The sequence below is a fragment of the Halopseudomonas xiamenensis genome (assembly GCF_014219065.1).
GTDB lineage: Bacteria > Pseudomonadota > Gammaproteobacteria > Pseudomonadales > Pseudomonadaceae > Halopseudomonas > Halopseudomonas xiamenensis.
In genome coordinates this window covers 54,941-170,283 of sequence record NZ_JACLGO010000003.1, presented here as the reverse complement: position 1 = coordinate 170,283, position 115,343 = coordinate 54,941, and the positions used below count along the sequence as shown (strand labels likewise).

General features: G+C 62.0%; 94 protein-coding genes and 4 tRNA genes (2 of these 98 running past the window's edge). 69 read left to right on the top strand and 29 right to left on the bottom strand.

The window, feature by feature from the left end:
* The 4 genes from H6X51_RS03305 to H6X51_RS03290 form a co-directional block, all read left to right on the top strand.
* Window positions 1-797, top strand: partial view of an acetaldehyde dehydrogenase (acetylating) gene (locus tag H6X51_RS03305; RefSeq protein WP_185266081.1) — the 3' portion only. Its footprint begins 154 nt before the window's first position; the window shows 797 of its 951 coding nt (coding positions 155-951); the start codon falls outside the window, past its left edge; the stop codon is at window positions 795-797.
* Entirely contained in the window at window positions 794-1,825 is a 1,032-nt protein-coding gene (gene dmpG / locus H6X51_RS03300) for a 4-hydroxy-2-oxovalerate aldolase (RefSeq protein ID WP_185266080.1), read from the top strand. Before H6X51_RS03305 ends, dmpG begins: the two co-directional genes overlap by 4 nt.
* Before the next feature lie 66 nt (window positions 1,826-1,891).
* A complete protein-coding gene (locus H6X51_RS03295) occupies window positions 1,892-2,737 on the top strand; it encodes an alpha/beta fold hydrolase (RefSeq protein ID WP_185266079.1) in 846 nt (281 codons plus the stop codon).
* Window positions 2,738-2,924: 187 nt separating this feature from the next.
* Window positions 2,925-4,130: a multidrug effflux MFS transporter gene (locus H6X51_RS03290; RefSeq protein WP_185266078.1), complete on the top strand. Its 1,206-nt coding sequence runs from the start codon at window positions 2,925-2,927 to the stop codon at window positions 4,128-4,130.
* 180 nt (window positions 4,131-4,310) lie between these two features.
* Here the strand turns inward: H6X51_RS03290 and H6X51_RS03285 are convergent, their stop codons facing one another.
* A complete protein-coding gene (locus H6X51_RS03285; RefSeq protein WP_185266077.1) occupies window positions 4,311-5,255 on the bottom strand; it encodes a p-hydroxyphenylacetate 3-hydroxylase reductase component in 945 nt (314 codons plus the stop codon).
* A gap of 185 nt (window positions 5,256-5,440) precedes the next feature.
* Here H6X51_RS03285 and H6X51_RS03280 point away from each other — a divergent pair, with 185 nt between their 5' ends.
* Window positions 5,441-6,541, top strand: coding sequence for an SMP-30/gluconolactonase/LRE family protein (locus H6X51_RS03280; RefSeq protein ID WP_185266076.1), 1,101 nt, complete (start codon window positions 5,441-5,443; stop codon window positions 6,539-6,541).
* Window positions 6,525-8,180, top strand: a complete 1,656-nt coding sequence (locus tag H6X51_RS03275) for an arylsulfatase (RefSeq protein ID WP_235991221.1) — start codon at window positions 6,525-6,527, stop codon at window positions 8,178-8,180. The genes H6X51_RS03280 and H6X51_RS03275 overlap by 17 nt, the downstream gene beginning before the upstream one ends.
* A 125-nt stretch (window positions 8,181-8,305) precedes the next feature.
* On the opposite strand, the gene pabB is transcribed toward H6X51_RS03275, so the two are convergent.
* The 3 genes from pabB to rloB are packed head-to-tail and all read right to left on the bottom strand — an operon-like array spanning window position 8,306 to window position 12,190.
* A complete protein-coding gene (gene pabB, locus H6X51_RS03270; RefSeq protein WP_185266075.1) occupies window positions 8,306-9,640 on the bottom strand; it encodes an aminodeoxychorismate synthase component I in 1,335 nt (444 codons plus the stop codon).
* Complete coding sequence (locus tag H6X51_RS03265; protein WP_185266074.1) at window positions 9,637-10,650, bottom strand: alpha-L-glutamate ligase-like protein; 1,014 nt, start codon at window positions 10,648-10,650, stop codon at window positions 9,637-9,639. Before H6X51_RS03265 ends, pabB begins: the two co-directional genes overlap by 4 nt.
* A 10-nt stretch (window positions 10,651-10,660) precedes the next feature.
* Entirely contained in the window at window positions 10,661-12,190 is a 1,530-nt protein-coding gene (rloB, locus tag H6X51_RS03260) for an osmotic stress tolerance membrane protein RloB (protein ID WP_185266073.1), read from the bottom strand.
* A 241-nt stretch (window positions 12,191-12,431) separates the two neighbouring features.
* Here rloB and H6X51_RS03255 point away from each other — a divergent pair, with 241 nt between their 5' ends.
* The 7 genes from H6X51_RS03255 (at window position 12,432) to H6X51_RS03225 (ending at window position 20,920) form a co-directional block, all read left to right on the top strand.
* Complete coding sequence (locus H6X51_RS03255; protein WP_185266072.1) at window positions 12,432-13,142, top strand: GntR family transcriptional regulator; 711 nt, start codon at window positions 12,432-12,434, stop codon at window positions 13,140-13,142.
* On the top strand, window positions 13,139-14,023 hold the full coding sequence (gene prpB / locus H6X51_RS03250) for a methylisocitrate lyase (RefSeq protein WP_185266071.1): 885 nt from the start codon (window positions 13,139-13,141) through the stop codon (window positions 14,021-14,023). Before H6X51_RS03255 ends, prpB begins: the two co-directional genes overlap by 4 nt.
* 52 nt (window positions 14,024-14,075) lie before the next feature.
* On the top strand, window positions 14,076-15,236 hold the full coding sequence (gene prpC, locus H6X51_RS03245) for a bifunctional 2-methylcitrate synthase/citrate synthase (RefSeq protein WP_185266070.1): 1,161 nt from the start codon (window positions 14,076-14,078) through the stop codon (window positions 15,234-15,236).
* A gap of 166 nt (window positions 15,237-15,402) precedes the next feature.
* Window positions 15,403-18,012, top strand: coding sequence for a Fe/S-dependent 2-methylisocitrate dehydratase AcnD (gene acnD / locus H6X51_RS03240; RefSeq protein ID WP_185266069.1), 2,610 nt, complete (start codon window positions 15,403-15,405; stop codon window positions 18,010-18,012).
* Window positions 18,013-18,256: 244 nt separating this feature from the next.
* Entirely contained in the window at window positions 18,257-18,631 is a 375-nt protein-coding gene (locus H6X51_RS03235; RefSeq protein WP_185266068.1) for an endonuclease domain-containing protein, read from the top strand.
* 138 nt (window positions 18,632-18,769) lie between these two features.
* Window positions 18,770-19,957 carry a 2-methylaconitate cis-trans isomerase PrpF gene (gene prpF, locus H6X51_RS03230; protein ID WP_185266067.1) on the top strand — a complete coding sequence of 396 codons (1,188 nt, stop codon included), beginning with the start codon at window positions 18,770-18,772 and terminating at the stop codon, window positions 19,955-19,957.
* 174 nt (window positions 19,958-20,131) lie between these two features.
* Window positions 20,132-20,920: an SDR family oxidoreductase gene (locus H6X51_RS03225; RefSeq protein WP_185266066.1), complete on the top strand. Its 789-nt coding sequence runs from the start codon at window positions 20,132-20,134 to the stop codon at window positions 20,918-20,920.
* Window positions 20,921-20,967: 47 nt separating this feature from the next.
* On the opposite strand, the gene folD is transcribed toward H6X51_RS03225, so the two are convergent.
* On the bottom strand, window positions 20,968-21,822 hold the full coding sequence (folD, locus tag H6X51_RS03220) for a bifunctional methylenetetrahydrofolate dehydrogenase/methenyltetrahydrofolate cyclohydrolase FolD (protein ID WP_185266065.1): 855 nt from the start codon (window positions 21,820-21,822) through the stop codon (window positions 20,968-20,970).
* A 237-nt stretch (window positions 21,823-22,059) separates the two neighbouring features.
* On the opposite strand from folD, the gene H6X51_RS03215 reads away from it, so the two are divergent.
* The 4 genes from H6X51_RS03215 to H6X51_RS03200 all read left to right on the top strand — a co-directional run bounded on the left by H6X51_RS03215 (window position 22,060) and on the right by H6X51_RS03200 (window position 22,913).
* Window positions 22,060-22,136, top strand: a tRNA-Arg gene (locus H6X51_RS03215).
* A gap of 52 nt (window positions 22,137-22,188) precedes the next feature.
* A tRNA-His gene (locus H6X51_RS03210) sits at window positions 22,189-22,264 on the top strand.
* Window positions 22,265-22,317: 53 nt separating this feature from the next.
* Window positions 22,318-22,402, top strand: a tRNA-Leu gene (locus H6X51_RS03205).
* A gap of 73 nt (window positions 22,403-22,475) precedes the next feature.
* Entirely contained in the window at window positions 22,476-22,913 is a 438-nt protein-coding gene (locus H6X51_RS03200) for a YqaA family protein (RefSeq protein WP_185266064.1), read from the top strand.
* 18 nt (window positions 22,914-22,931) lie between these two features.
* Here H6X51_RS03200 and H6X51_RS03195 read toward each other — a convergent pair whose 3' ends face one another.
* Entirely contained in the window at window positions 22,932-24,305 is a 1,374-nt protein-coding gene (locus H6X51_RS03195; RefSeq protein WP_235991220.1) for an iron-containing redox enzyme family protein, read from the bottom strand.
* A gap of 260 nt (window positions 24,306-24,565) precedes the next feature.
* Here H6X51_RS03195 and tig point away from each other — a divergent pair, with 260 nt between their 5' ends.
* The 10 genes from tig to H6X51_RS03145 all read left to right on the top strand — a co-directional run bounded on the left by tig (window position 24,566) and on the right by H6X51_RS03145 (window position 42,332).
* A complete protein-coding gene (gene tig / locus H6X51_RS03190) occupies window positions 24,566-25,906 on the top strand; it encodes a trigger factor (RefSeq protein WP_185266063.1) in 1,341 nt (446 codons plus the stop codon).
* Between the two features lie 92 nt (window positions 25,907-25,998).
* A complete protein-coding gene (gene clpP, locus H6X51_RS03185) occupies window positions 25,999-26,640 on the top strand; it encodes an ATP-dependent Clp endopeptidase proteolytic subunit ClpP (RefSeq protein WP_185266062.1) in 642 nt (213 codons plus the stop codon).
* A 163-nt stretch (window positions 26,641-26,803) separates the two neighbouring features.
* The gene (gene clpX / locus H6X51_RS03180) at window positions 26,804-28,087 is read left to right on the top strand and encodes an ATP-dependent Clp protease ATP-binding subunit ClpX (protein WP_185266061.1); all 1,284 of its coding nucleotides are present in this window, start codon (window positions 26,804-26,806) and stop codon (window positions 28,085-28,087) included.
* Window positions 28,088-28,275: 188 nt separating this feature from the next.
* Window positions 28,276-30,675, top strand: a complete 2,400-nt coding sequence (gene lon, locus H6X51_RS03175) for an endopeptidase La (protein ID WP_185266060.1) — start codon at window positions 28,276-28,278, stop codon at window positions 30,673-30,675.
* Window positions 30,676-30,886: 211 nt separating this feature from the next.
* The gene (hupB, locus tag H6X51_RS03170) at window positions 30,887-31,159 is read left to right on the top strand and encodes a nucleoid-associated protein HU-beta (RefSeq protein WP_105645642.1); all 273 of its coding nucleotides are present in this window, start codon (window positions 30,887-30,889) and stop codon (window positions 31,157-31,159) included.
* 221 nt (window positions 31,160-31,380) lie between these two features.
* Complete coding sequence (locus H6X51_RS20225) at window positions 31,381-33,267, top strand: SurA N-terminal domain-containing protein (RefSeq protein ID WP_268898587.1); 1,887 nt, start codon at window positions 31,381-31,383, stop codon at window positions 33,265-33,267.
* 234 nt (window positions 33,268-33,501) lie between these two features.
* Window positions 33,502-34,668: an efflux RND transporter periplasmic adaptor subunit gene (locus H6X51_RS03160; RefSeq protein WP_185266059.1), complete on the top strand. Its 1,167-nt coding sequence runs from the start codon at window positions 33,502-33,504 to the stop codon at window positions 34,666-34,668.
* A 55-nt stretch (window positions 34,669-34,723) separates the two neighbouring features.
* The gene (locus H6X51_RS03155) at window positions 34,724-37,816 is read left to right on the top strand and encodes a multidrug efflux RND transporter permease subunit (RefSeq protein WP_185266058.1); all 3,093 of its coding nucleotides are present in this window, start codon (window positions 34,724-34,726) and stop codon (window positions 37,814-37,816) included.
* Window positions 37,816-40,914, top strand: a complete 3,099-nt coding sequence (locus H6X51_RS03150; protein ID WP_185266057.1) for an efflux RND transporter permease subunit — start codon at window positions 37,816-37,818, stop codon at window positions 40,912-40,914. The genes H6X51_RS03155 and H6X51_RS03150 overlap by 1 nt, the downstream gene beginning before the upstream one ends.
* The gene (locus tag H6X51_RS03145; protein WP_185266056.1) at window positions 40,911-42,332 is read left to right on the top strand and encodes an efflux transporter outer membrane subunit; all 1,422 of its coding nucleotides are present in this window, start codon (window positions 40,911-40,913) and stop codon (window positions 42,330-42,332) included. Before H6X51_RS03150 ends, H6X51_RS03145 begins: the two co-directional genes overlap by 4 nt.
* Window positions 42,333-42,492: 160 nt before the next feature.
* Here the strand turns inward: H6X51_RS03145 and fabI are convergent, their stop codons facing one another.
* From fabI to gloB, 8 genes are all read right to left on the bottom strand, one after another.
* Window positions 42,493-43,293, bottom strand: coding sequence for an enoyl-ACP reductase FabI (gene fabI, locus H6X51_RS03140; protein WP_185266055.1), 801 nt, complete (start codon window positions 43,291-43,293; stop codon window positions 42,493-42,495).
* Window positions 43,294-43,318: 25 nt separating this feature from the next.
* The gene (locus H6X51_RS03135; protein ID WP_185266054.1) at window positions 43,319-44,944 is read right to left on the bottom strand and encodes an ABC transporter ATP-binding protein; all 1,626 of its coding nucleotides are present in this window, start codon (window positions 44,942-44,944) and stop codon (window positions 43,319-43,321) included.
* A gap of 1 nt (window position 44,945) precedes the next feature.
* Entirely contained in the window at window positions 44,946-45,974 is a 1,029-nt protein-coding gene (locus H6X51_RS03130; protein WP_185266053.1) for an ABC transporter permease, read from the bottom strand.
* Window positions 45,975-45,977: 3 nt separating this feature from the next.
* Window positions 45,978-47,051, bottom strand: a complete 1,074-nt coding sequence (locus H6X51_RS03125) for a microcin C ABC transporter permease YejB (RefSeq protein ID WP_185266052.1) — start codon at window positions 47,049-47,051, stop codon at window positions 45,978-45,980.
* 3 nt (window positions 47,052-47,054) lie between these two features.
* The gene (locus H6X51_RS03120) at window positions 47,055-48,890 is read right to left on the bottom strand and encodes an extracellular solute-binding protein (RefSeq protein ID WP_185266051.1); all 1,836 of its coding nucleotides are present in this window, start codon (window positions 48,888-48,890) and stop codon (window positions 47,055-47,057) included.
* A 19-nt stretch (window positions 48,891-48,909) separates the two neighbouring features.
* Entirely contained in the window at window positions 48,910-50,757 is a 1,848-nt protein-coding gene (locus H6X51_RS03115) for an extracellular solute-binding protein (protein WP_407925937.1), read from the bottom strand.
* A gap of 74 nt (window positions 50,758-50,831) precedes the next feature.
* Window positions 50,832-52,187: a LysM peptidoglycan-binding domain-containing protein gene (locus H6X51_RS03110; protein WP_185266049.1), complete on the bottom strand. Its 1,356-nt coding sequence runs from the start codon at window positions 52,185-52,187 to the stop codon at window positions 50,832-50,834.
* 143 nt (window positions 52,188-52,330) lie between these two features.
* Window positions 52,331-53,110 (bottom strand): hydroxyacylglutathione hydrolase, encoded by a 780-nt coding sequence (gene gloB / locus H6X51_RS03105; protein ID WP_185266048.1) that lies wholly within the window; start codon window positions 53,108-53,110, stop codon window positions 52,331-52,333.
* A 76-nt stretch (window positions 53,111-53,186) separates the two neighbouring features.
* On the opposite strand from gloB, the gene H6X51_RS03100 reads away from it, so the two are divergent.
* The 7 genes from H6X51_RS03100 (at window position 53,187) to H6X51_RS03070 (ending at window position 59,321) form a co-directional block, all read left to right on the top strand.
* A complete protein-coding gene (locus tag H6X51_RS03100; RefSeq protein ID WP_185266047.1) occupies window positions 53,187-53,960 on the top strand; it encodes a class I SAM-dependent methyltransferase in 774 nt (257 codons plus the stop codon).
* Entirely contained in the window at window positions 53,957-54,418 is a 462-nt protein-coding gene (gene rnhA, locus H6X51_RS03095; RefSeq protein WP_185266046.1) for a ribonuclease HI, read from the top strand. The genes H6X51_RS03100 and rnhA overlap by 4 nt, the downstream gene beginning before the upstream one ends.
* Window positions 54,411-55,136 (top strand): DNA polymerase III subunit epsilon, encoded by a 726-nt coding sequence (gene dnaQ / locus H6X51_RS03090; RefSeq protein WP_185266045.1) that lies wholly within the window; start codon window positions 54,411-54,413, stop codon window positions 55,134-55,136. Before rnhA ends, dnaQ begins: the two co-directional genes overlap by 8 nt.
* Window positions 55,137-55,316: 180 nt before the next feature.
* Window positions 55,317-56,129, top strand: coding sequence for a crotonase/enoyl-CoA hydratase family protein (locus H6X51_RS03085; RefSeq protein ID WP_185266044.1), 813 nt, complete (start codon window positions 55,317-55,319; stop codon window positions 56,127-56,129).
* A gap of 40 nt (window positions 56,130-56,169) precedes the next feature.
* Entirely contained in the window at window positions 56,170-57,819 is a 1,650-nt protein-coding gene (locus tag H6X51_RS03080) for a ferrous iron transporter B (protein ID WP_185266043.1), read from the top strand.
* Between the two features lies 1 nt (window position 57,820).
* Window positions 57,821-58,654, top strand: coding sequence for an NAD(+) diphosphatase (gene nudC, locus H6X51_RS03075; protein WP_185266042.1), 834 nt, complete (start codon window positions 57,821-57,823; stop codon window positions 58,652-58,654).
* A 19-nt stretch (window positions 58,655-58,673) separates the two neighbouring features.
* The gene (locus H6X51_RS03070) at window positions 58,674-59,321 is read left to right on the top strand and encodes a hypothetical protein (RefSeq protein WP_185266041.1); all 648 of its coding nucleotides are present in this window, start codon (window positions 58,674-58,676) and stop codon (window positions 59,319-59,321) included.
* A gap of 35 nt (window positions 59,322-59,356) precedes the next feature.
* Here the strand turns inward: H6X51_RS03070 and H6X51_RS03065 are convergent, their stop codons facing one another.
* Entirely contained in the window at window positions 59,357-60,124 is a 768-nt protein-coding gene (locus H6X51_RS03065) for an SDR family oxidoreductase (RefSeq protein WP_185266040.1), read from the bottom strand.
* Window positions 60,125-60,397: 273 nt separating this feature from the next.
* Between H6X51_RS03065 and H6X51_RS03060 the strand changes: the two genes are divergently transcribed.
* A complete protein-coding gene (locus H6X51_RS03060; protein WP_185266039.1) occupies window positions 60,398-60,697 on the top strand; it encodes a PAAR domain-containing protein in 300 nt (99 codons plus the stop codon).
* 78 nt (window positions 60,698-60,775) lie between these two features.
* On the opposite strand, the gene H6X51_RS03055 is transcribed toward H6X51_RS03060, so the two are convergent.
* A complete protein-coding gene (locus tag H6X51_RS03055) occupies window positions 60,776-61,090 on the bottom strand; it encodes an SCP2 sterol-binding domain-containing protein (protein WP_185266136.1) in 315 nt (104 codons plus the stop codon).
* A gap of 206 nt (window positions 61,091-61,296) precedes the next feature.
* Here H6X51_RS03055 and sohB point away from each other — a divergent pair, with 206 nt between their 5' ends.
* Genes sohB through alkB form a run of 3 tightly spaced genes read left to right on the top strand, consistent with a single transcriptional unit; the run spans window position 61,297 to window position 63,968 of the window.
* On the top strand, window positions 61,297-62,316 hold the full coding sequence (sohB, locus tag H6X51_RS03050) for a protease SohB (RefSeq protein WP_185266038.1): 1,020 nt from the start codon (window positions 61,297-61,299) through the stop codon (window positions 62,314-62,316).
* Window positions 62,317-62,325: 9 nt separating this feature from the next.
* On the top strand, window positions 62,326-63,312 hold the full coding sequence (locus H6X51_RS03045; protein ID WP_185266037.1) for a YhdH/YhfP family quinone oxidoreductase: 987 nt from the start codon (window positions 62,326-62,328) through the stop codon (window positions 63,310-63,312).
* An 8-nt stretch (window positions 63,313-63,320) separates the two neighbouring features.
* Window positions 63,321-63,968: a DNA oxidative demethylase AlkB gene (gene alkB / locus H6X51_RS03040; protein WP_328795612.1), complete on the top strand. Its 648-nt coding sequence runs from the start codon at window positions 63,321-63,323 to the stop codon at window positions 63,966-63,968.
* A 63-nt stretch (window positions 63,969-64,031) separates the two neighbouring features.
* Here alkB and H6X51_RS03035 read toward each other — a convergent pair whose 3' ends face one another.
* The 5 genes from H6X51_RS03035 to metH all read right to left on the bottom strand — a co-directional run bounded on the left by H6X51_RS03035 (window position 64,032) and on the right by metH (window position 71,866).
* The gene (locus H6X51_RS03035; RefSeq protein WP_185266036.1) at window positions 64,032-64,526 is read right to left on the bottom strand and encodes a DUF934 domain-containing protein; all 495 of its coding nucleotides are present in this window, start codon (window positions 64,524-64,526) and stop codon (window positions 64,032-64,034) included.
* A complete protein-coding gene (locus H6X51_RS03030; RefSeq protein ID WP_185266035.1) occupies window positions 64,510-66,168 on the bottom strand; it encodes a nitrite/sulfite reductase in 1,659 nt (552 codons plus the stop codon). The genes H6X51_RS03035 and H6X51_RS03030 overlap by 17 nt, the downstream gene beginning before the upstream one ends.
* Before the next feature lie 377 nt (window positions 66,169-66,545).
* The gene (locus H6X51_RS03025) at window positions 66,546-66,788 is read right to left on the bottom strand and encodes a DUF2970 domain-containing protein (RefSeq protein ID WP_185266034.1); all 243 of its coding nucleotides are present in this window, start codon (window positions 66,786-66,788) and stop codon (window positions 66,546-66,548) included.
* 41 nt (window positions 66,789-66,829) lie between these two features.
* Entirely contained in the window at window positions 66,830-68,164 is a 1,335-nt protein-coding gene (locus H6X51_RS03020) for an MATE family efflux transporter (protein ID WP_328795611.1), read from the bottom strand.
* A 9-nt stretch (window positions 68,165-68,173) separates the two neighbouring features.
* Entirely contained in the window at window positions 68,174-71,866 is a 3,693-nt protein-coding gene (metH, locus tag H6X51_RS03015; RefSeq protein ID WP_185266033.1) for a methionine synthase, read from the bottom strand.
* Between the two features lie 168 nt (window positions 71,867-72,034).
* On the opposite strand from metH, the gene nfuA reads away from it, so the two are divergent.
* Window positions 72,035-72,619: a Fe-S biogenesis protein NfuA gene (gene nfuA / locus H6X51_RS03010; protein ID WP_185266032.1), complete on the top strand. Its 585-nt coding sequence runs from the start codon at window positions 72,035-72,037 to the stop codon at window positions 72,617-72,619.
* A 61-nt stretch (window positions 72,620-72,680) separates the two neighbouring features.
* Here the strand turns inward: nfuA and H6X51_RS03005 are convergent, their stop codons facing one another.
* Window positions 72,681-74,627: a transglycosylase SLT domain-containing protein gene (locus tag H6X51_RS03005; RefSeq protein ID WP_185266031.1), complete on the bottom strand. Its 1,947-nt coding sequence runs from the start codon at window positions 74,625-74,627 to the stop codon at window positions 72,681-72,683.
* 226 nt (window positions 74,628-74,853) lie between these two features.
* On the opposite strand from H6X51_RS03005, the gene H6X51_RS03000 reads away from it, so the two are divergent.
* Complete coding sequence (locus tag H6X51_RS03000) at window positions 74,854-76,770, top strand: ATP-binding cassette domain-containing protein (protein ID WP_185266030.1); 1,917 nt, start codon at window positions 74,854-74,856, stop codon at window positions 76,768-76,770.
* A 238-nt stretch (window positions 76,771-77,008) separates the two neighbouring features.
* Here H6X51_RS03000 and H6X51_RS02995 read toward each other — a convergent pair whose 3' ends face one another.
* Complete coding sequence (locus H6X51_RS02995) at window positions 77,009-77,449, bottom strand: universal stress protein (protein ID WP_185266029.1); 441 nt, start codon at window positions 77,447-77,449, stop codon at window positions 77,009-77,011.
* Between the two features lie 378 nt (window positions 77,450-77,827).
* Between H6X51_RS02995 and H6X51_RS02990 the strand changes: the two genes are divergently transcribed.
* The 3 genes from H6X51_RS02990 (at window position 77,828) to fadA (ending at window position 81,864) form a co-directional block, all read left to right on the top strand.
* The gene (locus tag H6X51_RS02990; protein ID WP_185266028.1) at window positions 77,828-78,271 is read left to right on the top strand and encodes a hypothetical protein; all 444 of its coding nucleotides are present in this window, start codon (window positions 77,828-77,830) and stop codon (window positions 78,269-78,271) included.
* Window positions 78,272-78,510: 239 nt separating this feature from the next.
* The gene (gene fadB, locus H6X51_RS02985; RefSeq protein WP_185266027.1) at window positions 78,511-80,658 is read left to right on the top strand and encodes a fatty acid oxidation complex subunit alpha FadB; all 2,148 of its coding nucleotides are present in this window, start codon (window positions 78,511-78,513) and stop codon (window positions 80,656-80,658) included.
* A gap of 30 nt (window positions 80,659-80,688) precedes the next feature.
* On the top strand, window positions 80,689-81,864 hold the full coding sequence (fadA, locus tag H6X51_RS02980) for an acetyl-CoA C-acyltransferase FadA (protein WP_185266026.1): 1,176 nt from the start codon (window positions 80,689-80,691) through the stop codon (window positions 81,862-81,864).
* Window positions 81,865-82,082: 218 nt separating this feature from the next.
* Here the strand turns inward: fadA and H6X51_RS02975 are convergent, their stop codons facing one another.
* On the bottom strand, window positions 82,083-83,237 hold the full coding sequence (locus H6X51_RS02975; RefSeq protein ID WP_185266025.1) for an acyl-CoA dehydrogenase family protein: 1,155 nt from the start codon (window positions 83,235-83,237) through the stop codon (window positions 82,083-82,085).
* 240 nt (window positions 83,238-83,477) lie between these two features.
* Between H6X51_RS02975 and H6X51_RS02970 the strand changes: the two genes are divergently transcribed.
* Window positions 83,478-84,716 carry a CaiB/BaiF CoA transferase family protein gene (locus H6X51_RS02970; RefSeq protein ID WP_185266024.1) on the top strand — a complete coding sequence of 413 codons (1,239 nt, stop codon included), beginning with the start codon at window positions 83,478-83,480 and terminating at the stop codon, window positions 84,714-84,716.
* A gap of 54 nt (window positions 84,717-84,770) precedes the next feature.
* On the opposite strand, the gene H6X51_RS02965 is transcribed toward H6X51_RS02970, so the two are convergent.
* Window positions 84,771-85,262: an Lrp/AsnC ligand binding domain-containing protein gene (locus H6X51_RS02965; RefSeq protein ID WP_105645686.1), complete on the bottom strand. Its 492-nt coding sequence runs from the start codon at window positions 85,260-85,262 to the stop codon at window positions 84,771-84,773.
* A gap of 139 nt (window positions 85,263-85,401) precedes the next feature.
* Between H6X51_RS02965 and H6X51_RS02960 the strand changes: the two genes are divergently transcribed.
* Genes H6X51_RS02960 through H6X51_RS02950 form a run of 3 tightly spaced genes read left to right on the top strand, consistent with a single transcriptional unit; the run spans window position 85,402 to window position 88,185 of the window.
* Complete coding sequence (locus H6X51_RS02960; protein WP_185266023.1) at window positions 85,402-86,700, top strand: D-amino acid dehydrogenase; 1,299 nt, start codon at window positions 85,402-85,404, stop codon at window positions 86,698-86,700.
* Entirely contained in the window at window positions 86,675-87,031 is a 357-nt protein-coding gene (locus H6X51_RS02955; protein ID WP_185266022.1) for a RidA family protein, read from the top strand. The genes H6X51_RS02960 and H6X51_RS02955 overlap by 26 nt, the downstream gene beginning before the upstream one ends.
* 44 nt (window positions 87,032-87,075) lie before the next feature.
* Entirely contained in the window at window positions 87,076-88,185 is a 1,110-nt protein-coding gene (locus H6X51_RS02950) for a YkvI family membrane protein (protein WP_185266021.1), read from the top strand.
* 71 nt (window positions 88,186-88,256) lie between these two features.
* On the opposite strand, the gene H6X51_RS02945 is transcribed toward H6X51_RS02950, so the two are convergent.
* Complete coding sequence (locus H6X51_RS02945; protein ID WP_185266020.1) at window positions 88,257-88,724, bottom strand: MaoC/PaaZ C-terminal domain-containing protein; 468 nt, start codon at window positions 88,722-88,724, stop codon at window positions 88,257-88,259.
* 184 nt (window positions 88,725-88,908) lie between these two features.
* On the opposite strand from H6X51_RS02945, the gene H6X51_RS02940 reads away from it, so the two are divergent.
* From H6X51_RS02940 to H6X51_RS02905, 8 genes are all read left to right on the top strand, one after another.
* Window positions 88,909-90,591 (top strand): long-chain-fatty-acid--CoA ligase, encoded by a 1,683-nt coding sequence (locus H6X51_RS02940; protein WP_185266019.1) that lies wholly within the window; start codon window positions 88,909-88,911, stop codon window positions 90,589-90,591.
* Between the two features lie 234 nt (window positions 90,592-90,825).
* The gene (fadD1, locus tag H6X51_RS02935; RefSeq protein WP_185266018.1) at window positions 90,826-92,514 is read left to right on the top strand and encodes a long-chain-fatty-acid--CoA ligase FadD1; all 1,689 of its coding nucleotides are present in this window, start codon (window positions 90,826-90,828) and stop codon (window positions 92,512-92,514) included.
* A 106-nt stretch (window positions 92,515-92,620) separates the two neighbouring features.
* Window positions 92,621-96,520 carry an ATP-dependent RNA helicase HrpA gene (hrpA, locus tag H6X51_RS02930; protein ID WP_185266017.1) on the top strand — a complete coding sequence of 1,300 codons (3,900 nt, stop codon included), beginning with the start codon at window positions 92,621-92,623 and terminating at the stop codon, window positions 96,518-96,520.
* A 63-nt stretch (window positions 96,521-96,583) separates the two neighbouring features.
* Window positions 96,584-97,462: an alpha/beta fold hydrolase gene (locus H6X51_RS02925; protein ID WP_185266016.1), complete on the top strand. Its 879-nt coding sequence runs from the start codon at window positions 96,584-96,586 to the stop codon at window positions 97,460-97,462.
* A 67-nt stretch (window positions 97,463-97,529) separates the two neighbouring features.
* Window positions 97,530-98,654 (top strand): beta-ketoacyl-ACP synthase III, encoded by a 1,125-nt coding sequence (locus tag H6X51_RS02920; protein WP_185266015.1) that lies wholly within the window; start codon window positions 97,530-97,532, stop codon window positions 98,652-98,654.
* 201 nt (window positions 98,655-98,855) lie between these two features.
* The gene (locus tag H6X51_RS02915; RefSeq protein WP_185266014.1) at window positions 98,856-99,905 is read left to right on the top strand and encodes a porin; all 1,050 of its coding nucleotides are present in this window, start codon (window positions 98,856-98,858) and stop codon (window positions 99,903-99,905) included.
* 229 nt (window positions 99,906-100,134) lie between these two features.
* A complete protein-coding gene (locus H6X51_RS02910; RefSeq protein ID WP_185266013.1) occupies window positions 100,135-100,851 on the top strand; it encodes a DUF2057 family protein in 717 nt (238 codons plus the stop codon).
* Window positions 100,852-100,918: 67 nt separating this feature from the next.
* Entirely contained in the window at window positions 100,919-102,043 is a 1,125-nt protein-coding gene (locus H6X51_RS02905; RefSeq protein WP_185266012.1) for a GNAT family N-acetyltransferase, read from the top strand.
* A gap of 24 nt (window positions 102,044-102,067) precedes the next feature.
* On the opposite strand, the gene H6X51_RS02900 is transcribed toward H6X51_RS02905, so the two are convergent.
* Complete coding sequence (locus tag H6X51_RS02900; protein WP_185266011.1) at window positions 102,068-102,631, bottom strand: peptidylprolyl isomerase; 564 nt, start codon at window positions 102,629-102,631, stop codon at window positions 102,068-102,070.
* 118 nt (window positions 102,632-102,749) lie between these two features.
* A complete protein-coding gene (locus H6X51_RS02895; protein ID WP_185266010.1) occupies window positions 102,750-103,640 on the bottom strand; it encodes a LysR family transcriptional regulator in 891 nt (296 codons plus the stop codon).
* Between the two features lie 55 nt (window positions 103,641-103,695).
* On the opposite strand from H6X51_RS02895, the gene H6X51_RS02890 reads away from it, so the two are divergent.
* Complete coding sequence (locus H6X51_RS02890) at window positions 103,696-104,022, top strand: 3-phosphoglycerate kinase (protein ID WP_185266009.1); 327 nt, start codon at window positions 103,696-103,698, stop codon at window positions 104,020-104,022.
* A gap of 29 nt (window positions 104,023-104,051) precedes the next feature.
* Here the strand turns inward: H6X51_RS02890 and H6X51_RS02885 are convergent.
* Window positions 104,052-104,118, bottom strand: a tRNA-Asn gene (locus tag H6X51_RS02885).
* Window positions 104,119-104,198: 80 nt separating this feature from the next.
* On the opposite strand from H6X51_RS02885, the gene H6X51_RS02880 reads away from it, so the two are divergent.
* From H6X51_RS02880 to H6X51_RS02820, 13 genes are all read left to right on the top strand, one after another.
* Window positions 104,199-105,065 (top strand): ParA family protein, encoded by an 867-nt coding sequence (locus H6X51_RS02880; protein ID WP_185266008.1) that lies wholly within the window; start codon window positions 104,199-104,201, stop codon window positions 105,063-105,065.
* A complete protein-coding gene (gene dnaB, locus H6X51_RS02875; RefSeq protein ID WP_185266007.1) occupies window positions 105,052-106,425 on the top strand; it encodes a replicative DNA helicase in 1,374 nt (457 codons plus the stop codon). The genes H6X51_RS02880 and dnaB overlap by 14 nt, the downstream gene beginning before the upstream one ends.
* Window position 106,426: 1 nt before the next feature.
* A complete protein-coding gene (locus H6X51_RS02870; RefSeq protein ID WP_185266006.1) occupies window positions 106,427-107,134 on the top strand; it encodes a hypothetical protein in 708 nt (235 codons plus the stop codon).
* A 174-nt stretch (window positions 107,135-107,308) separates the two neighbouring features.
* Window positions 107,309-107,545 (top strand): type II toxin-antitoxin system HicA family toxin, encoded by a 237-nt coding sequence (locus tag H6X51_RS02865; RefSeq protein ID WP_185266005.1) that lies wholly within the window; start codon window positions 107,309-107,311, stop codon window positions 107,543-107,545.
* Window positions 107,542-108,234 carry a DUF2786 domain-containing protein gene (locus tag H6X51_RS02860; protein WP_185266004.1) on the top strand — a complete coding sequence of 231 codons (693 nt, stop codon included), beginning with the start codon at window positions 107,542-107,544 and terminating at the stop codon, window positions 108,232-108,234. Before H6X51_RS02865 ends, H6X51_RS02860 begins: the two co-directional genes overlap by 4 nt.
* Window positions 108,227-108,721: a hypothetical protein gene (locus H6X51_RS02855; RefSeq protein WP_185266003.1), complete on the top strand. Its 495-nt coding sequence runs from the start codon at window positions 108,227-108,229 to the stop codon at window positions 108,719-108,721. The genes H6X51_RS02860 and H6X51_RS02855 overlap by 8 nt, the downstream gene beginning before the upstream one ends.
* Window positions 108,721-110,637, top strand: a complete 1,917-nt coding sequence (locus H6X51_RS02850) for a ParB family protein (RefSeq protein WP_185266002.1) — start codon at window positions 108,721-108,723, stop codon at window positions 110,635-110,637. The genes H6X51_RS02855 and H6X51_RS02850 overlap by 1 nt, the downstream gene beginning before the upstream one ends.
* Before the next feature lies 1 nt (window position 110,638).
* A complete protein-coding gene (locus H6X51_RS02845) occupies window positions 110,639-111,244 on the top strand; it encodes a DUF2857 domain-containing protein (RefSeq protein WP_185266001.1) in 606 nt (201 codons plus the stop codon).
* Window positions 111,232-112,476 carry an STY4528 family pathogenicity island replication protein gene (locus H6X51_RS02840; RefSeq protein ID WP_185266000.1) on the top strand — a complete coding sequence of 415 codons (1,245 nt, stop codon included), beginning with the start codon at window positions 111,232-111,234 and terminating at the stop codon, window positions 112,474-112,476. Before H6X51_RS02845 ends, H6X51_RS02840 begins: the two co-directional genes overlap by 13 nt.
* A gap of 117 nt (window positions 112,477-112,593) precedes the next feature.
* Window positions 112,594-113,400: a PFL_4669 family integrating conjugative element protein gene (locus H6X51_RS02835; RefSeq protein ID WP_185265999.1), complete on the top strand. Its 807-nt coding sequence runs from the start codon at window positions 112,594-112,596 to the stop codon at window positions 113,398-113,400.
* A 362-nt stretch (window positions 113,401-113,762) separates the two neighbouring features.
* A complete protein-coding gene (locus tag H6X51_RS02830) occupies window positions 113,763-114,254 on the top strand; it encodes a DUF3158 family protein (protein WP_185265998.1) in 492 nt (163 codons plus the stop codon).
* A gap of 118 nt (window positions 114,255-114,372) precedes the next feature.
* Window positions 114,373-114,831, top strand: a complete 459-nt coding sequence (locus tag H6X51_RS02825; protein WP_185265997.1) for a single-stranded DNA-binding protein — start codon at window positions 114,373-114,375, stop codon at window positions 114,829-114,831.
* 9 nt (window positions 114,832-114,840) lie between these two features.
* On the top strand, window positions 114,841-115,343 hold the 5' portion of the coding sequence (locus H6X51_RS02820) for a hypothetical protein (RefSeq protein ID WP_185265996.1). 100 nt of this gene lie beyond the right edge of the window; the window shows 503 of its 603 coding nt (coding positions 1-503); the start codon lies at window positions 114,841-114,843; its stop codon lies off the right edge, out of view.

The window sequence follows — 115,343 nt, the reverse complement described above, 5'->3', positions numbered from 1 at the left end:
GCGTGGCCACCACCCACCAGGGCGTGGACGGCCTGGCGCAGATGCCGGAGTTCGCCGATATCGACTTCGTGTTCGATGCCACCAGCGCCGGCGCGCATGTGCGTAACGATGCACTGCTGCGCCAGCTCAAGCCCGGCCTGCGGATGATCGACCTGACGCCGGCGGCCATCGGCCCGTACTGCGTGCCGGTGGTGAACCTGGAGGAGCACCTGCAGCAGACCAACGTCAATATGGTCACCTGCGGTGGCCAGGCCACCATCCCCATGGTTGCCGCCGTGTCGCGGGTAGCCAAGGTGCATTACGGCGAGATTGTCGCCTCGATCAGCAGCAAGTCCGCCGGCCCCGGCACCCGGGCCAATATCGACGAGTTCACCGAGACCACCTCCAAGGCCATCGAGGTGATCGGCGGCGCCCGGAAGGGCAAGGCGATCATCATCATGAACCCGGCCGAGCCGCCACTGATCATGCGCGATACCGTGTTCGTGCTGTCGGAGCTGGTCGATCAGGACAAGGTCGCCGCCTCGGTCGAGGAAATGGCCGCCGCGGTGCAGCGCTATGTGCCGGGTTACCGCCTGAAACAGAAAGTGCAGTTCGATGTGATCCCCGATACCACGCCGGTCAACGTGCCGGGCATAGGACATATCGGCGGGCTGAAGACCTCAATCTTCCTCGAAGTCGAAGGCGCCGCCCACTACCTGCCGGCCTACGCCGGCAACCTCGACATCATGACCTCGGCGGCGCTGGCCACTGCCGAGCGCATGGCCCAGTCCATGTTGAATACAGGAGACGCCGCATGAGCTTCGATCCCGGCAAGAAACTCTATATCTCCGATGTGACCCTGCGCGATGGCAGCCATGCCATCCGCCACCAGTATTCGCTGCAGAATGCGGTGGATATCGCTCGTGCGCTGGATCAGGCGAAGGTCGATTCCATCGAAGTGGCCCACGGGGATGGCCTGCAGGGCTCCTCCTTCAACTACGGCTTTGCCGCGCATACCGACCTGGAATATATCGAGGCGGTGGCCGATGTGGTCAAGCACGCGAAAATCGCCACCTTGCTGCTGCCGGGTATCGGCACTGTACATGATCTGAAAGCCGCCTATGACGCCGGTGCCAGGGTGGTGCGGGTCGCCACCCATTGCACCGAAGCCGATGTATCGAAGCAGCATATCGAATATGCCCGCGAGCTGGGCATGGACACCGTCGGTTTCCTGATGATGAGCCACATGATCCCGGCACAGCAACTGGCCGAGCAGGGCAAGCTGATGGAAAGCTACGGCGCCACCTGCATCTATATGGCCGACTCCGGCGGGGCGATGAACATGCAGGATATCCGCGACCGCATGCGTGCGTTCAAGGATGCACTCGATCCGGCTACCCACACCGGTATGCATGCCCACCACAACCTCAGCCTGGGGGTGGCCAACTCGATCACCGCGGTGGAAGAGGGCTGCGACCGCATCGACGCCAGCCTGGCGGGTATGGGTGCCGGCGCCGGCAACGCGCCGCTGGAGGTGTTTATCGCCGCCGCCGAGCGCCTGGGCTGGAACCACGGTACCGATCTCTACACGCTGATGAACGCCGCCGACGATATCGTCCGCCCGCTGCAGGATCGCCCGGTGCGGGTCGACCGGGAAACCCTGGGGCTGGGCTATGCCGGGGTGTATTCCAGTTTCCTGCGGCATGCCGAGGTGGCGGCGGAGAAATACGGTCTCAAGACCCTGGATATCCTGGTCGAGCTGGGCAAGCGCCGCATGGTTGGTGGCCAGGAGGACATGATCGTCGACGTGGCGCTGGATCTGCTCAAGCAGCGCCAGGCCAACTGAATCACCCGGGGCACGCCGATGGTGGGCCCGTTACCAATACGCGATAACCACAAGAAGGAAAACCGAATGAGCCAGTTCACACAGGAAAACACCAGCAAGTTCGTCCAGACCGAAGACTGGAAGCTGCACTACAACGAGGCCGGGGAAGGGGAGGTGGTCATCATGCTGCACGGCTCCGGTGCCGGCGCTACCGGCTGGGCCAACTTCCACCGCAACGTCGATGCCTTCGTCGAGGCCGGTTACCGGGTGATCCTGCCGGACTACCCGGGCTGGGGCAAATCCGATCCGATCGTTACCGGCGAGCCGCGTTTCGACGTCAACGGCCGCGCCACCCGCCAGTTGATGGATGCTCTGGATATCGACCAGGCCCACCTGGTGGGCAATTCCATGGGCGGCGGCAGTGCACTGGCCTTCACCAAGGACAACCCTGAACGGGTCGGCAAGCTGATCCTGATGGGCGCTGGCGGGGTGGGCAAGACCAGCATCTTCACCCCGCTGCCGATGGAAGGCATCAAGCTGCTGTTCGATGTGTACAAGAATCCCAGTCCGCAAAGCCTGCGCCGGATGCTCGACGTGTTCGTCTACGACCCCAGTGCGCTGACCGATGAACTGATCGAGTTACGCTACCAGTCGATGATGGAGAACGGCCATCACCTGCCCAACTTCCTCAAGAGCGTGGAGATGAGCGGCTTCAATATGGGTGACTACACCAACGACCTGCCGAACATCCCGAACAAGACGTTGATTACCTGGGGCCGCGACGACCGTTTCGTACCCATCGACTGGAGCCTGAAGTTCCTCAACATGATCCCCAACTCGACCCTGCACGTATTCAGCCAATGCGGGCACTGGGCGCAGTGGGAGCATGCCGAGGAGTTCAACCGCCTGGTGATCGACTTCATCAAACACTGATCTCCCGCCGCACACGGGCCGCCCCGTAGCGGGGCGTGCCGCCTATCGATCTACAACCCTAACCAGGATGGTATCGACCTGCGCTACGCTGACGCCTACCGGCAAGTGGCCGAGCGCGAGGCCGGGTTGCTGCCTGAACCAGCGGCGGGGCTGCAGTGACACCCGCCGCATAGCAGAGAGAATGAATATGCCCGACAACCTTCGTACCAGCGGCTTGCTGCTGCTCGGTGCGCTGACCGCGGTGGCGCCGATGTCCACCGATATGTACCTGCCGGCGCTGCCGGCGATTGCCCTGGAGCTGGGGTTGCTGCCGGGGCAGGTGGAGCTGACCTTTTCCGCCTATTTCGTCGGCATGCTGCTGGGCATGCTGTGCTATGGGCCGCTCAGCGACCGTTTTGGCCGGCGTCCACCCTTGCTGTTCGGGCTCGGGCTGTACAGCCTGGCATCGCTGTTGATCGTCGCCAGCGCGTCGCTGGAGGGCTTGGTGCTGTTGCGCTTCCTGCAGGGGCTGGGTGGGTGTGCCGGGGCGGTGTTGACCGTGGCCATCGTCCGCGACCTGTGCCAGCCACTGCAGGCAGCCAGGGTGATGAGCATGATCACCCTGGTGATGGGGGCTGCGCCTATCTTCGCGCCGCTGCTCGGCGGTGCGTTGCTGGGGCTCTGGTACTGGCAGTCGATCTTCGCGCTGCTGGCCGGCTTTGGGTTGTCGTGTCTGCTGGGCATTGGCCTGCTGCTACCGGAAAGCCTGGCCCGGCCGACGTCGCAGCTGGCGCTGCGTCCGGTGTTCGCCGGTTACCTGGGGCTATTGCGGGATCGCCGTTTCATCGGCTTCTCGCTGTGCCAGGCCTGCACCACCGGGGCGATGTTCGCCTATATCGTCGGTTCGCCGTTCGTGCTGATCGAGCTGCACGGCATTCCGGCTGCGCAGTTCGGCTGGTTCTTCGGCATCAACGCCATCGGCCTGGTCGCCGCCAGCCAGTTGAACCGCTGGCTGCTGCGCCGGCACAGCCCGCGCCGGCTGCTGGCGCGTATGCTGTGGTTGCCGTTGCTGGCCGGGGCGCTGCTGATGCTGGACCTGCTCGCGGGGCATGTCGGGTTGTGGCTGATCCTGCCGGCGTTCTTCCTGCTGGTGTCCAGCGTCGGGCTGGTCGGTCCCAATGCCACCGCCCTGGCGCTGGCCGAGCAGGGCGAGCGCGCCGGGCTGGCCTCGGCGCTGCATGTGAGCCTGACCTTCGGCATGGGCATGTGCGCCAGCCTGCTGGTGGCGGCATTGCAGGACGGCAGCGTGCGCCCGCTGGCGCTGGTGATCTTCAGTTTCACCGTGGCTGGTCTGCTGGTCTATCACCTGCTGAGCGTGCGGCAACGGGAAGCGTTGCTGAGTGAGTCGCTGTGACTGAGCCCAGCCAGGGGTGTTCCCGGCGGCGCTGTGTCGAGATGGAACTCGACACTCCAAACCGCGTGATCCTATGAAATGTGGGGTTCATCATTCGCGTTGCTGGACGGAAGGCCGGGTTCCATCCCGGCCTGCGGTATCTCAGGCAGCGCTGTGTCGAGATGAAACGCTACACGCCAGTCAGCGTTTGCTCACCACCAGCTTCAGCGCTTTCCTGAATACCTCCAGTTCACCCTCGCTGAGTTCGGCGAAGATGTCGTCCTGTGCTTGATGCAGCATGTTCCACAGTTCCTCCAGCTTGGCGTGGCCGGCGCTGGTGACCCAGCGCTGGTTGCCCTTGATGTCCAGGTAGCCCTTGGTCTGCAGGTTGGCCATGGCGTCGGCCAGTTCGCGGGCGGGGATGGCGGCGGCCTGTTGCAGTTCGGCGATGCCCGCGTTGGGCGCGCTGTCGAGTACCAGCAGCAGGCGCGATTCGCTGTTGCGCATGCCAAGTTTCAGGTGCTGCTGGACGAAGCGCGGATGACTGGCACTGACTGCCTGGATCATCAGGTAGAACAGGTTGTCACCCAGCCGGGTGTGCAGCAGGTCGGCGGAGTCGTTCTGTTCCGTGACCTCCGGCTTGCGCCCGCGCGGGTGTGGCAGGACCATGGCATAGCTGCCCTGGTGATAGACCAGCGGTGGCTGGCTGAAGTCCTCGAATTGCTCGACCTGGCCGATGATCAGCCAGTGGTCGCCGGCGTCGATCCGTTGGAAGGTGGAACACTGGAAGTTGCCGGCGCAGCCTGGAAATACCGGCGCGCCGCCGAGTCCGGGCTGGTGCTCGATGCCATCGAACTTGTCTTCCTGGGGCCGGGCGAAGTGGTTGGACAGCTCGATCTGGCTGGAGGCCAGGATATTCACCGCGAAATGGCTGGCCTGCTGGAAGATGTCCCAGGTGCTGGAACGCTTGTCCAGGCTCCAGAGAATCAGCGGCGGGTCCAGCGATACCGAGTTGAAACTGTTGGCGGTGACACCGGCCTTGCGCCCGGTAGTATCGCAGGCGGTGACTATGGTCACGCCGCAGGCGAAGTTGCCCAAGGCGCGGCGGAACTGACGGGGGTCGAGGGGGGATTGTGCGTTTGTCATGGGGCTCCAGTGGCCCTGCATGCCACAGAGCCTTCGATGTACGGACTTGGCTCCATGCTAGCAAGCGCAGGGGTGAGGTCATTGGCGATAAGTTGAATGGGCTGTTCGCTTGAGTTGACTGACGCCACGGGGTGGGGTTGCTAGGCTTGAGCCCCTGATAACGACAAGACCATAGGAATCCCCAGATGACCATGCCCCTGCACCGGATGCGCCGCTGTGCGCCTCTCGCCTTGATCCTGTTGGCCTGCACGGCGCAGGCCCATGCCGACCAGGCCCCGGCCTGCGAGGCTGGCCCCGACTATCGGCCGCTGTGCGGCATCGCGCCGCCAGAGGACCTGGAGCTGTCCGCCGATGGCCAATACCTGTTCATGAGCGTGACACCCGGGCTGGCCGGTCAGCACCGCCCACGGCTGCGGGTCATGCAACTGGCCAGTGACAGCGTGGCGGACCTGGAAGTGAGTTACGCGGCGCAAGCCGGATGGGGCGAGGCCGGTTGTGCGGTCCCCGAGCAGGGTATCGGTGCCCATGGCATCCACCTGTCGGAGCGCAGCGATGGTCGCCAGCAGTTGCTGGTGGTCAACCATGCCGGGCGCGAAGCCATCGAGCTCATCGAGTTGCTGCCGGCGGAACAGGGCTGGCAGGCCGTCTGGCGCGGCTGCGTGGAGAACCCGGGGCAGGGCAAGTTCAACGATGTGGCGGCCACGCCGGACGGGGGCTTCGTCGCCACCGTGATGTTCGTGTCCGAGAGCATGCATCCGCCGCTGCCACTGGAGCAGTTGCTCGATGGTCGCGATACCGGCTACCTGATGCACTGGTCGGCGACGCAGCCACTACGCAAGCTGGAAGGCTCCGATGCGCCTTTTCCCAACGGCGTGCAGGTCTCGGCGGATGGGCAGAACGCCTGGTTCGCCTCCTGGACGGCGAACCAACTGTGGCGATATGAACTGGAGACCGGCGCCATTACCGCCAAGGTGGATACCGGCTATATGGTCGACAATCTCAATTGGGCCAGCGATGGGCGCCTGCTGGGGGCGGGCGTGCCTGATGCCGAGGCCTTTATCCGCTGCTTCGAGCAGCATATCGAGCACTGCCCGATGGCGGTACGGGTGTCGGCACTGGATACCGACAGCCTGGAACAGCAGATGCTGTTCAGCGCCGAGCCGGGCGTGATGTCCGGCGCCTCGGTGGCGACCCAGGTTGGCGACGAACTGTATGTTGGCACCTTCACCGGGGATCGCCTGCTGCGGGTGGCCGCCGACGGAGGGAACCATGATGCGCAGGACTGACTGGATCGCAGGGACGGCTGCGCTGCTGTTGGCGCTGGGGCTTGGTAACGTGGCGGCTGCCGAGCGCCCGAATATCCTGCTGATCATGGCCGATGACCTGGGCTTCTCCGACCTGGGCAGTTATGGCGGTGAGATCGACACGCCGAACCTCGACGCCCTGGCCGCCGAGGGGCTGCGCATGTCCAGCTTCTATACCGCGCCGACCTGCTCGCCGACCCGGGCGATGGTGATGTCGGGGACCGACAACCATCTGGTCGGCCTGGGGAGCATGGCGGAGGTGCTGCCGTTCCTGCCCCAGCTGCAGGGCCGCCCGGGCTATGAAGGGCACCTGAATGAGCATGCCCATTCGCTGCCGGCGCTGCTTGGCGAGGCGGGCTACAACACCTACCTGAGCGGCAAATGGCACCTGGGCAAGGCGCCGGAGCAGGACCCGCTGCGCCTGGGCTTCGACCGCGCCTTCGTGCTGCTCGATGGCGGCGCCAGTCATTTCCAGCCGCTGGCCGGCAGCCAGGTGCGGGTGGAGAACGTCAGCTATCGCGAGGATGGCCAGCCGGTCGAGGTACCGGCGGATTTCTTCTCCTCGGATTTCTATACCGACAAACTGATCGGCTACCTGGAACAGGGACGGGCCAGTGGCCGGCCATTCTTCGCCTGGGCTGCCTATACGGCGCCGCACTGGCCGCTGCATGCGCCGCAGGAATATATCGACAAGTACCGTGGGCGCTACGATGCCGGATATGAGGCCATCCGCGAGCAGCGCCTGGCCCGGCAGCGGGACAGTGGCCTGTTTCCGGTGGCGTTCCCCGCGGCAGCCCCGGCGGATGTGCCGAGCCCGCTGTGGCATCAGCTCGGCGTCCACGAGCAGGCTCGTCAGGCGCGACGGATGGAAGTGTATGCGGCCATGGTCGATCATCTGGACATGAATATCGGCCGGCTGATCGACTACCTCAAGCGCAGCGGGCAGTACGACAACACGCTGATCCTGTTCATTTCCGACAATGGCGCGGCCGGCGAGGATCACGCCAAGGGCTATTCCCCGGCCGACGCGCTGACCGATGATTCGCTGGCCAACATCGGCCGGCGTGGTTCCAATGTGAACTACGGCTTCCGTTGGGCGGAGGTCAGCTCGACGCCCTTCAGCCTGGTCAAGGGCACCGCTGCCGAAGGGGGTATCAGCTCACCGGCCATCGTCAGGTTGCCGGCCAGCCTGGCTGGTGGCGGTGCGGGGCAGGTGATCCATGACGTCGGGCGGGTCGATGACCTGCTGCCGACCTTCCTGGAACTGGCCGGGCAGGCTGACCCCGGTGACAGCTTCCAGGGCCGGCCCCGGCATCCGGTTACCGGCGTGTCGCTGCTGGGTGCCTGGCAGGGGCGGGGAATGGTGCGCGACAGGCCTCTGGCCGGGGAAATGTTCGGCCAGCCCTATGTGCGCCTGGGTGACTGGAAGTGGCGCTCGGCCGCCGCCCCGGATGGCAGCCCGGCCAGCCTGAGCCAGCCCTATGAATGGCAGCTGTTCAACCTGGCCGAGGATCGTGGGGAAACCCGGGACCTGGCCGCCGAGTATCCGGACAAGGTGGCCGAGCTGATGCGGGCGTGGGACGAGTATGCGAAGTGGGCGGGGCTACCGGAGGCGGATTGAGGGCGCTGTCCGAGCACCAGCTCGTACCAGGGTTTGCCGGCGGCCATGAGGTTGCAGGCTGGCTCCGCCTGTCGAGCTGGTACTCGACAATCCCAGGTTTGAGCCTCCTCTGCTGATTGCTGCGCCTAAACCAGGCTATCCATCAGCACCCGCACCTTGGTCAGGCTTTCCTGGTATTCGGCTTCCCCCTCGGAGTCGGCGACGATGGCGCCGCCGCCCCAACAGTACAGGCGGTCGTCCTGGTGTATCAGGCTGCGGATGGCGATGTTCAGGTCCATCTGCCCCTCGCAGCCGATATAGCCAATGCTGCCGCAGTACAGGCTGCGGCGTACCGGCTCCAGTTCCTCGATGATCTGCATGGCGCGGATCTTCGGCGCGCCGGTGATGGAGCCGCCGGGAAAGGCCCCGGCCAGCAGGTCCAGGGCGTCCAGCTGCGGTTTCAGCGTACCGGTCACGCTGCTGACCAGGTGATGCACGTTGGGGTAGCTCTCGATCCGGAACAGCTCCGGCACCCGCACGCTGCCAAAGGCGCAGGCGCGACCGAAGTCGTTGCGCAGCAGGTCGACGATCATCAGGTTCTCCGCGCGATCCTTGGCGCAGCCTTGCAGTTCCTCGGCCAGGGCACGATCCCGCTCCGGCGTGTCACCGCGCGGGCGGGTACCCTTGATCGGGCGGGTTTCGGCCTGCCCATCCTCGACCTTGATAAAACGCTCCGGCGACAGGCACAGCAGCGCCTGGCCGGGAAACTCCAGATAGGCGGCGAACGGCGTGGGGCAGGCCTGGCGCAGACGTTGGTAGGCATTCAGCGGGTCGCCCTGGCAGGGGGCCGAGAAACGCTGGGCTAGGTTGACCTGGTAGCAGTCGCCATCGCGGATGTAGCGCTGGATGCGCTCGAACGCCTGCAGGTAGGCTGATGGTGTCTGCTCCGCACTGAACGGTTGCAGCAGGTCGAACGGGCCGGGTTGCGGCGCGGCACCGGTCAGACGGGCGAGCAACTGCGCCTGCTCGCTTTTGTCGACAATCGGGTGGCAGACCAGCCAGCGCCGACACAACTGGTTGTCGCTGACCAGGCTCCAGCGGTAGATGCCCATCTGCAGGCTGGGCAGCTGGATATCGGCACGGGCCAGCGCCGGCATGCTTTCCAGCGCCCGGCCGAAGTCGTAGCTGATGAAGCCCAGCGCACCGGCGCCGAACGGCAGTTGCAGGTGCTCGGGCCAGCGCGCCGGGCCCAGTTCGGCGAGGGCCTGGCGCAGGCGTTCGATGGTCTGCCGGCCGGGCTCATCCGGCTGCGGCCGCAGCAGCGCCACAGGATCGGCGGCGAGGATGCTGTAGCGGCCCAGCGGATCGCCACTGGCGGCGGAGTCGAGCAGCACCGGGTGACCCAGGTCGCGAATGGCAAAAAGCCCTGGCAGCGGATCGGCCTGCCAGGGCAATTCGGTAATCTGGTAAGGGGTGGTCATGCGCTGGGTTCGGGCTCCGCCGGCGCTTCGTCCGCGCTGAGGAATACCGGTTTGCCGAAGTGCTTCTGGGAAAACGCCATGCGCTCCTCGACGGTTTCGGTCCTACCGGCTTTCTTCAGTTCGGCGATGTGCTTTTCCACCGTGTGGCAGCGGTGGGTCAGGCCGGCATCGTTGGCGATCTGGATGTTCAGGCCGGGGCGGGCGTTGAGTTCGAGGATCAGCGGGCCTTTCTTCTGGTCCAGCACCAGGTCCACGCCGATATAGCCCAGCCCGGACAGCTCGTAGCAGGCGGTGGCCAGGCGCATGAAACCGTCCCAGTCGGGCAACTGCACGCCGGCTACTTCGTTGGCGGTGTCCGGGTGCTTGCTGATCTTGTTGTTCAGCCAGGTGCCCTTGAGGGTGACGCCGGTGGTCAGGTCCACGCCGACGCCGATTGCGCCCTGGTGCAGGTTGGCCTTGCCGCCCGACTGGCGGGTCGGCAGGCGCAGCATGGCCATCACCGGGTAGCCCATGAGCACTATGATGCGGATATCCGGCACGCCCTCGTAGCTGATGCTTTTGAAGATCGGGTCCGGTTTCACCCGGTATTCGATCAACGCCCGGTCGCGGTGGCCGCCCAGGGAGTACAGCCCGGAGATGATGTTGGACAGGTGGTGCTCGATCTCGTCGTGACTGACGATCTTGCCGGATACGGTGCGGTAACGGCCCTCGTAGCGGTCACCGATGACCATGATGCCGTCACCGCCGGCACCCTGGGCCGGCTTGATGACGAAGTCCTTGTGGTTCTCCACCAGCTTGCTGAACTTGCCGATGTCCTTCTCGGTATCGATGATGCCGTACAGGTCGGGCACGTTGATATTGGCGGTGATGGCACGTTCCTTGGTCAGGATCTTGTCATCGACCACCGGGTACAGGTGGCGCTTGTTGTACTTCAGCACATAGTCCGCGTTGCGCCGATTGATGCCCATGACGCCATTGTCCCTGAGGGCTTTCCAGGTCTTCCAGAACATGCGGCTCTCCTCAACCCTGCTTGGTCAGCGCCTTGAAGCGCATCAGTTCGGTGAGGCGGTAGCCGCGGTAGCGACCCATGGCCAGCATGAAGCCCACCAGCACCAGCAGGATGGCCGGGAAGGTGAAGACGAAGTAGGTCAGCTCCGGGATGGTCATCAGCAGGTGCGACAGGGTCGCCGCGATCAGCGTGCCCAGGGCGACCTTGAAGGAATGGCCACCGCCGCGCTCCTCCCAGTTGATCGACAGGCGCTCGATGGTCATGGTCAGGATCACCATCGGGAACAGCGAGACCGACAGCGCACGCTCGATGCCCAGCTTGTGGCTGAACAGGCTGATCACCGCGATGATGATCACCACGAAGGTCAGCACGATGGACAGGCGCGGCAGCATCTGCAGCTTGAGGTGTTCCAGATAGGAGCGCAGCGACAGGCCCAGGGCGGTGATCAGGGTGAACAGCACGATACCCCAGCCGACCTGGGTCTCGCGGAAGGCCAGGGCGATCAGTACCGGGGTGAAGGTGCCCAGGGTCTGGATACCGATCAGGTTGCGCAGTACCAGGATCACCAGTACCCCGATCGGGATCATGATCATCACCTGGTAGACCTGCTGCGCCTGCAGCGGCAGGCCGTACAGCGAGTATTCGAGCAGCGCCGAGGGGCTGCTCTCGGTGGTCATCTTGGCCAGGCGCAGGGCGTTCATCTCGCTGTTGTTGACAGTGATGCTGACGCTGCCATTGCGAGCGCCTTCCAACTGCAGCATCGGCAGGTTGCCGGTCCACCAAACCAGACGGTTTTCCGGCATGCCCTGCTGCCCGGTTTCCGGATGGAAATACAACCAGCGCTCACCGTTGTGGCTGCGCAGCCAGAGTTCCGGCTCCTGGTTGGGAGTGGCTTCCAGGCGCACGGTATGCACCATCTCCAGCGGGATGCGCGCGTTGGACAGCAGGATGTCGATCACCCGCGCCTTGTCCATCGGGCTGCTCTGGCTGCCGAGCAGCAGGCGTACATTGTCATCGGTGATGTCGTTGACCCGGCGGATGGTCTCGCTGATGAAGGTCTCGATATCCGCCGAGTGCTGGCGAATCGGGTTGATCAGCGCGTCGGCGGCAATCTGTTCGGGGCCGTCCAGGGCGATCGGCTGGCGCGGAGCCGGCGGCGGCGACTCGATGGCTTCGGCGCCATAGCGCTGGGTCAGCACCAGGCGGTAGTAGAGTGTCTGCGAGCCGCTGGCGCGACGAGCTGACCAGGTTACCCGGCGGTTGCCGTTCTGCTGGTTGACGCTGACGCCATAGTTGTTGGAGATGAAACTTTCATTGAGGCTGACGAACTTCTGGTTCAGCGGCGGGATGAACAGTTGCGCCTTGACCGGTACTCCGCTGGTGGCACGGAATTCGACTTTGGCATCCAAGCTCCAGATATCGTCGGTTTCATCCTCGCGTACGGGGATGTCGAGTACATATATCTGATAGCCGGTAATCAGCAGGCCCAGACTGACCATCAGGGCAATGAGGATTTTCAGATGCGTATTGATCGATTGCATAGTGTTCTCAGCTGCGGTTTGAGACAGCTGCTCCATTCCCTGGATGTGATGGAAAAGGCAGCGTTAGGCAGGCGGCATAGTAGCATGCCAAGCAGACCGGCACCCAGAGGCAGAAGTTCCCCCGAATGTTTATCAAAATATCAGCGGGGAATAGGGATTGTTGACAATCTGTGTTTGTGAAGGGCATTATCTCGCTCAGTGAGCCGGATTTTGCCTTTCACTCCAATAAGGTTGTCGACAATTGGCTGATTCCAATAACGTGATTCCTGCTGCAACATTGTCCGACGGGGCTTTTCAGCGCCTGCAGACGGCGATTGTCAAAGGTGAGATCCCGCCGGGTACCCGCATCAGCGAGCAGTTTCTGTCCACCACCTACGGTATCAGCCGCGGCCCACTGCGCGAGGCCATTCGTCGTCTGGAAGGGCGGCGCCTGGTGGTGCGGGTGCCGCATGCCGGGGTGCGCGTGGTCTCGCTGAGCTATGAAGAGCTGATCGAGCTGTACCATGTGCGCGAAGCACTGGAGGGCATGGCCTGCCGGTTGGCAGCGCAGAACATGACCGACGAGGAAATCGCCAATCTGCGCGATATCCTGGCTACCCATGAGCGCCACGCCGGACTCAAGGCCAACCAGTCCTACTATCAGCAGGAAGGCGACCTGGATATCCACTTCGTGATCATCCAGGGCAGCAAGAATCAGACCCTCAGCGACATGCTCTGCGGCGACCTGTACCACCTGGTGCGCATGTATCGCTACAAGTTCTCGTCCACGCCCAAGCGTCCGCAGCAGGCGTTTGCCGAACACCACCGAATCATCGAAGCCATCGCCGATCGCGATGGTGAACTCGCGGAAATGCTGATGCGCCGTCATATCAGCGCATCTCGCCGCAATATCGAGCGTCGCATGCTGGAACAGCGTGACGCCAATACGTCCTCAGGAGGGAGCAATCAATGAACAAGACCCCAGGCCAACGTTTTCGTCAGGCGCTCGCGGAAGAACAACCCTTGCAGGTGATTGGCGCGATCAACGCCAACCACGCGCTGCTGGCCAAGCGTGCCGGCTTCAAGGCCATCTATCTGTCCGGTGGCGGTGTGGCCGCCGGCTCGCTGGGTCTGCCGGACCTGGGGATCAACACCCTGGAGGATGTGCTGATCGACGTGCGCCGCATCACCGATGTTTGCGACCTGCCGCTGCTGGTGGATATCGACACCGGCTTCGGCCCCAGTGCCTTCAATATCGAGCGCACGGTCAAGAGCCTGATCAAGGCCGGTGCCGCTGCCGCGCACATCGAGGACCAGGTTGGCGCCAAGCGCTGCGGTCACCGTCCGGGCAAGGAGATCGTCTCCACCGAGGAGATGGTCGACCGGGTGCGGGCGGCGGCGGACGCCAGGACCGATCCGGATTTCTTCCTGATCGCCCGTACCGATGCCATCCAGGCTGAGGGTGTGGAAGCGGCGCTTGAGCGCTGCAAACGCTACGTTGAAGCGGGTGCCGATGCGATTTTCGCCGAGGCCGCCTACGACCTGCCGACCTACGAGCGCTTCGTCAAGGAGCTGAACGTGCCGGTGCTGGCCAACATTACCGAATTCGGCGCTACGCCGCTGTTCACCCGCGAGGAGCTGGCCTCGGTGGGTGTGGCCATTCAGTTGTACCCGCTGTCGGCCTTCCGCGCAGCGAACAAGGCGGCGGAAAACGTCTACAACGCCATCCGCACCGAAGGCCATCAGCAGAATGTCATCGAGACCATGCAGACTCGCATGGAGCTGTACGACCGTATCGGCTATCACGCCTTCGAGCAGAAACTGGATGCGCTGTTTGCCGCCGGCAAGAAGTGAAACCACTGAAGACAATAAAAGCACCCGACCGGGTCCAAGTGAGGAGAACGCCATGAGCGCCAACGAATCGACCACCCCGACCTTCAAGCCGAAGAAATCGGTCGCCCTGAGCGGTACCGCTGCCGGCAATACCGCGCTGTGCACCGTCGGTCGCAGCGGTAACGACCTGCATTACCGTGGTTACGACATCCTGGATGTGGCGACCACCTGCGAGTTCGAGGAAATCGCCCACTTGCTGGTGCACGGCAAGCTGCCCACCGAGGCTGAGCTGGCGGCGTACAAGGCCAAGCTCAAAGCCCTGCGTGGCCTGCCGGCAGCGGTGATGAGCGCCCTGGAACAACTGCCGCCGTCGGCCCATCCGATGGACGTGATGCGTACCGGTGTGTCGGTGCTCGGCTGCCTGACCCCGGAGAAGGATGACCACAACCACCCGGGCGCGCGGGATATCGCCGACAAGCTGATGGCCTCGCTGGGTTCCATGCTGCTGTACTGGTACCACTACAGCCACAACGGCAAATGCATCGATGTGGAAACCGACGACGACTCCATCGGCGGTCACTTCCTGCACCTGCTGCACGGCGAGAAGCCGCGTGAGTCCTGGGTACGGGCCATGCACACCTCGCTGAACCTGTATGCCGAGCATGAGTTCAACGCCTCGACCTTCACCAGCCGGGTGATCGCCGGTACCGGTTCGGACATGTTCTCCTGTATCGCCGGCGCCATCGGCGCACTGCGCGGGCCGAAGCACGGTGGCGCCAACGAGGTGGCCTTCGAGATCCAGAAGCGCTACGACAACCCGGATGAGGCCGAGGCCGACATCCGCGCCCGGGTCGAGAAGAAGGAAGTGGTCATCGGCTTCGGCCACCCGGTCTACACCGTCTCCGATCCGCGCAACCAGGTGATCAAGCAGGTCGCCGAGGAGCTGTCCCAGGAGCAGGGCAATACCAAGATGTATGACATCGCCGAGCGCCTGGAAAGCACCATGTGGGAAATCAAGAAGATGTTCCCCAACCTCGACTGGTTCAGCGCCGTGAGCTACCACATGATGGGCGTACCCACCGCCATGTTCACCCCGCTGTTCGTCATCGCCCGCACTGCCGGTTGGTCGGCGCACGTCATCGAGCAGCGTATCGACGGCAAGATCATCCGTCCCAGCGCCAACTATGTCGGGCCGGAAGATCTGCAGTTCGTGGCGTTGAAGGATCGTAAGTAATTATCTGGGGGGCCGCTCCCCCTCTCCCCAACCCCTCTCCCGCAAGGGGAGAGGGGCTTTGGACCGTGCAGGGCGTTGATCAGTTGCATGGCCTGCTCCCTCTCCCTTGACGGGAGAGGGCTGGGGAGAGGGTGAGACAGACTCCGACTAAAACACAGGCTCGACCATGAATACCCAATACCGTGAAAACCTGCCAGGTACCAACCTGGACTACTACAACGCCCCAGCCGCCGTGGATGCCATCCAGCCCGGTGCCTGGGCCAAATTGCCCTATACCTCGCGGGTGCTGGCCGAGCAGCTGGTGCGCCGCTGCGATCCCACGGCACTGACCGATTCGCTGAAACAGCTGATCGAGCGCAAGCGCGACCTGGACTTCCCCTGGTACCCGGCGCGGGTGGTCTGCCATGACATTCTCGGCCAGACCGCACTGGTCGATCTGGCCGGCCTGCGTGACGCCATCGCCGAGCAGGGCGGGGACCCGTCGCTGGTCAACCCGGTGGTGCCGACCCAACTGATCGTCGACCACTCGCTGGCCGTCGAGCACGCCGGCTTCGAGGCGGATGCCTTCGAGAAGAACCGTGCCATCGAGGACCGCCGCAACGAGGACCGCTTCCACTTCATCGAGTGGACCAAGACCGCGTTCAAGAACGTCGACGTGATCCCCGCCGGCAACGGCATCATGCACCAGATCAACCTGGAGAAGATGAGCCCGGTGATCCAGGCCCGCGATGGCGTGGCCTTCCCGGATACCTGCGTGGGCACCGACTCGCACACCCCGCACGTCGATGCGCTGGGCGTGATCGCCATCGGTGTCGGCGGTCTGGAAGCCGAGACCGTGATGCTCGGCCGTCCCTCCATGATGCGTCTGCCCGACATCGTCGGTGTCAAGCTGACCGGCAAACGCCAGCCGGGTATCACCGCAACCGATATCGTGCTGGCGCTGACCGAGTTCCTGCGCCAGGAACGGGTGGTGGGCGCCTATGTCGAGTTCTTCGGCGAAGGCGCCGACAGCCTGACCATCGGTGACCGCGCGACCATCTCCAACATGTGCCCGGAGTACGGCGCCACCGCAGCGATGTTCTACATCGATGGTCAGACCATCGACTATCTGAAGCTGACCGGCCGCGAGCCGGAGCAGGTCGCGCTGGTCGAGCAGTATGCCAAACAGCTGGGCCTGTGGAGCAGTGCGCTGACCACCGCCGAGTACGAGCGAGTGCTGGAGTTCGACCTGTCCAGCGTGGTGCGCAACCTGGCGGGCCCGTCCAACCCGCATCGCCGCCTGCCGACCTCGGCGCTGGCCGAGCGTGGCATCGCCGACGAAGCCAAGCTGGAAGCCGGCCGGGCGGAGGAGGCCGAAGGCCTGATGCCCGACGGCGCGGTGATCATCGCCGCGATCACCAGCTGCACCAACACCTCCAACCCGCGCAACGTGGTCGCCGCCGGCCTGGTGGCGAAGAAGGCCAACGAGCTGGGCCTGGTGCGCAAGCCCTGGGTCAAGACCTCCTTCGCTCCGGGCTCCAAGGTTGCCCGCCTGTACCTGGAAGAGGCCGGACTGCTGCCGGAGCTGGAGAAGCTCGGCTTCGGTATCGTCGCCTATGCCTGCACCACCTGTAACGGCATGTCCGGCGCGCTGGACCCGGTGATCCAGCAGGAAATCATCGAGCGCGACCTGTACGCTACCGCGGTGCTGTCCGGTAACCGCAACTTCGATGGCCGTATCCACCCCTACGCCAAGCAGGCCTTCCTCGCCTCGCCGCCGCTGGTGGTGGCCTACGCCATTGCCGGTACCGTGCGCTTCGATATCGAGCAGGACGTGCTGGCCCGCGACCAGAACGGCAACCCGGTGACCCTGAAGGACCTGTGGCCGAGCGACGAGGAAATCGACGCCATCGTCGCCTCCAGCGTCAAGCCCGAGCAGTTCAAGCAGGTGTACATCCCGATGTTCGACCTGGGCACCATCCAGGAAGCGGAAAGCCCGCTGTACGACTGGCGGCCGATGTCCACCTATATCCGTCGCCCGCCGTACTGGGAAGGCGCCCTGGCCGGTGAGCGCACGCTCAAGGGCATGCGCCCGCTGGCGATCCTGCCGGACAACATCACCACCGACCACCTGTCGCCGTCCAACGCGATTCTGATGGACAGCGCCGCTGGTGAATACCTGCACAAGATGGGCCTGCCGGAGGAGGACTTCAACTCCTACGCCACCCACCGCGGCGACCACCTGACCGCCCAGCGCGCCACCTTCGCCAACCCGAAACTGTTCAACGAGATGGTGTTGAACGACGACGGCAGCGTGAAGCAGGGCTCGCTGGCCCGGGTCGAGCCGGAAGGCGAGGTGATGCGCATGTGGGAAGCCATCGAAACCTACATGAACCGCAAGCAGCCGCTGATCATCGTCGCCGGCGCCGACTACGGCCAGGGTAGTTCCCGTGACTGGGCGGCCAAGGGCGTGCGCCTGGCCGGTGTGGAAGCGATCGCCGCCGAAGGCTTCGAGCGCATCCACCGTACCAACCTGATCGGCATGGGCGTGTTGCCGCTGGAGTTCAAGCCGGGCACCACCCGCAAGACCCTGGGGCTGGATGGGACCGAGACCTACGATGTGGTGGGTACCCCGGCGCCGCGCGCCGAGTTGACGCTGGTGATCAATCGTCAGAACGGCGAGCGGGTCGAGGTGCCGATGACCTGCCGACTGGACAGTGACGAGGAAGTCACCGTGTACGAGGCGGGTGGGGTGCTGCAGCGGTTTGCTCAGGACTTTCTGGAAGGGAAGGTGTAGAACCCGGCTCACCCTCTCCCCCGGCCCCTCTCCCGTAAAGGGAGAGGGGTGACTGTGGGGAAACGCAGTGCTACTTCTGCGGGCTCGGACCAACTCCCTCTCCCCTCGTGGGAGAGGGCTGGGGAGAGGGGGAAAGGACCAGCCCTTTAATTTGAACCGGTTCACGTCCTGGCACTCACCCATGTGACGCCAGTGAAGCGGCAACGCAGACTCCAGTCATCACCTGATGACAGGGCAAGTCTGCATGAACCAGAAACACTTCGCCAAACACCTGCGCAGCAACATGACCGGCGCCGAGCAACTGCTCTGGCGCCATCTGCGCGGCCACCGGTTGGCGGAACAGAAATTCCGGCGTCAGCAACCGCTGGGGCCTTATGTGGTGGATTTTGTGCATTTCGCTGCGCGGTTGATCGTCGAGGCCGATGGCGGGCAACACAACGCCAGCGCGCATGATGCGCAGCGCGATGCATGGTTGAAGGCGCAGGGCTTTCGGGTTCTGCGGTTCTGGAATAACGAGATACTGCTGAACACGGATGAGGTGTTGGCGGTGATATTTGAGGCGGTGGGTGGTTCCCCCTCTCCCCCGGCCCCTCTCCCACGAGGGGAGAGGGGTGACTGATGCGGACGTGACTGCGTACTCCTGACACAGGTGGTGCCAGACAATGCTTGGCTGCAGAGCAAGCACGGCCAAGCTCCCTCTCCCCTCGCGGGAGAGGGGCCGGGGGAGAGGGGGCCGCTCCTTCAGGAGTACTACAACATGACCCAGGCAACACAAATCAGAATCCCCGCGACCTACATGCGTGGCGGCACCAGCAAGGGCGTTTTCTTCCGCCTGCAAGACCTGCCGGTATCCTGCCAGGCGCCGGGCGAGGCGCGGGATCGGCTGTTCATGCGGGTGATCGGCAGTCCCGACCCCTACGCCGCGCACATCGACGGCATGGGCGGCGCAACCTCCAGCACCAGCAAGTGCGTGATCCTGTCGAAAAGCAGCCAGCCGGAGCACGATGTCGACTACCTCTATGGCCAGGTATCGATCGACAGTCCCTTCGTCGATTGGAGCGGCAACTGCGGCAACCTGTCCACCGCGGCCGGGGCTTTTGCCATCCATGCCGGGCTGGTCGATCCGGCGCGCATTCCCGAGAACGGCGTATGCACAGTGCGTGTGTGGCAGGCCAATATCGGCAAGACCATCATTGCCCAGGTTCCGGTGATCAATGGCCAGGTGCAGGAGCTGGGTGATTTCGAGCTGGACGGGGTGACCTTCCCGGCGGCCGAGATCGTGCTGGAGTTTCTCGATCCGTCCGATGATGGCGAGGAGGGCGGCTCGATGTTCCCCACTGGTAACCTGGTCGATGACCTTGAGGTGCCGGGCATGGGCACGCTGAAGGCGACCATGATCACCGCCGGTATCCCGACGGTGTTCGTCAATGCCGAGGACATCGGCTACCAGGGCACTGAACTGCGTGAGGATATCAACGGCGATGTCGAGGCGCTGGCGCGCTTCGAGGCGATCCGCGTTGCCGGGGCGTTGCGCATGGGGCTGATCAGCAAGCCGGAGGAAGCTGCCAAGCGCCAGCATACGCCGAAGATCGCCTTCGTCTCCCGGCCCAAGAACTACCGGGCCTCCAGCGGCAAGCAGATCCAGGCCGGTGAGGTCGACCTGCTGGTGCGTGCACTGTCCATGGGCAAGCTGCATCACGCCATGATGGGTACCGCTGCGGTGGCGATCGGCACCGCAGCGGCGATTCCCGGCACTCTGGTCAACCAGGCCGCTGGCGGCGGTGAGCGAGAGGCGGTGCGTTTCGGGCATCCGTCCGGGACCCTGCGGGTGGGTGCCGAGGCGCGGCAGGTGAATGGCGAATGGCAGGTGACCAAGGCGATCATGAGTCGCAGCGCGCGGATTCTCATGGAAGGCTGGGTGCGCGTGCCGGGCGATACCGTCTGAGGCGCGACAGCTCACGCAAAGGCCCTGCCAGATTCGTTCGGCGGGGCCTTTTACGTCCTGGGCGGTGCCGATCCAGGAACAATCGTGCCGATCACATTTGAACTGACCCGGGGATTTACCCTAACCTGCACTCCACATCCTGAAACCCGTGTTCATATCGAGTGGAGAGCAATAATGGATCTGAATCTAGCCGGTAAGCGTGCCCTGGTCGGCGGGGCCAGCCAGGGCTTGGGCGCCGCCTGTGCCCGGCAGCTGGCCTTGCAGGGGGCGGAGGTTATCGCGCTGGCGCGCAGCGAGGACAAGCTCGCGGAGCTGGTCGCGCAACTGCCTGCGGCCGAGGGCCAGAAGCATGGCTACATCTGTGTCGACTCCACCGATCTGCCGGCGCTGACGGTAGCGCTGCAGACGGAGATCGAACAGGGTGGCGCTATTGCTGTGTGGCTCAACAATACCGGCGGCCCGGCGCCCGGGCCGGCGCACCTGGCGGCGCCGGAAAGCTATGCCATCGCCTTCCAGCAGCACCTGTTGAGCAGCCAGACGATCCTGCAGTTGCTGCTGCCGGGCATGCGTGAGTTCGGCTATGGGCGCATCATCAATGTGCTGTCGACCTCGGTGAAGGGGCCGTTGCCCAATCTGGGGGTGTCCAACAGCATTCGCGCAGCCATGGCCAGCTGGGCCAAGACACTGGCCAATGAGCTGGCGGCCAGCGGTATCACGGTGAATAACGTATTGCCGGGCCTGACCCGTACCGCGCGCCTGGAAAGCCTGGTGGCCTATCGTGCGCAGGCGGCCGGCAAGACCGGACAGGAGGCCGAGCAGGAGCTGTTGCAGAGCATTCCGGCCCGGCGCTTCGCCGAGCCGGAGGAGTTCGCCAACGCGGTGGGCTTTCTCGCATCACCGGCAGCAGCCTTCATCAACGGCATCAACCTGCCGGTCGATGGCGGGGCCACCGCCAGTCTGTAACGGGAAGGGGAAAGCAGCCAGCCGGGTGCTGGCTGCCCACGCCTGTATCAGCTGTGCAGCTTCTCGCAGGCGATGAGGGTGTTTTCCAGCAGGCAGGCGCGGGTCATCGGGCCGACACCGCCGGGAACCGGGGTGATCCAGGCTGCCCGCTCGGCGGCGGCGTCGAAGTCCACGTCGCCACGCAGACGGCCGTCTTCCATGCGGTTTATACCGACATCGATGACGATGGCGCCGGGCTTGATCCACTCGCCCTTGACCAGGCCGGGTTTGCCGACGGCCACCACCACCAGGTCGGAGCGGCGCACATGCTGTTCCAGATCATTGGTGAAGCGGTGTGCCACTGTGGTGGTGCAGCCGGCCAGCAGCAGTTCCAGAGCCATTGGTCGTCCGACGATATTGGAGGCGCCGACCACGGTGGCATTCAACCCATAAGGGCTGACGCCCGTGCTTTTCAGCAGGCGGATGATGCCCAGTGGCGTGCACGGGCGCAGCAACGGCATGCGCTGGGCCAGGCGACCGATATTGTAGGGGTGGAAGCCGTCGACGTCCTTGTCCGGGCGAATCCGTTCCAGCAGCAGCGAGGAGTCCAGGTGGGCCGGGAGTGGCAGCTGGACCAGAATACCGTCGACGGTTGGGTCTTCATTGAGCTGATCGATCAGGTTGAGCAGGTCTTCCTGGCTGGTGTCGGCCGGCAGGTCGTGCGAGCTGGAGATGAAACCGACCTCCTCGCAGTCCTTGCGCTTGTGCGCCACATAGACCTGGGAGGCGGGGTCGCTACCCACCAGAATGACAGCAAGACCTGGAATGCGCAGGCCTTGCTGTTTGCGTTGGGCGACCTTGTCGGCGATCTCGCGCCGGAGATTGGCGGCAATCTGTTTGCCATCGATCAGTTGGGCTTTCATGATGTTCCTGGGCAGTACATAGAATGGGGCGATTGTCGCATGTGACGGGGCTTTGGCAAAAGGGCGTGGGCGGGCGGATTCTTAACTTACTCAAATATTTGAAAAAAATGCTAATTCATCGTTGACGGGGAGGTGGGGGCTGAGTATTATTCGCCCCGCTTCACAAACACAACGAAGTCGGTTTGGAAGGCGATCAGGCTCCAGCATTTCAAGCCTTCGGGATTGAACATGTGCAAGGCGCCCGTAGCTCAGCTGGATAGAGCATCCGCCTTCTAAGCGGATGGTCGCAGGTTCGAGTCCTGCCGGGCGCGCCACGCGCACAATGGTATGATTCGACGAAGATGTGTTAGTGTTGCTGCTGTAATGGTGGGCGTAGCTCAGTCGGTAGAGCACAGGATTGTGGCTCCTGGTGTCGTGGGTTCGATCCCCATCGTCCACCCCATTTCAGCGAAAACGCCAGGCCTAGCCTGGCGTTTTCGTATCTGAAACCGATGTGCGGATGTGGTGGAATTGGTAGACACACCAGATTTAGGTTCTGGCGCCGCGAGGTGTGGGAGTTCGAGTCTCCCCATCCGCACCAATATCGGCTTTCAAGTCCTCCCGTAAAATCTTGAGTTATATGTCCAAGGCCCTGATTGGCTATCGGAGGCCCTATGTGGGAAGTGTCCGGTTATCTCGGTCTGTTTCTCAGTTCTTTCATCGCTGCCACTTTCCTGCCCATGCAGTCGGAGGCGGTGCTGGTGGCGCTGCTGCTGGCCGGCAAGCTGCCGGTAATGACGTTGCTCGTGGTAGCGTCGGTGGGGAATGTGCTTGGGTCGGTGGTAAATTGGCTGCTGGGGCGCTATGTCGAGCGCTGGCGGGACCGGCGCTGGTTTCCGGTGCCGGCCGACAAGTTGCAGAAGGCCCAGGTTGCCTATCAGCGTTACGGCTACTGGTCGCTGTTGTTGAGCTGGGTGCCGGTCATTGGCGATCCGCTCACCCTGGCGGCGGGCGTCATGCGTGAGCCATTCTGGCGCTTTCTGCTGATGGTCACGCTGGCCAAGACCGGGCGTTACCTGGTGCTGACGATGATCACGCTCAACTGGCTCTAGTCGAGCCTGCCTGCGGGCTCAGGGCGCCATGCGGGAGAACAGGCGGGTAGCCATCAGGCCGGCCGGTGTGAAGTGCTGAGCTGGTGCCATCAGCTCGATCAGGCGCTGGGTTCTGTCTGGTTCGGGCAGGGCTTGCAGTTGCTGCTGCAGCAGGTGTTGTTCCGAGTTGAAGTCTCCCGTCGGGGTGGGGCGTTTCCCGGGGCTTCTTCGGCCGGCAAATTTCCTTGCCGTAGAAGGCCGGGCTGACTCCTGCCATTCGCCGGCGATCCAGTCATGCAGCAGTTGCAGCTCATACCGGCTGAACACGCCGAACATGGGCGCGCGATCGGCCTGTATCAGTTGCCAGAAACGACTGTCAGCCGGGTTCTGATGGCGGCGAATCCAGCCGCGTTGCTGCAGCGCATTGAGAAAGTCGCCGATCTGGCCGCTGTTGGCCAGCCACTCGTTGACCGTGCGCCCCTCGATGCGGCAGTGGTCGGAGTGCAGGTGGCGGGCGATCCGGGCTTTATGCTCGAGGACCCGGTGCAGCTCCTGCTCCAGCTTGAATCCGGCGATGGCTGCTGCCGAGGACAGTCCCAGTTCATTCAGTTGATAACCGCGCTTTACCCGCTCGTAGTATGCCTGGCGATCGCCTGCGACTGGCAGGTTGTCCAGTACGGCCCGGGCGGCCTTGCGTGCATGGCCGGTGGCGGCATTGTCGATGGTCACATGCAGCTGGAAATAGTAGGGATCGATATTCAGCTCGCCGAGCTCGTAGGTGGTGATCAGCAGGTGCAGGGGCAGTTGCTCGTAGCCCAGGTTGTAGCCGATCAGCTCCGGCAGGAATTCCGTCGCCAGGCGGGCCAGGGCGAGCTGCTGGGCGCCCTGTACGAAATGTGCGGCAGACAGTGGGGCGGTATCGTCGATGTCATGGCTGGCGAGCAGCTGCTTGTAGAGTAGCACGTGGTTCTGGCTCGCCTCGCCATCGCCGAGTTCTTCCAGATAGGTGCGTACCAGGGTGTGCAAGCGCCAGTCCTGCCAGTGGGGCAGCACGCCATACAGCCATGCGCCGTCCACCAGTTTGGTCGGGGCGACCTGGCGCAGGAAATACAGCGCGTGCGCGCGATTGCTGAAGAAGCGCCGTGGTTGGCCTTGCCTGCGGCTCGCCAGATAGTCCCGGTAGTCCCGGGCGGTATGCGTGTGCCGGGTGACAACCCACTCGTCCAGCTGTTGGGGAGTGGCGGGGAGGTCGCAGGGGAGGGTTGCCGCCTGTTGCAGCTGCCCGCGCATGAAATGTCGGGCGCTGCTGAGGTGCTGCTGCGGTGCCTGCAGCAAGCCATGATACAAGGCGGCCAGGTCGGCTTGCAGGTCGGGAGTTGCAAGGCGCTGGATTGGCGTACTCAGCATGGTCATGGCTCCATTTCCTGTTCGCGGCTGCTCGGCGTGATTTCGCCGTTGCTAGATATTACGAGCCAGGACGGGAGCAAAGATTCAATGAATAGGCTGGTAGGGGCATGGCTGGTGCTGGAGCCGTCTATGCCGGCCATGTGCGACAACCGTGGGAAAAACTCTATGTCTAAGGCGTGTCGGGATGATGACTTCCGCTGCGTGAGCGACTAGAATGTCCGCCTTTTATTTATTCACATACATTGTCTGTTCAACGAGGACTCTACATGCAAGTTTCGGTTGAAACCATCTCCGGTCTTGAGCGCCGTATGACTGTCGGCATTCCTGCCGAGCGCATCGAAAATGAAGTCAACAAGCGCCTGCAGCAGACAGCTAGCCGTGCACGTGTTGATGGTTTCCGTCCGGGCAAGGTGCCGATGAGCGTGATTCGCAAGCGCTTTGGTGCATCCGCACGTCAGGAAGTCATCGGCGAAGTCATCCAGTCTTCGTTCTATGAAGCAGTCGTTCAGGAAAAGCTGAACCCGGCTGGCGCGCCGAGCGTCGAGCCCAAGTCGCTCGACGAAGGCAAGGATTTCGAATATACCGCCACTTTCGAAGTGTACCCGGAAGTGACCCTGGGCGACTTCTCGCAGATCGCCGTAGAGCGCATCGATGCCGAAGTGACCGACGCCGATCTGGAAAACATGCTGGAAATCCTGCGCAAGCAGCACACCAGCTATGAAGCCGTAGAGCGTGCCGCCGAGAACGACGATCAACTGACCATCGACTTCACCGGTCGCATCGACGGCGAAGCCTTCCAGGGCGGCACCGCCAGCAACAGCAAGCTGGTGCTGGGCTCCGGTCGCATGATCCCCGGTTTCGAGGATGGCCTGGTCGGCGCCAAGGCAGGCGAAACCCGTACTGTCAGCGTCACCTTCCCCGAGGACTATCAGAACCTGGAACTGGCCGGCAAGGCCGCCGAGTTCGAGATCATCGTCCACGAAGTGGCTGCTGCCCAGCTGCCCGAGCTGAATGATGAATTCTTCGCCCGCTTCGGTGTGGAAGAGGGTGGTGTCGAAGGCTTCCGCGCCGAAGTGCGCAAGAACATGGAGCGCGAGCTGCGCCAGGCAATCAAGTCCAAGACCAAGAACCAGGTCATGGATGGCCTGCTGAGCACCAATGAGATCGAGGTGCCCAAGGCGCTGATCAGCAGCGAGATCGATCGTCTGCGCGTCCAGGCTGTGCAGCAGTTCGGTGGTGCCAACATCGATCCGAGCCAACTGCCGGCGGAACTGTTTGAAGAGCAGGCCAAGCGTCGTGTGAGCCTGGGTCTGATCGTCGCCGAGATCGTCAAGCAGAACGAGATCAAGCCGGACAACGACCGTGTTCGCGCGATGATCGAGGATCTGGCCTCGGCCTACCAGGAGCCCGAGCAGGTGGTGAACTGGTACATGCAGAACGAGCAACAGCTGGCCGAGATCCAGTCGGTTGTGCTGGAAGAGCAAGTCGTGGATACTGTGCTGCAGCAGGCCAAGGTGACCGACAAGCAGGTTGCCTACGAAGAGGCAGTCAAGCCGGCTCAACCCGCCCAGGCTGACGACGAAGCGCAGAGCAGCACAGACGAATAATCCTCGCTGATGTTACGCAGTGCATTGAGCCAGCCTTCGGGCTGGCTCATGTGTTTATGCAGGCGACAGGCAAATTGGAGTGACACCAGAGCATGATTCATAACAGCTATACCGGGTTACCGCCGGAAATCCAGGCCGCAGGCGGCCTTGTGCCCATGGTCGTCGAACAGTCGGCACGGGGTGAGCGTTCCTATGACATCTATTCGCGTCTGCTCAAGGAGCGGGTGATCTTCCTGGTCGGTCAGGTAGAAGACTACATGGCCAATCTGGTGGTGGCGCAGTTGCTGTTCCTGGAGTCGGAGAACCCGGACAAGGACATTCACCTGTACATCAACTCGCCCGGTGGTTCGGTGACCGCCGGCATGGCGATCTACGACACCATGCAGTTCATCAAGCCCAACGTCAGTACCCTGTGCATCGGTCAGGCGTGCAGCATGGGCGCCTTCCTGCTGGCCGGTGGTGCTGCCGGCAAGCGCTTCGCACTGCCGCATTCGCGGGTGATGATCCACCAGCCGCTTGGTGGTTTCCAGGGCCAGGCCTCGGATATCGAGATCCATGCCCGGGAAATCCTCTACATTCGCGAGCGCCTGAACAAGGTGCTGGCCCACCACACCGGCCAGCCGCTGGACGTGATCGCCCGCGATACCGATCGTGACCGTTTCATGAGCGCCTCCGAAGCGGTGGAATACGGTCTGATCGACCAGATGCTGGAAAGCCGTCCGAGCGCCGAATGACGGTCTGACGCACCGGTTCAACGGCCCGGGCAACAGCCCGGGCTCTTCCATGTTCCTACGGCCAGACAGGCATTGCCGGTACGGGCTGGATGGATTGCACTTGCAAAGAGGCTTGGCAGCCCTCATCTTTGTCCAAAGAGTGATCTGCAAGCAGGGGTTTTAGATGACAGATATGACTGGGAAGGGTGACGACAACGGCAAACTGCTGTATTGCTCCTTCTGCGGCAAGAGCCAGCATGAAGTGCGCAAGCTGATTGCCGGCCCCTCCGTATTTATTTGTGACGAGTGTGTCGATCTGTGTAACGACATCATTCGTGAAGAGGTGCAGGAAAGCCAGAGCGACAGCGGTGAGCAGAAGCTGCCTTCGCCCATGGAGATCTGTGGCATCCTCGACCAGTACGTGATTGGCCAGCAACAGGCCAAGAAGGTGCTGTCGGTGGCGGTATACAACCACTACAAGCGACTCAACCAGCGTGAAGGCAAGGATGACGTCGAGCTGGGCAAGAGCAACATCCTGGTCATAGGTCCGACCGGTTCGGGCAAGACCCTGCTGGCCGAAACCCTGGCGCGATTGCTGAACGTGCCGTTCACCATCGCCGACGCCACCACGCTGACCGAGGCCGGTTACGTCGGTGAGGATGTCGAGAACATCATCCAGAAGCTGCTGCAGAAGTGCGACTACGATGTGGAGAAGGCCCAGATGGGTATCGTCTACATCGACGAGATCGACAAGATCTCGCGCAAGTCCGACAACCCGTCGATCACCCGTGATGTCTCGGGCGAGGGCGTGCAGCAGGCGCTGCTGAAGCTGATCGAGGGCACCGTGGCCTCGGTTCCGCCGCAGGGTGGGCGCAAGCATCCGCAGCAGGAGTTCCTGCAGGTCGATACGCGCAACATCCTGTTCATCTGCGGTGGTGCCTTCGCCGGTCTGGAGAAAGTCATCCGCGACCGTTCCGAGAAGAGCGGCATCGGCTTCAATGCCAGCGTGCGCAGCAAGGATGGCGGCAAGAAGATCGGCGAAACCCTGATGGACGTCGAGCCGGATGATCTGGTGCGTTTTGGCCTGATTCCCGAGTTCGTCGGTCGTCTGCCGGTGATCGCGACGCTGGCCGAGCTGGACGAGGATGCATTGATCCAGATCCTCACCGAGCCGAAGAACTCGCTGACCAAGCAGTATGCCCGGCTGTTCGAGATGGAAGGGGTGGAGCTGGAGTTCCGTACCGATGCACTGAAAGCGATCGCCCAGCGTGCGCTCAAGCGCAAGACCGGTGCCCGTGGCCTGCGTTCCATCCTGGAAAGCGTGTTGCTGGACACCATGTACGAGATCCCCTCGGCCGAGCACGTCAGCAAGGTGGTGATCGACGAGAATGTCATCAATGGCAGCGCCAAGCCGCTGTTGATGTACGAGTCCGTCGAGCAACCGCCCAAGGTCATGCCCGAGGACTGAGCTGTTCCCCGCGCCGCCGTTTCCGGCGGCGCGGTTCCCTTCGCTGGTTCATCAACCGGCCTGTACGGCAACATTCGCTGCCAAATGCATCTTGTAATTTGATCCCCGCGCCCTCATCTTGACTGCATGAGTGTTTTCAATTTCGGGTGCGGCCTGTGGCTGTGCCCCCTTGCGAGCGAGCCCAAAGCATGACGACTCCCAGCGCTTTTCCGCTACTGCCACTGCGTGATGTGGTGGTGTACCCCCACATGGTCATTCCCTTGTTCGTTGGTCGCAACAAGTCCATCGAGGCCCTGGAGGCCGCGATGGTCGGGGACAAGCAGGTGCTGCTGCTGACCCAGCGCAACCCGGCGGACGACGACCCGGCGCCCGCTGCGCTGTACGGCCTGGGCACCATGGCAACCATACTGCAGCTGCTGAAGCTGCCCGACGGTACGGTCAAGGTCCTGGTCGAGGGTGAGCAACGGGCCCGTGTCGAGCATATCGAGGAGATGGACGGCTACCAGCAGGCCAGCGTGTCGCTGATCGACGAGGCGCCGCTGGACGAGCGCGAGGCCGAGGTGCTGGTGCGCACCCTGATGAGCCAGTTCGAGCAGTTCGTCAATCTGGGCAAGAAAATTCCCGCCGAGGCCGTCAGTTCGCTGGCGGGCATCGATGATCCGCGGCGCCTGGTCGATACCATGGCCGCGCACCTGAATCTCAAGGTCGAGCAGAAGCAGGCGATCCTGGAGATCACCTCGCTGCGTGAACGGGTCGAGCATGTGCTGGGCGTGCTGGATACCGAGATCGATCTGCTGCAGGTGGAGAAGCGCATCCGTGGCCGGGTCAAGAAGCAGATGGAGCGCAGCCAGCGCGAGTACTATCTGAACGAACAGATGAAGGCCATCCAGAAGGAAATGGGCGGTCTCGACGAGGGTGGCAGCGAGCTGGACGAACTGCAGCGCCGGATTGAGGACGTCGGCATGAGCAAGGAAGCGAAGGACAAGGCCACCACCGAGCTGAACAAGCTGAAGATGATGTCGCCGATGTCCGCCGAGGCCACTGTGGTGCGTTCCTATATCGAGTGGCTGTGCAACGTGCCGTGGAACAAGTCCAGCCGGGTACGGCATGATCTCAAGCATGCGGAGAAGGTGCTGGAGAGCGATCACTACGGCCTGGAAGAGGTCAAGGAACGCATCATTGAGTACCTCGCCGTGCAGAAGCGCGTGCGCAAGCTCAAGGGGCCTGTGCTGTGCCTGGTCGGGCCGCCCGGCGTGGGCAAGACCTCGCTGGGTGAGTCCCTGGCGCGGGCGACCAACCGCAAGTTCGTACGCATGGCCCTGGGTGGCGTGCGCGACGAGGCGGAGATCCGTGGCCACCGCCGTACCTATATCGGCTCGCTGCCGGGCAAGCTGATCCAGAAGATGAGTAAGGTCGGGGTGAAGAACCCGCTGTTCCTGCTCGACGAGATCGACAAGATGGGCCAGGACATGCGCGGCGATCCGTCCTCGGCTCTGCTCGAGGTGCTGGACCCGGAACAGAACCACGCCTTCAGCGACCACTATCTGGAAGTGGACTATGACCTGTCGGATGTCATGTTCATCTGCACTTCCAACTCGATGAATATCCCGGCGCCGCTGCTCGACCGCATGGAGGTCATCCGGATTCCGGGCTACACCGAGGATGAGAAGATCAATATCGCCCAGCGTTACCTGGTGCCCAAGCAGATCAGGAACAACGGCCTGAAGCCGGATGAGCTGACCTTCAGTACCGAGTCGCTGCGTGACCTGATCCGCTACTACACCCGCGAAGCCGGCGTACGGGGCTTGGAGCGCCAGATCGCCAAGGTCTGCCGCAAGGTGGTGCGCGAGCACGCCGAGCAGGCGAAAAGTAGCCCGGTGGTAGTGGATGCGGCGCTATTGGAGCAGCATCTGGGCGTGCACAAGTTCAAGTACGGGCTGGCCGAGGAGGCCGACCAGATCGGCCAGGTCACCGGGCTGGCCTGGACTCAGGTCGGTGGTGAGCTGCTGAGCATCGAGGCGGCGGTGATGCCGGGCAAGGGCCGGCAGATCAAGACCGGCTCGCTGGGTGACGTGATGCAGGAGTCGATCAGTGCGGCGCTGACCGTGGTGCGCAGCCGGGCCGCCAGCCTGGGGATTGCCAGCGACTTCCATGAGAAGCACGACATCCATATCCACGTGCCCGAGGGCGCCACGCCGAAGGACGGCCCCAGTGCCGGTATTGGTATGTGCACGGCCCTGGTCTCGGCGCTGAGCAGGATTCCGGTACGGGCCGATGTGGCCATGACCGGGGAAATCACTCTGCGTGGCCAGGTACTGCCGATCGGTGGTCTCAAGGAAAAACTGCTGGCGGCGCACCGTGGCGGCATCCGCACCGTGGTGATTCCCCATGACAATCTCAAGGATCTCAAGGAGATTCCCGACAATATCAAGCAGGATATCGAAATCATCCCGGCGAAATGGATTGACGAGGTGCTGCAGATTGCGCTGCAATACATGCCGAAGCCCCTGAAGGAGGAAGGGGATGAGATTGTTGCCAAGGAAGAGCCTCATAATGCCGATGCAAAAGGCCGCATCAGTACGCATTGATGGTAAGCTAGCCGGTATTGGGTCAGGGCGGTAAACCCTGATCCAGCGGCGATGCCGCCGTTACCGCAAGCATTCCTTGACACGGTTTTTGACCGCTTGATATAAAGCGTGCTTCGACCCAAGCAGGTATGCTGACTGGCTACAGCGTTGCTAGAACCACAAGCTTACATAACGACTAATCAACTCATTGAAATGTATAAGGGGACTTAGAGTGAACAAGTCTGAACTGATCGATGCCATCGCTGCATCTGCCGATATTCCGAAAGCTGCTGCCGGTCGTGCTCTGGACGCCGTCATCGAGTCCGTGACTGGTGCTCTGAAGGCAGGTGATTCGGTTGTGCTGGTGGGCTTTGGTACCTTTGCTGTCAAGGAGCGCGCTGCCCGCACTGGTCGCAACCCGCAAACTGGCGAGCCGATTGAAATCAGCGCAGCCAAGATTCCTGGCTTCAAGGCTGGTAAGGCACTCAAGGACGCCGTCAACTGATAGCGTCCCGCAACTGACAGGACATGTCGGCACCGCACCATGTGCCGCATGCGTTTGGACTCCTGGTCAGCAGGAAAGACACAGAGGTTCAGTCAGTTCCCGAAAGGCGCATCATTCCGGTGCGCCTTTTTTGTTTGTACAGGATTTAGGATCGGCGGGTAGAGCATGATCTACCGGCCTTGTCGCCGAATCACAGGCGACTGACCAGAAGATTTGGGGGCATGATGCTGCAAAATATGAGGGACAGGGCGCAAAGCTGGGTCGCGAAAGTGATCGTGGGCGTCATTGTGCTGATTTTCGCGTTGACCGGTTGGGAGTCCATCAGTCGTTTCACCAGTAATGATCAGAAAGCGGCGGAGGTCAACGGAACCGTCATCAGTACGGCTGAACTGGAACAGGCCGTGTCCCTGCAGCGTCGCCAGCTGACACAGCAACTGCAGCAGATGGGCGAGCAATTTGACCCGGACATGATCGATGAGCAACTGCTGCGCGACTCCGTACTGCAGGGCCTGATCGAGCGCGCGGTGCTGCTGGAAGGCGCCAAGGATGCCAGGCTGAACATCTCCGAGCAGATGATCGACCAGATGCTGCTCAATACGCCGGATTTCCAGGTCAATGGCCAGTTCGATGCCAACCGTTTCGACGTGGTGATCCGCAACATGGGCATGAGCTCGCGCATGGCGTTTCGTGAGCTGGTGCGCCAGGAGCTGATGCTTGCGCAACTGCGCAATGCCTACCAGGCCAGCGCCTTCGCCACACCAATGGAACGCCAGACGCTGGCGCGTCTGGAGAGCCAGAGCCGCGATTTCGCCGTGATCGAGCTGGACCTGGATGCTGGCGCCGTCGAGGTCAGCGATGAGCAGGTAGAGCAGTACTACAACGACAATCAGGCCGACTTCTTCAGTCCGGAACAGGTCGTGCTGGAAACCCTGACGCTGTCGCGCAGCGACTTCTTTGACCAGGCCGAGGTCGATGAGGCCGCACTGGAAGCGTTGTACCAGCGTGAAGTCGGTAACCTGGCCGAGCAGCGCCGGGCCGCGCATATCCTGTTCGAGATCGATGGCGATGATGAGACAGCTGCACTCGAGCAGGCGCAGGCGGCCAAGGCGCGGCTGGATGCCGGTGAAGACTTCGCAACCCTGGCCAGGGAACTGTCCCAGGACACCGGCACGGTGAACCGCGGGGGTGACCTGGGCTATATCGAGCATGACAGCTTCGATCCGGATTTCGAGCAGGCGCTGTTCGCGCTGCAGGAGAACGAGGTTTCCGCGCCGGTACGCACCGACTACGGTTATCACCTGATCAAGCTGACCGACCTGCAGTCGGCGGACGTACCCAGTCTGGAATCCATGCGCCCGAGCCTGGAGCGGGAACTGAAGAACGAGCAGGTGGCGCGCCGTTTCGTCGAGGTATCCCAGGAGCTGGCCAACCTGGCCTATGAGTCCGAAGACCTGGAAGAGCCGGCCAGGGTGCTGGAGGTGGAAATCGAGACCCATGGTCCGCTGGAGCGCAGTGGTGGGGAAGGTATCACCGCCAATCCGCGAGTCATGGCTGCCGCCTTCTCCGAAGAGGTGCTGCTGGATCGCCGCAACAGCCCGCTGATCGAGCTGGATGCCGATACGGTGGCGGTGGTGCGGGTCAAGGAGCATCTGACTCCTGAGCAGCGCCCGCTGGAGCAGGTGCGGGCGGAAATCGCCGACCTGCTGCAATTCCGCCAGGCCGCCCGGCAGCTTGACGAGCAGGCGCAGGAGCTGGTGGTCCAGCTGCAGCAAGGGGCACTGGAAACCGAGGCACTGACCGAGCAGTTGGGGCATCAGTGGCACACCCATGAGGCGATCAGCCGCTCTGACCGCGATGTGTCCCAGGCCTTGCTGCGTAATGTGTTTGCCATGCCCAAGCCTGGCGATACGCCGGTCTACGGCCACTTCCGTCAGCCCGATGGCAGCCAGTGGATCGTCGAGCTGCGCGGCGTGTCGACGCCGGAAGAGGCGCTGGCCGAGGCCGATTCGCCCATGTACGGCAACTACATTGCCGGGCAGACCGGTGAACAGGACTTCTCGGCGGTGCGCCAGGCGCTGCAGGAAAAGGCCGATATCGAGCGCTTCTGATCGCCTGAACCAGTAGCGCACGCCCGGCCACGGATGGCCAGGCAGAAAAACCGTGTGTCCCCAGGGCACGCGGTTTTTTTGTTTATCCCAGGGCTGATCTTTGGGGTTTCTTTTTGTTAAGAATAATCGTTTGCAAGTGGCACTTTGATCCTTTACTGTTGCCGCTGCTCCGATCGGGCCGCCATGGCAGAGCCCTGTCATCCCGTCCGTCTACATAGGGGTTTGTGCTTTTTCATGACCGACTCTTCACCGCTGTCCGCCCGCCACAAACGTCTGATCGGTGTCCTCGCGTTATTGCTGGTACTGGTTGGCATCTGGTATCTGCTTGGCAGAACCCCGCCGTCCGCACCATTGCCGCAGCGCAGTGCCTGGAATATGCCGGTTCCGGTCCGTGTCGTTCCGGTCGAACGGGGCAGTCTGGATGTGCAGATCAAGTCCATCGGCACGGTCACCCCGCTGAACACGGTAACGGTTCGCAGTCGGGTCGACGGCGTACTGAACCGGGTACTGTTCACTGAAGGCAGCGAGGTGGAACAGGCCACCTTGCTGGCCGAGATCGACCCGCTGCCCTATCGGGCGCAACTGGCCCAGGCCGAGGGTCAGGCCCAGCAGAACCAGGCACAACTGGCCAACGCCCAGGCGGACCTGGAACTATATGAAGGGCTGTACCAGCAGGACTCCATCGCCCGCCAGCAACTGACCAGTCAACGTGCCCTGGTGGAGGAGTTGCGTGGCAGCCTCAAGGCCAACGCGGCCCAGGTCGAAGATGCCCGGCTGCAGTTGTCCTGGACCCGCATCGAGGCGCCCATCGCCGGCAAGCTCGGGCTACGCCGGGTGGATGCCGGCAACCTGGTGAGCAGCGGTGATACCGAGGGCCTGGTGAGCATCACCCAGATGCGTCCGATCGCCGTGGAGTTCACCGTCCCGGAGCCGGATGTGCCGGCCCTGCGCCGTGCCGTGGCCAGCGGTGCGGAACTGGCGGTGCAGGCGCTGGATCGCAGTGAGCAGCAGCTGCTCGCCGGCGGCCGCCTGCATACGCTGGACAACCAGATCGATATCGCCACCGGCACCCTGCGGGTCAAGGCGCTGTTCGAGAACGAGGATGACCAGCTGTTCCCCAACCAGTTCGTCAATGTGCGCCTGCGCCTGCAAACCTTGCCGTCGGTGGTGACCATTCCATCGGATGCGGTGCAGTTCGGTTCCCGGGGCACCTATGTGTATGTGATCGACCCACAGGAGAACAAGGCCTTCACCCGACTGGTCAAGCTCGGGGCCACTGCTGCCGATGGCCAGGTGGCGGTGACCGAAGGTCTGCAGGAGCGGGAACTGGTGGTGCTGGAAGGGCTCGACCGGTTGCGTGAGGGCCGCGAAGTGGTCATCAGCGACGAGGACGCCGGTTGATGGGCTGGCTGACCTGGAACGCAACTGCGCTGACGCTGGCTGAGGGCAACGGCAGATGAACAGCCTGTCGCGTCCGTTCATCCTGCGTCCGGTGGCCACCTCGCTGCTGATGCTGGCGTTCCTGATCACCGGCATCATCGCCTGGCGGATGCTACCGGTGGCGGCCTTGCCACAGGTGGATTATCCGATCATCCAGGTCTTCACCTTCCAGCCGGGTGCCGGGCCGAATGTCACCGCCCGCACCATCACTGCGCCGCTGGAGCGGCATCTGGGGCAGATTCCAGGGCTCAAGCAGATGTCCTCCACCAGTTCCGCCGGTGCCTCGGTGGTCACCCTGCAGTTCGGCCTGGAAGTGGACCTCGGGGTAGCGGAGCAGGAAGTGCAGGCGGCGATCAATACCGCTGACAGCCTGCTGCCCAATGATCTGCCGGCACCGCCGATCTATCGCAAGGTCAACCCGGCGGATGCGCCCATCCTCACCCTGGCGATCACCTCCGAGGCCATGCCGCTGCCGCAGGTTCATGATCTGGTGGACACGCGCATGGCGCAGAAGCTCGCCCAGCTGTCCGGGGTGGGCATGGTCAGTCTGGCCGGCGGCCAGCGACCGGCGCTGCGGGTACAGGCCAATCCGGCGGCGCTGGCCGCCCGTGGCCTGAGCCTCGACGATGTGCGTGCGGCCATCGCCGCGACCAACGTCAACCAGCCCAAGGGCAGCTTCGACGGCCCGCATCGCACCACCATGCTGGACGCCAACGACCAGATCCGCTCGGTGCAGGACTATCACGACCTGATCCTCGCCTGGCAGGATGGCGCCGCCCTGCGCCTGGGTGATGTGGCCAATATCATCGACGGCGCTGAAGACCGTTTTCTCTCGGCCTGGGCCAATGCTCAGCCAGCGGTGTTGCTCAATGTCCAGCGCCAGCCCGGCGCCAATGTCATCGAGGTAGCGGACCGGGTGCAGGCGCTGTTGCCGCAGTTGACCGCGACCCTGCCGGCGGCGGTGGACGTGATGGTGCTCACCGACCGTACCCAGAGTATCCGCGCCTCGGTGCGCGACGTGCAGCAGGAGCTGCTGTTCGCGATTTTCCTCGTGGTACTGGTGACCTTCGCCTTTCTGCGCAGCATTCCCGCCACCATCATCCCCAGTATCGCCGTGCCGCTGTCGCTGGTCGGCACCTTCGGCTTCATGTACCTGATGGGCTTCTCCATCAACAACCTGACGCTGATGGCGCTGACCATCGCCACCGGATTCGTAGTGGATGATGCCATCGTCATGCTGGAGAACATCGCCCGGCACCGGGAGCAGGGCGCGTCACCGATGGAGGCCGCGCTCAAGGGGGCGGCGCAGATCGGTTTCACTCTGATCTCGCTGACCCTGTCGTTGATCGCGGTACTGATCCCGCTGCTGTTCATGGGCGACCTGGTGGGAAGGTTGTTCCACGAGTTTGCCGTGACCCTGGCGGTGGCCATCGCTATTTCCCTGGTAGTGTCGCTGACGCTGACGCCGATGATGTGCGCGCGCATGCTGCGCGAGCCGCTGGCCCATGACGAGCAGGCCGAGGACGCCAGCCTGATGAGCCGCACCATCCGCCGCTACGGCGAGTGGCTCGACTGGGTGCTGGATCGCCAGCCACTGATGCTGCTGGTGATGCTGGCGACCATCGGCCTGACCGCGCTGCTGTATCTGGCGGTGCCCAAGGATTTCTTTCCGGTGCAGGACAGCGGCGTGATCCAGGTGGTGACCGAAGCCCCGCAGGATGTTTCCTTCGGCGCCATGGGCGAGCGGCAGCAGGCCCTGGGCGCGGCCCTGCTGGAGGATACCGGGGTGGTCAGCCTGTCATCCTTCATCGGTGTGGATGGTACCAACGCCAGTCTCAACAGCGGTCGCATGTTCATCAACCTGCCGCCGCACAGGGAACGCAGCGAATCGGTGTTCACCGTCATGGAGCGACTGCGCCAGCGCGCCGCCGAGGTCGAAGGTATCCAGGCCTGGTTCCAGCCGGTGCAGGAGCTGAGCATCGAGGATCGGGTGGCCCGGACCCAGTACCAGTTCACCCTGACCAGCCTGGACAGCGAGACCCTCGGTGAGTGGACCCCGCGCCTGGTGGACGCCCTGAGCCAGCGTGCGGAACTGACCGACGTGGCATCCGACCTGCAGCAGCGCGGCCAGGAACTCTACCTGGAAATCGACCGCGACGCCGCCGCGCGCCTCGGTATAAGCGTATCGAACATCGCCGAGGTGTTGCAGAACGCCTTCGGCCAGCGGCAGATTTCCACGCTGTTCACCCAGGCCAACCAGTACCGGGTGGTGTTGGAGATGGACCCGGCGCTGGCCCGGGGGCCGGAAGCGCTGAGCAGCATCTACCTGCCCACCGCTTCGGGCGGCCAGGCGCCGCTGGCCAGCGTGGCGCGATTGCACCAGCGTGCGACCTCGCTGATGATCAACCATCAGGGGCAGTTCCCGGTGGCCACGGTGTCCTTCAATCTCGGGGCGAAGGCTTCGCTCGGCCAGGCGGTGGCGGCGATCGAGCAGGTCAAGCAGGAGCTGGCCATGCCGGCGGAGATCGAGACCCGCTTCCAGGGCGCAGCCGAAGCCTTCCAGGCGTCGCTGTCCAATACCCTGTGGTTGATTCTGGCGGCGATCCTGACCATGTACATAGTGCTCGGCGTACTCTATGAGAGCACCATCCACCCGATCACCATTCTATCCACGCTGCCCTCGGCGACGGTAGGCGCACTGTTGGCGCTGCTGGTCAGTGGCCGGGCGCTGGACATGATTGCGGTGGTCGGGGTGGTATTGCTGATCGGTCTGGTGAAGAAGAACGGCATCATGATGGTGGACTTCGCGCTCGAAGCCCAGCGCAACCAGGGCATGGCACCGCGCCAGGCGATCCACCGCGCGGCGATGCTGCGCTTCCGGCCGATCCTGATGACGACCCTGGCGGCCCTGTTCGGCGCGGTGCCGCTGATGCTGGCCAGTGGTTCGGGGGCAGAGCTGCGCCAGCCGTTGGGCCTGGTGATGGTCGGCGGCTTGCTGGTCAGCCAGGTGTTGACGCTGTTCACCACCCCGGTGGTATACCTGTTCTTCGACCGGTTGGGGCGGCGTCGCCGTAGCCCGGCGGGTGCGGACGCGGCGAGCCAGGGCTGATGAACCCCGCACGCCTGTTCGTCAGTCGGCCGATAGCCAGCTGTTTGCTGGCCCTGGCCCTGCTGGCCTGCGGTCTGCTGGCCTGGCGGCTGCTGCCGGTGGCGCCGCTACCGGAAGTGGACTTCCCGGTGATCACGGTCAGCGCCAGCCTGCCGGGGGCCAGCCCGGAAAGCATGGCGACCACCGTTGCCACGCCACTGGAACGGGCGCTGGGTAGTATTTCCGGGGTGGTCGCGATCACTTCCGGCAGCAACCAGGGCTCCACCGAGATCATGTTGCAGTTCGAACTGGACCGCAATATCGACGAGGCCGCGCGGGAAGTGCAGGCGGCCATCAATACGGTGCGTGGCGAGTTGCCCGCCGGTATGCCGGGCAACCCGCAATACCGCAAGGTCAATCCATCCCAGGCGCCGATCATGGCACTGGCGCTCAGCTCGGCCAACCTGGCGTCCAGCGATCTCTACGATGCGGCCTCGACCATCCTGGCGCAGAAACTGGCGCAGATCACCGGGGTGGGGGAGGTGAGCGTCACCGGTGCTTCGTTGCCGGCGGTACGGGTGCAACTGGACCCCGGCGCCTTGCTGCACAACGGTATCGCCCTGGACGAGGTGCGCAGCGCCATCACCCAGAGTACGGCGTTGTATCCGCTGGGCTTCATCGAGGATGAGCAGCACCGCTGGCGGGTGGGCATCAGCGATTCGCTGCGCACCGCCGAACAGTACCGTGGGCTGGTAATCCGCCACCGGGATGGCGCAATGGTGCGCCTCGGTGACCTGGCCAGCGTCAGCGACTCGGTGGAGAACCGCTATACCAGTGGTTTTCACAACCATGATCCGGCGGTGATCCTGATGATCAGTCGCCAGAGCGGCGCCAATATCGTGCGCACCATCGATGCCATCCATGAGCAGTTGCCGCAATTGCAGGCACTGATGCCCGCCGACAGCGAGCTGGCCGTAGTGATGGACCGCTCGCCGGTGATCCGCGCCACGCTCAACGAGGCCCAGTTCACCCTGGTGCTGGCCTCGCTGCTGGTAGTGCTGGTGGTCTGGCTGTTCCTCGGCAGCGCACGCACCGCATTGATCCCCTCGGTGGCACTGCCGGTATCACTGGTCGGCAGCTTCGTGGTCATGTACTTCTACGGTTTCTCCCTCAACAACCTGTCATTGATGGCGCTGATCGTCGCCGCCGGACTGGTGGTGGACGATGCCATCGTGGTGCTGGAGAACGTCGAGCGGCATATCGAGAATGGCCTGACGCCCTTCCAGGCAGCGCTGACCGGAACCCGGGAGGTGGGCTTTACCCTGCTGGCAATGAACGTCGCGCTGGTGGTGGTGTTCGTCTCCATTCTGTTCATGGGCGGGGTGGTGGAGCGACTGTTCCGCGAGTTCTCCATTACCCTGGCGGCGGCCATGCTGATCTCCCTGCTGGTTTCCCTGACGCTGACGCCGAGTCTCTGCGCGCTGTGGTTGCAGAGCCGGGGAGAGCAGACACCAGGGCCGGTGGCGCGCTATAGCGCCAGCCTGTTCGGAGCGCTGCGCGACGGTTACCAGGCTAGCCTGGACTGGGCGCTGTGCCGCGGCGTGCTGGTCATGGTGGCATTGGTGGTGGTGGTCGCCGGCAATACCTGGCTGTATATCGATATCACCAAGGAAACCCTGCCGCAGCAGGACACCGGGCAGATCCGTGGCTTCGTGCGCGGTGACGATGGCTTCTCCTTCCGGGTCATGCAGCCCAAGATCGAAGCCTACCGCCAGTACATCCTGGCCGACCCGGCGGTGCAGGACCTGACCGGTACCAGTGGCGGCGCCGGCGGCACCACCAATGCCCAGCTGTCGATCAATCTCAAACCGCTGGAGGAGCGCGGCGTTTCCGCCCAGCAGGTGGTCGAGCGACTGCGGCAGAACACGCCGCAGATTCCCGGCGCGCTGATGATGCTGATGGTGGATCAGGATCTGCACCTGGGTTCGCCGTTCCGGCGCAGCGAACACGAAGTGGTATTGCGTTCCGACTCGCTGGAGGCGCTGAAATTGTGGTCGCGACGGGTATCGGAGGCCATGCAGGAGCTGCCCGAACTGGTGGATGTCGATTCGACCGGCGGTGAGGAAACCCGGCAGGTGGTACTCGATATAGACCGGGAGGCGGCCCGTCGCCTTGGCGTGGACATGGCGACCATCGCCTCGTTGCTCAACAACTCCTTTTCCCAGCGCCAGGTGGCCACGCTCTACGACGAGCTGAACCAGTATCGGGTGGTGATGGAGCTTGACCCGCGCTATACCGAGGACCCGGCAGTGCTGGGGCAGATCGAGGTAGTCACCGACAGTGGCACGCGGGTGCCACTGTCCACCTTTGCCAGCTGGGACTATGGCATGGCCAGCGACCGGGTGCGGCATGATGGGCAGTTCGCCTCGGTGGGTGTCGGCTATGCACTGGCGCCCGGCGTGACGGCCTATGAAGCCGAGCAGGCGATCGACCGCATGCTCGGTGAGATCATGCTGCCGACCAGCGTGCATACGGTGCCGGCCTCATCCGGCCGGCCGGACTTCAGCGTCAATCTCAACCAGCCGTGGTTGCTGCTGTGGGTGGTGCTGGCGGTTTATCTGGTACTCGGCGTGCTGTACGAAAGCACCCTGCATCCGCTGACGATACTGTCGACCCTGCCGTCGGCCGGCGTCGGCGCACTGCTGGCACTGAATTTCAGTGGCACGAATTTCAGCCTGATCGCCTTGCTGGGGCTGTTCCTGCTGATCGGCGTGGTAATGAAGAACGCCATCATGATGATCGACTTCGCGCTCGAGGCCCAACGCCGTGATGGCCTGGCGCCCCATGCCGCAATCCGCCAGGCGGCGCTGTTGCGCCTGCGCCCGATCCTGATGACCAACCTGGCCGGCCTGCTCGGCGCCGTACCACTGGTGCTGGGCTTCGGCGAGGGCGCGGAAATGCGCCGGCCGCTGGGTATCACCATCATCGGCGGGCTGGCGGTCAGTCAATTGCTGACCCTGTACACCACACCCGTCATCTACCTGTATCTGGAGCGCCTGCGTCAGCGGGTGCTGCGCAACCGGGAGCAACCGGTCGACTCAATGAATCCATCGCCATGAAAATACAGCTGCTGTCCTTGCCTCTGTTCGCCGTGCTTCTGTCTGGCTGCACCCTGGGACCGGATTATATCCAGCCCGACACCGTGGATACCGCCACCATCCGCTATCAGGATGGCTGGCAGCCGATACCCGCGCAGAGCTGGGCAGCCAGCGGCAGCTGGTGGCTGGCATTCGAAGACGATACCTTGACCGCGCTGGTGGAGCGCAGCACCCGGGCGAACCAGACCCTGGCCCAGGCCGAGGCGCGCTTTCGCGCCGCCGAAGCGCAGTGGCGCCTGTCCCGCGGAGGCTTGAGCCCTGAGGTGGGGGCCAGCCTGGGTGGCAGCCGCAGCGGTGGCAGCGGGGACACCGGGCGATCGGCCTCCGAGCAGTACGATGCCCGTCTGCAGATCGGCTGGGCGCCGGACCTGTGGGGCCGGGTGCGCCGGGAAATCGAGGCCGATCAGGCCGGCCTGCAGGCCAGCGCCGCCGACCTGGCTGCGGCACGCCTGGCAATCCAGGTGGCCGTGGCCGGGGCCTTTGTCAATCTGCGCGCACTGGATCGCCAGCAGGACATTCTCAACGAAACCATGGTCGCCTACGACCGCTCCGCGAGCCTGACTCGCAACCAGTATGAGGCCGGCATAGTGTCGCGGGCCGATGTGATCCAGGCCGAGACCCAGCGCCAGTCGCTGCGTACCGAGATGTACGACCTGCAGGCGGCCCGGGCCAGGGAGCAGAACGCGCTGGCGGCGTTGCTGGGTGTCGCTCCGGCCGATCTCGCTCTGCAGCAGGAAGGGGAGCAGCTGCCCGCCGTCCCCGCCTTGCCGCAAAGCCTGCCGGCGGTGTTGATTGCCCGGCGTCCCGATGTGGTGGCCGCCGAGCGCCAGGTAGCGGCGGCCAATGCCCGCATTGGGGTGGCTCAGACCGCCTGGCTGCCTGATTTGACACTGGATCTGTGGGGCGGCGTGCAGAGCGGTAGTTTCAGCGGTCTGTTCGACTCGCCTGCCAGGGTCTGGTCACTTGGACCGACCCTGGCCCAGACCTTGTTCGATGGCGGTCAGCGTGCGGCGACGCGAGATATGGCGTTGGCCCGCTACGATGAACAGGCGGCGTTCTACCGCCAGACCGTACTCGACAGCCTGCGGGAATTGGAGGATGCCCTGGCCACGCTGCAGATTCTCACCGAGAAGACCGAGCAGCAGGATGCCCTGTTGCAACTGGCGCTGGAGAACGAGCGGGTGATCACCAACCGCTATCGCGCGGGGCAGGTTTCCTTCCTGGAGGTGGCGACCGCGCAGAACACCACCCTGAGTACCCGGCGCGTGGCAGTGGACATTCATGCCGAGAGATTGGCGGCCACGCTGCAACTGGCAGCGATCATCGGTGGGGGCTGGGATCTGGATGATCCGGTGATCCAGTCGGTAACGGGGAAATAGCGGCAAAACCATCGCCCCGGGGCGTAATGCGGTTCGCTTACCCCGTCATCCTTCGCCTTCGCGAAGAATGACGAGGAAGAGTCTCGAAGCGGGGCGCCCACAAGGTGCATGTTGTAGGAGCGGCGCCCCGCCGCGATAAGGGGCGGCTCGCCGGTACAGCTTATTCCTGGTCGAGATTGCCCATGGCGGTGGTGTTGAAGCCACCATCGACATACAGGATCTCACCGGAAATACCCGAGGCCAGGTCCGAGCAGAGGAAGGCACCGGCATTGCCGACTTCCTCGATGGTCACGTTGCGGCGCAGCGGGGTGCGGGCTTCGTTGTAGGCCAGCATCTTGCGGAAGCTCTTGATGCCGGAGGCGGCCAGGGTGCGGATCGGGCCGGCGGAGATGGCGTTGACGCGGATGCCGTCCTCGCCCAGGCTGCCAGCCAGGTAGCGTACGCCGGCTTCCAGGCTGGCCTTGGCCATGCCCATGACGTTGTAGTTGGGCATGGTGCGTACCGCGCCCAGGTAGCTCAGGGTCAGCAGGTTGCCGTTGCGCTTCTTGAGCAGCTCGCGACCGGCCTTGGCCAGAGCGACGAAGCTGTAGGCGCTGATGTCATGGGCGATCTTGAAGCCCTCACGGGTGGTCACCTCGGTGAAGTCGCCGTCCAGCTGATCGCCAGGGGCGAAGCCCACCGAATGCACGATGCAGTCGATGCCGTCGGGCCACTTCTTGCTCAGCTCGGCGAATACGTGCTCGATCTGTGCATCATCGGCCACATCACAGGGGAAGCACATATCGGCACTGGAGCCCCAGTCACTGGCGAAACCTTCGACACGGCCCTTGAGCTTGTCGTTCTGGTAGGTGAAGGCCAGCTCAGCCCCTTCGCGGTGCATGGCTGCGGCAATGCCCGAAGCGATGGACAGTTTGCTGGCTACGCCAACGATGAGTACGCGTTTTCCGCTTAGAAATCCCATGTTCTTTTCCTGTTTTGCAATGGCCTCAAACCGAGGCCGACTTATCGGATACCGGGTGGGCGAACGCTGCCTCCAGCAACTGACGGGTATAGTCATGTTGCGGCGAGGCAAAGATCTGCTCGGCCGGTCCCTGTTCTACGATTTCACCCCGGCGTATGACCATCAGCTGGTGACTGAGGGCCCTGACCACCGCCAGGTCGTGGCTTATGAACAGATAACTCAGATTGTGCTTGCGCTGCAGCTCACGCAGCAACTCGACCACCTGGCCCTGCACCGTCCGATCCAGCGCCGAGGTGGGCTCGTCCAGCAGGATCAGCGACGGCTTGAGCACCAGCGCCCGCGCTATGGCGACGCGCTGGCGCTGCCCGCCGGAAAACTCGTGCGGGTAGCGGTGCCGGCTGTCCGGGTCCAGGCCGACTTCCTGCATGGCCTGGATGACCATCTGCTCACGTTCCTCCGCCGTGCCGATGCGGTGAATCTCCAGTCCTTCGCTGATGATCTGCGCAATCGACATGCGCGGACTCAGGCTACCGAAGGGGTCCTGGAACACCACCTGGAACTGCCGCCGCACCGGTCGTACCGCCCGCTGATCGAGCCCGTCGAGGCGCTGCCCGTTGCATTCTATCAGCCCCTGGCTTTCCACCAGCCGCAATAGTGCCAGTCCCAGGGTGGTCTTGCCCGAACCGCTTTCGCCGACGATGCCCAGCGTCTGCCCGCGTTGCAGGCTGAAGCTGGCGTCGGTGACCGCCTTGACATGATCCACCGTACGCTTGAACACGCCCTGGCGGATCGGAAACCAGACCCGCAACTGCTCGGCGCGCATGACCACGGGCGCGTCCGGGTCAATGCCGACCGGGCCACCGGACGGGTCGGCAGCCAGCAGTTGTTGCGTGTAGGCATGCTGCGGCCGGGCGAACAACTCTGCACAATCGTTCTGTTCGACGACCTGACCCTGGTACATGACACATACCCGATGGGCAATTTTTCGCACCAGGTTCAGGTCGTGGCTGATCAGCAGCAGCGCCATGCCCAGTTTCTGCTGCAGCGATTGCAGCAGTTCGAGGATCTTCAGCTGCACGGTGACGTCCAGCGCGGTGGTCGGTTCGTCGGCAATCAGCAGCTCCGGCTCGTTGGCCAGCGCCATGGCGATCATTACCCGCTGCCGCTGGCCGCCGGACAGCTCATGGGGGTAGGCACCCAGGCGCTTGGCCGGCTCGGGTATACCCACCAGCTCCAGCAGTTCCAGGGTGCGCTGGCGTGCCGCCTTCTTGTCCAGCCCCTTGTGCAGCGTCAACACCTCGTTGATCTGACGCTCCACCGTGTGCAGCGGGTTCAGCGAACTCATGGGCTCCTGGAAGATCATCGAGATGCGGTTGCCACGCACCTTGCGCAGCAATTTCTCCGGTGCGCTGAGCAGGTCCTGCTGCTGGTAGAGGATGCGTCCGCCGGGGTGACGGGCGTGGGGGTAGGGCAGCAGTCGCAGGATCGAGTGGGCCGTCACCGACTTGCCCGAGCCGCTCTCGCCGACCAGCGCCAGGGTCTGGCCCGGCAGGATATCGAAACTCACGTCGCGCACCGCGAGCACTTCCTCGCGTTCGCTGGCGAAGGCCACGCTGAGGTTCTCGATCCGTATCAATGGCGGTTGGCTCATGTCATTTCCTCGGGTCGAAGGCATCACGCAGCGCCTCGCCAATGAATACCAGCAGGGACAGCATCACCGACAGCACCACGAAGGCGGTGATGCCCAGCCAGGGCGCCTGCAGGTTGGCCTTGCCCTGGGCGATCAGCTCACCCAGCGAGGGCGAACCCGGTGGCAGGCCGAAGCCGAGGAAGTCCAGTGAGGTCAGGGTGATCACCCCGCCGGTGAGAATGAACGGGAAGAAGGTCAGGGTGGCGACCATGGCGTTGGGCAGGATATGCCGGAACATGATGCTGGCGTTGCCGGCGCCCAGGGCACGGGCCGCGCGTACGTATTCCAGGTTGCGCCCACGCAGGAATTCGGCACGCACCACATCCACCAGCGCCATCCAGGAAAACAGCAACATGATGCCCAGCAACCACCAGAAGTTCGGTTGCACGAAGCTGGCCAGGATGATCAACAGGTACAACACCGGCAGACCCGACCAGACCTCGATGAAACGCTGGCCGATCAGGTCGATGCGTCCACCATAGAAACCCTGGATGGCACCGGCGATGACGCCGATGATCGAGCTGAGGATGGTCAGGGTCAGGGCGAACAGCACCGAGATGCGGAAGCCGTAGATGACCCGGGCCATGACATCCCGGGCCTGGTCATCGGTGCCGAGCCAGTTGTCCGCCGAGGGCGGTGCCGGTGCTGGCAATTGCAGCTCGTAATTGATGGTCTGGTAGCTGTAGGGGATCGGCGGCCACAGCATCCAGCCCCCGGCCTCATCGATCAGCTCACGCACATAGGGACTGCGATAATCGGCCTCGATGGGAAACTCGCCGCCGAACTCGGTTTCGGCGTAGCGCTTGAATACCGGGAAATACAACTCGTCCTGGTAGCCGAGCAGCAGCGGCTTGTCGTTTGCGATGAATTCGGCACCCAGGCTGAGTACGAACAGCAGCATGAAGATATGCAGTGACCACCAGCCACGGCGATTGGCGCGAAAGCGGGCGAAGCGGCGACGGTTGAGTGGTGACAGCTGGAAACGCGGCATCGCTCAACCCTCCCGGCTTTCGAAGTCGATGCGCGGATCGACCAGGGTGTAGGCGATATCGCCGATCAGCTTCACCACCAGGCCCAGCAGGGTGAAGATGTACAGGGTGCCGAACATCAACGGGTAGTCCCGGTTGATCGCCGCCTCGAAGCCGAGCAGCCCCAGGCCATCCAGCGAAAAGATCACCTCGATCAGCAGCGCTCCGGTGAAGAACACGCTGATCAGTGCCGCAGGGAAGCCGGCAATGATCAGCAGCATGGCGTTGCGGAACACGTGGCCGTACAACACCCGGTTCTCCGACAGGCCCTTGGCCCGGGCGGTGACCACATACTGCTTGCCGATCTCGTCGAGGAAGCAGTTCTTGGTCAGCATGGTCAGGGTGGCGAAGCTGCCGATGACCATGGCGGTGATCGGCAGCACCAGGTGCCACAGGTAGTCGGTGATCTTGCCCCAGGTGGTCAGTTCCTCCCAGTTGTTGGAGGTCAGCCCGCGCAGCGGGAACCAGTCGAAATAGCTGCCGCCGGCGAACAGCACGATCAGCAGGATCGCCAGCAGGAAGCCGGGGATGGCGTAGCCGACGATGATCAGCGAACTGGTCCAGACATCGAACGCCGAGCCGTGACGTATCGCCTTGCGAATACCCAGCGGAATGGAGATCAGGTAGGTGAGCAGGGTGGTCCATAGCCCCAGGGAAATGGATACCGGCATCTTCTCGATGATCAGGTCGATGACGCTGGCATCGCGGAAGAAGCTGTCGCCGAAGTCGAAGGTCAGGTAGCCCTTGATCATCAGCCAGAAACGCTCGTGCGCCGGCTTGTCGAAACCGTACATGCGTTCGATCTCGGCGATGATGTCCGGGTCAAGCCCCTGGGCGCCGCGGTAGTTGCTGCCGCTGGCGACCTCGCCCTGCATGCTGCCGGAGATCCGGCTGGTGGCGCCCTCGAAGCCCTCCAGGTTGGCGATCATCTGCTCCACCGGGCCGCCCGGGGCGGCCTGGATGATCAGGAAGTTGATCAGCAGGATGCCGAACAGGGTAGGGATGATCAGCAACAGCCGACGGATGATATAGGCGAGCATGGATCAGTTCTCCTGCGCAGGGTCGGGCAGGAGCACGGGAGCGGGTTGTTCCGCGGCGCCGGTCGCCCACCAGGTGTACAACCCCAGGTCGTACTTGGGAGCGACCGGTGGGTGGGCGAACTTTTTCCAATAGGCCACGCGGTACAGGCTGGTGTGGTAATTGGGTACCAGGTAATGCCCGGCCCGCAGTACCCGATCCAGGGCGCGGGTATGGCTGATCAGCTCGGCCCGGGAGTCGGCCTGGATCAGGCCTTCTACCAGTTGGTCGATGGCCGGGTCCTGTAGCCCCATCAGGTTGCGGCTGCCGGGATTGTCGGCGCTGCTGGAGTGCCAGTATTCGCGTTGTTCATTGCCCGGCGAGTTGGACTGGGCGAAGCTGGTCACCACCATGTCGAAGTCGCGCGAGCGCAGGCGGTTGACGTACTGGGATACATCGATACGCCGCAGCTCCATATTGATACCGAGCGAGGCCAGGTTGCGCTTGAACGGCAGCAGCACGCGCTCGAAGTCGGCCTGGATCAGCAGGAACTCGAAACTCAGCGGCTCGCCCTCGGCATTCACCAGGCGATCATCCTCGATGCGCCAGCCGGCCTCCTGCAGCAGTGCGTAGGCCTGGCGGCGTTGCTCGCGGATACTGCCGCTGCCATCGGTGACCGGCGGTACATAGGCTGGCCCGAATGCGGCCTCAGGCAGTTGCTCGCGCAGCGGTTCGAGCAACGCCAGCTCGTCGTCCCCCGGCAACCCCTCGGCGCCCAGTTCGGAATTGCCGAAGTAGCTGGAGCTGCGGGTATAGGCGTCATGGAACAGGCGGCCGTTGGCCCATTCGAAATCGAACAGCAGGGCGATGGCCTGGCGTACCCGTACATCCTGGAAATAGGGTTTGCGCAGGTTGAACACGAAGCCTTGCATGCCCCTGGTGTTGAGATTGGGGATCTCCTCCCTGACGATCCGCCCGGCGCTCAGCGCCGGGCTGTCGTAGCCGGTGCTCCAGTTCTTCGCGCTGTACTCCTCGTTGAAGTCGAACTGCCCGGCCTTGAAGGCTTCCAGGGCGACACCGAGGTCACGGTAGTAGTCGATGGTGATGCGGTCGAAATTATAGAAGCCGCGGCGTACCGGCAGGTCGGCGGCCCAGTAGTCGGCTACCCGCTCGTAGCTGATGGAGCGCCCGGGACGCACCTGGCCGATGCGGTAGGGGCCGCTGCCCAGAGGCGGTTCCAGGCCGCTGCGGGTGAAGTCGCGCTCGGCCCAGTAATGTGCCGGCAATACCGGTAACTGGCCCAGCACCAGCGGCAGCTCCCGGTTGCGGCCATGCTGGAAGTGGAAGGTGACGCTGTGCTCGTTGTCCGCCACGACTTCCCTTACATCACCGTAATAGGCGCGATAGAAGGGCGCACCATGCTCCAGCAGGGTATTGAAGGTGAACACCACATCGGCGGCGGTGACCGGCTGGCCGTCGTGGAAGCGCGCCTGCGGGCGCAGATGGAAGCGCACCCAGGTATTGTCATCGGCCTTTTCGATGCGTTCGGCCAGCAGACCGTATTCGGTGAAGGGCTCATCCAGGGCATGCGCGGTCAGGGTGTCATAGATCAGTCCGACCTGGTCGGCGGGGGTGCCGCGGCTGATGAAGCCGTTGAAGGAGTCGAAACTGCCGAAGCCGGACAGGCGCAGGGTGCCGCCCTTGGGGGCATCGGGGTTGACGTAGTCGAAATGGCTGAAACCCTCCGGGTACTTGGGCGGCTCGCCATACAGTGTCATCGCGTGACTGCCGGGCGCGGCACTGGTGGCCACGGAGGTGGCCAGCAACAGGCATCCCAGACAGGTTTTCAACATATCGAACATCGAGGTGGCCTTTTCTTGTTCAATCGGTCCTGGCATCCATCCACCAACTGCGGATGGATAGCGAATAGGGCGGAGTCGGTGGTGACCGCAACGTACTTCGATGGGCTATGCGGTGGTAGTTTATATACCAGTTTGGAATTGTATAGTGCTCCCACAGCAATACCCGGTCGATTGCCCGGGCGGCGGCCACCTGCCTGGTGCGGGTGTCGGCGGTCAGCAATCTGTCCAGCAGTTGGTCGATGATCGGGTTGGCGATGCCGGCGTAGTTGCGGCTGCCCTTGACGTCACGTTGGGATGAATGGAAATAGACATGTTGCTCGTAGCCCGGCGACAGTGTTTGCGGCAGGGTGGTGAGAATCATGTCGAAATCGAACTGGTCGAGGCGTGCCTTGTACTGGGCGCGGTCCACGGTGCGGATGCGCAGGTCGATGCCCAGGCGGGCAAGGTTGGTACGCCAGGGCAACAGGATGCGTTCCAGACTCGGGTTGACCAGCAGGACCTCGAAGGCCAACGGGCGACCCTGCTGATTCTGCAGGCGGCCGTTATGCAGCGTCCAGCCGGCCTCGGCAAACAGCTCCACGGCCTGGCGCAGGGTTTCCCGCGGGATACCGCGGCCATCGGTGGTCGGCAGGCTGAAAGGCTGCAGGAACAGCTCGCTGGGCAATTGCTCGCGGTACTCGTTCAGGTAGAGGAACTCCTGGCCGGCGGGCAGCTCGCTGGCACTGAACGGGCTGTTGGGATAGTAGCTGAGCGAGCGTTGGTAGGCATCGTAGAACAGCACGCGGTTCGACCATTCGAAATCGAACAGCATGCCCAGAGCCTGGCGTATCGGGCGCTGGTCGAAGGGGCTGCGTCGGGTGTTGAAGAACAGCGCCTGGGTCGAGGCGGGAATCTCATGCTCGATGGCCCGCTTGAGTACCGCCCCGGAGGTTACCGCGGGGAAGTCATAGGCATTGGCCCAGTTACTCGCCTTGTGTTCTAGATAGATGTCGAACTCGCCGGCCTTGAAGGCTTCGAAGGCGACATTGTTGTCGCGGTAGAACTCGACTTCCAGGCGGTCGACATTGTACTTGCCGCGGTTGATCGGCAGGTCCTTGCCCCAGTAGTCGTTGACCCGCTGGAACACCAGTCGCCGTCCCGGTGACACCTGGGTGATGCGATAGGGGCCGCTGTTGAGTGCCGGCTCGAAGGTGGTCTCGCCGAAGGCGCGGTCGCGCCAGTAGTGTTCGGGCAGCACCGGCAACTCGCCCAGGCGCAATATCAGCAGCGGATTGCCGCTGTGCTTGAAGATGAAACGGATACGATGGGTGCCTAGCAGGTCGATGCGCTCGACCTCCTGCAGCATCGCCCGGTAGTTCGGATGCCCCTGTTCGCTGAGCAGCCGATAGCTGAAGGCGACGTCATGAGCGGTGATCGGCCGACCGTCATGGAAACGCGCCTGGGGTCTGAGGTTGAATACCACCCAGCTGCGGTCGTCGGAGAATTCCAGGGTTTCCGCGATCAGGCCGTAGGCGGAGTAGGGCTCGTCACCCGAAGGGTCATAGATGCCGCTGCCGGCCATCAGCGGCTCGTTCAGCTCGCTGATACCGTATTGGTGGAAGTTGCCGGTGCTGATCGGGCTGGTGCCCTTGAGCGTGTAGGGGTTGAGGGTGTCGAAGGTGCCGCTGCCCATGACCCGCAGGGTGCCGCCCTTGGGGGCATCGGGGTTGACGTAGTCCAGGTGGCTGAAGCTCTGCGGGTACTTGGGCTGACCGAAAACCGCATAGCCGTGCTGGCGATAGATCGCCGCATCTGCGGCAGAGCAAAGCGAAAGGAACAGGAGCAGGGCGCAGAGCAGTTTGAGCGGCAGGGTCATGGACGATCGCATAGCCAGAGAATGTCCGTACGCTAACATTCTGTGGCGGTAAGCGAAAGCGCCCCGGGCGCTGACCCAGGCGCGGCTCAAGGCATCTGCAGGGTCAGCTGCTGGCCGGGTTTGAGGTGCGTGTCGACACCGTTCCAGGCACGCAACTGCTTGATCTCGACATTGAAGCGTCGGGCGATGCTGTACAGCGAGTCACCGGATTGCACGGTATAGATGCGCTGCTGGCGCGCCGCCGGGGCGCTGGCTGTCTGGGTCGTCGGGCCGTGGGGCACCATCAGGGTCTGGCCGATGCTGATCAGGCTGCCCTGGATATCATTGGCCTGGCGCAGCGCATCCACGCTCAGATTGTGCTTGCGGGCAATCTGCGACAGGTTGTCACCACGGCGCACGGTATAACGGCTGAAGGGGATGCGTTCGCTGTCGGGCAGCCTGGCCAGCGCGGTGCTGAACTGCTCGGCCTGCTCGACCGGAATCAACAACTGGTAGGGTTCGGACGGGGTGACGACACGGTGCTTGAAGGCCGGGTTCAGGTACTTGATCTCATCGGTGGAGATGCTGGCCAGTTCTGCTGCCTTGAACAGATCCAGCGGCCGGCGGATGGTGATCTGGGCGAAGTAGGGTTCGTCGTTCAGCGTCGGCAGGATGGCGCCGTACTGCTGTGGGCTGCGGACGATCTGCGCCAGGGCCAGCAGGCGCGGCACGTAGTCCATGGTCTGGGCGGGCAGTTGCAGGTTCCAGTAATCGGCCGGCAAGCCCAGCTCCTGATTGCGCTTGACCGCACGGCCGACACAGCCCTCACCGCAGTTGTAAGCGGCCACGGCCAGCAACCAGTCACCCTCGAACATGTCGCTGAGCTTGGTCAGATAGTCCAGCGCTGCGGTGGTGGAGGCAGTGATGTCGCGTCGGCCGTCATACCAGTCGTCCTGGCGCAGGGCGAAGACCTGGCCGGTGGAGGGAATGAACTGCCAGATCCCGGCGGCATGCGAGGTGGAATAGGCCATGGGGTTGTAGCCGCTTTCCACGAAAGGCAGCAGAGCCAGCTCCAGCGGCATGTCGCGCTTGTCCAGCTCTTCCACTACATAGTGCAGATAGCGTTGGGCTCGTTGCGAGGTCAGCTCGAAATAGCGCGGCTGGGTGGCGAAATACAGGCGCTGCTGGTCGATCCGGGGATTGTCGATGATGCTCGGCTCGAACAGGAAGCCATCGCGGATGCGGGTCCACAGCGTGCGTGGCTCATCGATCTTCTGTGGTGCTCGCCAGCGCACGCTCTGGCTGCTGGCGCTGCGCTGGGCAGGCTGGGTCGAGTGCTTGGACGTCGCGGAGGTGCTGGGAGAGCGGTCGACAGTGCCGGTGCTGGTCGTCTGACAGCCAACCAGAACCACGAGCCACAGCGTCAGGAGTCCATTTCTGAGGGCGTTGGGCGAAAGAGTCATGGGCCGATCCGTTAAAATTTGCCCGATTCTAGGGAGTCACCTCCGCAGGGTCAAGGAAGCCGGGCGGGACCCTGTGCCGCACCTGTGACCCCTTCCATGGGGAAGGCCATGGGGCGCGGCTTCGGCTCACCGTCGGGACTATTTCAAAATGTGTCTTTCCAGGCCCTGATGGCGGCGAAGGTCTGTACACCGGGAGCGGTCTGCGTACCGCTATGGGCGGCCGCGGCGCCTATCACATGAGGGTCTTCGCAACGCAGGAAGGGGTTGGTGCGCTTTTCCAGGGCCAGGGTGGTAGGCAGGGTGATCCTGCCGTCGCGGCGCAGCTCGTCGACCACTTCGAGGCGCACCTGGATATCCGGATTGTTCGGTTCCACCGCCCGGGCGAAGCGCAGGTTGGACTGGGTGTATTCGTGGGTGCAATAGATGGTGGTGTTGTCCGGCAGGCTGGCCAGGCGCTGCAGGGAGTCGTGCATCTGTTGCGCGGTACCTTCGAACAGTCTGCCGCAGCCGCCGGCGAACAGGGTGTCGCCGCTGAGCAGCCAGGGTTCCTGTGGGTCATTGCAGAAGAACGCGATATGATCCAGTGTGTGACCGGGCACCGCCAGCACCTTGATCTCCTGATCGAACAGGCGCAACTGGTAACCTTCTTCCAGTGGCCGATCGATACCCTGGATACTGCTGTTGGCCGGCCCCCAGACCTTGCAGCCGGTGGCCGCCTTGAGCGTCAGCACGCCGCCGGTATGGTCACGGTGGTGGTGGGTGAGCAGGATGGTGGCGAGCTGGTATTCGGGGTGGCGACTCAGCCAGGCGATGACCGGCTGCGCGTCGCCCGGGTCGACGGCCGCGACCTGCAGGGTGTCTTGATCCTGCAGCAACCAGATATAGTTGTCCTGAAACGCGGGTAGCGCAATGAACGTTGGCATGGGCAGCACCTTCCTGGAATAGTTGTTTTGACTATCTTATAGGAGGTTCCTTGAATCAGGCCAACCCGGAGGTTGTATGGAGATTCCCGAACTGTCCCGTTCCATCAGCCAGGAGGACTTGATCCGCCTGCTCACCGGGGCGCGGCAATGGCTGACCAGCGCTCCCGGCCAGCTGTTGCTGGAGACCGAGCGGGCGGTGCTGGGCCGGGAGCTGGGCAATTGCTTCGGGCAGCACCTGGTGCAGTATGGCCTGGCCCCCGAGCTGCTGGATGAGCAGCGTTCGGTACTGCGCAACCACTGGCGCCTGGACCTGCTGGAAGGGGAGGCGGTGCTGCCCATAGAGGAAACCCACTGGCCGTTCGCTCCCCACTCGCTGGATGTGGTGCTGCTGCACCACGGCCTGGATTTCTGCCTGTCGCCCCGTAGCCTGCTGCGCGAGGCCAGCCAGGCGGTACGTGCCGGCGGGCATCTGCTGGTGTTCGGCTTCAACCCCTGGAGCTGCTGGGGGTTCAATCATTTCGCCGGCCGCGAGTGGTTCAGCGAAGCCGGTTTCATCAGTCCGGCGCGGTTGACCGACTGGCTCGATCTGCTGGGTTTTGCGGTGGAGAAACGCGTCGATGGATGCTATCGTCCGCCCCTCAAATCGCAGGCCTGGCTGGATCGGCTGGCGCGCCTCGAAGCACTGGGCGAGCGCCATCAGTTGCCGGGCGGTGGCTTCTACTTCCTGCTTGCGCGGCGCCAGACACTGGGTGCCATGCCGCGCCGGCAGCGCGGCATGGCGTTCCCGGCGCTGAGCCTGCCGCCGCTGGTTGCCGGCAACCGACGGGCACACAAACGGAACAAGCAATGAGTCATACAATCGAGATTTTTACCGACGGCGCCTGCAAGGGAAATCCGGGGCCCGGCGGCTGGGGCGTACTGCTACGTCTGGGGGAACACCAGAAGACCCTGTTCGGTGGTGAGCTGAACACTACCAACAACCGCATGGAGCTGACTGCGGCCATCCGCGGGCTGCAGGCATTGAAGAAGCCCGCCCGGGTAGTGCTGACCACCGACTCGGAATACGTCATGAAGGGTATCCGCGAATGGATGCCCAACTGGAAGAAACGTGGCTGGAAGACCGCCAGTCGCCAGCCGGTGAAGAATGCCGACCTGTGGCAACTGCTTGATGACCTGGTTAACCAGCATCAGGTGGACTGGCGTTGGGTCAAGGGCCACAGTGGGCATCCGGAGAACGAGCTGGCCGACGAGCTGGCCAACCGCGGGGTCGATCAGGTGCTGGGCAGGAGGAGTGCTCTGGATGCGTGAAGTTGTTCTGGATACCGAAACCACTGGTATCGAAGTACGGGAAGGTCATCGGATCATCGAGATCGGTTGCGTCGAGCTGATCGACCGGCGCCTGACCGGTCGCCATTTCCACGTCTATATCAACCCCCAGCGCGAGGTCGATGAAGGCGCCTTCGCGGTGCACGGCATCAGCGACGCCTTCCTCGCCGACAAGCCGCTGTTCGCCGATGTGGTCGATGACTTCATGGCGTTCATCAGTGGCGCACGGCTGGTGATCCACAATGCGGCGTTCGACGTCGGCTTCATCGACGCCGAACTGGAGCGGCTTGGTGGACGCCACGGGCGGGTCGCCGACCATTGTGGCGTGGTGGACACCCTGCTGATAGCCCGGGAAAAACACCCGGGCCAGCGCAACAGCCTGGATGCGCTGTGCAAACGCTATGGCGTGGACAACTCGCAGCGCGACCTGCACGGCGCGCTGCTCGACTCCGAGATCCTGGCGGACGTCTACCTGGTGATGACCGGCGGCCAGACCGCACTGCTGCTGTCCGGCCAGAACAGTGGTGACAGCGGTTCCGCGGAGGTGGGCAGCATTCGTCGGCTCGACCCGCAGACCCGCCCCCAGCTGGCGGTGCTACGGGCCAGCGAGGCCGAGATGGAGGCCCACGCCGCACGCATCGCAGCCATCGAGAAGGCCGCCGGGTTCGCCCTGTGGAGCCAGCCCGAAGCGGTCGAGTAGGGTCCTAGCCTGTTTCGGTCTGAGACAAAAGGCTGCCGCGGTGAAATTGCGGAGCCTGCCACAGATCGAAATCGCGAATGCCGGCCAAGGTATGCCGTTGATGCTCAGGCTTGATATAGTGCCGGATTGACCATCGATGTCGATTCCGCCCCAGCGCGGGCAGTCAGGGAGCCGTTACAGATGCACGAATACCAGTCACTGAAAGTCGAACAGCAGGGCGCCATCGCTCACGTGATGATCAACCGGCCGGCCAAGGCCAACGCCATGGACGAGGCGTTCTGGAGCGAGATGGTACAGGTATTCGACTGGATCGATCAGACCGACAGCATTCGCGTGGCGGTCGTATCCGGCGCCGGCAAGCACTTTTCCGCCGGTATCGACCTGGCGATGCTGGCCGGAGCGGCGTCGGGCCTGGGCCGGGACATAGGCCGCAATGCCGAGCGCATCCGGCGTAACATCCTGCGCCTGCAGCGGGCTTTCAACGCGATCGACGAGTGCTGCAAGCCGGTCATCGCGGCGGTTCACGGCTACTGCATAGGCGGCGCCATCGACCTGATCTCGGCCTGTGACATGCGCTATGCTACCGAGGATGCCTATTTCTCGATCAAGGAAATCGATATGGGCATGGCCGCCGATGTGGGCACTCTGCAACGATTGCCGCACCTTATCGGTGATGGCATGATGCGGGAGATGGCCTATACCGGGCGGGTCATGTACGGCGAGGAAGCGGCGCGCCTGGGACTGGTCAACCGGGTCTACGCGGACCACGATGCCTTGATCGCAGGAGTGATGGAGATTGCCGCGCAGATTGCCGCAAAATCACCCCTGGCGATCCGTGGAACCAAGGAAATGATTCGCTACAGCCGCGATCACAGTGTTGCCGACGGTCTGAACTACATAGCCACGTGGAATGCGGCGATGCTGCAGTCGGAAGACCTCAAGCTGGCCGTGGCGGCACACATGAGCAGAAAACCAGCCGAGTTCGCCGATTGAGCGTGCCAGTCTGACTGCAGGGACGAAGGAGACTGAAGCGATGTTAACCGGTGCCACATCACTTGATCTTGTCAGGGACGAACTCTTTGCCAGCGTGACTGGTGTCGAGGAGCTGCTGCAGCAGTTTCTAGAGGAGCGGCACAACGGCAGCCTCTTGCAACAGGCCATCGAAGGCCTGCAGCAACTGCGCGGCACACTGAATCTCATCGAGTTGGACGGCGCCGCGCTGCTGCTCGAGGAAATGATCGCCCTGGCCACCGATATCCCGGTGCATGAGGGCGAGGGGCGCAACGGCCCGCTGTCGACGCTGTGCAACAGCCTGTTCCTCCTGCAGCGCTACCTGCACCTGTGCCGCCAGCAGGGCGCCGAGCGCCCCGAGCTGCTGCTGCCGGCGATCAATGAGCTGCGCCAGCACCGGGCGGACATGCCTCCCTTGCCGGAAAGCCATTTCTATCCACTGGACCCACATAGGGTACCGGTGGCCTTGCGTGACGGAGCCCGGCAGCCACTCGATCCGCGGACCTTCGCGCGGCTGCGGCAGATGTACCAGCTGGGGCTGCTCGGGATGATCCGTGATGAGCGACCGGCGGTGGGGATTTCCCTGATGCAGCGGGCCCTGCAGCGCTGGGAAACCCGTCTCGACGATCGCGCCGCCACATTGTGCTGGATCGCCTCGGCCGCGCTGGAGGCGCTGGAGCGGGTGCCGCTGCAGCTGACGGCAGAGCGCAAGCGCCTGTTCGCGCGCCTGGATCGCGCCATCAAACGCCAGGTGGCGGGCACTGAAGCAGATGGCAGTACCCAGTTGCGTCGTGACCTGCTGTACCTGGTGGCGCTGGGTGACTCGCAGTGTGTGCTGTGCGAGGAGGTGCGCCGGGCGGTCAATCTGCCGGACCCGGGCTACACCGAGGCCGCGCTGCAGCATGCCTTCGCCAGCCTGCGCGGTCCCGGAGCGGATGTCATGCGCTCGGTTGCCGAGGCGCTGCATGAGGAAATCGCTGCGATCAAGGATCTGCTCGACCTGCTGGCACGCAATGCCGGGGACCCCGAGCAATCGCTGGAGACCCTGAATACGGCCCTGCAGCGCCTGTGGAAGACGTTGAGCGTGCTGGACATGGGGGCTGTTTCCGAGCAGATTCGGCGTGCCGTCGAGCTGCTCGATGGCTGGCAGCAGGGGGATACCGACGCGCTGGAGCAGATCGCCGATGCGGTCTTGCATACCGAACTGACCGTCACCCGCATGGAAAACGAAGGCGAGGGTGCTACCCCCTTCAGTGAAGATCAGCAGTCCGCGCCGGTCGAGCTCAAGGAGGCACACATCGTCCTGGTGGAGGAGTCCCAGGCTGGCCTGGCTCTGGCCAGAAGGGCGGTGACGGCGTATATCGAGTCGGGCAACGACCGCATGCACCTGATGAACGTGCCGGCAACACTGGAAACTGTGCGCGGCGGCCTGATCTTCCTTGGCATGACCCGGGCGGCGGACATCATTCGCACGGCCTCGCGCTTCATTCGTGAGACCATGCTGGAGCAGCAGCAGGTGCCGGGTGTGCCGCAGCTGGAAGTGCTTGCCGACGCCCTGACCAGCATCGAATTCTATCTGGAATCGGCAGAGCGTTCTTCGGTGAGCACCGGCGATGTACTGGCGCTGGCCGAGGACAGCCTGGCGGAACTTGGCTATACGGTAGGTGCATGACATGCAGAAATTCACCCGCTTTACCGCATCCCTTTCGACCGAAACCCGCGGAGATGGCTGGGTGTTGATTCGCCATGAGCAGTCCTTCGCCATGTACCAGGGCAACTTGCTGCATGACCCGGACATGGCGCGATATCTGGGTGATGCCGAATACCAGATGACCCTGGGACTGATCGATGACAAGCCCTGCCAACTGGTACGGGTCAGGGAGCAGCTCGATCTGCCCGGACTGTCCTGGCATGGCCTGCGCGGCCTGCTCGGACATGTGGATGATTCCACCTTCCGCCTGCTCGGCGTGGCCCAGCAACTGGATATCTGGCACGACACCCACCGTTTCTGCGGCCGTTGCGGCCAGCCGACCCAGGTGCGGCTCGACGAGCGGGCCATGGAGTGCTCGGCCTGTGGCAATCGCCAGTATCCCAAGCTGGCGCCCTGCATCATCGTCCTGGTCACCCGTGGCGAGGAGGTGTTGCTGGCACGTTCACCGAACTTCCGCTCGGGCTTCTTCAGCACCCTGGCCGGTTTTATCGAGCCGGGAGAATCGGCGGAGGAAGCGCTGCGTCGCGAGGTGATGGAGGAGGTGGGTATCGAGGTCGAGCAACTGGAATATCTCGGTAGTCAGAACTGGCCGTTCCCCAACTCGCTGATGCTGGGCTTCCATGCCCGTTATGCCGGCGGCGAGATAGTGCCGCAGCCGGGAGAGATCGAGGAGGCCCATTGGTGGCATGTTGACCAGTTGCCGGCGATCCCGCCCGAGGGCACCATCTCGCGCTGGCTGATCGATTGTTACCTGGCACGGCTGTCCGGCCAACCGGAGCCGCCCGTCCCGGCCTGATTGTCTACAAGGAGCTGGTATGCAATATGCTGGTCTGGCAGCGCTGGTGGGATGCCTCGCGCTGTTGTTGCTGTGTCTGACGCTGCGTTCCGGCTGGCGTCTGGAGTGGTTGCTCGGTTGGCTCAAGGGCTGCATCCTGCTGCTTTTGCTGGTGGTCTGTGGTGCGGCGGTGGTGGCGGCCTGGGAGCTGTACCAGTTCCGCACCATCACCGACGGTGAGCGGGTTGCCACGCTGGAGCTGCGACGCAGCGCCGAGCAGCAATACGAGGCGAGAATGGATACCGCTGCCGGCAGTCATCAGCTGCCCTTGCGTGGTGATCTCTGGGAACTGGAGGTGCAGGTGCTGCGCTGGCGCGGTCTGCCGCATATCCTCGGCCTGGAGGATGGCTATCGGCTCAACAGCGTCAACGGTCGTTACCTGACGCTGGAGCAGCAGCGCGAGGTAGGCGCGGCGCTGGCCCATTCGCTGCACGCTACGCCGCCCTGGCGAGATCTCTGGCGCTGGTTGGACCGGCTGGAGCTGGGCTGGCTGTACGCCGATGCCTTTGCCATCCGTTTCATGCCGATGGCTGATGGGGCGCGCTACATGATCGAAATTGGCGCCACCGGATTGTCACCGGTGGCGCTGAACTCCCAGGCCCTGCAGGCGATGAAGGGGTTCGAATAAGAAGGGATGCCGGCAATTGTGCCGGCATCGTCGTTTCAGGCGAGCATGCCACCATCGACATTGATGGCGGTGCCGGTGGTGTAGCTGGAGGCATCGCTCACCAGATACAGCACAGTCCCGGCCATCTCGCTCGGATCGGCGGGGCGGCCCAGCGGGATGCGTGCCAGTGCCGGCTTGAGGATGCTGTCGTTCTTCACCAGGGCCGAGGCGAACTTGGTATCGGTCAGGCCCGGCAGCAGTGCGTTGCAGCGGATGCCGAACTGCGCGCATTCCTTGGCGAACACCTTGGTCATGTTGATGACCGCCGCCTTGGTGATCGAATAGATGCCCTGCATCATCGCCGGAACCATGCCGTTGACCGAGGCGACGTTGAGAATGACTCCACCGCCGTTCTCGCGCATCAGCTTGCCGGCTGCGACCGACATGAAGAAATAGCCGCGGATATTCACATCGACGGTCTTCTGGAAGGCGCTGAGGTCAGTATCCAGTACATTGCCGAAATGCGGGTTGGTGGCGGCATTGTTGACCAGGATGTCGAGCTTGCCAAACTGGCTGCGAATGGTCTCGATGGTCGCGCCGATCTGCTCCATTTCGCCAATATGACAGGCGATGGCACTGGCTTTTCCACCTGCGGCCACGATGGCGTCAGCGACCTGCTGGCAGTCATCGATCTTGCGGCTGCTGATAATCACATGAGCGCCTTGTTGAGCCAGCAGTTTGGCAATGGCTTCACCGATGCCGCGGCTGGCACCGGTTACCAGGGCGACTTTTCCGTCCAGATCGAACAGTTGGGTTTTCTGCATCTGTCTTGTCCTTGTTGATATAGGCATGATCGCCGACCAATCTACTGCAGCCTCCGGGGCCTGCCAACAGCAAGCAGTGCTTATCAGAAACCGTGTTGGCGGGGGATTGCCTGCATCTATGTGACCACTGCAGCCGCGAATGACTGAAAGTGCTTGAACAACACCGAGTTGTGAGCCATCTCTCAAACACTGGATAAATATTTGCTCCCCTGATACTCCATTGGGATCATCGCTGCTTCGAAGCAGGATGATTTTCCAGGCACAGGGATAGCAATGAACTCGATAGGTATAGGCTCAAGGACATCCACCGGCGGGACGGTAATGGAAGGTAATCCCGGCATCCTGTTCAATGGCCTGGTAGCCAGTTCGGTAGGGCACAAGGCCAGTTGCCCGAAATGCAAACAGGGTATCGGCCCCATTGTCGCGGTCGGCCCCAGAACGGTCACCCTGCCGGCAGGTCCTGCGGCACGTGCTGGCGATTACGTCGCCTGTGGCTGTCCTCCCGGCTCGAATAGCTTGTTGGCAGAGGGTGCCGTGGTTGTCGGCGGCGGCAGCGGTGGGGTAGGCAGTTAGACCGCCACGCGATGCAGGTGATATGGATAACACATAAAAAAACCGGAGCCTGGCTCCGGTTTTTTCAGTGCTGTCCGATCAGACCGGGAACAGCTCGCCCAATTTCAGCGCCAGCATCATGTCGCCTTCGGCGCGCAGCTTGCCGCCCATGAAGGCCTGCATGCCGTCGGTTTCGCCGGAAATGACGCCCTGCAGCGTGGCAGCGTCCATGATCAGCGTGACGTTGGGATCTTCGGCGTCGCCCTGGCTGACGGAGCAGGTACCGTCCTTGATCACAGCATAGAAGTTGGAGTCATCTTCGATGTTGAATTGAAAAACCAGATCCAGGCCAGCCGCGGCGGCCGGATTGAACTTACCTTCCATGTTATTGATGATGTCGGCAACGGTAGTCATGGATTCATCCTTATAGGGCTGTTTCATTGAAGCAACGGCGCAGCCGTCGCGGGGCATCGTTGTGCAGCTCAACAGAGGGTATGGTGGGTAGCGGGAGCTGTCAACAAAAATCATACGGTCGTTTGAATTCGCCCTGAACAGCTCTGTCACCAGCAGCGGCATCATCCTGTATGCTTGGTTGGATCGAATCGAATAGGGAGATATCTGTGGATTGGCTTGCTGAGTACGGAATGTTCGCTGCAAAGGTGCTGACGGCCCTGTTAGCGATATTTGTCCTGTTGCTGATGGTGGCTTCGCTCAAGGGGCGACAGCGCAAGGGCGAAGGCGCTTTGCAGGTGACCCGGCTGAATGATCAGTTGGCGCGCATGACCGAGCGGCTGGGCCAGGCGGTGCTGGACAAGCCGGCACTCAAGGCCCTGCATCGGACCCGCAAACAGGAGGCGAAGGCGCGCAGCAGGGGTAATACCGATAGGGACAAGGTCTTCGTGCTCAATTTCCATGGCGATATCAAGGCCAGCGCGCTGGAGAACCTGCGCCATGAGGTGACCGCGGTGCTCGAGCTGGCCACTGCGCGGGACGAGGTCATCGTCAAGCTGGAAAGCGGTGGCGGCATGGTGCATGCCTACGGCCTGGCCGCGGCGCAACTGACCCGGATAAGGGAGGCGGGGGTACCGCTGACCGTGTGTGTCGACAAGGTAGCGGCCAGCGGCGGTTACATGATGGCCTGCATCGCCGATCGTATCCTGGCAGCGCCTTTCGCCATGCTCGGGTCGATTGGTGTGGTGGCGCAGCTACCGAACTTCCACCGGATGCTGAAAAAGCACGAGATCGACTATGAGATGCTGACGGCGGGGGAGTACAAGCGAACCCTTACCGTGTTCGGCGAGAATACCGACAAGGATCGGGAAAAATTCCAGGAGGATCTGGAAAGCATTCATCGCCTGTTCAAGCAGTTCGTCACCCGCTACCGTCCGGTGCTGGATATCGATGTGGTGGCCACCGGTGAGGTATGGTTCGGCACCGAGGCGCTGGAGCGGGCACTGGCGGATGAGCTGAAAACCAGCGACGAATATGTCACCCAGCGTATTCGTCAGGCCGATGTCTTCGAAGTCCATTTCGCCCGGCCCAAGCGCCTGCAGGACCGCCTGAGTTCCAGCATGTCCGCGGCTCTGGATCGTCTGCTGCTGACCTGGGTGTCGCGTTTCTACAATCAACGTTTCTGGTAGGAGTCTGTCATGTCCGAGTTCAAGGCATTGCTGGTCAGTGAGGAGCAGGGGCAATTCGCTCGCCGGGTGGTTTCCCGGCATCTGGATGAATTGCCGGCCGGCGAGGTGCTGATCCGTGTGCAATGGTCATCACTCAACTACAAGGACGCCCTGTCTGCCACCGGCAACCGCGGCGTAACCCGCAACTACCCGCATACACCGGGTATCGACGCGGCCGGGGTGGTTGAAGCCAGCTCGGTTTCCGAACTGGCAGCGGGTGATGAGGTCATCGTTACCGGCTACGACCTGGGCATGAATACCCCGGGCGGTTTTGGTCAGTACATCCGGGTGCCGGCAGCCTGGGTATTGAAGCGACCCTCAGGACTGACCCTGCGCGACAGTATGGTGCTGGGCACGGCCGGGCTGACTGCAGCGCTGTGCATAGATAAGCTGGAACGTGCCGGGTTGACCCCGGGTGCAGGTCCGGTGCTGGTCACCGGCGCCACCGGTGGTGTGGGCAGCATCGCCGTGGCCATGCTGGCCGGCCTGGGGCACGAGGTCGTCGCGGTGACTGGCAAGCTGGAGCAGGCCGACTTTCTCCGCCGGCTCGGCGCCGCCGAGGTACTGGAGCGCAGTGAGCTGCAGGCCGGTACCGGCAAGGTGCTGTTGACCGAGCGCTGGGCCGGTGCGGTGGATACGGTGGGTGGCGACATCCTGTTCAACGTGGTCAAGTCGCTGCGCTATGACGCCAGCGTGGCCTGCTGTGGCCTGACGGCCGGTGGCCAGTTCCAGGCCAGCGTGTTCCCCTTCATCCTGCGTAACGTCAACCTGCTGGGTGTCGACTCGGTGGAGCAACCACTGGTGGCCAAGGCATCGATGTGGGATCGCCTGTCCCTGCAGTGGAAGACCGACCTGCAGAACCTGGAGCATGAGATCACCCTTGAGCAGTTGCCACAGGCGATCGATACCATCCTCGCCGGCGGCATGGTCGGACGTACCATCGTCAATCTCGGCTGAAACAGCGCGTGAGCACGCAGGACCTGTTCCACGGGGCGTTGGCGCAGCCTGTGGTCATGGGGCCACAGGCGGTTATCCTGCCGGGCTTCGCTGTGCCCTGGATGGATCGGCTGCTCGTGGCCGTGGAGGAGATCCAGGCGCAGGCGCTGTTTCGGCAGATGTCCACGCCGGGCGGGCGGCGCATGTCGGTCAGCACCACCAGTTGTGGCGAGCTGGGTTGGGTGTCCAGTGAACATGGCTATCGCTACAGTCCCGTCGATCCCCATAGCGGCCGCCCCTGGCCCGGGTTGCCCGAGGCCTTTCTCGAACTGGCGCGGGCGGCGGCCAGCGAAGCCGGGTTTGCCGACTTCCATCCCGACACCTGCCTGATCAATCGTTATCCGCCGGGCGCGCGCATGGGCCTGCATCAGGATCGTGACGAGCGTGATTTCAGCGCGCCCATTGTCTCGGTGTCACTGGGTATGACGGCAACTTTCCTGTTCGGCGGTCATCGGCGTTCGGACAGACCGGCCAGGGCGCGGTTGTACCATGGCGATGTGGTGGTCTGGGGTGGCGAGGATCGCTTGCGTTATCACGGCGTTGCGCCGTTGCTGGACGCTCCGCATGCGCTGCTTGGGCGCCAGCGCATCAATCTTACCCTGCGCCGGGCGGGCTGAGTTTCGACTGGATGGGGGAGGTGAGTACCGGATGCCCCGATGGCATCCGGTAATTCGGGAGACTCAGCGGCGCCGGAACAGCGGCAGCGGCTGGTCAGTGGCGGCCTGGTAGACCTCGGAGAAGTCCTGCAGGCTGGCCAGTGCGGCGTGCGGATCGTGGTCTTCACGCAGGGCGTAGGCATCGAAGCCGCAGCGGTGCATGAAGAACAGCTGGTCACGCAGCACATCACCGATCGAGCGCAGCTCGCCCTGATAACCGTAGCGGTCGCGCAGCAGACGGGCATTGGAGTAGTTGCGACCGTCGCTGAATACCGGGAAGTTCAATGCGATGACCTGGAAGTGCTGCAGGTCATCGATGATGCTCTCGGCTTCCTCGTCGGCATCCAGCCATACACCCAGCCCGCCATCCCGCGCCTTGAGCGCATGGGCATGCTCCAGCCACAGGGCCAGCGGTACGATGATATCGCCCGAGTTGGTCAGGTTCTCGATGCTGGCATCCTTGGGCAGCAGTTGCCAGGTATCCTCGACGACCTGATTGCCCTTAATGATTTGCTGCATATACGCGCTCCTTGTACGGGGCCATGCCGATACGCTCGAAAGTATCGATGAAGCGCTCTTCCGGGGTACGGTTCTGCACATACACATCGATCAGCTTCTGCACCACCGTCGGCATCTGGTCGGCGGCGAAGGAGGGGCCGAGGATCTGGCCGATAGCCGCATCCCGCCCCGATTTGCCGCCCAGCGACACCTGATAGAACTCCTGACCCTTCTTGTCGACACCGAGGATGCCGATATGGCCGACGTGGTGATGGCCACAGGCGTTCATGCAGCCGGAGATGTTCAGTTCCAGCTCGCCGATGTCATGCAGGTAGTCGAGGTCATCGAACTGGCGCTGGATCGACTCGGCGATCGGAATCGACTTGGCATTGGCCAGCGAGCAGTAGTCGCCGCCGGGGCAGCAGATGATGTCGGTCAGCAGGCCGATGTTCGGCGTGGCGAAGCCCATCTGCCGGCATTTCTGCCACACTTCGTACAGGTCTTTCTGCCTGACGTAGGGCAGTACCAGGTTCTGGTAGTGGGTCGAGCGGATTTCGCCCAGGCTGTAGTCGTCGGCCAGGTCGGCTGCGGCATCCAGCTGCTTGTCGCTGATGTCACCCGGCGAGATGGCGGTCGGCTTCAGCGACAGCGTCACTGCAGCGTAGCCGGGGGCACGGTGCGGGTGTACGTTGCGCATGGCCCAGTTGTCGAAGCCCTGGTCGCTGCTGCGCTTGTCCAGGTAGCCGGCATCGTCGCCGGCGAAGCTTTCCAGCTCGGGGGTGACGAAATACTTGGCGACCCGCTGCAGCTCGGCCTCGGTAAGGGTGGCGCTGCCATCCTTGAGGTTCTGCCACTCGGCTTCGACCTTCTCGCCGAACACGGCGGGTGTCAGTGCCTTGACCAGGATCTTGATCCGCGCCTTGAACTTGTTGTCCCGACGGCCATAGCGGTTGTACACACGCAGGATGGCTTCCAGGTAGGTCAGCAGGTGTTGCCACGGCAGGAAGGCGCGGATCTCGGCACCGACCATCGGCGTACGACCCAGGCCGCCACCGACCAGCACCTGGAAGCCCAGTTCGCCGGCGTCGTTGCGTACCGCGTTCAGGCCGATGTCGTGAATGCCGATAGCCGCGCGATCTTCCTCTGCGCCATTGATGGCGATCTTGAACTTGCGCGGCAGGAAAGCGAATTCCGGGTGGAAGGTCGACCACTGGCGGACGATTTCGCACCAGGGGCGCGGGTCGATCAGTTCATCGGCGGCGATACCGGCGAACTGGTCGGTGGTGGTGTTGCGGATGCAGTTGCCGCTGGTCTGGATAGCATGCATCTGCACCGAGGCCAGCTCTTCGAGGATGTCTGGTACATCTTCCAGGTTCGGCCAGTTGAAATGGATGTTCTGGCGCGTGGTGATGTGCGCGAAGCCCTTGTCGTAGTGACGGGCTATATGCGCCAGCTTGCGCAGGCGCTCGGATGACAGTACGCCATAAGGTACCGCGATACGCAGCATGGGGGCGTAGCGCTGGATATACAGGCCATTCTGCAGGCGCAGCGGCAGGAATTCCGCTTCGGAAAACTCGCCGGCGAGGTAGCGGCGTACCTGATCGCGGAACTGCTTGGCGCGGTCCTCTACGATACGTTGGTCATACTCGTCGTAAATATACATTCTGACAACCTGTTGTTGGGCGTTCACGCCCTTGGCTAACGGAGGTTCAACCCGGCAGGGCTCGGAAGCGCGGGAGACGATATCAGTTTTTTTTTATGCTTAAAAGGAATGTTTATATATATGCTTATATCGATAAATCGGTATGGCCATGCTGTGGCTTGTGCATTCGGCGGGGCTGGTCTTAACTGTAGCGACAGTACATTCCCATTCCAACAACAAGAGGAATCACATCATGAACGATCACGACACCCACACCGGTGGCGACCACAACAGTGCGCTGGACGCCTTCGCCGCGGTTGCGCTGATTCTCATCGCGGTAGCTACGGCGGTTTTCTGGGTCAGCCAGCATTGAAGCCAGCCAGCCAGGACCGCCTATTCTAGCTTCCCGCGAGGTGCAGCACCAGCTTGACGATGCCGATGATGCCCAGGATGAACACCAGCATGAAGCCGAGCCCGAACAGGATGAAGTGGCTTGGCTTGCCGTGGGTGAAATCGCGCTCCCTGGCCTTGTTGCTCTGAACCCCCAGGGCACCGAACAGGATGGTACTGAGCATATCCCGCAGGCGCATGCCTGAACGGGGGGCGTTGTCGTCCTTGTGATTCTTGTTGTCGTCTGCCATTGCCGTCTCGCTTGCCAGTGGGGCTGTTTGCTGGTCAGCCCTCAGATTCGGATTTCAGCCCAGTGCTTGCGTCTCCACATTATGGCAAAGATAACAGAAGCCATGACCCGGTACAGGCTCTGCAGCAACCATACGGCGAGCAAACCGCCGCCGAGCACCGGGCCGACCAGATAGGCGCAGGGCAGGAAGAACAGCCACTGGCTGCCGAGGTTCACCGTCATCACCGTACGACTGGCCCCGGCTCCCAGCAGCGCCTGGGTCAGTACCAGGGCGGTGGCATCCAGGGTCATGCCCAGTCCGGTGATGCGCAGCGGCCACTCGCCCAGCGCCAGCAGTTGCGGGTCCTGGGTGAACAGTTGCAGCACCAGTTGCGGCGCCAGCCAGAAGGGCAGGCCCATGACGAACAGCACCACCGCCGCCACCCGCACCACATCCCAGCCCCAGCGATAGGCTTCCTGTGGTTGGTCCTCGCCGAGGCTGTGGCTGACCAGGGTGGTGGCTGCCATGCCCAGGCCGACACCGGGCAGGATCAGCAGCAATGCCAGGTTGATCAGCACGTGGGCGATGGCCAGCTCGGCGGTGCCGATCTGGCCGATGATCCAGAACAGGGTGGTAACGCCGGTGGCGAAGAACAGTTGCTGCAGGGAGTTGGGTAGCGACAGTCGCAGCATCGAGCGGATCTCGGCAAAGCTCGGCAGGCTGCGCAGGAAACCGTGCTGGCGACCCTGGCGCCAGGTCAGTGCGAAGTACATGCCGCTGCCGATGAACATGGCGATGCTGGTACCGAGTCCGGAGCCGGCGGCACCCATTTCCGGCAGACCGAAATGGCCGAAGATCAGGCCATAGCTGATGATCACATTGAACACATGCATGGCCACCAGGATCTGCAGATACAGTCCGGCCTGGCGTATGCCGTTCCAGTAGCCCCGATAGGCGAAATTGCAGCCCACGGCGATGATTGCCAGTGCCCGCCAGCGGAAATACTCCCCGCCGATGCTGGTCACCTCGGGATCGTCGGAGAGCAGGCCGATAATGTGATCGGCATTGAACCAGCACAGCAGCATGAGCGGCAGTGATATCAGCGTGGCGATCAACAACCCGTGGTTGAGCGGTGCCGCGGCCAGTTCGTTACGACCTTCACCGCGGCGCCGGGCCACCGTGGCCTGTACGCCTACCCCGAGACCCATTACCAGCGCGATGGCCATGAAGTTGGCATACCCGCCCAGGCCGACGCCGGCCAGCGCCGCCTCGCCCAGCGAACCGACCATGGCGGCATCGACCAGGTTCAGCAGGCTCTGGCTGAGCATGCCGCCCATGATCGGCAAGCCCAGCAGGATGATGCTTCGGAAGCGCTCGCGGGGCGGTAGCAGGGCCACTGGGCGCTATCAGACGTCGTAGCCGAGGTTCGGCATCAGCCAGCGTTCGCTGGTCTCGATATCCTGACCCTTGCGCTGGCTGTAGCTCTCGACCTGGTCCCTGTCGATCTTGCCCACGGCGAAATACTGGGCCTTGGGATGGGCAAAGTACCAGCCGCTGACCGCCGCCGTGGGGAACATGGCGTAGTGCTCGGTAAGGGTCACACTGCTGTCGCCATCCTGGTCCAGCAACTCGAACAGAGTGCCTTTCTCGGTGTGGTCCGGGCAGGCCGGGTAGCCGGGGGCAGGGCGGATGCCCTTGTACTGCTCACGGATCAGGTCGTCATTGCTCAGCGCCTCTTCCGGATCATAGCCCCAGTATTCCTTGCGCACCTGTTGGTGCAGCCACTCGGCGCAGGCCTCCGCCAGGCGGTCGGCCAATGCCTTGACCATGATCGAGTTGTAATCGTCGCCGGCGTCCTGGTAGGCCTTGGCCACCTCTTCGGCACCGATCCCGGCGGTGGTGATGAAGCCGCCGACATAATCGGTGATGCCGCTGTCGGTCGGGGCGACGAAATCGGCCAGGCAGAAGTTGGGCTTGCCATCGGTCTTGACGATCTGCTGGCGCAGGTGGTGCAGCCGTTGCGTCGGCTGACCCTGCTGGTCGTACAGCTGGATGTCATCATGCTCGACCTGGTTGGCCGGCCAGAAACCGAATACCGCCTTGGCGCGGATCAGCTTCTCATCGATCAGTTTGCGCAGCAGGGTCTGGGCATCGTTGAACAGGGAGGTGGCCGCTTCGCCAACCACCTCGTCCTGCAGGATGCGCGGATACTTGCCGGCCAGGTTCCAGGAGATGAAGAACGGCGTCCAGTCGATATAGTCTTCCAGCACCTTCAGGTCTATGTCCTCCAGCACCTTGCGGCCAAGGAAGCTGGGGGTGACCGGGGTGTAGTCGCTCCAGTCGAATTGCGGGCCGGCAGCCAGGGCCTTTTCATAGCTCAGGCGCTCGGTGCGTGCCGCGCGGTTGGCGGTACGCTCGCGGATCATGGCGTATTCTTCACGGATCTTGCTGGCATAGTCCGGTTTGAGTTCCTTCGACAACAGGGTGGTGGCCACACCCACCGCGCGTGAGGCGTCGGTGACGTAGACTACGGCGTCGTTCTTGTAGTGCGGATCGATCTTCACCGCAGTATGCGCCTTGGAGGTGGTGGCGCCGCCGATCATCAGTGGCAGCTGGAAGTCCTGGCGCTGCATTTCCCGGGCGACATGCACCATCTCGTCCAGTGACGGGGTGATCAGCCCGGACAGACCGATGATGTCGCACTTTTCCTCGATGGCGGTCTTGAGGATCTTGTCTGCCGGCACCATCACGCCCAGGTCGACGATGTCATAGCCGTTGCAACCGAGCACCACGGCGACGATGTTCTTGCCGATATCGTGCACATCGCCCTTGACCGTGGCCATCAGGATCTTGCCCTTGGCCTCGGGTTTGTCGCCTTTCTCCTCCTCGATGAAGGGAATCAGGTGGGCCACTGCCTGTTTCATCACCCGGGCGGACTTGACCACCTGCGGCAGGAACATCTTGCCCGAGCCGAACAGGTCGCCGACCACGTTCATGCCGGCCATCAGCGGGCCTTCGATCACCTCGATCGGTCGGGCTGCCTGCTGGCGGCACTCCTCGGTGTCTTCCACGATGAAGGTGGTGATGCCCTTGACCAGTGCATGTGACAGACGTTCTTCCACCGGCAGGCTGCGCCACTCCTCATTCTCGACTTCCTTGACTGCACCGTCGCCGCGGTAGTCCTCGGCGATAGCCAGCAGCGCTTCGGTGGCGCCGGCGTTACGGTTGAGGATGACGTCCTCGACCTTGTTGCGCAGGTCCGTCGGGATCTGGTCGTAGATTTCCAGCTGGCCGGCGTTGACAATGCCCATGGTCAAGCCGTTCTGGATCGCGTAGTAGAGGAATACCGAGTGAATCGCCTCGCGTACCGGGTTGTTGCCACGGAACGAGAAGGACACGTTGGACACCCCGCCGGAGGTCAGGGCATAGGGCAGGTGGTCGCGGATATAGGCGCAGGCTTCGATGAAGTCCACGGCGTAGTTGTTGTGCTCCTCGATACCGGTGGCGACGGCGAAGATATTCGGGTCGAAGATGATATCTTCCGGCGGGAAGCCAACCTCGTTGACCAGGATGTCATAGGAGCGCTTGCAGATTTCCTGCTTGCGCGCGGCGGTGTCGGCCTGGCCGACCTCGTCGAAGGCCATCACCACCACGGCAGCGCCGTAGCGTTTGCACAGGCGCGCATGCTGCTTGAACTGCTCGACGCCTTCCTTCATCGAGATGGAGTTGACGATGCCCTTGCCCTGGATGCACTTGAGACCGGCCTCGATCACTTCCCACTTGGACGAGTCGAGCATGATCGGCACCCGGGAAATGTCCGGCTCGCCGGCGATCAGATTGAGGAAGGTCACCATGGCCTTCTTCGAATCCAGCATGCCTTCGTCCATGTTGATGTCGATCACCTGGGCACCGGCCTCGACCTGCTGCAGGGCAACTTCCAGCGCTTCGGTGTAGTTGTCCTCGCGGATCAGTCGGGCGAACTTCGCCGAGCCGGTGATGTTGGTGCGCTCGCCGACGTTGACGAACAGCGAGTTGCGGTCGATGGTGAAGGGCTCCAGGCCCGACAGGCGACAGGCCTTGGGAATGTCCGGAATCTGCCGTGGCGGATGCTTGCTCACCGCCTCGGCGATCGCGCGGATATGTTCCGGGGTGGTGCCGCAGCAGCCGCCGACGATATTGACGAAGCCGGCCGCGGCGAACTCGCCGACCAGCTCGGCGGTCTGCTCGGGAGTCTCGTCGTATTCACCGAAGGCATTCGGCAGGCCTGCGTTGGGGTGGGCGGAGACGTGCGTGTCGGCCTTGCTCGACAGTTCTTCCAGGTACGGGCGCAGCTCCTTGGCCCCCAGCGCACAGTTCAGGCCGATGGAAATCGGCTTGGCGTGCCGTACCGAGTTCCAGAAGGCCTCGGTTGTCTGGCCGGACAGCGTGCGCCCGGAGGCGTCGGTGATGGTGCCGGAAATCATGATCGGCAACTCGACACCCAGCTCCTCGAAGACACCCTGCACGGCGAAGATCGCCGCCTTGGCGTTGAGCGTATCGAAGATAGTCTCGATCATGATCAGGTCGGCACCGCCCTCGACCAGGCCGCGGGTGGCTTCGCTGTAGTTGTCCACCAGCGCATCGAAGGTGATGTTGCGGTAGCCGGGGTTGTTGACATCCGGCGACAGCGAACAGGTACGGCTGGTTGGCCCCAGCACCCCGGCGACGAAGCGCGGGCGGTCCGGGGTCTGGGCGGTTTTCTCGTCGCAGACGCGGCGGGCGATGCGTGCGCCCTCCAGGTTCAGCTCATAGGCCAGCTCTTCCATGCCGTAGTCGGCCTGGGAGACGCGGGTGGAGTTGAAGGTGTTGGTCTCGATGATGTCGGCGCCGGCATCCAGGTAGGCGCGTTCGATATCGGCGATCACATCCGGGCGACTGAGGATCAGCAGGTCGTTGTTGCCCTTGACGTCCTGGGGCCAGTCGGCGAAACGCTCGCCGCGGAAGTCGGCTTCCTCGAGCTTGAAGCTCTGGATCATGGTGCCCATGCCCCCGTCGAGTATCAGGATGCGCTGGCGCAGAGCCTCATTCAGGGCGGTCAAACGGGTGGTCAGGTCAGACATGAAAACTCCGCAAAGGCATGGTGAAAAGCCGCTCATCTTACCAGACGGCGGGGGAACACTGAACGGCAATGGTATTTGCGGGAATAACCGAGTGAAACGGTGGGACTTTATTCGCTGATGCAGTTCCCGTACAATACACGCATTACGTCATAGACCAAGAGGCATTTCATGGCAGGCATTCACTTTACCGAGGCTGCCCAGAGCTATCTGGCGGAGTTGTTATCCAAGCAGGACACAGACGGTATCGGTATCCGTGTGTTCATTACCCAGCCCGGTACCCCTTACGCTGAAACCTGTATCGCCTACTGTAAACCCGGCGAGGAGAAGGCTGAGGACACGGTGATCGCGCTGGAGGCATTCCGTGTGTGGGTCGATGCGACCAGTGAGCCGTTCCTGGAAGAGGCGGTGGTGGACTACGCCACCGACCGCATGGGCGGCCAGCTGACGATCAAGGCGCCCAATGCCAAGGTGCCGATGGTCAATGATGACAGCCCGCTGAACGATCGCATCAATTACCTGCTGCAGACCGAGATCAACCCCGGCCTGGCCAGCCATGGTGGCGAGATCAAGCTGATCGATGTGGTCGAGGGTGGTATTGCCGTGCTGCAGTTCGGTGGCGGTTGCCAGGGTTGCGGCATGGTCGATGTGACACTCAAGGAAGGCGTCGAGAAGACCCTGATCGCGCGTATTCCGGAAATCACCGGGGTGCGTGACGTGACCGACCACTCGGTCAAGGAACACGCTTACTACTGATCGGCAGCGCCCCGATGCGCTGCCCTCCGGGTTGTCGCGCGCCTGCGCGACGACTTTCAGCTCACTCGATATAACGCTCGTGCTGCTCCATCACCGACTGCTGGATGCCCAGCTTCTCCCCGTAGATCACCCCATAGGTCAGCACGCTCTGCACATAGGCGCGGGTCTCGTCGAAGGGGATGGTTTCGATCCAGATGTCCGAGGGTAGCGCCGGCATGTCCCTGGTCCACTGGCGGACCCGGCCGGGGCCAGCGTTGTAGGCGGCCGAGGCCAGTACCCGGTTACCCTGGAACTGCCCGTACAACTGCGACAGGTAGGCGGTGCCGAGGGCGATGTTGCGTTCGGGCTGCAGTACCTCGTTGGCGTTACCCAGGGGGATGTTGTAGCGGCGGGCGGTTTCCCGGGCGGTGGCCGGCATCAATTGCATCAGCCCCATGGCCCCGGCATGGGAGCGGGCGTCGGTCATGAAACCGCTTTCCTGGCGGGTGATGGCGTAGACCCAGGTCGAGTTGAGCTGGCGCAGCCGAGCCTGCTCGATGATGGGTTCACGGTAGGCCAGTGGGAAGCGGATCTCCAGGTCGTCCCAGTGCTGCGCCTTGCTGATGCCACGAATGGCCGGGAAGTACCAGTCCATCTGCCGGGCCAGGCTGGCCTGGGCTATCAGTTCTTCGCGGCTGAACAGCCGCTCGGCGTGATACCACTCGCGGCGGGCATCCAGGTAGTCGCCGCGGGCGAAGAATTCCCGCGCGCGGATGATGCCGGCGGTATCCATCACCCGCGCAGCAGCGCGTGGATCGACCGGTACCGGTTGGTGATTGGTGGCATAGGGCATACGGCTGCGCTCGGCGGCGAGAAAACCATAGAAGTCGCGCTCGCGGGCCAGTTGCGCATATTCGCTGGTCAGCTCGCCGGTGTCGGTCTGGGCCAGCTGGCTGCTGCGCAGCTGCCAGTAGCGCCAGCGGCTCTGCTGTTGCAGGTTGCTCGGCATGCTGCGGGTCAGGTCCTGGACGCTATGCCAGTGGCCGGTACGCAGCGCCAGGCGGGCGCGCCATTCGGTGACGGTATCGTCCTGCATCTGCGGGTCGTTGGCTGCCATGAACGCCAGCGCCTCGGGCTTGTACCGGCGCGCCAGGCGCACGCCGATATCCCGGGTCAGTGCCAGACGCTGTTCGTCGGTGAACGGCAGTTGCTGATAATGCGGCCATAGCGCCAGTGCCGCTTCGGCGTCATCCCGACCGAGGCGGCGCAGGGCGACGGTGACCATCTCGGTGAGCTTCTCCGCCGGCTGGCCGGCACCGGGCTGATACTGGCTGAATTGGTTCAGCAGCCTGGGGTTGACGGCGGTAGCGACGAAACGTTCGGCCAGCGCACTCTGGTCAGGCAGATAACGGGTCAGGTACTTGGCCAGCCCATCCTGGCGATGCAGCAGAGCCAGGCGCATGCGTTCCCAGGCGACGTCCTCGGTCAGGCCGCCGGCGGCGATCCAGCGCTGGAACAGCGGGTCGCAGACCTTGGGTTGGGACTGGCCAACGGTCCACAGCTCCCGCGCGCGTTGCATGGCCTGGGCACTCTGGCCTTCGTGCCACATCTGCATGACCAGCGGGCACTCCAGTTCGGCTGTCAGGCTGTCCTGGTCCACATGCCGGCGCAGGCGTGACCAGTCCTGCTCCTTGAGCAGACGCTTGAGCCAGCTGTTCTTCAGGCTGCGGGCAGCGGGCAGGTCGCCATGGGTAGTGAGGAACTGCTCTATTTCCTGGTGCGGCGCATGGTCCAGGCGCTTGCGCAGGGATTCCAGCAACAGATAGGGATACAGCGGATAGTCGCTCAAACCGGCCTTGAGCGACTGGAAGCGGGCATGGTCACCGCGGGCCAGGGCGCTCTGCGCCTGGTCGTACTGGCGGCGTTGTTCGCTCAGGCGGTCTGCCTGTGCCGGCAGGCTGGTCAGCAGCAGGGCGCCGCACAGCAGGCTGGTGGTCTTGATCAGGTGTCGTTTCAACTGCTGCAGCATCGATCATCCCGCCCTGATGGGCATAAGGCTGGTAGATAAGGGGATTGCCGGTTGGCCGGCTCCGATTGGGCTCAGCTTAGCTGTTTGGCTGACGGCTTCAAAGTGGTGACTGATGATGGAGGCGTTACACGATGCTTCCTGGCGATCATCGCCATTGGCACGCCGATTAATGCAGCTATCGGCGCCGGCAGGTAGAATGCCGGCCTGAATCAACAAAAGGTGTGATATGGCTCTGCTTTCCTTTACCGACGTGTCCCTGGCCTATGGTCTGAACCCGCTGCTCGACAAGGTCAGCTTTCAGCTCGATCGCGGTGAGCGTGTCTGTCTGATCGGCCGTAATGGCGCTGGCAAGTCCAGCCTGTTCCGTCTGGTCACCGGTGACCAGGCCGCCGATGAGGGCGAGCTGTGGTTCGCGCCGGGGCTGAAGATCGGCCAGTTGCCCCAGGAACTGCCCGAGGCGGGCGCGGCCAAGGTCTACGATGTGGTCGCCGCCGGCCTGGCGGGTGTTGGTGAGCTGCTTGCCGAGTATCACGCCCTGGTCACCGGGGACATGGGCGAGGCCGAGCTGGCGCGGCTGGAGCAGGTGCAGCACCAGTTGGAGTCGAAGGATGGCTGGCGGCTGAACCAGTTGGTGGAAACCACCCTGACACGCCTTGGCCTGCCAGCGGACAAGAGCATGTCGGAACTGTCCGGTGGCTGGCGTCGCCGGGTATTGCTGGCCCAGGCACTGGTGGCCGAGCCGGATATCCTGCTGCTCGACGAGCCGACCAACCACCTGGACATCCACACCATCGCCTGGCTCGAACAGGCGCTGTTGGAGTTCCGCGGCGCGGTGCTGTTCATTACCCACGATCGTCAGTTCCTGCAGGCGCTGGCCACCCGCATCCTGGAGCTGGACCGTGGCCAGTTGATCGACTGGCAGGGCGATTACCGCAGCTTCCTGCAGCACAAGGAGCAACAGCTGGCCGCCGAGGCTACCGCCAACGCGCTGTTCGACAAGAAGCTGGCCCAGGAGGAAGCCTGGATTCGCCAGGGCATCAAGGCTCGGCGTACCCGTAACGAGGGTCGGGTGCGGGCACTCAAGGCGATGCGCGAAGAACGGGCCGGGCGTATCGAGCGTCAGGGCAAGGCCAGCTTCCAGCTGGAAACCGCCGACGCTTCCGGCAAGCGGGTAATCGAACTGGAGCAGGTCAGCTTCGCCTGGCCGGGACAGCCGCCGCTGGTTCGTGACCTGAGCACCCACGTGCTGCGTGGCGACCGTATCGGCCTGATCGGCAATAACGGATCGGGCAAGAGTACCCTGCTCAAGCTGATGCTCGGTCAGTTGCAGCCAAGCAGTGGCAGCGTCAAGCATGGCACCAAGCTGGAAGTGGCCTATTTCGATCAGTTGCGCGGCCAGTTGGAACTGGAGCGGAGCGTGATCGATAACGTCTCCGAGGGCCGCGATTTCATCGAGATCAATGGCGAGCGGCGGCACGTGATCAGCTATCTGGGCGACTTCCTGTTCTCGCCGGAACGGGCACGGACGCCGGTCAAGGCACTGTCCGGTGGCGAGCGGGCGCGACTGCTGCTGGCGCGTCTGTTCAGCAAGCCGGCCAACGTGCTGGTGCTGGACGAGCCGACCAACGATCTCGACGTGGAGACCCTGGAGCTGCTGGAGGAGGTGCTGGCCGGCTTCGACGGTACCGTGCTGCTGGTCAGCCACGACCGGGCCTTCCTTGACAACGTGGTGACCAGCACGCTGGTGTTCGAAGGGCAGGGCAATGTCCGCGAATATATCGGCGGTTACGCCGACTGGCTACGCCAGGGCGGGCGGGTCGAGTCACTGGCGGAATGGGGGGATGATGTCGAGAGCAAGCCGGCCGAAACTCCAGCCGCGGCGGAACCAGTCAAGCCGGCCAAGGCAGCGCCGGCGAAGAGCAAGTTGAGCTACAAGCTGCAGCGCGAACTGGACTCGTTGCCGGCATTGCTGGAGCAACTGGAAGCAGAGCTGCAGGCATTGCAGCAGCAGGCCAGCGATCCACAGTTCTACCAGCAGCCCCACGAGCAGACCGCGCCGGTGCTGGCGGCCCTGGAAAGCAAGCAGGCCGAGCTCGACCAGGCCCTGGAGCGCTGGGCCGAGCTGGAGGAAATGGCTGGCTGAAGGCGAACGCCGTTGCCCTGACCTCATCTTATACACGCAAAACCCGTCATCCTTCGCGAAGGCGAAGGATCCATGGCTCGGGTGAACGCGGAGCGGCCTGTGGATCCTTCGCCTTCGCGAAGGATGACGGGGGTGTAGAGGGTCCCTCAGTACCTAAGCTAAGCAGCCGGCCAGCCCCATCGCCGCGAGGCGCGGCTCCCACAAGGTTGGGAGTGGGGAGCAGCCGGCCGCGCACTGATCAGCTGGCGGTCTTCTTCAGACGTACCGCGATGACATCGCAGGGAGCGCCATGCAGTACATCATTGGCGGTGGAGCCGAGCAGCAGGGCCAGGCCGTGGCGGCCATGACTGCCAACCACGATCAGGTCGCAACCGCATTCGGTGGCGACCCGGTGGATTTCCTGGCGGGGATGGCCAAAGGCGATCTGCAGCTGCTGTTCGGGCAGGCCATAATCGCCGGCGAACAGTTGCATGCGTTCGCGGGCCTGTTCGAACTGCTGCTGCTGCAGCATGGACAGGTCCATGGGCACGTCGCCGCCATAGGCCATCGCCAGCGGTTCGACCACGTGGACGATGGTCAGTTTGGCGTCCAGTGCCTGGGCCAGTTGTCGGGCGTGATCGGCAACGGCGCGGCATTCGTCGATCAGATCTATCGCCACCAGCACATGTGAATAGAGCATGCAGGTTCTCTCCTTGTTTTTCGCTGATCTTAGGGCCTATTGTCGCTTCATCGCAAGCCGCGCCGGCGCCTGTTTTTGCGCGAGGCAAGGCGCGAGGAGAGAAATTTGGTCATTCCAAATGAACGACGAGTAACGCAGCATCGCGCAAAAACAGGCCCGGCCCTTCGGGTTGTGCGTCAAATCTCGCCATGCGTCGTTGTGGGACTTGGCAAGGGAATGACCATTGCCTGCGTCCCACGCCTAGCCTGGCGAGATTTGACGCGCAACGCGGCTGGCGATGAAGCGACAATAGGCCCTAACAGTCTTTGCGAACAGGTCTACAGTGAATGACTGGCGGCCGATCAAATACTGGTTTTCCATCCAAACGGGGTTGTAAAGATGTTGACCTGGGTAATAGTCGGCCTGGTGGCAGCGGTACTGGTGTCCAATCTGTTCAAGCTCATGCCGCGTGGCCGCGAGCGTCATCTGCAGCGCCTGCGTGAGCAGGCCAGGCAGCAGGGGCTGGCCGTGGAGTGGCTGCGCGAGGCGCAGAAAGTCAATCAACTGGCCGGCTGCATCGCCTATCGCATGCCACTGGAGCGTTGCCCGCTGGAGAACGAGTTCAGCTGCCGGCGCACCGCGGATGGCTGGCACTGGCTGAATGGCTCTGCTGCCACACCGAACTGTAGCGAGGTGTTGCAGCAACTGCCGGAGCAGGTCATGGGTGTCGATCGGCAGAGCCTGTCGGTGGTGGTGTACTGGCGCGAGCCGGATGACCTGGCAGTGCTGCAGCAACTGGTCGCTGCCCTGCAGCCGTTGAAAAACGCTGTGCCGAGCCGCTGACAGCGGCTTTGATGGCTATGCCCGAGGGTGTCGTGCCCGGGTGTTTTTTGTGGCCATCTGCGTTCGGCAGATTGACAACGGCGCGGTTTTCCATAAAGGTGTGCGTACCCGAATCAAACGAGCGTATGAATTTTGCCAGGCAGGCAGTATTCCAATGCAGTCGGGAACTATCATGACACCATCCGGCAACCGGGCTGGATAGTGTTTCTCATGTGCTTTCACAGCGTGGAGATCAGTTGATGATTTACGAAGGTAAAGCCATCACGGTTCAAACCCTTGAAGACGGCATCGCCGAACTCAGATTCGATCTGCAGGGCGAGTCGGTCAACAAGTTCAATCAGGCCACCCTCGCCGAACTCAAGGCGGCCGTTGACAAGATCCAGTCCGATAGCAGCATCAAGGGCGTCATCGTCACCAGCGGCAAGGACGTATTCATCGTCGGCGCCGATATCACCGAATTCGTTCACGCCTTCCAGCTGTCCGAAGAAGAGCTGGTCGCTGCCAACCTGGAAACCAACCGCATTTTCAACGCTTTCGAAGACCTGAACGTGCCCACGGTTGCCGCCATCAATGGCCTGGCGCTGGGTGGTGGTCTGGAAATGTGTCTGGCCTGCGACTTCCGGGTCATGGCCCAGAGCACCAAGATCGGTCTGCCGGAAACCAAGCTGGGTATCTACCCCGGCTTCGGTGGTACCGTGCGCTTGCCGCGCCTGATTGGTGTCGATAACGCTGTCGAGTGGATCGCCGGTGGTGCCGAACAGCGTGCCGACAACGCACTGAAAGTGGGTGCGGTCGATGCTGTGGTCGCCGACGACAAGCTGCGCGACGCCGCGCTGGATCTGGTACGTCGCGCCATTGCCGGCGAGCTGGATTTCCGCGCCAAGCGCCAGCCCAAGCTGGAAAAGATCAAGCTCAACACCATCGAGCAGATGATGGCCTTCGAAACCACCAAGGGTTTCGTTGCCGGCCAGGCCGGCCCGAACTACCCGGCACCGGTCGAAGCCATCAAGACCATTCAGAAAGCGGCCAACCACGGTCGTGAAAAGGCTCTGGAAGTCGAGGCCGCCGGTTTCGCCAAGCTGGCCAAGACCAGTGTTGCCGCCTCGCTGGTCGGCCTGTTCCTGAACGACCAGGCACTCAAGCACAAGGCCAAGAAGTACGACAAGCAGGCTGGAGAAGTGAAGCTGGCCGCGGTGCTGGGCGCCGGCATCATGGGTGGCGGTATCGCCTACCAGTCCGCCTCCAAGGGCACGCCGATCCTGATGAAGGATATCCGCGAAGAGGGTATCCAGCTGGGTCTGGACGAGGCCGCCAAACTGCTCGGCAAGCGCGTCGAGAAGGGCCGCATGAAGCCCGCACAGATGGCTGCAGCGCTGAACGCCATTCGTCCGACCATGTCCTACGGTGACTTCGGCAACGTCGACATCGTAGTCGAAGCCGTGGTGGAAAACCCCAAGGTCAAGCACGCAGTACTGGCCGAGGTCGAGCAGCATGTGAAGGAAGATGCCATCATCGCCTCCAACACCTCGACCATCTCCATCACCTACCTGGCCCAGGCGCTCAAGCGTCCGGAAAACTTCGTCGGCATGCACTTCTTCAACCCGGTACACATGATGCCGCTGGTTGAGGTTATCCGTGGCGAGAAGTCCAGCGAGAAGGCCGTGGCGACAACCGTTGCCTACGCCAAGAAAATGGGCAAGACGCCGATCGTGGTCAATGACTGCCCGGGCTTCCTGGTCAACCGCGTGCTGTTCCCGTACTTCGGTGGCTTCGCCCGTCTGATCGGCATGGGTGCGGACTTCCAGCGCGTCGACAAGCTGATGGAAAAATTCGGCTGGCCGATGGGCCCGGCCTACCTGATGGACGTGGTTGGCATGGACACCGGTCACCATGGCCGTGACGTGATGGCCGAAGGTTATCCGGATCGCATGGCGGACAAGACCAAGACCGCGGTCGATGTCATGTACGAAGCCAACCGTCTGGGTCAGAAGACCGGCAAGGGCTTCTATGCCTATGAAGTGGACAAGAAGGGCAAGCCGAAGAAAGTGGTCGATCCCGAAGCCTACGAACTGCTCAAGCCGGTGGTGCTGGAGCAGCGTGAGCTGACCGATGAGGAAATCGTCGAGATCATGATGGTGCCGCTGTGCCTGGAAACCGTACGCTGCCTGGAAGATGGCATCGTCGAATCCGCTGCCGACGCCGACATGGGTTTGATCTACGGTATCGGTTTCCCTCCCTTCCGGGGCGGCGCGCTGCGCTATATCGATACCATTGGGGTGGCCGAGTTCGTGGCCATGGCTGACAAATACGCCGAGTTCGGTCCGATGTATCACCCGACTGAGAAGTTGCGTGAAATGGCCGCCACCGGCAAGAAATTCTTCGGTTAACCGCGGAACGTACAGAGCGAGAGTGAATTTATGAGCCTCAATCCGAGAGACGTTGTAATTGTCGACTTCGGCCGCACCCCGATGGGCCGTTCCAAGGGTGGCATGTACCGCAATGTCCGTGCCGAAACCCTGTCTGCCAAGCTGATTACCGGTGTGCTGGAGCGCAACCCGAAGATCGATCCGGCGGAAGTCGAAGATGTTATCTGGGGCTGCGTCAACCAGACCCTGGAGCAGGGCTGGAACATCGCCCGCATGGCATCCTTGATGACGCCAATCCCGCACACCAGCGCGGCACAAACCGTCAGCCGCCTGTGTGGCTCGTCCATGAGCGCATTGCATACCGCCGCCCAGGCGATCATGACCGGCAACGGTGATGTGTTCGTCATCGGTGGTGTCGAGCACATGGGTCACGTTGGCATGATGCATGGTGTCGACCCGAACCCGGCGCTGTCGCTGTATGCGGCCAAGGCCGCCGGCATGATGGGCCTGACCGCGGAAATGCTCGGCAAGATGCACGGCATTACCCGCGAGCAGCAGGATCAGTTCGGTGTGCGTTCGCACCAGCTGGCGCACAAGGCTACCGTTGAGGGCAACTTCAAGGATGAAATCATCCCGATGGAAGGCCACGACGAGGACGGCTTCCTGCGCGTGTTCACCGAGGATGAGACCATCCGTCCGGAGACCACCCTGGAAAGCCTGGCCGCGCTGCGTCCTGCGTTCAACCCGAAAGGTGGGACTGTGACGGCGGGCACCTCCTCGCAGATCACCGATGGTGCTTCCTGCATGATCGTCATGTCCGCCGAGCGGGCCAAGGCGCTGGGTGTCGAGCCGATGGCGGTGATCCGTTCCATGGCCGTGGCCGGTTGCGATCCGTCGATCATGGGTTACGGCCCGGTTCCGGCGACCAAGAAGGCGCTCAAGCGCGCTGGTCTGAGCATCGATGATATCGATCACGTCGAGCTGAACGAAGCCTTCGCTGCACAGGCGCTGCCGGTGCTCAAGGATCTGAAACTGCTGGACAAGATGGACCAGAAGGTCAACCTGCACGGCGGCGCCATCGCCCTGGGTCACCCGTTCGGCTGCTCCGGTGCCCGTATCTCCGGCACCCTGCTGAACGTGATGAAGCAGAATGGCGGCACCATCGGCATGTCGACCATGTGTATCGGTCTGGGGCAGGGTATCACCACCGTTTTCGAACGGGTCTGATAGCCGAGCCTTGATAGAAAAAGCCCCGCCAGAGCGATCTGGCGGGGCTTTCTCGTTTGTGGCTATCTTTGTCGTCGAGCAGGCGCTCGACAACCCGGTGGCCGTGCTGGTCGGAATCTAGGGGGTGTAGCGCGCCTGCGCTACGCCTGCTTCGGCGGTGCAGAAAGCAGTCGTCGAGTCCGATCGCGGCCCGAGGCGCTCGACAACCCCGGGCTGACTCAGTCCTCGACTTCGCGGATCATATTGCGGGCGATGATCACCTGCTGGATCTGTGTAGTGCCCTCATACAGGCGGAACAAGCGCACGTCGCGATAGAAGCGTTCGATGGCATACTCGCTGATATAGCCCGCGCCACCATGGATCTGCACCCCACGATCGGCTACGCGGCCGCACATCTCGGTAGCGAACATCTTGGCGCAGGAAGCCTCGGTGCTGATGTTCAGCCCTTCGTCGCGCTTGCGCGCGGCGTCCAGTACCATGCAGCGGGCGGCGTAGATCTCCGCCTTGCTATCGGCCAGCATGGCCTGGATCAGCTGGAAGTCGGCGATGCGCTGACCAAACTGCTTGCGTTCCACGGCATAGCGCAACGAGTCATCCAGCATGCGCTCGGCGGCACCGACCGACAGGGCGGCGATGTGCAGGCGGCCCTTGTCCAGCACCTTCATGGCGGTCTTGAAACCGACACCTTCCTTGCCACCGATCAGGTTGGCGGCAGGTATCCGCACATTCTCGAAAATGACATCGGCGGTATGCGCACCTTTCTGGCCCATCTTCTGATCCGGCTTGCCGATGGTCAGGCCCGGCGTGCCGCGCTCGACGATGAACGAACTGATACCGCCAGCGCCCTTGATATCCGGGTTGGTGCGGGCCATGACGGTATAGATGCCGGCGTGCGGGGCGTTGGTGATGAAGCGCTTGGTGCCATTGAGCACATAGCTGTCACCGTCGCGTACCGCGGTGGTCTTCAACGAGGCGGCATCGGAGCCGGAGTCGGGCTCGGTCAGGCAGAACGAGCTGAGGTACTCGCCTGCGGCTAGCTTCGGTAGGTAATGAGCTTTCTGCTCCTCGGTGCCATCGAGCAGGATGCCGATGGAACCGATGCCGTTGTTGGTGCCTATATAGGAACGGAAGGCAGGGGAGGTGCGTCCCAGTTCGAAGGCGATGTTGACTTCCTCCTCCATGGTCACGCCCAGGCCACCGAACTCCTCGGGGATGGTCAGGCCGAACAGACCCATGGCCTTCATCTGCTCGACGATGTCGGCCGGAATCTGGTCCGTTTCAGCGACCTCATCCTCGCGGGGGATCAGCTCGTGGGTCACGAACTGGCGGATGGAGTCCAACAGTATCTGCAGGGTTTCCGGGTCACGAATCATGTTTTCTCCTGGTTCGGTGCGCTGGGCGATGCCTGGTATGTTAGCTCTGGCGCACGGTAATTATCAATAAATCAAAATCCAATACCGCCAGGCGAAATCACGAGCTGCTGTCAGTGGTCATGTTCGGTCCGCCAAGCCATGCTTTACCCAACCGCAATGGATACTTATCATGCTGGCAAATCCGCTCCGCAGGGGCGTGCGGGCCTGCGGGGCCGCTATCTCATGAACAGGAACGAATAGATGGGTGCATTGACGGGAATACGCGTGCTGGATCTGAGTCGAGTGCTGGCCGGGCCCTGGTGCGGCCAGATTCTTGCGGACCTGGGGGCGGAAGTTATCAAGATCGAGCGCCCCGGCAGCGGTGATGACACCCGCGGCTGGGGGCCGCCGTGGATGAAGGATAGCGAAGGGCAGTGGACGGCCGAAGCCTCCTATTACCAGTCCGCCAATCGTGGCAAGCAGTCCGTGGCGGTAGACCTGGCAACGTCGCAGGGCCAGGAACTGGTACGTGCGCTGGTGGCTGATTGCGATGTGTTGATCGAGAACTACAAGGCCGGTTCGCTGGCGCGTTATGGGCTGGACTACCAGAGCCTGTCGACGCTAAATCCGCGGCTGGTGTACTGCTCGATTACCGGCTTCGGCCAGACCGGCCCGCGTGCAGCTGAGCCGGGTTATGACTTCATCATCCAGGGCATGGGTGGCCTGATGAGCATCACCGGTGAGCGGGACGACCTGCCGGGTGGGGGGCCGCAGAAGACCGGGGTGGCCTTTGCTGACCTGATGACCGGGCTGTATGCGACCATCGCCATCCAGGCGGCGCTGATCGACCGGCAGAAGACCGGGCGAGGGCAGTATTGTGATATGGCGCTGCTGGACGTGCAGGTTGCTACCCTGGCCAACCAGAGCATGAACTACCTGGCTTCCGGCAAGGTGCCGGGACGCTACGGCAATGCTCACGCCAACATAGTGCCGTACCAGGTATTCCGCGCCGCCGACCGGGACTTCATCATTGCCTGCGGCAACGACAGCCAGTTTGTCGCGCTATGCCAGGTGATCGGCCTGCCGGCGTTATCCGCTGATCCGCGCTTCGTACGCAACGCCGACCGGGTCAGTCATCGCAAGGAGCTGGTGGCGATACTCGCGGAGCACTTCCTCACCGCTACCGCCGATGAGTGGGTAACGGCGATTCATGCGGTGAAGGTGCCGGTAGGGGCTATCAACAATATTGCCCAGGCGCTGGAGGAGCCGCAGATCCAGGCTCGCTGCATGCTGGTCAACATGCCGCACCCGCTGAATCCGCAGTTCAGCATGGTCGGCAGTCCGATCAAGCTGTCGGCATCGCCGGTGGAGTACCAGCGGCCGGCGCCCATGCTGGGCCAAGACACCGATGCGGTACTGCGTGAACGCCTTGGGCTGAGCGACGAGCAGTTGGCCGGGCTCAAGGCGCTGGGCATTATCGAGCAATCTCCCTCAAGCTGAACTATCCTTTGGATGAAAGTCGGTCATGCTGCTTCCATGGCAAGGGCATGACCGTCATTGTTCAGGAATCGGCAGTGCCAGCGACTCCTTCACTTCCTCCATGACGATGTAGCTTTTCGATTCGCGGACATGGGGCAGCTTCAGCAGGATGTCGCCGAGCAGTTTGCGGTAGGACGCCATTTCGTTGATGCGCGCCTTTATCAGGTAGTCGAAGTCGCCGGATACCAGATGGCACTCCAGAACGTGGGGCAGCTTGAGCACGGCACGGCGGAATTCCTCGAAGATATCACCGGATTTGTAGGACAGATTTATTTCCACAAACACCAGCAGGCCGGCTTGCAGGTGTTCAGGGTTGAGACGGGCACTGTAGCCCATGATGACCCCTTCGCGTTCAAGGCGACGGACCCGCTCAGTGCATGGAGTGGTCGACAAGCCAACCCGCTCACCCAGTTCAGTGAAGGCAAGACGGCCTTCAGCCTGCAGTTCGCGGAGGATCTGACGATCTATGCGATCCAGTTCTCTTTGGGCTCTATGTTTGGTTCTCATTGGGGGATCTGCCTAGACCTTTGGCTAATTGCACGGGACTTAGCGCCAAATATAGCGGATTAAACAGTGAAATCAACTGCAGCGGCTCTCCTATAATCCGGTCCAACGTGATTGGCCCCGGTGGGCGAGGAGTTTGAATATGCGTGTTCTGGTTCTTGGTAGTGGGGTTGTTGGCACCGCGAGTGCCTATTATCTGGCCCGACAAGGATTCGAGGTGACCGTGGTCGATCGTCAGCCTGCCGTGGCTGAGGAAACCAGCTTTGCCAACGCAGGTCAGATCTCGCCCGGCTATGCTTCGCCCTGGGCTGCACCGGGTGTGCCGCTGAAGGCGATCAAGTGGATGATGCAGAAGCATGCGCCGCTGGCGATCAGGCCGACCGCCGATATCAATCAGTACCTGTTCATGGCACGCATGCTGCGCAACTGCACCACCGCCCGTTATGCGGTGAACAAGGAACGCATGGTGCGTTTGTCCGAGTACAGCCGTGACTGCCTGGACGAGCTGCGCGCCGAGACCGGTATCCAGTACGAGGGGCGTCAGCGCGGAACCACCCAGCTGTTCCGCACCCAGGCCCAGCTCGATGGCGCCGCCAAGGACATCGCTGTGCTCGAGCAGATGGGCGTGCCCTATGAGCTGCTGGACCGCAACACCCTGGCCGGCGCCGAACCGGCCCTGGCCAAGGTCGCGCACAAGCTGACCGGCGGCCTGCGCCTGCCCAATGACCAGACCGGTGACTGCCTGATGTTCACCCGCCGCATCGCCGAAATGGCCCGTGAGCTGGGGGTGGAGTTCCGCTTCAACCAGAACATCGAGCGTCTGGACTATGCCGGTGACCGTCTCAACGGCGTGTGGATCGACGGCAAGCTGGAGACCGCGGACAATTACGTGTTGGCACTCGGCAGCTACAGTCCGCAGATGCTTGCGCCGCTGGGCATCAAGGCGCCGATCTATCCGCTCAAGGGCTATTCGATCACCGTGCCGATCACCAACCCCGACATGGCACCGGTGTCGACCATGCTCGATGAAACCTACAAGGTGGCGATTACCCGTTTCGATAACCGCATCCGTGTCGGTGGCATGGCGGAGATTCGCGGCTATGATCTGAAGATCGATCCGCGCAAGGGCGAGACCCTGAAGATGATCGTTCAGGATCTGTTCCCGGAAGGGGCGGACACCTCGAGCATCGATCTGTGGACCGGTCTGCGTCCAGCGACACCGGACGGCACTCCTATCATCGGCCCGACCCGCTACCGGAATCTGTTCCTCAACACCGGGCACGGCACCCTGGGCTGGACTATGGCCTGTGGCTCGGCCCGGCTGCTGGCGGATCTGCTGGCGAAGAAAACACCGCAGATCAGCACCGAAGGGCTGGCCATTTCCCGCTACAGCAATAACAAGGAGACACACAAGCATGCGCATCCAGCGACTGCACACTGATCGGCGTATGAGCCAGATCGTCATCCACCAGGGCACTGTCTATCTTTCAGGCCAGGTGGGTGAAAGCATGGAGGCAGGTGTCGAGCAGCAGACCGAGGAAACGCTGCAGGAAATCGAGAAGCTGCTCGCCGAGGCGGGCAGTGACAAGGAGCATATTCTTTCAGTAACTATTTATCTGAAGGATATCGAGCGCGATTTCGCCGGCATGAATGCCGTGTGGGATCGCTGGCTGCCCGAGGGTGTAGCCCCGGCGCGGGCCACAGTGGAGGCCGGAATGTGCGAATCGGACATTCTGGTGGAAATGTCAGTTATCGCCGCCCTGCGTGAATAAGGCGGCTCGACTAGAATTATAAAATCAACAGTAGAGATAGAAGAATGAACAAACACTCCTTGCAGATCGCATTGGCCTACATGTCTGTGGTCATCGGCGGTGGTTTTGCTTCCGGTAACGAGGTACTGCAGTTCTTTACCGGATACGGCCTTGCTGGTATCGCCGGCTCAGTGGTTGCCGCTGTGCTGTTTGCCTTTCTTGGTATGCATATCGCGCGTATCAGCTCGATAATGCAGGCGGGATCGCACAAGCAGGTGCTGTACAGCCTGTTCGGTCAGCAAGCCGGTTTTGTGGTTGATATCATCCTGTCTTTCTTTCTATATGGGGTGGGCGTGGTCATGCTCGCCGGGGCCGGCTCGACCCTCGCCCAGCAGTTCGGCCTGGCTCCCCTGGTCGGCTCCATCCTGATGACCGTGCTGGTGATTGGCACGCTGTGCCTGAACGTCAAAGGCATCATCAACCTGATCAGTGCGGTAATGCCGTTCCTGCTGATCATGGTGTTGGCGATCACGGTGTATTCCATCTACACCAGTACCGGTACCCAGGAGGAGCTGAGCCAGGTGGCCACTGAAGTTCAGGTGATCACCTTCCTTGGCGCCGAAGTACCGAACTGGGCACTGAGTGGCCTGCTGTATGCGTCGTTCAACATCGCCGTGGGTTTCCCAATGCTGGCGGTAATCGGCGGTCTGACCAAATCGCCCAAGGCCGCTGCCCTGGGGGGTATTGGCGGTGGTCTGGGGCTGGGTTTCCTGATCATCCTGCTCAACGTCGGCCTGTTCGCCAACCTGGACAAGCTGCTGGGTATCGAGATTCCGACCCTGTTGCTGGCGCAGCAGATTCATCCCTGGCTGGCTGTGCTGATGTCGATTGCCCTGATCTGCATGATCTATAGCACCGCAGTGGGCATGTTCTTCGCCTTCAGCGCGCGCTTCGCCACTCCGGAAACCACCCGCTTCAAGGTGTTGAGTGCGATCTTCGCGGTGGTAGGTCTGGCTCTGAGCCAGGTCGGCTTCACCAAGCTGGTGGGCACCGTGTACCCGATGCTGGGTGTGGTCGGCCTGATCCTGATCATCGCCATCGGCCTGAGCTGGGTGCGTACCCGCAAGCGCTCGGCTGAAGAGCTGGCTGCTGACCCGAGAGCACAGCACAAGTAATCCAGGCTTCTGGATGAGTACAGCGGCCGCCCCGGGGAGGGAGCGGCCGTTGTCGTTTGTGTAACGGAGAATCAGTAGCTGACAGCAGGCAATTGCGGCCGAGGCACTTTGACTTTCTCGGTGGGCGCCATCACGGTGGCTACGCCGTCTACCACTTTCTTGCCTTCCTGGTTGATCACCTGGGTGGCGATCTTCAGCCGGTTCTTCGGCAGCTTCTCCAGGACTTCCAGCTCGATACGAATCTCGTCGCCCAGGCGAACCGGGCGCAGGAAACTCATTTCCTGACCGATATAGATAGTGCCCGGCCCCGGCAGTTCGCAGGCGATGGCTGCGGAAATCAGTGCGCCCGACAGCATGCCATGGGCGATCCGGCCCTTGAACGGGGTGGCGGCGGCGAACTCCTCGTCGAGGTGGACCGGGTTCACATCTCCGGAGACGGTGGCGAACAGGATCAGATCGCGTTCGGTGACGACGTGGCTGGCGCTGGCGGTATCGCCTGCATTGAGCTCATCGTAGGTGCGGTTTTCCAACATGGACATGAATCGACTCCCTGGGGTCTGAAGCGGCATGCAGCCATATTCAGAGAAGTAATGAAACAAAAGCGGATTTTGTGTTTTTCGGCATTGCTGGTAATTTTGCCCCAATACGCGGGTACGGCGTAAATAATAACAGCGCAAGTGTCTGCTCTGGCACTTGGCACTCCAAACGGGAGACATGGAGCCAATGGAAGCATCGTTCTGGAACGATAAACGCCCCCCGGGGGTACCTCACGATATTGATCTGAGCCAGTTCAGCTCAATTATCGATGTATTCGAATCGTCCTGTGCCAAACACGCCAACCGCGCGGCATTCACCAATATGGGCGTGACCCTGAACTATGCCGATCTGGAGCGCCATTCGGCCGAGTTCGCCAGCTATATCCAGAAATATACCGACCTCAAGCCGGGCGATCGCATCGCCATCCAGATGCCCAACGTGCTGCAGTTTCCGATTGCCGTATTCGGCGCCATGCGCGCCGGGCTGGTGGTGGTCAACACCAACCCGCTGTATACCGCCCGGGAAATGCGTCACCAGTTCACCGATTCCGGCGCCCGGGCACTGATCTACATGAACATGTTCGGCCATCTGGTGGAGGAAGTGCTGCCCGATACCGAGATCAAGTACCTGTTCGAGGCGCGCATGGGCGACATGCTGCCCGGAGTGAAGGGGTTGCTGGTCAATGCCGCGGTCAAGCACGTGAAGAAACTGGTGCCCCGTTACCGTCTGCCGCAGGCGGTGTCCTTCAAGAGTGCTCTGTCCCGTTGCCGGGATGCCAAGCCGGTGCCGGTCTCACGTACCCTGGATGATGTCGCCGTGCTGCAATACACCGGTGGTACCACCGGTGTGGCCAAGGGTGCCATGCTGACCCATGGCAACCTGGTGGCCAACATGCTGCAGGTGTACGCCAACATGCAGCAGGTCGACAAGGAGGGTAACCGGCTGCTGGCCGATGGTGGCGAAATCATCATCGCACCCTTGCCGCTGTACCATATCTTCGCCTTTACCGCGAACTGCATGTGCATGATGCTGGCCGGTCAGCATAACGTGCTGATCACCAATCCCCGGGATATTCCCGGCTTCATCAAGGAGCTGAAGAAGTGGCAGTTCTCCTCGATCGTCGGGCTCAACACCTTGTTCGTCGCCTTGATGGAGCACCCCGAATTCATGGAGCTGGACTTCTCCAGGCTCAAGAGCACCACCTCCGGCGGCACCGCCCTGGTCAAGGCCACCGCCGAGCGCTGGGAGGGCAAGACCGGTAGTGGCATCGGCGAGGGTTATGGTCTGACCGAGTGTTCCCCGGTGGTCTGCTCCAGCCCTGGTGATGGTCTGGCGCGGCTGGGTAGCGTCGGCCTGGCGGTGCCGGGTACGGCACTGAAAGTGATCGACGAGGAGGGCAATGAACTGCCGCTGGGTGAGCGCGGTGAGTTGTGCGTCAAGGGGCCGCAAGTGATGAAGGGCTACTGGCAACGTCCCGAGGCTACCGCCGAGGTGATGGATGCCGATGGCTGGTTCAAGACCGGTGATGTGGCGGTGATCGATGAGGATGGCTTTGTCAGCATCGTCGACCGGATCAAGGATCTGATCATCGTCTCCGGCTTCAATGTGTATCCCAATGAAATCGAGGACGTGGTCGCGGCCCATCCCAAGGTCGCCAACGCCGCGGCGATCGGTGTGCCGGACGACAAGTCGGGCGAGGCGGTCAAGCTGTTCGTGGTGCCGTCTTCTGCCGACCTCGGCATCGATGAGCTGAAGGCCTATTGCCGGGCCAACTTCACCGGCTACAAGGTTCCCAAGCACTATGAAATCCGTGACTCTCTGCCCATGAGTCCGGTTGGCAAGATCCTGCGCCGCGAACTGCGCGATTAGTCCTCTCCCCGGGAAAACCGGCTGACTGAACAGTCGGTTTTCTACTCCCGCGTTCTACACTTTGATGGCCGCTCCAGGGCGGTGGAAGCTATGGCTTGAGCCGAAAAAAGCTGTTAGGCTGCAGCCACTTTTCGACCGAGGTGGGTGAAATATTCACGAATGGGTCGAAATCAGTTTCTGCCTCTATCAAATACAACAGCAGTTTTCGCAACCGGACGCATCCAGGGGGTCTTCATGCATGAGAATTTTTGGGCTGACAAGTATCCGGAGGGTATTCCCGCCGAGATCGATGCCGATCAGTACCCCAATGTTCTGGCTGTCCTGAAAGAATCCTGTGAACGCTTCGCTGACAAGCCGGCCTTCACCAATCTCGGCAAGACCCTCACCTGGGGCGAGATGTATCGCCTGTCAGGCGAGTTTGCCGCCTATCTGCAGACCCATTCCGGCCTGCAACCCGGCGACCGTATCGCCGTGCAACTGCCCAATGTGCTGCAGTATCCCATCGTGGTGTTTGGTGCGATGCGCGCCGGCTATGTGGTGGTCAATACCAACCCGCTGTATACCGCACGGGAAATGGAGCACCAGTTCAACGATTCGGGTGCCAAGGCGCTGGTCTGCCTGGCCAACATGGCGCACCTGGCCGAGGAAGTGCTGCCGAAGACCGGCGTCAGGCACGTGATCGTCACCGAAGTGGGCGATATGTTGCCGACCTTCAAGCGCTTGCTGGTCAACGCCGTGGTCAAGCATGTGAAGAAGATGGTACCGGCCTGGTCGATTCCTGCTGCGGTGCCTTTCGTCCGCGCGATGAAGATGGGTGCAGCGGGCAATTTCCGCGAGGCCAGCCCGGCAGCGGAAGATACCGCGGTGCTGCAGTACACCGGCGGCACCACCGGTGTGGCCAAGGGTGCCATGCTGACCCACCGCAACCTGGTGGCGAACATGCTGCAGTGCAAGGTGATGATGCCGGCGAACATGAAGGATGGCGAAGAGGTCATCATCTGCCCGCTGCCGCTGTACCATATCTATGCCTTCACCTTCCATTGCATGTCAGTCATGCTGCTGGGCGGTCACAATATCCTGATCACCAACCCGCGGGATCTGCCGGCGACGGTCAAGGAGATGGCCAAGGTCCGTTTCAGTGCCTTCGTCGGTCTGAACACCCTGTTCGCGGCACTGTGCAACAACGAGCAGTTCCGCCAGATGGATTTCAGCGCGCTGAAACTGACGCTGTCCGGTGGCATGGCGCTGCAGCAGGCCACCGCCGAACGCTGGCACAAGGTCACCGGCTGCGAAGTGTCCGAAGGTTATGGCATGACCGAAACCAGCCCGGTGGTATCGGTGAACCCGTCCGATGCCGTACAGCTGGGCACCATCGGTATTCCAGTACCCTCGACCCTGTGCAAGGTAATCGACGAGGATGGCCAGGAGCTGCCGCTGGGTGAGCGCGGCGAGCTGTGCGTGAAAGGCCCACAGGTGATGAAGGGTTACTGGCAGCGCCAGGAAGCCACCGACGAAGTGCTCAGCACCGATGGCTGGCTGCAGACTGGCGACATCGCGATCATCCAGGAAGACGGTTACATGCGCATCGTCGACCGCAAGAAGGACATGATCGTGGTCTCCGGCTTCAACGTCTATCCCAACGAACTGGAAGACGTCATGGCGGCCATCCCCGGTGTGCTGCAGTGCGCCGCGATCGGCGTGCCCAGCGAGAAGAGCGGCGAGGCGATCAAGGTGTTCGTGGTCAGGGAAGCAGGTGCGCAGCTGACTGCCGAGCAGGTCAAGGGGCATATGCGCGACAAGCTCACCGCCTACAAGGTGCCCAAGGAGGTCGAGTTCCGCGACAGCCTGCCGACCACCAACGTCGGCAAGATCCTGCGCCGCGAGCTGCGTGACGAGGAGTTGAAGAAACTCGGCGCAGCATAACGTCCGATTCTTTGCGACAATAAGCCCCGCCCGGGTCCACCGGGCGGGGCTTTTTCGTGCAGGGCATGAACAGCCTTGCGTGGCCACCTCTGATAGACAGGAAAGCATGACCGATTTCGACACCCTTGCCGCCAACCTCGACCAAGCCATGTCCGCAGATCGCCACCGCTTGCAACGGCAGTTGCAGGGGCTGGGCCGTGAGCCGGAGCCGGCGCGACTGCAGCAATGGCTGGGCCGAATGTCTGCATCCTGCGCCAAGGCAGCAGCACGGCGCGCCAGCGTACCCCGGGTGCGTTACGATGACAGCCTGCCGATTGCCGCCAAGCGTGACGAGATCAAGCGTGCCATCGCCAGCAGCCAAGTGGTGGTGATTGCCGGGGAAACCGGCTCGGGCAAGACCACCCAGTTGCCGAAGATCTGTCTGGAGCTGGGGCGGGGAGTGCACGGACTGATCGGCCACACCCAGCCGCGTCGTCTCGCCGCCCGCAGTGTCGCCAGTCGCGTCGCCGAGGAGTTGGGCACGCCGCTGGGTGAGCTGGTCGGCTTCCAGGTGCGCTTCGCTGACCAGAGCAACGAACGGACCCTGGTCAAGCTGATGACCGACGGCATCCTGCTGGCGGAAACCCAGAACGACCGCTTTCTGTCGCGCTACGACACCCTGATCATCGATGAGGCCCACGAGCGCAGCCTGAACATCGACTTCCTGCTCGGTTATCTGAAGACCATTCTGCCGCAGCGGCCGGACCTGAAGGTGATCATCACCTCGGCGACCATCGATCTCGAGCGCTTCTCCGCGCATTTCAATGATGCCCCCATCATCGAGGTCTCGGGCCGTACCTTCCCGGTGGATGTCTGGTACCGCCCGCTGTCGGCGGAGGTGGACGAGGAGGGCAACCAGGTCGAGGAAGACCTGAGTATCGATCAGGGCATTCTCGCTGCGCTGCGCGAACTCGAAGTCCATGAGCGGGCGAGCGGCAAGCCACCCGGCGATGCCCTGGTATTCCTGCCCGGCGAGCGGGAAATCCGCGATACCGCCGACTTCCTGCGCAAGGCCAACCTGCGGCATACCGAGATACTGCCGTTGTACGCCCGGCTGTCGGTGGCCGAGCAGCAGAAGATATTTTCCAGCCACGCCGGGCGCAGGGTGATCCTGGCGACCAACGTTGCCGAGACCTCGCTGACCGTACCCGGGATCGTCTATGTGATCGATCCGGGCGAGGTACGCATCAGCCGCTACAGCCCGCGCTCCAAGGTGCAGCGGTTGCCGATCGAGCCGGTGTCCCAGGCCAGCGCCAATCAGCGCAAGGGCCGCTGTGGCCGGGTGGCGCCGGGTATCTGCGTGCGGTTGTATGCCGAGGCGGACTTTCTCGGCCGTCCGGAATTCACCGACCCGGAGATCCTGCGTACCAACCTGGCGGCGGTGATCCTGCAGATGCTGCATCTGCGTTTGGGACGGATCGAGGACTTTCCCTTCATCGAGCCGCCGGATGGGCGGGCCATCAGCGATGGCTTCACCCTGCTGCAGGAATTGGGCGCGGTCGAGCGTGATGGGCAGATCACCGATACCGGTCGCCAACTGGCCCGCCTGCCGGTCGATCCGCGGATCGGCCGCATGCTGATCGAGGCGGCCCGGCTCGGCAGCCTGAACGAAGTACTGATCATCGCCAGCGCCCTGGCGGTGCAGGACCCGCGCGAACGGCCGATCGAGCGTCAGCAGGCGGCTGACCAGGCGCATGCCCAGTGGCGTGACGACCAGTCGGACTTCGCCGCCTTCGTCAACCTGTGGCGGGGGTTCGAGGAGCAACGCCAGGCACTGTCGCAGAACCAGCTGCGCAGCTGGTGTCGGCGCCAGTTCCTCAACTACCTGCGCCTGCGTGAATGGCGCGAGACCCACCGCCAGCTGCTGCTCACCTGCCGCGACCTGGCGCTGCCACTGAATGCTGAGCCAGCCGGCTACGACGCCGTGCACAAGGCACTGCTGGCCGGGCTGCTCAGCCACCTGGGCAACAAGACCGAGGACGGCGACTATCTGGGGGCGCGCCAGCGTCGTTTCATGCTGCACCCCTCATCGGCGCTGGCGAAGAAACGCCCGGCCTGGGTAATGGTCGCCGAGCTGACTGAAACCCGGCGCCTGTATGGTCGGCTGGCGGCCAGGATCGACCCGCTGTGGGTCGAGCCGCTGGCCACGCACCTGAGCAAGACCAGCCACAGCGAGCCACACTGGGAAAAGAAACGCGGCCAGGTGGTGGCCTTCGAGCAGGTCACCCTGTACGGGCTGATCATAGTCCCGCGGCGCAAGGTGCATTTCGGTCCGATCGATCCTGTGGCCTCCCGCGAGTTGTTCATCCGCCAGGCCCTGGTGGAGGGGCAATGGCATGGCCGCGCGGCCTTCAACCGTGCCAACCAGGCGCTGCTGGAGGAGCTCGATGCGCTGGAAGCCAAGGCGCGCAAGCGCGATATCCTGGTGGACGAGGAGACCCTGTACCGGTTCTTCGACCAGCGTATCCCGGAGAACATCTACCAGCTCGCCAGCTTCGAGCGCTGGCTGAAGAAGGCCTGCCACGATCAGCCGCAGCTGTTGCACATGACCCGTGAGGATCTGCTGCAGCGCGACGCCAATGAGGTCAGCGCCCAGCAGTATCCCGATACGCTGCGCTGGCAGCGGGTGGTGCTGCCGCTCAGCTATCACTTCGAGCCCGGGCACCTGGCCGATGGAGTAACCCTGACCGTGCCCCTGGCACTGCTGCGCCAGCTGCCCGAGGAGCGGCTGGAGTGGCTGGTGCCGGGGTTGCTGTATGACAAGTGCGTGGCCCTGGTGCGTGGCCTGCCCAAGGCGCTGCGCAAGAACTTCGTGCCGGTGCCCGACTTCGTGCGCGCTGCACTGGAACGCATGCCCTTCGGCGAAGGCCGCCTGACCCAGGCGCTGGGTCGGGAGCTGACCCGCATGACCGGCGTGCGCCTGGAGGAACAGGCCTGGGCCGATATCACCCTGGAGGACCACCTGCTGATGCGCATCGCGGTGGTCGATGCCGACGGCAAGGAGATCGCCTCCGGCCGTGATTACAGCGCGTTGTGTCGGCAGCTGAGCGGTGAATTGGCCGAGCGGCAGAACGCGCCGGTGGCAGCGGCGGCAGCGACTGCCAAACCGGCAGCGCCGGCGGGACAGGCGCCGCTGCCGGTCAAGGTCAGCCAGCGCCAGGCTGGCATCGAGGTGGACTTCTGGCCGGCCTGGGTGGATCAGGGCGACGCTGTGGCCGAGCAGCTGTTCGACAGTCCGGGTCAGGCCCTGCAGGCGCATCGCCTGGGTGTGCAGCGGTTGATCCTGCAGGCGCTGCCGGAGCAGGCGAGGTATCTGCGGCAGAAGCTGCCGGCCTTGCAGGAAGCCGCCCTCTATTACCGTGAGCTGGGTAGCCAGCAACAATTGACCGAGGATGTGCTGCTGGCGGCGATCGACCAGACCTTCCTGGCGGAAGGGGAGCCGCTGCCACGTGAGCCTGCCGAGCTGCAGGCGCGAATCGAAGCTGGGCGTGCCGGCTGGGTTGCCGCAGCGCAGCAGCTGGCGCAGCAGGTGCTGACGATTCTCAAGGGCTGGCACGGATTGCAGAAGCGTCTCAAGGGCCGTATCGACCTGTCCCAGGCGGTGGCGATGAACGATATTCGCAGCCAGCTGGAGCAACTGGTGTTCAAGGGCTTTGTGCGCAGTGTGCCGGGCCAGTGGCTGGCCCAGTACCCGCGTTATTTCGCGGCCATCGCCCAGCGGCTGGACAAGCTGCCGGGGCAGGTGCAACGTGACCGGGTCTGGACCGATGAGATCCAGCACTTCTGGCAGCAATACCAGACGCTGGACCAGCGTTATCGAATGGAAGGGCGGCAGGACGAGCGTCTGCAGCAATGGCGCTGGATGCTCGAGGAATATCGGGTGTCGCTGTTCGCCCAGCAACTGGGAACGAAAATGCCGGTTTCGGAAAAACGTCTGAAGAAACTCTGGCACGAGATCACAACGTGAGAGCTGCACTGTGGGTACACTGTGGCCTGGTGAGAACAGGGCAGGCAAGGGATGACATCACTCATGGCGCTGGACGCTGAGGCGCAACTGCAGGTGCGGCGTTTCGCTGCCCCGGCAGACGGCCCGGCAGTACTCATGGTGCACGGGCTGGGCGAGCGGGGCGAGGTGTTCTGCCCGGCGGCAGGTGGTGGCCTGGCGCCGTGGCTGGCCCAGTCCGGCCACCCAGTGTACGTGGCGGAGCTGCGCGAGCGGGCATCCGCCAGTTCGACGATACCGGATATCACCCAGCACCAACTGATCTGCGAGGATCTGCCGGCGTTGTTCCAGCTGGTGGCAGAGGAGCATCCGCAGCAAAGCTTTTTCGTGCTTGCCCATGGCTGGGGCGGGGTACTGGTCGCCAGCGCGCTGATCCGCCAGCCGCACTGGCTGGAGCGGGTGGCCGGGCTGGTGCAACTGGGTGTGCGGCGGGTCTGCGCCCAGCGCAACTGGCAGCGTCGGCTGCTGCTCGACCTGATGTGGCGGCGCCTGGCGCCGCTGGCTGGGTGGCGCCAGGGCTACCTGCCGCTGCGCTCACTGGGACTCGGTAGTGTTGACCTGTCCCGACAGCTGCATGATGACAGCTGGATGTGGCAAAATGGCGGCAAATGGCGTGATCCGCAGGATGGTTTCGACTATGCTGCAGCATTGGCCGGGATCGCTTGGCCGAGCAGCCTGTATCTGGCGGGCCACAAGGATCATTGTCTGGGGCATGTTGCCGATGTCCGGGCCTTCGCCCGCGAACTGGGTGGGCATGATGCCCAGTTGGTCCTGCTGCGCAAAGGCAGTGGCAGTTCCCGTGATTATGGCCACCATGACCTGCTGAGCCATCCGCAGGCAGCCAATGACCATTTTCCGCTGATCCTGTCCTGGCTGGCCCGACATGCCGCCACGAACACGTTATAGAGTATCGTCTGCCTGGGCGATGCATTGCCAAACCACTGAACAGATTGAATGACAAAGAGGCTCAACCGTGCAGAAAGTAGTGATCAGCGGCACAGGTTTGTACACCCCCCCACACAGCATCAGCAACGATGAGCTGGTAGCCAGCTTCAACGCCTGGGCGGAACGCTTCAACCAGGACAATGCGGAGGCCATCGCCGCCGGCGAGCTGGCCCCGGCACCGCTGTCGAGCAGCGAGTTCATCGAGAAGGCCTCCGGCATCAAGAGCCGCCACGTGGTCGACAAGAGCGGCATCCTGGATGTCGAGCGCATGGTGCCGTCGATTCCCGAGCGCAGCAATGATCAGTGGTCGATCCTCTGCGAAATGTCGGTGAAGGCCGCTACCGAGGCGCTGCAGCGCGCCGGCCGTACTGCCGCGGATATCGATGGTGTGATCGTCGCCTGCTCCAACCTGCAGCGCCCCTATCCGGCGATTGCGGTCGAGGTCCAGGCGGCGCTGGGTATCAACGGTTTCGGTTTCGATATGAACGTGGCCTGTTCCTCTGCCACCTTCGGTATCCAGACCGCCGCCAACACCGTGAGTGCCGGCCAGGCCCGTGCGGTACTGATGGTCAACCCGGAGATCTGCACCGGGCATATGAACTTCCGTGACCGCGACAGTCACTTCATCTTCGGTGATGCCTGTACCGCAGTGATCATCGAGCGCGCCGAGGATGCGGTTTCCGAGCATCAGTTCGAGATCCTCGGTACCAAGCTGCTGACCCAGTTCTCCAACAATATTCGCAACAACTTCGGTTTTCTCAACCGGGCCGACGAGAGCGGCATCGGCCAGCCGGACAAGCTGTTCGTCCAGGAAGGCCGCAAGGTGTTCCGCGAGGTCTGCCCGATGGTGGCGGAACTGATCGGCGAGCACCTGCAGGAGTTGAAGCTGCAGGTCAGCGATGTGCGCCGCTTCTGGCTGCACCAAGCCAACCTGAACATGAACATGCTGATCGCCCGCAAGCTGCTGGGGCGCGACCCGGACCTGGAGAAGGAAGCGCCCGTGGTGCTGGATGAATATGCCAATACCAGTTCCGCCGGTTCGATCATCGCTTTCCACAAGTACCAGGATGACCTGCCGTCCGGCAGCCATGGCGTTATCTGCTCCTTCGGTGCCGGTTACTCCATCGGCAGTGTGGTGGTGCGCAAGCTCTGACACTCCCCCCTCCGTGAGGCTGGCCTGGCGGCCAGCCTCCCTCGCTGCAATGGCCCTCTGCAAAAAGTTCCCCTGACTTCAAATCTTCATATTGCGGAAAGCGTTCTGTCATATCGGCTTTCCATAATCGCTTCGGTCGAAACAAACGACGTCAAGTCACTCGCAGGATGACGTTTTACAAAACCCGAAGGAGTTTTTCCGATGAAGAAGAAGTTGATTGCGATTGTTGTTGGTGCCGCAGCTGTCATGCCTGCTCTGGCCATGGCCGATGTAAGCATCTACGGTCGCGCTCACGTTTCCACTGATTTCCTGGATGACGGTGCCGACTATTCCGAAACCAACCTGTCCAGCAACGCCTCGCGCCTGGGCTTCAAGGGTGAGCACCAGATCAACTCGGACGTGAAAGCGTTCTTCCAGATTGAGCAGCAGATCAACTTTGCCAGCGGTAGCAGTGATGGCGACAGCACCAACTTCAGTACTCGTGACACCTTCGTGGGTGTGACCGGTAATAACTGGGGTGCCATCCAGATGGGTCGTTTCGACAGTCCTTTCAAGGTTGCTCGTGGCCCGGCCAACCTGTTCGGTGACCAAGTCGGTGATATGCGTAACCTGACCCGTGTGGGTAATGCCCGTTTCGATGAGCGTTACGACAACACCGTGCAGTACACCACGCCTGACCTCAATGGCTTCAATATCAAGCTGGCCTATTCGGTCCATCAAGGTCAGAGTGCTGCCCAGGATCATGATTCCGATGGTTTCAGTGCATCGTTGAACTATGCTGCTGGTCCGTTCGAAGGCGCCCTGGCCTACGAAAAACTGGAGGAAGACGTTTCCCGTGGTGAGCGTGATGGTATTCGTGTCGCCGCTGCTTACAAACTGACTGATACCTTCAAACTGGTGGGTTTCTACCAGGCCGTTGAGCATGATACTGATGTCGTCGCTGATCGTGACCAGTGGACTTCCGACACCTATGGTGTGGGCGGTGAGCTGAAGGTGGCTGCCAACACTGCGCTCAAGGCAATGTGGATGACTCGCGACGCCGATGACTCCAATTATGACGCCGATATGTGGGTGGTTGGTGTCGAACACAAGCTGGACAAGGCAGTACGTGTTTACGCCAACTATGCGGTGGTTGACAACGAGTCGGCCTCTGCCCTGCGTCCTTGGGGTCAAGCGCGTAGCGCCAACCCGGACGCAGCTGCGGGTGAGGAAGCCTCTGCCTTCTCCGTGGGTCTGCGCTACGATTTCTGATCTCGTCTGACCGGATCGGAAGAACCGAACCGGGTTGCTCTTTGAGAGCAGCCCGGTTTTTTGTTTCTTCAACCCTGTCGTCGCCGCAGTAATGTTTGATGTGGCGGTCTCAACTGCTGAGCGATGGTTGTCATCGAACTGAAATCATTTGTTCTTATTCTTGTGTTGCTTGCAGTCATACATGGTGGCTGCGACCACTCAGTTTGCCCATTCGCTCCGAGGAGTTTTCATGCGTAGTCTTTTCGTTCTTGCTGTTGCCTGCCTGCTGTCCGCCTGTGCCCAGCAGTCCCATGTGCAACTTTATCCCGGCTCGCCATTGCCAGGTGCGCAGGTACTCACGGTGGTGGTGCCTAATGAGCTGGAGGTGCAGAGCATCAATGGCCAGCAGATTGCCGCTGCCAACTGGACCTTTGGGACTGGCGAAAAACGTCTGGACCTGCAGCCGGGAGCCTACCAGATCAACGCTTTTTACAAGAACGGTTTTGATATCGACGGCGGCATGAGCCATGAAGTGGTGCGTGGACGTACTGGCGTATTCAGCATCGATGGCCAGGCTGGCGAGCTGTGGAAGCTGCAGTTCAATCAACCGCAGAGCCTGCAACAGGCCAAGGTTTTCGAAAGCGAATTCAATGCCTGGGCGGTGAACACTCGTACCGGCGAGCGCCATGCGGCGGCGGTCGGACAGCGTAATAATTCATTGATTAACAATCTACTGGGCACTGCCGAACCAACTGATCAGCAATCCAGCGTGGCACCGCTGGACTCGGCCACCGCCAGCACGCCGGTAGCGATAGCTCCGGCACAAGGCGCCATCGCTCCGCTGCCCACCACAGTGGCCAGCGAGACCCTGCCACACAATGACGCCACCCTGACTACCCTGCAGCAGATGTGGCAACTGCTCAGCCCGCAGAGCCGTGCAGCCTTCCTCGAGTGGGCGCAGCAGTAAGCCTGTGGTACCAGGGGAGGGCGCAAGGCTCTCCCTTCATCCTCTGCCTTGTGGCATGCTGTCGGCCATGCTTATCCGTCAGTTGAACCATATAGGCGATATCGATCCGGTCCGTTGGGATGCCCTGGTGCCCACCGGCTATCCCTTCCTTCGCCATGCCTTCCTCGCCGCCCTGGAGAACAGTGGCTCGGTGACGCCCGCGCACGGTTGGGTGCCCATGCATCTGGTGGTCGAGAACCCCGATGGCAGCCTGCAGGCGGCGCTGCCGCTGTATCGCAAGATGCATTCCTGGGGCGAATATGTATTCGACTTCCAGTGGGCGCAGGCCTGGGAGCGGGCCGGGCGGGACTACTATCCGAAGCTGACCGCCGCCATTCCATTCTCACCGGTGCAAGGACCTCGGCTGTTGGCGCGTTGCCCGGACAGCCGGGGGCTGATCATCGACTGGCTGGAACATCAGTTGCTGGATGGTGCGGTCAGCGGTGCGCACTTGCTGTTCAACAGTGGTGAGGAGAACCGGGAGCTGCAGACTGCGGGTTGGGTACAGCGCCTGGGTTGCCAGTTCCACTGGTTCAATCAAGGCTACGGCAGTTTCGATGACTTCCTGGCCGCGTGCAATTCCCGCAAGCGCAAGAATTTTCGCAAGGAGCGCCAGAGTGTCGCCGCCCAGGGCATCGGGTTTGAGTGGCTGTGCGGTGCGCAGGTCACCGCGGCCGATTGGCAGCGATTCTATCCGTTCTACGCCGCGACCTACCTCAAGCGCGGCCGCCAGCCCTATCTGACGCCGGCGTTCTTCCAGCAGCTGTCGGCAGGGATGGCTGATTCAATCCGGCTGCTGTTTGCCCGCGATCAGGGACGGGACGTGGCCGGTGCACTGTTCCTGGTTGGAGCGGATACCCTGTATGGGCGCTACTGGGGCTGTCTGGAGGAGTATGACCGGCTGCATTTCGAGACCTGTTTCTACCAGGGCATGGAGCGCTGCATTGCCGAGGGGTTGAGCCGTTTCGATGCCGGCGCCCAGGGCGAGCACAAGCTGCTGCGCGGCTTCGAGCCGGTGCTGACCCAGTCGTGGCATCGGTTGCAGCCGGGACTGCATGAGGCAGTGGCGGACTTCCTGGTGCAGGAAGGCGAGGGGATGAGGGCCTATCGGCAGGATGCCATGGACTACTTGCCCTATCGTCGGGAAGACTGATCCGCCCGACGATGGGTGCGGGACTTACTCGGCGGTCTCGACGCGCTTGGCGCTGTTGATGATCACCGGGTTGCGCGGTACGTCGCCATGGCCGTTCTGGGTGCCGGTCGGTACCTTGCCGATGGTTTCCACCACATGCTCGCCGCTGACCACCTTGCCGAACACGGCATAGCCGAAGTCGCGGCCGCCATGGTTGAGGAAATCGTTGTTGTTGAGGTTGATGAAGAACTGGCTGGTGGCGCTGTCGCGCACTTGGGTACGGGCCATGGCAACGGTGTAGCGGTTGTTCTTCAGGCCATTATCCGCCTCGTTCTTGATCGGCTGGCCGACGGCGCGCTGGCGCATGTCGGGAGTGAAGCCGCCGCCCTGGATCATGAACCCGGGGATCACGCGGTGAAAGATCAGGCCGTCGTAGTGACCGGCATCGGCATAACGCAGGAAGTTCTCCACCGAAATCGGCGCCTGCTCGGCATTCAGCTCGAGTTCGATATCCCCGTGGCTGGTGCTGAGCAGCACGCGGGGGTTGTCCGCCAGGGCGGTCGAGGCGGCGAGCAGCAGGGCGCAGGTTCCGATCAGTTGTTTCAGCATGCTTGGCTCCATGGGCAAGAGGATGACGCGCAGCGCGTCAGGTCAGGATCTGGTTGGCGATGAGTGTAAGCACAAGCGCGCCCGGGCACAACGAGCGCGGGCATATCCGCTGTGGCGCTCAGGCGTCATGCGAATGCTGGATGATCAGGTCCGCCAGTATGCGGGTGGCTGGTCCCAGTGGTTTGTCCTTGTTGGCATAGAGGAACATGTAGGCGTTGCGCTGGCCGCCCTGGTCCAGCGGCAGTGCCTTCAGGCTGCCCTGGGCCAGTTGCGCCGCGATCTCGTGCCGGGGCAGCCAGGCAAAGCCCAGGCCCTGGGATATCAGCTTGGTTGCGGTGCTCATGCTGGTGACCGTCCAGCGATGCTCGGCGCCGAGCCAGCCCTCGTTCCGCGGCTGGCGCCGCCCGGAATCACGAATGACCACCTGCAGGTGGGTTTCCAGGTCGCTGTGGGTCAGGCTGCGGTTGAGCTGTTGCAGAGGGTGCTGGGGGTGGGCCACGGCGATGAACTCGATGGAGTTGAGCTGCTGCGGCAGATAGCCGGCGATGCTGATGCCGGAGATGGCCAGGTCGGCACTGCCATTGAGCAGGCATTCCTCGACGCCGGAGAGGACCTCTTCACGTAATTGCACGCGGCACCCCTGGCTCTGTGGCATGAAGGCGCCCAGGGCACTGGCCAGGCGTTCGGCGGGGTAGGCGGCATCGACTACCAGCTGCACCTCGGCTTCCCAGCCCTGGTCCATGTTCCAGGCCAGTTGCTCCAGCTGGCTGGCTTCCTTGAGCAGATGCCGGGAGCGCCGCAGCAGGGCGCCGCCGGCATCGGTCAGCACGGCCTTGCGCCCGGATATCTCCAGCAGCGGTACGCCGAGCTGTTCCTGCATGCGCGCGACCGTGTAGCTGACCGAGGACTGTGAGCGGTGCAATGCCTCGGCGGCCTGGGCAAAGCCACCATGATCGACGACCGCCTGCAGGGTGCGCCATTGTTCAAGGGTGACGCGTGGTGCTTTCATCAATGGTTTCTCTGGCCTATGGTGAATGGGCAGCATGACTGCGAGGATGAATGCAATGTATCAATTTTTACTGGTCATCGGCATAGCGCTGCTCCTGCCATCGTCAGCCTGGGCCTTTCCCATCGACGTGGAGTTGCAACCGGGCGCCGAGCAGCTATCGGTGCGGACTACCGACCTGAGCAATCTGGCCGCGCTGACGCTGCGCAACAATGGCGAGGTGACGCTGCAGTGCCAGGTGACCTTCGTCAATGGACCGGAACGGCCAGCGCCGCGGCGGTTGCGTCTGCAGCCGGACGCAGAGGCGACGGTCAGTCAGTTCTTTCGGCGGGCGATCAACCGGGTGCGGGTGGATATAGATTGCGCAGTGGAGGAGGGAAAATAAAAAACCCGGCATGGCCGGGTTTCAGTATCTGGCTCCGCGACCAGGACTCGAACCTGGGACCCAATGATTAACAGTCATTTGCTCTGCAGAGCAGGGCAGGCGGGCCAGGGCAGGGCTTGTACGCGGCAAACGACGCAAGTGATCACGTATTCCATTCCTCCTACGGAGTACGTGAAATGCAGGTATACACAGTCTTATCGACCAAGGGTGGTGTCGGCAAAAGCACCACCTGCGCTCACCTCGGCGGTCTGCTGGCCGACGCATCTCTCAGGGTGCTGCTGATTGATCTCGACAATCAGCCGACACTGTCCAGCTACTATCAGCTTGAAGCGGAGGCGCCTGGCGGTACCTATGAGCTGATAGCGCTCAACCAGACCGCAAGCGAGCAGGTGGTATCCAGAACCGTTATCAGCGGTCTGGATATCGTCGTATCCAACGACTACCACGCGCAGCTACCCCAGCTTCTGCTGGCTGCACCGGATGGCCGTTTCCGGTTATCCAACCTCATACGACAGTTCGAATCACGCTATGACGTGGTCATTCTCGACACCCAGGGCGCAAGGTCGATCGTCCTGGAAGCGGCTGTCCTTGCCGCTGATCATGCATTGTCTCCCATCACGCCTGAGCTCTTGTCAGCACGCGAGTTCATCAGGGGCACGCTTGGGATGCTGGAGGAGCTGGAGGTACTTACCCAATACACCAACCTGGTTGTGCCTAAAGTGTCTTTGCTGATCAACAGGCTGGATGAAACGCGGGATGCCCGTGAGGTGAGTGCCGGCCTGTATCAGATGTTCTCTGCCGACACAGATGCCCGAGTTCAGGTTATGTCGGCACCACTCAGGCATTTGACTGCTTTCAGGCAGGCTGCGGCGCTCGGCCAGCCTATCCATCGTTTTGAGCCTACCAAGCCCGCTGGACGCAAGTCACCCGCCGGTGCAGATCAGATACGAGCGGTGGCCATGGAGCTGAACCCGGAGTGGTGTCCGCTCCTGCAGGTAGAGGCCAATCAAACAGTGGGGGGCGCAAGCGATGCAATCCACTGAGTCGAAAAAACGTGTCACCCAGGATGTTGGACGGTTGCCGCCTCACTCGGTCGAGGCCGAGCAGGCGGTATTGGGTGGTCTGCTGCTCTGCAATGACGCCTGGGACAACGTATGCGAGATCATAACTGCGACTGACGCTTTCTATGTGCCGGAGCACCGGGTGCTCTGGAAGGCGATCCAGGGGTTGGTCACGCGGAGCCTCCCTTTTGATGTTGTGACGGTGGCGGAATACCTGAGTCCGGACGAAAGCAAGCTGTTGGACTTGAGCTACCTGGGCAACCTTGTTCAGAACACGCCATCCACTGCGAATATTCATGTCTATGCACAGATCATCAGGGACCGCTTTCAACTACGTCAGTTGATGTTGATCGGCGCCGATCTCAGTCATGAGGCGGGGGCAGGGGATTTGCCTGGGGTGGAACTGGTCGAGCAGGCTGAAAAGCGGCTGGCCAGTCTGGTTGAATCACCAGGCAAAAACTACATTCCTTTGTCAAAGACGCTGGCCGAGGCCATTGACCATATTGATCACAGCTTCAACAAGGGTGATGGAATCACCGGAGTCTCCACTGGCTTTGTGGATCTGGACAAAGAGACTGCGGGGTTGCAACCCGCAGACCTGATTATTGTCGCCGGACGCCCTTCAATGGGGAAAACCACCTTCGGTGTGAACCTGGTTGAGAATGCGCTGACCGCAAGGGCGGAGCAGCCAGCATTTATTTTCAGCCTGGAGATGCCCAGAGAGCAGTTGGTTATGCGCCTGCTGGCCAGCATAGGCAAGATCAACCTGCAGCGTTTGAGAACAGGCCAACTGGAAGATGACGATTGGCCAAAGCTGACGCTGGCTGCCACTAAGCTCAAGCAGCTGGAAGACCGGCTGATCATCGACGACGAGGGCGGCTTGTCGGCCAGCGCACTCAAGGCCAGGGCACGCCGCTTTGCACGTCGCTTTGGTAAGCCTTCACTGATCATGGTGGACTACCTGCAGCTGATGCAGGAGCCGGGCAGAGAGAACCGCAATCTGGAGATTGCATCGATCAGCATGGCCTTGAAACAACTGGCCAAGGAGTTGGGTGCGCCGGTAGTGGCTTTGTCCCAGCTCAACCGTTCTGTCGATCAGCGCCCCAATAAGCGTCCTACCAATTCAGATCTGCGTGACTCCGGCTCCATCGAGCAGGACGCTGACGTGATCATGTTCGTGTACCGGGATGAGGTTTACCACCCCGATACGCCGGATGGTGGAACTGCTGAAATCATCATTGGTAAGCAGCGCAATGGGCCGATTGGCACTGTTCGACTGGCATTCAATGGCAACTGCACCCGCTTCGACTCTTTGGAATTCAAGCATCGGGAGGGATTCTGATATGGCCAAATCATCAAGAAGCATTACCACCGATCAGGTACTGGACGCAGCTAAGTTCCTCAGTTCTCAGGACCTTCGTTCCATGCAGTCCCGGCTGACCACCACCGGTAAAGAGCTGGCCAAGCTAGCGGAAACATCATCGCTGAACAGTCTGCTGAGTAACGAAGAGAAGGCTGTGCTTCAACGGGCAGCGGGAGTGGTGAACACTGTCAATGCCCGCATTGCTCACGCCAAGGAAAAGAAGCAGCGTGATGAGAAAAAACGAGAAGCGGCTTTCAAAGCCAGACATGCGGAAGCTCGGAAGCTTGCGCTCCAACGCTTTCCATTGCCGACGGTCAATTCCGTTGAGCAAGGCGTTGAGGTTATCAGGGTGGCTCTTGTCCTCAACCATCTGAGGGTATTGCACTATTTTAACACTGCTGATCAGTTCGCCGAAAAGTGGATATCCAGGGCCAGGCATACACCGACCAACGGAGACAGAGCCAGCCGCCTGCGACGCGAGCTTATGTTCCTTGCAAGTGAAATTCTGCGGAGCGTGGAAGACGCACTGGCCAACCCTCCCGATGATGATCAACGAGATCTCAGAGCGCTTCTCGACATCCTGATGGCGAAGGCAGATGAAGTACGCCCACAGGTGCTGGAACAACAATCGGCGGTCATTGAATCCTGGACCGCAGCGCTGACTGAGGTGGGGGTGGGCAATGACTAAATCATCCACGTCTTTTCGTCTAAGCCACTGGTGCCGCAACTGCGACCGACATCTGACTGAGCTGCAAGCACGAATTGTTTTCCCTGGGGAACGCGCTCATAAGACCAGGTCAACGCTATGGGGTTGTCCTTACTGCCACTCCCATGAGGTTGAGAAACTTCGGGAGGTGCGAGCATGAACAGCGTGAGCACACTCGGAAAGCTGAAAAAACCTCTCCAGGAGCTGGCTGACTTCGCCATCAGCCTGGGCTGGCAGGTGAGCCGTACCAGAGGCGGTCATATTCGGTTCACCAAGCCGGGTTATCCCCCCATTTACACCTCATCCACGCCAAGTGACCCGCGAGCCGCGCTTAATGCTCGAGCATTATTGCGTCGCGCCAAATGCCGCCAGGCGAGGAGGGCATTGTCATGATTCCAGATCGCATTATGCGCAAGATCGAGCGTTGCCTTGCCCTGTCATCCAGTGCCAATGCCAACGAAGCTGGAATTGCGTTACGCCAGGCACAGAAGCTGATGGACGAGTATGGCCTGACCCGCTTGGACGTGGCGGCTTCTTCCATTGAGGAGAAGAGTGTTGGCTCGAAGTCCGGCAAAACGCCACCGAACTACCTTGTGGTGCTGGCCTCAATGGTGGCAGACGGTTTTGGTACCGAGGCCATTTATTCCGTCCGTTACTCCCGGCAAGGCTACATCGGGAGCTGGTCTTTCATTGGCCCTGACGGGAGCCCGCGAATCAGCGGGTACGCCTATACCGTGTTACAGCGCCGGCTGCTTCAGGATCGCAAGCAATACCAGGAATCCCTGCCCGCACGCTTGAAACGTACCACCAAAATCCGCAGGGCCGATGCGTTTGCGGAGGCCTGGCTGGCAGCCGTAAAGAAACAGGTCATCCCAGCCGCACCTACCGAAGAAGCACGGCAGGCGATTGAACATTACCTGTCAAGGCATCACGACAACCTTGAGGATCTTACCGGCAGGGCAACTGGTGAACTTCGCCGGCATGACCGCTCTGCACTGACAGCGGGGTATGAGGCCGGCCGTTCGGTACAGCTCCATCAGGCAGTAGAACAACGTTACACAGAGGTACTGACCCATGACTGATATTCGATCTTTCCCAAACAAGATGGCAGCGGATACTCGTTTCCAGTGCCAGTACTTTCTCTGTGTTGAGCTGGACCCGACATTAGCCATGAAACAGTTGGTTGAGCCAGCAAACGCATGCTCCAAATTGCTGCAGCAGTTACTCAACGATCACGCATTGAAGGATGGTGAGGCCTGGCAGTATGAGCTGGAAGATGTACGCATGATCCTCCAGGCAGTGCGTAATCCTTTGACAAGTGAGCAGGACCGGCGCCGCTGGGTGCTTCTGGAACTGCAGGAGCAACCAGACTTCGAGCTGTATGCCATTGCAATCGACGGCGTGGCCACGGTACTGAATCAGCTGACGAATGTGCCGGACTGGGATGAGATGGTCGCCGGCCGCCAGCTGGTACTCGCTCTGAATGATTTGCACGACAGGATCATGACTGCGGTACATCCAGATGGTCAGGCGCTGTTGGAAAATCAGCAATTGGTAAGGGGACTGTGATGAGCAAGAACCTTTCCACTGCAGATTACATGGCGAAGCTGCAACAGCCTGGTCCAGCGTTACGGACAAAGCAGGTAGACAAACTGACAGCGCCGCTGGCCGAGATGGCCATGCAGATAACGCTGGACCAGGTGCGTCCCTATGATCGCAACCCGCGTACCCAGCGCAACTCGAAATATGATGAGATCAAGGAGTCCATCCGCGAGGTAGGACTGAAACAGCCGCCGCCCATCACCCAGCGACCGGGTGATGACAAGTTCATGATTTCCGATGGTGGCAATACCCGCCTGTCAATCCTGAATGAGCTGTACCAGGAAACGGGAGATGAAAAATACTACCGCTTCTGGTGTGTATATCGGCCTTGGCAGTCGGAGCTGGCCACCATGGCCGGGCACCTGTCCGAGAACGAAAACCGCTCGGACCTGACCTGGATTGATAAGGCTTTGGGGGTGGCGAGGCTCAAGCAAATGCTGGAGGAGGAAGCGGATCAGGATTTGTCGCAGCGTGAATTGGCCAGACGGTTTCTCGAACTGGGCTTTTCCGTCAGTCAAAGCCATATCAGCCGCATGCTTTATACCGTTGAGCATTTCTGGCCGACATTGCCAACTACCTTGAAAAGTGGCTTGGGGCAGCCGCAGATCCAGAAGCTGATCGCCTACCGCGAAGCCTGCCTGGAAATCTGGAAGCGCTGCGACGCCAAGCCGGTGGAAGAGTTTGATCCGGCCTGGCATGAGATCCTCGGACAGTTTGACTATGAGGAGCAGACCGAGCTGCCCTGGTCGATCGTTGAGGATCGTCTGTTGGGCATGCTGGAGGATCACTCAGGTGCACACCTGCATACGCTCGATTGGTGCCTCAGGCGCTTACTGGAGTGCAGGAAGCGGCGCCAGAGCATTGATGACCCAGAAATCTGGCATCCATTGGTTGTGGAGATGGAGCGGGTGCGTGACCCTTCGGCGCATCCATTGAAATTCTACCCGCCGTTGCCGGGTGAGGAGGAGGAAGCGCCCAGGCGCGAGCGCAAACCGCGTCAGGAAGAACAGGGACAGGCAGAAGAAGGTGCTCCTGTCACTGAACCTCCGGGGAATGCCCTCCCCAGCACGCAGAACGAAGATGAGGAAGAGAAAGCCCGTCTGCAGGCGGAGATCGAGCAACTGCGTAAGGAAAAAGAGCAACTGCTTCGACGTGCGCCGGTTCCCTCGCCGAGTGTGGTGATCGGAGAGGGAGTGGGTTCGACGGACGCTGAGCTGGATAACGATGCGGAAGCACTGGTATGGGAAGCTGGCCAGCAGCCTGCGACCATTGACTCGGCAATGACGGGCGAATATCAGGATGAACGCTCAGATGAGCAGCGCATCGCTGACTTGACGCTGTCTCCTGTCATCGAATCCGAGAGCAAGCGCAAGATGCGTCACGCAGTTGCGGAGTTGCAGGGAGGCAAGGCGGGCAACTTTGAGGACTTTGCTGTTCAGGCAATTCCCCTGATGTCCGCCGGCCCACTGACGGCGGTGACCGATATCTGGTGGATCGATGATCATGGTAAGGATCCGCGTACGCTGCGGTTCCTGATTTTCCGTCTGGCGATGGCGATTGGGCAATGGGCAGGTTTTCCACTAACGGACACCCCCGAGGGGGATGCGCCGCTGCAGCGCAATCAGCAGGAAGGTATTGGTTATGAGCTATATCCCCTGGCCGGCGAGCTGGAGCATAGTCTGGTCGCCCAGCGTGTCTGGCAGCTGTTGGCAGCCCTGAAAGGGGAAATGCAACCGCTTTATCCCTCTGACATTACCTTGCTTGGCGAACTGCTGGGAACCACCGATAACGAAGGCTTCATGCCAGATGAGGTTCTGATCCGGCTGTTCCGTCTGATTCGCCTGGTGCGTGTTCTGCACTCGCTTGATAAAGGAGAGTCCTGATATGGATAGCGTCGTGACATTGTCCATTCTTCGTCAGGCCATCACCTATGTGCGTGAAGGCAATATGCGCCGCGCCAGGGCACTGGGCTTTACTGACTCTGAACTTCGGGAGTTGCGCCGTTTGAGCGCAACCGATGTGGATGCGTTGGCCAGTAGTAACCCGGTCGTATGTAGGCTGTCGGTGGACCATGAGTTGCTTGGCGGTGTGTTTCGCCGTTTGAGTACAGATGTGGACCGAGAGCAGACGATTGACCGCTGCCTGATGCTGGGTGCATCAGTGCAGATGATGTATTCCTTCTTCGGCCTGACTGGCAATGACTGTTCGACCCGGCGGGCGTTGCTCGGTCTGGAGTCAAGGCAGGGGCGTCTGGCTATGCCTTCGGAAGAAAGCGAGCATGACGCTTATAGAAGGTGGCAGCAGATCTGCGATGTACCTGACGATGTTCGGGCGGCGGATGACATCCAGGGTATGATCGTGCTGGCAGAAGAAACCAACATTCCCCTGGGCGTGGTATGGCAATTGGTGAAGAACTGGAGCCGGGCCATGATCGATTCGCCCAACAGACTCCAGCTGCTGCCTGATGGGGGGCGTGCATGCGCACGGTAGATGACTGGCAGGTGCTGGTAGGTAGGGCCACATCTGCCATCACTCAACGAGCCGATGCGGGTACAACAGAACCATCCACTGGCGAAACACTGGATGGTTTGCTGTTTTTTGGTAATCCGCATGAGACCGTTCCCAGGGCGCTATTGCTGGACAGCAGCCTTGGGGCGGTGGACGTACTGGGGTGGCAGATGATCAGATTGTTATCGACATCTGATCGCACCACAGCCTTTCCTACCTACGATCAGTTGCAACCCCTGTTGAGATCTGCGCCGGGTACCAGCGCTTCCCGCGGCACAGTAGCCCGCGTGATTGCGGTTCTACGCCTGACTCGTTGGCTGAGTCTTTGCCATAAAGCACGGCATGATACCAATGGACGGATCATGGGGAACGTCTATGCGCTGCACGATGAACCTTTGGCAGCGGATGAAGCGACGATGTTGGACCCGACCTACTGCGAGTTTGTTGAGCATTGCCTGGAGCACAGTAACAGTGCCGTGCGAGCTGTTGCCAAACTGGTGCTTGATGAGATGCAGCAAGATGGTGGAGGTCGCTCGGTATCTCGTCTTAATCGCCGGATACAGCGCTTTGCGGAGATGAGCCAGGGTAGGTCACGGAAGGCTCAGGCAAGCGCAGAACAAACCCAGTTCCCAGAGCGAACCAAGATCGAGAACCAGGTGAAATCCCCTAGTTCTCAGAGCGAACTAGGGCAGTTCCCGGACGCTCCGAAGCCTGGTTCGCAGAGAGAACTAAGTGGAAATACGGGGCTTTGCACCCCGGTTCGCTCTGGGAACCAGGACAGTACAGTACAAGTACGTATTTATAAAAATACAAGTACTGTACCGGGCGACCAGGACTTGCTCTGGGATTCAGCTTTGCAGATGAGCGATCAGGAACGCTCTGATCTGACCCCGACACTCGGCCGCCTGGAGCGGGAGACAGCCCAATGGGTACTGGACGAAACCGCTGGCCGTGTGTCGGCGGGCAAGGCGCGGTCACCCAAGGCACTGCTGCGCTCATTGATCAATCTGGCCCTCAAAGGTGAGTTCAAGGTGACGACCTATGCCCATTCGGTACGGAGTGCACGACAACCCATGCCCGCTGTGCCTGTACAACCGAACGGCAATGTCCAACACACCGTTCATGTTACAGAACCTGAGCTACCGAGGATTTCCGCTGAGGAGGCTCATGCCAGCCGACAGAAGCTGTTAGCAGCCATGGGGCTGAGGCGATGATCGCCATACCTGGGAATTGTCTGCAATGGGATTCATGTTTTCCCTATCCAGCAAAAAATGTGATGCGCACAGTGGCGCCACCCATTGCATTTTCATTGTTTACAGGAGCTGGACACTATGGCTGAGATTGCTGTCGGAGCGCTGCGGAGCAAAATCGAGCTGACGCTACATACCTATCATGCTACCCGCACCTGGTGGGGCCGAGGTGTGGAGTCAGGTAAGCCGCAAATCATTGGCATGCGTCAGTACCTCGCTCTGGCAGGTCGAATCCAGCAGAACGCCGCCAAGGATGACCCTTATGCTGATGACTGGATGTTGAGAATTGACGCCAAGCTGGACGAGGTGCGTAGCGTCCTGGACCCGATTTACAAGTGGTCCATGAATATCCTGGCCGATGTGCCAGAAGAATTGAATATCGAAGAGAACATCTCGCAAAAACCGTTCAAGACCGGGGTCTATCCAGGAGGTCAGCAAGGCTGGCAGGGCATTCACTTGCTTATCCGCTATGACCGGGTGGTGCGGAATATCTTGCTGGCCCAGCACATTGCCATGATCACCCGCGATGAAGCTCATGAAAAGCTCAGGCTGAGCGGCAACGCTATCCGTTCCCTGTGTACCAGCACCCAGCGTTACCCCGGCCTGAGCGGTACAACCCGTGATGATTTTGCGGCCCAGAATGCCAGGGCGAGAGCAGCTATCGAGAAGTGGGGGGAGCTGCACCCCGATGTGTTGTCGGGCGTTCGTCGCAGTCCATATGCCCCCATTACTCGTACACCAGTTACGACTGAGATCAGTTCACGCAGTGCTGATACAAAGGCAGCAGAACCGGACCTGGATCAGTTGCAGCTGGAGGTTCAGGCTGCGAAACCCGAAGAGACTGGTTCAGGTCAGGGGTTATTGGGGGAGGGTGATGAGCTTGAGTGATGCGAGTCGCATCACTGGTGACTGGAATGAGGGTTTTGGTCACGGTTGATGCGAGTCGCATCACTGGTGACTGGAATGAGGGTTTTGGTCACGGTTGATGGAGGGTCCATCGCTGGTGACTGGAATGAGGGTTTTGGTCACGGTTGATGGAGGGTCCATCGCTGGTGACTGGAACGAGGGTTTTGGTCACGGTTGATGGAGGGTCCATCGCTGGTGACTGGAACGAGGGTTTTGGTCACGGTTGATGGAGGGTCCATCGCTGGTGACTGGAACGAGGTTTGTGGTCACAGCTGATGCCAGTGGCATCACTAGATCGCTGTGAATTAAACGGGTAGATACTCGGAGCTAGAGAAATGAGAGCAATGCAACGCAAAACAGATGAACCACGAAATAGCTACTCTTTACCACGACATAGCTACGAAAGGGAAAAGGGCCTTTTTCCTTTTAAGGGTAAGGGGGGACTGCTCAAATATATGGACCAGATGGAGGAGTATGCTGCGCACCTGGAACAGGCTGCACATGACTTCACCCAGCGTCATAACACCATGCTCAAGCAGTATGGAATCAATCTGACTCCCCACACCGAAAGCAAGCGTGGTTATCGAGTGCCGATGGTTCGCTGGCGTAACCTGCAGGACCGAACCATGGGGATGCCGCAGTTTGATCGAGTGATCTGTCAGGTCCGTTCAGAAGGTGAGCGTCGGATGCTGTATGAGATCGAGGTGGAACGCTGCCTTCTCAACAACCAGGCGGGGACAGTGAACACAACCATGCGGCGGTTGAAGACCACCTTGGAATCGCTGGAGCATGCCGAGGAAATGCTGAAGGCTGGACCAGGGCTCAGGACAGTATGAGACGGCCCGGATAGCCCTGTGTGAATACCTTTGAATCAGAAAACTGTTTTCCTGTGTCAGTAGCAGCTTGCTCAAGGCAATGTGTTCCCACATTGTTCAACGAGGTGGAGAGCTGCTGATGAGTACGCATTTCGAGGGTGAGGGAAATATTGGATCGGACCCGCAGGTCAAGGTGTTCCCGACTACAGACAACAGTCCGCCCCGGGGAATCCTGCGTCTGAATGTCTTTTTTGATAACCCTGTCTCAGTGGGTGAGGGCAAGTTTGAAGATCGGGGTGGGTTCTGGGCACCCGTTGAGATTTCCCGTGATGCTGCAACGTGTGAGCAGTGGTCCATGCTGTATCAGCGTGGCATGCGTGTGATGGTGACAGGGCGCATGGTGCAGGAGAGCTGGACCGGGGCGAACAACGAAGAACGCTCTGCCATGAAGGTGCGCGCTCGATCCGTTGGTATCCTGCCGTACCGTGTGGAACAGGTAATCATGGTCCAGCGGAATACTTCCGAACAACCGGCTCAGCAGACCTCATCAGCAGTGGCGGAAGACAGCTTTGACTTCGATGATGACCGACCGTTCTAGGGGGTAGTGATGAGAGTTTTCACTTTGCTGACGGTTGGGATTGCTGCAGCAATGATGGCAGGCTGTGCCAACGACCAGCATGTTTATTACCAAGGCAAGTGTATTTCCTGCATGAACAACCCGATCACGGGGGAACCGGTTAACTATGACCCGGCGACTTTGCCGGATGGGGCAATGACCGTTTCCGGCTTCAATACCGGGGCCAACCAATCATCGAATGCAGGTGGGATGCCAGTGGTTACATCGGGTAGACGAGTAACGGAGCGGCATGAGTTGAATATGAGCTATGCCGGTGATGTGGATACCGCTGCGGCGCTGCTGAAAAATGCATTCAACTACATGACGCCGGAGGAAGCTATTGCCGAGAAAGGCTCGACTGTTGGTCGATTGCTGTTCCAAGCTGGTGATAACGCCTACAGCGCAGTGCCGGGAGCCACCTATTCGATGACTAAGCCGCTCCGTAGCGGTAGCCTGACGACGCGGGTCAGCAAGGCTGCGAGAGGTACTGACAT

What these genes read in the sequence shown, in the direction of transcription:
- dmpG (WP_185266080.1), top strand. Translation starts at nt 794, where the DNA reads ATGAGCTTCGATCCCGGCAAGAAACTCTATATCTCCGATGTGACCCTG.
- H6X51_RS03295 (WP_185266079.1), top strand. Translation starts at nt 1,892, where the DNA reads ATGAGCCAGTTCACACAGGAAAACACCAGCAAGTTCGTCCAGACCGAA.
- H6X51_RS03290 (WP_185266078.1), top strand. Translation starts at nt 2,925, where the DNA reads ATGCCCGACAACCTTCGTACCAGCGGCTTGCTGCTGCTCGGTGCGCTG.
- H6X51_RS03285 (WP_185266077.1), bottom strand. Translation starts at nt 5,255, where the DNA reads ATGACAAACGCACAATCCCCCCTCGACCCCCGTCAGTTCCGCCGCGCC.
- H6X51_RS03280 (WP_185266076.1), top strand. Translation starts at nt 5,441, where the DNA reads ATGACCATGCCCCTGCACCGGATGCGCCGCTGTGCGCCTCTCGCCTTG.
- H6X51_RS03275 (WP_235991221.1), top strand. Translation starts at nt 6,525, where the DNA reads ATGATGCGCAGGACTGACTGGATCGCAGGGACGGCTGCGCTGCTGTTG.
- pabB (WP_185266075.1), bottom strand. Translation starts at nt 9,640, where the DNA reads ATGACCACCCCTTACCAGATTACCGAATTGCCCTGGCAGGCCGATCCG.
- H6X51_RS03265 (WP_185266074.1), bottom strand. Translation starts at nt 10,650, where the DNA reads ATGTTCTGGAAGACCTGGAAAGCCCTCAGGGACAATGGCGTCATGGGC.
- rloB (WP_185266073.1), bottom strand. Translation starts at nt 12,190, where the DNA reads ATGCAATCGATCAATACGCATCTGAAAATCCTCATTGCCCTGATGGTC.
- prpB (WP_185266071.1), top strand. Translation starts at nt 13,139, where the DNA reads ATGAACAAGACCCCAGGCCAACGTTTTCGTCAGGCGCTCGCGGAAGAA.
- prpC (WP_185266070.1), top strand. Translation starts at nt 14,076, where the DNA reads ATGAGCGCCAACGAATCGACCACCCCGACCTTCAAGCCGAAGAAATCG.
- acnD (WP_185266069.1), top strand. Translation starts at nt 15,403, where the DNA reads ATGAATACCCAATACCGTGAAAACCTGCCAGGTACCAACCTGGACTAC.
- H6X51_RS03235 (WP_185266068.1), top strand. Translation starts at nt 18,257, where the DNA reads ATGAACCAGAAACACTTCGCCAAACACCTGCGCAGCAACATGACCGGC.
- prpF (WP_185266067.1), top strand. Translation starts at nt 18,770, where the DNA reads ATGACCCAGGCAACACAAATCAGAATCCCCGCGACCTACATGCGTGGC.
- H6X51_RS03225 (WP_185266066.1), top strand. Translation starts at nt 20,132, where the DNA reads ATGGATCTGAATCTAGCCGGTAAGCGTGCCCTGGTCGGCGGGGCCAGC.
- folD (WP_185266065.1), bottom strand. Translation starts at nt 21,822, where the DNA reads ATGAAAGCCCAACTGATCGATGGCAAACAGATTGCCGCCAATCTCCGG.
- H6X51_RS03200 (WP_185266064.1), top strand. Translation starts at nt 22,476, where the DNA reads ATGTGGGAAGTGTCCGGTTATCTCGGTCTGTTTCTCAGTTCTTTCATC.
- H6X51_RS03195 (WP_235991220.1), bottom strand. Translation starts at nt 24,305, where the DNA reads ATGACCATGCTGAGTACGCCAATCCAGCGCCTTGCAACTCCCGACCTG.
- tig (WP_185266063.1), top strand. Translation starts at nt 24,566, where the DNA reads ATGCAAGTTTCGGTTGAAACCATCTCCGGTCTTGAGCGCCGTATGACT.
- clpP (WP_185266062.1), top strand. Translation starts at nt 25,999, where the DNA reads ATGATTCATAACAGCTATACCGGGTTACCGCCGGAAATCCAGGCCGCA.
- clpX (WP_185266061.1), top strand. Translation starts at nt 26,804, where the DNA reads ATGACAGATATGACTGGGAAGGGTGACGACAACGGCAAACTGCTGTAT.
- lon (WP_185266060.1), top strand. Translation starts at nt 28,276, where the DNA reads ATGACGACTCCCAGCGCTTTTCCGCTACTGCCACTGCGTGATGTGGTG.
- H6X51_RS20225 (WP_268898587.1), top strand. Translation starts at nt 31,381, where the DNA reads ATGATGCTGCAAAATATGAGGGACAGGGCGCAAAGCTGGGTCGCGAAA.
- H6X51_RS03160 (WP_185266059.1), top strand. Translation starts at nt 33,502, where the DNA reads ATGACCGACTCTTCACCGCTGTCCGCCCGCCACAAACGTCTGATCGGT.
- H6X51_RS03155 (WP_185266058.1), top strand. Translation starts at nt 34,724, where the DNA reads ATGAACAGCCTGTCGCGTCCGTTCATCCTGCGTCCGGTGGCCACCTCG.
- H6X51_RS03150 (WP_185266057.1), top strand. Translation starts at nt 37,816, where the DNA reads ATGAACCCCGCACGCCTGTTCGTCAGTCGGCCGATAGCCAGCTGTTTG.
- H6X51_RS03145 (WP_185266056.1), top strand. Translation starts at nt 40,911, where the DNA reads ATGAAAATACAGCTGCTGTCCTTGCCTCTGTTCGCCGTGCTTCTGTCT.
- fabI (WP_185266055.1), bottom strand. Translation starts at nt 43,293, where the DNA reads ATGGGATTTCTAAGCGGAAAACGCGTACTCATCGTTGGCGTAGCCAGC.
- H6X51_RS03135 (WP_185266054.1), bottom strand. Translation starts at nt 44,944, where the DNA reads ATGAGCCAACCGCCATTGATACGGATCGAGAACCTCAGCGTGGCCTTC.
- H6X51_RS03130 (WP_185266053.1), bottom strand. Translation starts at nt 45,974, where the DNA reads ATGCCGCGTTTCCAGCTGTCACCACTCAACCGTCGCCGCTTCGCCCGC.
- H6X51_RS03125 (WP_185266052.1), bottom strand. Translation starts at nt 47,051, where the DNA reads ATGCTCGCCTATATCATCCGTCGGCTGTTGCTGATCATCCCTACCCTG.
- H6X51_RS03120 (WP_185266051.1), bottom strand. Translation starts at nt 48,890, where the DNA reads ATGTTCGATATGTTGAAAACCTGTCTGGGATGCCTGTTGCTGGCCACC.
- H6X51_RS03115 (WP_407925937.1), bottom strand. Translation starts at nt 50,757, where the DNA reads ATGCGATCGTCCATGACCCTGCCGCTCAAACTGCTCTGCGCCCTGCTC.
- H6X51_RS03110 (WP_185266049.1), bottom strand. Translation starts at nt 52,187, where the DNA reads ATGACTCTTTCGCCCAACGCCCTCAGAAATGGACTCCTGACGCTGTGG.
- gloB (WP_185266048.1), bottom strand. Translation starts at nt 53,110, where the DNA reads ATGCCAACGTTCATTGCGCTACCCGCGTTTCAGGACAACTATATCTGG.
- H6X51_RS03100 (WP_185266047.1), top strand. Translation starts at nt 53,187, where the DNA reads ATGGAGATTCCCGAACTGTCCCGTTCCATCAGCCAGGAGGACTTGATC.
- rnhA (WP_185266046.1), top strand. Translation starts at nt 53,957, where the DNA reads ATGAGTCATACAATCGAGATTTTTACCGACGGCGCCTGCAAGGGAAAT.
- dnaQ (WP_185266045.1), top strand. Translation starts at nt 54,411, where the DNA reads ATGCGTGAAGTTGTTCTGGATACCGAAACCACTGGTATCGAAGTACGG.
- H6X51_RS03085 (WP_185266044.1), top strand. Translation starts at nt 55,317, where the DNA reads ATGCACGAATACCAGTCACTGAAAGTCGAACAGCAGGGCGCCATCGCT.
- H6X51_RS03080 (WP_185266043.1), top strand. Translation starts at nt 56,170, where the DNA reads ATGTTAACCGGTGCCACATCACTTGATCTTGTCAGGGACGAACTCTTT.
- nudC (WP_185266042.1), top strand. Translation starts at nt 57,821, where the DNA reads ATGCAGAAATTCACCCGCTTTACCGCATCCCTTTCGACCGAAACCCGC.
- H6X51_RS03070 (WP_185266041.1), top strand. Translation starts at nt 58,674, where the DNA reads ATGCAATATGCTGGTCTGGCAGCGCTGGTGGGATGCCTCGCGCTGTTG.
- H6X51_RS03065 (WP_185266040.1), bottom strand. Translation starts at nt 60,124, where the DNA reads ATGCAGAAAACCCAACTGTTCGATCTGGACGGAAAAGTCGCCCTGGTA.
- H6X51_RS03060 (WP_185266039.1), top strand. Translation starts at nt 60,398, where the DNA reads ATGAACTCGATAGGTATAGGCTCAAGGACATCCACCGGCGGGACGGTA.
- H6X51_RS03055 (WP_185266136.1), bottom strand. Translation starts at nt 61,090, where the DNA reads ATGACTACCGTTGCCGACATCATCAATAACATGGAAGGTAAGTTCAAT.
- H6X51_RS03045 (WP_185266037.1), top strand. Translation starts at nt 62,326, where the DNA reads ATGTCCGAGTTCAAGGCATTGCTGGTCAGTGAGGAGCAGGGGCAATTC.
- H6X51_RS03035 (WP_185266036.1), bottom strand. Translation starts at nt 64,526, where the DNA reads ATGCAGCAAATCATTAAGGGCAATCAGGTCGTCGAGGATACCTGGCAA.
- H6X51_RS03030 (WP_185266035.1), bottom strand. Translation starts at nt 66,168, where the DNA reads ATGTATATTTACGACGAGTATGACCAACGTATCGTAGAGGACCGCGCC.
- H6X51_RS03025 (WP_185266034.1), bottom strand. Translation starts at nt 66,788, where the DNA reads ATGGCAGACGACAACAAGAATCACAAGGACGACAACGCCCCCCGTTCA.
- metH (WP_185266033.1), bottom strand. Translation starts at nt 71,866, where the DNA reads ATGTCTGACCTGACCACCCGTTTGACCGCCCTGAATGAGGCTCTGCGC.
- nfuA (WP_185266032.1), top strand. Translation starts at nt 72,035, where the DNA reads ATGGCAGGCATTCACTTTACCGAGGCTGCCCAGAGCTATCTGGCGGAG.
- H6X51_RS03005 (WP_185266031.1), bottom strand. Translation starts at nt 74,627, where the DNA reads ATGCTGCAGCAGTTGAAACGACACCTGATCAAGACCACCAGCCTGCTG.
- H6X51_RS03000 (WP_185266030.1), top strand. Translation starts at nt 74,854, where the DNA reads ATGGCTCTGCTTTCCTTTACCGACGTGTCCCTGGCCTATGGTCTGAAC.
- H6X51_RS02995 (WP_185266029.1), bottom strand. Translation starts at nt 77,449, where the DNA reads ATGCTCTATTCACATGTGCTGGTGGCGATAGATCTGATCGACGAATGC.
- H6X51_RS02990 (WP_185266028.1), top strand. Translation starts at nt 77,828, where the DNA reads ATGTTGACCTGGGTAATAGTCGGCCTGGTGGCAGCGGTACTGGTGTCC.
- fadB (WP_185266027.1), top strand. Translation starts at nt 78,511, where the DNA reads ATGATTTACGAAGGTAAAGCCATCACGGTTCAAACCCTTGAAGACGGC.
- fadA (WP_185266026.1), top strand. Translation starts at nt 80,689, where the DNA reads ATGAGCCTCAATCCGAGAGACGTTGTAATTGTCGACTTCGGCCGCACC.
- H6X51_RS02975 (WP_185266025.1), bottom strand. Translation starts at nt 83,237, where the DNA reads ATGATTCGTGACCCGGAAACCCTGCAGATACTGTTGGACTCCATCCGC.
- H6X51_RS02970 (WP_185266024.1), top strand. Translation starts at nt 83,478, where the DNA reads ATGGGTGCATTGACGGGAATACGCGTGCTGGATCTGAGTCGAGTGCTG.
- H6X51_RS02965 (WP_105645686.1), bottom strand. Translation starts at nt 85,262, where the DNA reads ATGAGAACCAAACATAGAGCCCAAAGAGAACTGGATCGCATAGATCGT.
- H6X51_RS02960 (WP_185266023.1), top strand. Translation starts at nt 85,402, where the DNA reads ATGCGTGTTCTGGTTCTTGGTAGTGGGGTTGTTGGCACCGCGAGTGCC.
- H6X51_RS02955 (WP_185266022.1), top strand. Translation starts at nt 86,675, where the DNA reads ATGCGCATCCAGCGACTGCACACTGATCGGCGTATGAGCCAGATCGTC.
- H6X51_RS02950 (WP_185266021.1), top strand. Translation starts at nt 87,076, where the DNA reads ATGAACAAACACTCCTTGCAGATCGCATTGGCCTACATGTCTGTGGTC.
- H6X51_RS02945 (WP_185266020.1), bottom strand. Translation starts at nt 88,724, where the DNA reads ATGTCCATGTTGGAAAACCGCACCTACGATGAGCTCAATGCAGGCGAT.
- H6X51_RS02940 (WP_185266019.1), top strand. Translation starts at nt 88,909, where the DNA reads ATGGAAGCATCGTTCTGGAACGATAAACGCCCCCCGGGGGTACCTCAC.
- fadD1 (WP_185266018.1), top strand. Translation starts at nt 90,826, where the DNA reads ATGCATGAGAATTTTTGGGCTGACAAGTATCCGGAGGGTATTCCCGCC.
- hrpA (WP_185266017.1), top strand. Translation starts at nt 92,621, where the DNA reads ATGACCGATTTCGACACCCTTGCCGCCAACCTCGACCAAGCCATGTCC.
- H6X51_RS02925 (WP_185266016.1), top strand. Translation starts at nt 96,584, where the DNA reads ATGGCGCTGGACGCTGAGGCGCAACTGCAGGTGCGGCGTTTCGCTGCC.
- H6X51_RS02915 (WP_185266014.1), top strand. Translation starts at nt 98,856, where the DNA reads ATGAAGAAGAAGTTGATTGCGATTGTTGTTGGTGCCGCAGCTGTCATG.
- H6X51_RS02910 (WP_185266013.1), top strand. Translation starts at nt 100,135, where the DNA reads ATGCGTAGTCTTTTCGTTCTTGCTGTTGCCTGCCTGCTGTCCGCCTGT.
- H6X51_RS02905 (WP_185266012.1), top strand. Translation starts at nt 100,919, where the DNA reads ATGCTTATCCGTCAGTTGAACCATATAGGCGATATCGATCCGGTCCGT.
- H6X51_RS02900 (WP_185266011.1), bottom strand. Translation starts at nt 102,631, where the DNA reads ATGCTGAAACAACTGATCGGAACCTGCGCCCTGCTGCTCGCCGCCTCG.
- H6X51_RS02895 (WP_185266010.1), bottom strand. Translation starts at nt 103,640, where the DNA reads ATGAAAGCACCACGCGTCACCCTTGAACAATGGCGCACCCTGCAGGCG.
- H6X51_RS02890 (WP_185266009.1), top strand. Translation starts at nt 103,696, where the DNA reads ATGTATCAATTTTTACTGGTCATCGGCATAGCGCTGCTCCTGCCATCG.
- H6X51_RS02880 (WP_185266008.1), top strand. Translation starts at nt 104,199, where the DNA reads ATGCAGGTATACACAGTCTTATCGACCAAGGGTGGTGTCGGCAAAAGC.
- dnaB (WP_185266007.1), top strand. Translation starts at nt 105,052, where the DNA reads ATGCAATCCACTGAGTCGAAAAAACGTGTCACCCAGGATGTTGGACGG.
- H6X51_RS02870 (WP_185266006.1), top strand. Translation starts at nt 106,427, where the DNA reads ATGGCCAAATCATCAAGAAGCATTACCACCGATCAGGTACTGGACGCA.
- H6X51_RS02865 (WP_185266005.1), top strand. Translation starts at nt 107,309, where the DNA reads ATGAACAGCGTGAGCACACTCGGAAAGCTGAAAAAACCTCTCCAGGAG.
- H6X51_RS02860 (WP_185266004.1), top strand. Translation starts at nt 107,542, where the DNA reads ATGATTCCAGATCGCATTATGCGCAAGATCGAGCGTTGCCTTGCCCTG.
- H6X51_RS02855 (WP_185266003.1), top strand. Translation starts at nt 108,227, where the DNA reads ATGACTGATATTCGATCTTTCCCAAACAAGATGGCAGCGGATACTCGT.
- H6X51_RS02850 (WP_185266002.1), top strand. Translation starts at nt 108,721, where the DNA reads ATGAGCAAGAACCTTTCCACTGCAGATTACATGGCGAAGCTGCAACAG.
- H6X51_RS02845 (WP_185266001.1), top strand. Translation starts at nt 110,639, where the DNA reads ATGGATAGCGTCGTGACATTGTCCATTCTTCGTCAGGCCATCACCTAT.
- H6X51_RS02840 (WP_185266000.1), top strand. Translation starts at nt 111,232, where the DNA reads ATGCGCACGGTAGATGACTGGCAGGTGCTGGTAGGTAGGGCCACATCT.
- H6X51_RS02835 (WP_185265999.1), top strand. Translation starts at nt 112,594, where the DNA reads ATGGCTGAGATTGCTGTCGGAGCGCTGCGGAGCAAAATCGAGCTGACG.
- H6X51_RS02830 (WP_185265998.1), top strand. Translation starts at nt 113,763, where the DNA reads ATGCAACGCAAAACAGATGAACCACGAAATAGCTACTCTTTACCACGA.
- H6X51_RS02825 (WP_185265997.1), top strand. Translation starts at nt 114,373, where the DNA reads ATGAGTACGCATTTCGAGGGTGAGGGAAATATTGGATCGGACCCGCAG.